The sequence below is a fragment of the Streptomyces hygroscopicus subsp. hygroscopicus genome, from assembly GCF_030269125.1.
In the GTDB taxonomy this organism is placed as follows: domain Bacteria; phylum Actinomycetota; class Actinomycetes; order Streptomycetales; family Streptomycetaceae; genus Streptomyces; species Streptomyces hygroscopicus_C.
Genome location: NZ_BSSM01000005.1, coordinates 1 through 114,337 on the forward strand (window position 1 = coordinate 1; position 114,337 = coordinate 114,337).

Here is a 114,337-nt window from a genome sequence, read left to right on the forward strand (position 1 = left end):
AAGCGTTCCGCGGCCCGCCGCAGCGGCCAGCCGTCGTCCACGACACACCGGGCCAGACGCAGCCTCCCGGTCGGCGTCAGCGGGGCGTTACGGTGGGACACGAGGGCCTCCTGGACGTCGGTGCAGACTTCGCAATCCACACCGAACCCAGAAGGCCCTCACCTGTTCAAGCACCCAGCGCGCGTGTCACCAACGTCCCGGGACAGCACACCTAGGCCGGGTCCGCCGGGCGGCCGCCCGGGTGGCGGTGGCGCCAGGTCAGGAAGATCGCGCAGGCGAGGGCCGACCAGCCGGCCAGCACCAGGAACGGGAAGGCGTGCTGGTCGCCCCGGAAGTAGACCGCCGTGTGCTGGGCGTTCACCGAGGCGCCGGGCGGCAGCCAGCGGCCGATCGTGCCGAGCGCGGACGGCAGCAGCGGCCAGGAGACGGCGCCGCCGGACGAGGGATTGCCGAGCAGCACCATCAGGCCCCAGGTCGGCAGCATGGCCCAGCGTCCGAACAGCGTGTTGAACATCGTGAACACCATGCCGGACGTGAACATCGTCAGCGCGAGGATCAGCCATGACTCGGCGAACGGCAGTCGCAGGGCGCCCAGCCACCAGTCCACCACCGCGGCGATCGTGAACCCGCCGAGCAGGGCGTACCCGGCGGTGAAGGCGATGCGCTCCAGGGGGTCGAGCGCCCGCGCGTGCACGCTGAGCTGGATCGCGCCGATGAAGCCGATCACCACGGCCGCGAGCGAGACGTAGAAGATCGCCAGCCCTCGCGGGTCGCCCTTCTGCAGCGGCTTGAGGTCGTTCAGGACGACGGGGGTCCCGGTGGCCCTGCCCACGTTCACCGCGGCCTGCCCGAGGATCTGCGCGACGGTCGCCCCGGAGGCCGCGGACACGTCCAGCCGGACCGGGCCGCCGTGCGCGGGCGCGTCCACCACGGCGAAGACACGCTGCTGGTTCACCGCGCGGACGGCCGCCGCGCGGTCCTCGTACGGGTGCAGCCTGAGCGAGGCCGACAGGGCGCGTTCCATGCCGGCGAGGAAGGTGCGGGCCGGTGGCCGGCCGTAGGCGCCGGTGACCGCGGCCGGGATGCGGTGGGGGGTGGGATTCGCCATGGCGTAGGTGTAGGAGCCCGCGAAGAGACCGGCCGCGGCGGCGATGAGGAGGATCAGGACCGTGGCGGGGAGGAAGGGGGACCGCTTGAACGCCGTCCATCGCGAATCGGACATAGGGGAACTTTGGCATCCTGCCGTGGGAGGTGCCCGTCGTCGTTCCGGACCGGCGTCAAATCGGTCGACCGTCTTTCGGCCGAGGTGAGATCCTGGATCGCGTATGTCTACGCATCCAGCCCCCGCCCTCGGCTCCCTCGCCGCCCGTCTGACCGAGTTGTCGCTGCGTGACGCGCACCGGCTCGGGCGGCGGCTCGAGGGCGCGCGCAAGATTCGTAAGCCCGAGGCCCGTGACGCCGTTCTCGCCGAGATCGAGGGCGAGATCGACAAGGCAGCGGGCCGGATGGCCGACCGGCGCCTGCGCGTGCCGCCCGTCGGCTATCCCGAGCAGCTGCCCGTCAGCCAGAAGAAGGACGAGATCGCGGCGGCCATCCGCGATCACCAGGTCGTCATCGTCGCCGGTGAGACCGGTTCCGGAAAGACGACCCAGATCCCCAAGATCTGTCTGGAACTGGGCCGTGGCGTCCGCGGCATGATCGGACACACCCAGCCCCGCCGGATCGCCGCCCGCACGGTCGCCGAGCGCGTCGCCGAGGAGCTGCGCACGCCGCTCGGCGAGGCCGTCGGCTGGAAGGTGCGCTTCACCGACCAGGTGAACCCGGACGCCACCTTCATCAAGCTGATGACGGACGGCATCCTGCTCGCCGAGATCCAGACCGACCGCGAGCTGCGCGCCTACGACACGATCATCATCGACGAGGCGCACGAACGGTCCCTCAACATCGACTTCCTGCTGGGCTACCTCGCCCAGCTGCTGCCCAAGCGGCCGGACCTCAAGGTCGTCATCACCTCGGCGACCATCGACCCCGAGCGCTTCTCCCGGCACTTCGGCGACGCCCCGATCATCGAGGTCAGCGGCCGGACGTACCCGGTGGAGGTGCGCTACCGGCCGCTCCTCGAAGCGGAGTCCGAGGACGCCGACCGCGACCAGATCACCGCGATCTGCGACGCGGTCGAGGAACTCCAGGCCGAGGGCAAGGGCGACATCCTCGTCTTCCTCTCCGGCGAGCGGGAGATCCGCGACACGGCGGACGCGCTGGAGAAGAAGAAGTACAGGTTCACCGAGATCCTGCCGCTGTACGCGCGGCTGTCGCACGCCGAGCAGCACCGGGTCTTCCAGCAGCACACCGGCCGCCGGATCGTGCTGGCCACGAACGTCGCCGAGACCTCCCTCACCGTCCCCGGCATCAAGTACGTCATCGACCCCGGCTTCGCCCGGATCAGCCGCTACAGCCATCGCACCAAGGTCCAGCGGCTGCCCATCGAGCCGGTCTCCCAGGCCAGCGCCAACCAGCGCAAGGGCCGCTGCGGCCGTACCTCCGACGGCATCTGCATCCGGCTGTACAGCGAGGACGACTTCCTCGCCCGGCCGGAGTTCACGGACGCGGAGATCCTGCGCACCAACCTGGCCTCCGTCATCCTGCAGATGACCGCGGCCGGCCTCGGCGACATCGAGAAGTTCCCCTTCATCGACCCGCCGGACCACCGCAACATCCGCGACGGCGTACAGCTGCTCCAGGAGCTGGGCGCGCTGAACCCCGCCGAGAAGGACCCGCGCAAGCGGCTCACCGACACCGGCCGCAAGCTGGCCCAGCTGCCCGTCGACCCGCGCCTGGCCCGCATGGTGCTGGAGGCCGACAGGAACGGCTGCGTCCGCGAGGTCATGGTCATCGCGGCCGCCCTGTCCATCCAGGACCCGCGCGAACGCCCCGCCGACAAGCAGGCGCAGGCCGACCAGCAGCACGCCCGCTTCAAGGACGAGACCAGCGACTTCCTCGCCTACCTCAACCTGTGGCGGTACATCCGCGAGCAGCAGAAGGAGCGCGGCTCCAGCTCGTTCCGGCGGATGTGCAAGCAGGAGTACCTCAACTTCCTGCGCATCCGCGAGTGGCAGGACATCTACACCCAGCTGCGGACCGTGGCCAAGCAGATGGGCATCCACCTCGACGAGAACGACGCGCCCGCCGACCGCGTGCACGTCTCCCTGCTGGCCGGCCTCCTCTCCCACGTCGGGATGAAGGACGTACGGGAGGGCAACAAGAACGAGTACCTGGGCGCCCGCAACGCCAAGTTCGCGATCTTCCCGGGCTCGGCGCTGTTCCGCAAGCAGCCCAAGTTCGTGATGTCGGCCGAGCTGGTGGAGACCAGCCGGCTGTGGGCACGGGTCAACGCCAGGATCGAGCCCGAGTGGGTCGAGCCGATCGCCGGGCACCTGCTGAAGCGCACGTACAGCGAACCACACTGGGAGAAGGACCAGGCGGCCGTGATGGCGTACGAGAAGGTCACGCTGTACGGCGTGCCGATCGTCGCCCAGCGCAAGGTGAACTACGGCCGGATCGACCCCGAGGTCTCCCGCGAGCTGTTCATCCGCAACGCGCTGGTGGAGGGCGACTGGCGCACCCACCACAAGTTCTACGCCGACAACCGCAGACTCCTCAGCGAGGTCGAGGAGCTGGAGCACCGGGCGCGGCGCCGCGACATCGTGGTGGACGACGACACGCTGTTCGACTTCTACGACCAGCGGGTGCCCGAACACGTCGTCTCCGGGGCGCACTTCGACTCCTGGTGGAAGCGGAAGCGGAACGAACAGCCGGACTTCCTGGACTTCGAGCGGGAGATGCTGATCCGGGAGTCCGCGGAGGCGGTCACCAAGGCCGACTATCCGGACAGCTGGCGGCAGGGCGCGCTGAAGTTCCGGGTCACCTACCAGTTCGAGCCGGGCGCGGACGCGGACGGTGTGACCGTGCACATCCCGCTCCAGGTCCTCAACCAGGTCACGGACGAGGGCTTCGACTGGCAGATCCCGGGCCTGCGGGAAGAGGTGGTCACGGAGCTGATCCGGTCGCTGCCCAAGCCGATCCGGCGCAACTACGTGCCCGCGCCGAACTACGCGAAGGCCTTCCTGGAACGGGCGGTGCCCCTCCAGGAGCCGCTGACCGTGACGATGGCCCGAGAGCTCAAGCGCATGGTCGGGGTGCCGTTCGAGGCGGAGGACTTCGACTGGGCCAAGGTCCCCGACCACCTCAGGATCACCTTCCGGATCGTCGACGAACGGCGCCGGAAGCTGGCCGAGGACAAGGACCTGGAGGCACTCAAGCTCAGCCTGAAGCCGAAGGCGCGCAAGGCCCTCTCCCAGGCCGCGGCGGCGACCGCGTCCCGCGAGGGCGGCCCGGCGCTGGAGCGCTCGGGGCTGACCGACTGGACGATCGGCACGCTGAGCCGGGTCTTCGAGACACGCCGGGCCGGGCAGCCGGTGAAGGCGTACCCGGCGCTGGTGGACGACGGCGACACGGTCTCCGTGCGGCTCTTCGACACGGAGGCCGAGCAGGCGGAGGCCATGTGGCGGGGCACCCGGCGGCTGATCCTGCGCAACATCCCGGTGAACCCGGCCAAGTTCGCCTCCGAGAAGCTTTCCAACCAGCAGAAGCTGGGGCTGTCCGCGAACCCGCACGGCTCCGTCCAGGCGCTCTTCGACGACTGTGCGATGGCCGCCGCGGACAAGCTGATCGCGGACTTCGGGGGTCCGGCGTGGGACGAGGAGTCGTACCGGAAGCTGTACGACAAGGTGCGGGCCGAGATCGTGGACACCACCGTGCGCACGGTCGGGCAGGTGCAGCAGGTGCTCGCCGCGTGGCAGGCCTGTGAGCGGCGCCTGAAGACGGTGCGGAGCCCCGCGCTGCTCGCGAACCTCACGGACGTCCGCAAGCAGCTGGACGCGCTCGTGAAGCCGGGGTTCGTCACGTGGGCGGGGATACGGCGGCTGCCCGATCTGATGCGGTACCTGGTGGCCGCGGACCGGCGGCTTCAGCAGATGCCGGCGAACGTGCAGCGGGACACCACGCGCATGGAGAAGGTCCACGAGATGCGGGACGAGTACGCCTGGCTGCTGGAGCAGCTTCCGCAGGGGCGGCCGGTTCCGCAGCAGGTCCTGGACATCCGCTGGATGCTGGAGGAGCTGCGGGTCAGCTATTTCGCCCACGCGCTGGGCACGGCGTACCCCGTCTCCGACAAGCGGATCGTGAAGGCGATCGACGCGGCCGCCCCGTAACCGATCGCTCACAGGGGGTGAGTTCGACCAGGCGGCCTCACCTCCTGTACAGTCTCATCTCGCAGCGCAACGCAAGAAACAAAGCGCCGCGAAACCTGGTCCTGTGGAGCAGTTTGGAGTGCTCGCCACCCTGTCAAGGTGGAGGCCGCGGGTTCAAATCCCGTCAGGACCGCAGTGAAGTAGAGGCCCGCATCCGTCAGGGATGGCGGGCCTCACTCATACCCCACCGCACTCGCCGGCGTCAGCCGGGGATCGTGGACCCCACCCTCCTCCGGGCTCGCGCCCGACCGCCCCGGCCCGTCCGGCCGCCGGCCCCACCGCGCCGGGATCCCCGGCCCGGACGCGTCCGCAACGACGCCCGAGGCCAACGGATTCCAGCAAACCCCACCAGAACCCCACCCGCCTCCTCCTGGGCGCTTCCGGACGCCTCCCCGTCGGCGCGCGGCCTTGACGGCGTTCGGTTCCCTCGGTACCCAAAGGGGCAGGGCCCGGTTCAGGGCGGGGTCCGGGGAGGCGGACATGGCGACATCGGTCAGACACGAGACGCGGGCGCTGCTGAGAGCGCATCTCGCGGCCGCCTCGTCGTACCGGCACCTCACCCGTCACTGTCCCGTCTGCCACCACCTGCTGCGGCTGGCGATGGACGCGGGCCCCAGGAAGCGCGCCGAGGACCAAGGACCCCGCACGCCGTGACCAACGGAAGCCTCAACTCCCGTTGACACAGGGGACACTGGAACCAGTGCTTCCCCTAGCGCACGGATGCCCGAGGCAACAAGTAGCCCGGCATGTGACGGGTGTCACCGCATGATTTTTCAGAACCCCGGCACTTACACCCGTCCTACAACAAGTCAATTTAATATGTGCAATTGCACGCTGCCCGGAGTGCCTCCCGGGAACTCCCCGCACCGCCCGCCGGGCCCCCGCCCCGCACCCGACCAGCGCACAAAACAGATCGCGCTGGACCCGGCGGAGTCCAGCGCGATCGACGACGCACCCTGTGTCGCTTGCCTACAACGTTCTTTTCGGCTTGGGCGTGGGGCCTGTTGGGGCAGGTCCCGCGTCGCTTGAAGCTAGGGTTCCGGGCGGCTCGGCAAGTTGGGGGACCTGCCGTTTCGCCCTGTTTTCAGTTGTTCCGCCTGCTCGGTCAGGCCTCGCTGCGCTGCTGCGGGATGCCCGCGAGCAGGGCGCGGACCTCGGCCTCGCGGTAGCGGCGGTGCCCGCCGAGCGTGCGGATCGACGTGAGCTTGCCGGCCTTCGCCCACCGCGTGACCGTCTTGGGGTCGACACGGAACATGGTGGCGACCTCAGCCGGGGTCAGCAGCGGCTCGGCATCAGGGGTGCGAGCGGTCATGAGCGGCCTCCTCGGGAGAACCGAACCTTCTCGGTTCTTTCCTCTAAATTCTGCACCTTGACCCGCGTTGCCCGAAATGGCGGACGCGAGTCGAGTCGGTTATAGGACGAACGGCTTGTCCTCGGCACTACAACTACACCATCTGTCCAGCCCGGTCGGCCAAACCGATGGAATTGCCCTCCCAGGTGTTCATCAGCGACGGAAGCCGATGGACCATGCCATAGCGGACAGTCACGCCACTGTGACGATCAGTCACAGTGGCGATCAGGAGGCACCGGACCCCCCAAAGCGTGCAATGCAGAGATTCCGCCCACAGTGCACCACACGTGGACGGAAGGAACCCTCCCCGGACTCCTTGTCCTATTTTGGCATGAGGAGGGGGAAGAGACGCAAGGGCCCTGTACGTGTAGTTCATCACCCTTAGGGCATTCTCGGCACAAACGCCCAGATCCGAGCCGACGGCCCGTCAGTTGGGTGAAACGCGGTTGACCGTACGCCGTTCGACACCGTCTCAGCTGTGGCGCACGTCACTTTCCGGCTACTTCTGTTTGAACGTCAGTTCGCCGAACGCCGGTCGCGCACCGCTCGCCACCGCTCCACGAGCCGCGCGTACGCCTCCCCGGCCGCCGCCCCGTCGCCCAGACGCAGCGCCTCCACGCCCTCGGCCACGTCCGCCGCCGAGTGGTCGTCCTCCAGTTCGCCGGCCGGCAGCACATGCACGAGGCCGCCGTAGTCCAGCTCCACCAGCGAGCGCGGATGGAACTCCTCCAGCCAGCGGCCGACGTCCACCAGGCCGTCGATCAGCGGCCCCTCCTCCATGGTGTCCCTCAGGGTGCGCAGCGTCCGCGCCACCCGGCGCCGGGCCTGCACCATGGGCGTGCGGTAGCGGAGCACCGGAGGCGCCTCGGCGGTCCCCTTGTCGTACTGCCGCTCCTCGTCCGCGACCAGCACGAACCAGTTCAGCGGCACCTGCCAGGTCGCCGTGCGGATCCACGGGCGCGCGTCGGGGTTGCGGGCGAGCCAGCGCTCGTAGTCCAGCGCCGCCTGCCGGCGCACCACCGGCGGCAGCACCGCGTCCAGCACCGGCGGCGGCAACTCCTCGCCGAACTCCTCCAGCGCCTGCCAGCCGCGCAACCGGGTCCGCCAGGGGCACACGCAGAGCACCCCGTCGACCTCCAGCACGAAGGCGTCGCCGCTCTCCTGCACCGGCACCGCGACCGGCGGGGTCGGCACCAGGTCGGCGAGGGAGCGGCGCAGCTCGTCCTGGTACGAGGGCCGCTCCCGACGTCGGGCGTAACGCGCCCAGTGCCCGCGCTCCGGCTCGGGGAAGGCGCCCAGCGGCTCGTACACGCGCAGATAGGCGGCATAGGGGACGACCACGGAGGACACCTTCGGCACGCCTGCTCCCTCCCCTTCGGACCCGGCTCGAAACACTGCAAATCGTGCCACGGTCAGGGGGGTGCGGTGGCCCCGTGCGAGTGATCCTCACCACTGCGCGGACGGTGCTCGGACGGAGGCTCTACGCTCATCCCACCAGCTCCCGCCACCCGTACGGGAGCCGATCCCCACTCGCCGCTAGTACACAGGAGTCACCACAGTGACCGACGTAACCGGCGCGCCTGCTGATGTCCTGCACACCCTGTTCCACTCGGAGCAGGGCGGTCATGAGCAGGTCGTGCTCTGCCAGGACCGCGCCAGTGGCCTCAAGGCCGTGATCGCGCTCCACTCCACCGCTCTGGGCCCGGCCCTCGGCGGTACCCGTTTCTACCCGTACGCGACCGAGGCCGAGGCCGTCGCCGACGCGCTCAACCTCGCGCGCGGGATGTCGTACAAGAACGCCATGGCCGGCCTGGACCACGGCGGCGGCAAGGCCGTGATCATCGGCGACCCTGAGCGCGACAAGACCGAGGAGCTCCTCCTCGCGTACGGCCGGATGGTGGCCTCCCTCGGCGGTCGCTACGTCACCGCCTGCGACGTCGGCACCTACGTGGCCGACATGGACGTGGTGGCCCGCGCGTGCCGCTGGACCACCGGCCGCTCCCCGGAGAACGGCGGCGCCGGCGACTCCTCGGTGCTCACCTCCTTCGGCGTCTACCAGAGCATGCGCGCCTGCGCCCAGCACCTGTGGGGGGACCCCTCGCTGCGCGACCGCACGGTCGGTGTCGCCGGGGTCGGCAAGGTCGGCCACCACCTGGTGCGCCACCTGCTGGACGAGGGCGCGAAGGTCGTGATCACGGACGTCCGCCCGGATGCCGTCCAGCGGATCCTCGACGAGCACGAGGGTGTGACGGCGGTCGCGGACACCGACGCGCTGATCCGCGTCGAGGGCCTGGACATCTACGCGCCCTGCGCGCTCGGCGGCGCGCTGAACGACGAGACCGTGCCGGTGCTCACCGCCAAGGTGGTGTGCGGCGCGGCCAACAACCAGCTCGCCCACCCGGGCGTGGAGAAGGACCTCGCCGACCGCGGGATCCTCTACGCGCCGGACTACGTGGTGAACGCGGGCGGGGTCATCCAGGTGGCCGACGAACTGCACGGGTTCGACTTCGAGCGGTGCAAGGCCAAGGCGGCGAAGATCTTCGACACCACGCTGGCCATATTCGCACGTGCGAAGGAAGACGGGATTCCGCCGGCCGCCGCGGCCGACCGGATCGCCGAGCAGCGGATGGCCGAGGCGCGCGCGGGCCGCACCGCTCGCTGAACCGGCCGCGCGCATGACTCGGCGCGCATGAACGCGTACACAGGAGCGGTACCCGCCGAGGACGGCTTAGAGAGAACTCTCACTTCCATCGGCGGGTCGTTCCCCGATAAGTGGTTAAAATCGCCACTGACCAGCGAGGACGGGGCGCCTCGAAGGTTCTGTGCACACGCGCGTGCTGCGGGCGACGTACCGTATGGGCGCGGGCTCAGGTACCGTGGAAGCCCTACGGACCGGCCTCTCCATGGAGAGTCCGATCCAGATCATGAACGCGTGTCAGACTCTGGGGCCGTCGAGCCCCGTCACCGAGGGGGTCGAGCCATGGGGCGCGGCCGGGCCAAGGCCAAGCAGACAAAGGTCGCCCGCCAGCTGAAGTACAACAGCGGTGGGACTGACCTTTCACGTCTGGCCAGTGAACTGGGCGCATCAACTTCGAGCCAGCCGCCGAACGGCGAGCCGTTCGAGGACGATGACGAGGACGAGGACGACCTTTACTCCCGTTACGCCGACCTCTATGAGGACGACGACGACGAGGACGAGGGTCCCTCTCAACACCGTCGCGGCGCTTGACCTTGCACTGAGCACCAGTCCGGTCGGTGGCACAGCCACCGACCGGCTTCTGTGCTACCCGCGAGCAGGTCCCGCGGGCACCACACCGTAGGCGTCAGTTCGCGTAGTCCCCCACCAGCTCCGCGCCGCTGTCCTTGTCGCCGCGCTCGGTGATCTCGCCGGCCACCCAGGCTTCGACGCCCCGGTCGGCCAGCGTCGCGAGGGCCACCTCGGTGGACTCCGCCGGGACGACCGCCATCATGCCGACGCCCATGTTCAGCGTCTTCTCCAGCTCCAGGCGCTCCACGTGCCCGGTCCTGCCGACCAGGTCGAAGATCGCGCCCGGGGTCCACGTGGCGCGGTCGACCACGGCGTGCAGGTCGTCCGGGATCACCCGGGCCAGGTTGGCCGCGAGCCCGCCGCCGGTGATGTGGCTGAAGGCGTGCACCTCGGCCGTGCGGGTCAGGGCCAGGCAGTCCAGCGAGTAGATCTTGGTGGGCTCCAGCAGCTCCTCGCCGAGGGTGCGGCCCAGCTCGGCCACCTCCGACTCGAGGGCGAGACCCGCCGTGTTCAGCAGGACGTGGCGGACCAGGGAGTACCCGTTCGAGTGAAGCCCGGAGGCCGCCATGGCGATCACGGCGTCACCCTTGCGGATGCGATCCGCGCCGAGCAGCCGGTCGGCCTCCACGACGCCCGTACCGGCGCCGGCGACGTCGAAGTCGTCCTCACCGAGCAGACCCGGGTGTTCGGCCGTCTCGCCGCCCACCAGGGCGCAGCCGGCCAGCACACAGCCCTCCGCGATGCCCTTGACGATGGCGGCGACCCGCTCGGGGTGGACCTTGCCGACGCAGATGTAGTCGGTCATGAACAGCGGCTCGGCGCCGCACACCACGATGTCGTCCATGACCATGGCGACCAGGTCGTGGCCGATGGTGTCGTAGACGCCCATACGGCGGGCGACGTCCACCTTGGTGCCCACGCCGTCCGTGGCGGAGGCCAGGAGGGGCCGCTCGTAGCGCTTGAGGGCGGAGGCGTCGAAGAGCCCGGCGAAGCCGCCGAGGCCGCCCAGCACCTCGGGGCGCTGGGTCTTCTTCACCCACTCCTTCATCAGCTCGACGGCGCGGTCGCCCGCCTCGATGTCGACGCCCGCCGCTGCGTAGCTGGCACCAGTTGTCTCAGACATGACTGTGAGAGCTTTCGTGTCGTACTGCGGGGTGTTACGGGCGGCGGATCGCGTCGGCCGCGGCCGTCTCGGCCGGACCGGCCGCCAGCTCGGTCTCCAGCAGCTGCTTGCCGAGCAGCTCCGGATCCGGCAGTTCCATCGGGTACTCGCCGTCGAAGCAGGCGCGGCACAGGTTCGGCTTCGCGATGGTGGTCGCGTCGATCATGCCGTCGATGGAGATGTAGGCGAGCGAGTCGGCGCCGAGACTGGTGCCGATCTCGTCGATCGTCATGCCGTTGGCGATCAGCTCCGCGCGGGTGGCGAAGTCGATGCCGAAGAAGCAGGGCCACTTCACCGGCGGCGAGGAGATGCGGATGTGCACCTCGGCGGCGCCCGCCTCGCGGAGCATGCGCACCAGGGCCCGCTGGGTGTTGCCGCGCACGATCGAGTCGTCCACGACCACCAGGCGCTTGCCCTTGATGACTTCCTTGAGCGGGTTCAGCTTCAGCCGGATGCCCAGCTGGCGGATGGTCTGCGAGGGCTGGATGAAGGTACGGCCCACATAGGCGTTCTTCACCAGTCCCGCGCCGAACGGGATGCCGGACGCCTCGGCGTAGCCGATGGCGGCCGGGGTGCCCGACTCCGGGGTCGCTATGACCAGGTCGGCCTCGACCGGGGCCTCCTTGGCGAGCCGGCGGCCCATCTCCACGCGGGAGAGGTACACGTTCCGGCCGGCGATGTCGGTGTCAGGGCGGGCCAGGTACACGTACTCGAAGACACAGCCCTTTGGCTTTGCTTCCGCGAACCTGGAACTGCGGAGACCGTTCTCGTCGATGGCGACGAACTCGCCCGGCTCTATCTCGCGCACGAAGCTGGCGCCGCAGATGTCCAGGGCGGCGGACTCGGAGGCGACCACCCAGCCGCGCTCCAGGCGGCCGAGGACCAGCGGGCGGATGCCCTGGGGGTCACGGCCGGCGTAGAGGGTGTGCTCGTCCATGAAGACGAGCGAGAAGGCGCCCCGGACCTTCGGGAGGACCTGCTGGGCGGCCTCCTCGATGGTCAGCGGCTTGCCGTCCTCGTCGACCTGGGCGGCGAGCAGCGCCGTCAGCAGGTCGGTGTCGTTGGTGGCCGCGACCCGGGTGGAGCGGCTGTTGTTCTCGTTCGGGAGTTCGGCGACCATCGCGGCGAGCTGCGCCGTATTGACCAGGTTGCCGTTGTGGCCGAGCGCGATCGAGCCGTGCGCGGTGGCACGGAACGTCGGCTGGGCGTTCTCCCACACGGAGGCACCGGTGGTCGAGTAGCGGGCGTGTCCGACCGCGATATGACCCTGGAGTGATCCGAGAGAGGTCTCGTCGAAGACCTGGGAGACCAGGCCCATGTCCTTGAAGACGAGGATCTGGGAGCCATTGCTGACCGCGATTCCCGCGGATTCCTGACCCCGGTGCTGGAGGGCGTAGAGCCCGAAGTACGTGAGCTTTGCGACCTCTTCACCCGGAGCCCAGACACCGAAGACGCCACACGCGTCCTGGGGGCCTTTCTCACCGGGGAGCAGGTCGTGATTGAGTCGACCGTCACCACGTGGCACAGCACCGAGTGTAGGCGAGGTCGACCACTGGTCCGAATTGGGGATACGCGGTCGTAACGGACGGGTGGTTTACGGATCACCTTGTCGGTTTCCTTGTTTCCGCAGGTCAGCGCGGCGTGTCCGCCGGTGGGCGGGGTTCCGCTCGGCGCGTCGCGGCCGTTCGCGGGGCGGTTTGGCCGTATGCGTGAGTGAGGTGTCGCACATCATTCGGGCGTGCTGCGGGTGAGGTTGACGTGATCTCCGTGACCCGTGGTGAGCGTGAGGGCGCCGTGCTCGGCCCTGCCGGTGAGCGAGTGGCCGCCGAGCAGTCCCCCGAGCAGCCGCTCGAACGCCATCCGGGCACGGTCGCAGGCCATCTTGGTGGTGCGGAGTTCCCCGAAGGTGACGCGGTCGCCGTGGAGGGCGACCGGGGCGCTGAAGGTGTTGCAGCCGAGGTTGCCGGCGGCGGTTCCGCGCGCGTCGATACGGAGGCGGGCGGACGCGGGCGCGGCATGCGTCGTTCCGTCCGCGACGACGCTCACGACGCGCCACTCGACACCGGTCAGGGGTTCGTCGACGGTCACCGCTCCACTGTGCGCGGGAGCGGCGCCACAAGCCACCGCCAGGGGCACGAGGAGCGCGAGACCTGCGGCCGTTCTGTGCCGTTTCATACCGGTACGACGATGCGGCGCGCCCCCCCGGTTCCCTCAGGACATGACCGGCAGCAGCCCCCCGATGTCGGCCCGCTCCCCGCTCGCGCTGACCTCGGCCGCGTCCACCGCGTCCTGCCATCCGACCCGCCCGGTGGCAAGGCGGATCCAGGTCAGCGGATCGGTCTCCACCACGTTGGGCGGGGTGCCCCGGGTGTGCCGGGGCCCCTCGACGCACTGCACCACGGCGTACGGCGGCACGCGCACCTCCGTGGACCCCCCGGGCGCCTTCACCGCGAGCGCGTCGGCGAGCAGCCGGGTCGTGGCGGCGAGCGCCTGCCGGTCGTACGACACGTCCAGCCCCGGTACGGCGGCGTTGAGGTCGTCGGTGTGCACGACGAGTTCGACGGCGCGGGTGACGAGGTAGTCGTCCAGGGAGAGGGCGCCGGCGTTGGTGCGCAGCAGCCGGCTGCCGGGATGCTCGGCGAGAAGGCCGCGCAGGGAGGCGTCGACGTCCGCCAGGTAGGCGTCCAGGTCGGGATGCTCGGCGGTGAGTTCCCTGGTGAACGCGTCGATGACCGCGGAGCTGGCGGAGGTCGCGAACGGCCAGTCGAGCAGCACGGCATCCGCCGTGCCCGGCGCGGGCTGCTCCACCGCCCGGTGCACGGCGCTCACCGCCATGCCGATGTGCACCACCAACTCCCGTACGGTCCAGTCCCCGAGCCGGGTGGGCCCCGCCAACCGCTCCTCACCGAGCGTGCGTACGGCATCCCGCACCACGCCCAACTGATCGAGGACCGCGGCACGGATCCGGACGGGGTCGTACGTACGGGCACGCTTCTTGGCGGGGGGCATGGGGGCGAGCCTATGCGGCGTGGTCCCCCGGGACGACGCATTTCGGCCCGCGGTCGCGCCGCGGGGGCACGCCGGGTGGGCCTTCCGGTGCCGGCACACCCCGGGGCCCCGTCCGCCGCAGCTCGACGGACGGGGCCCCGGGGTGCCGCCGCGCCTATGCCAGCAGCGAGGGAATCGTGCCCTCGTGGGCCTCGCGCAGGGTGGCGAGGGGGAGGGCGAACTCGCCCTGGACCTCCACCGAGTCGCCGTCCACGACGCCGATGCGGGTGGCCGGGAGGCCGCGCGCGCCGCACATGTCGTTGAAGCGGACCTCCTCCGAGCGGGGCACGGCCACCAGGGCGCGGCCCGCGGACTCGGAGAGGAGGAAGGTGAAGGCGTCCAGGCCGTCGGGGACGACGAGGCGGGCACCCTTGTCGCCCAGCAGGGCCGACTCGACCACGGCCTGGATCAGACCGCCGTCGGAGAGGTCGTGCGCGGAGTCGATCATCCCGTCGCGGGAGGCGGAGATCAGGATCTCGGCCAGCAGCCGCTCGCGCTCCAGGTCGACCGCCGGAGGCATGCCGCCCAGGTGGTCGTGGATTACCTGGGACCAGGCCGAGCCGCCGAACTCCTCGCGGGTGTCACCGAGGAGGTAGAGCAGCTGGCCCTCCTCCTGGAAGGCGACCGGGGTGCGGCGGGCGACGTCGTCGATCACACCGAGCACGGCCACGACCGGGGTCGGGTGGATCGCCGCCTCGCCCGTCTGGTTGTAGAGGGAGACGTTGCCGCCGGTGACCGGCGTGCCGAGCTGCAGACAGCCGTCCGCGAGGCCACGTACCGCCTCCGCGAACTGCCACATGACCGCCGGGTCCTCGGGCGAACCGAAGTTCAGGCAGTCCGAGACGGCCAGCGGCTTCGCGCCCGTCGTGGCCACGTTCCGGTACGCCTCGGCGAGGGCCAGCTGGGCGCCGGTGTACGGGTCCAGCTTGGCGTAGCGGCCGTTGCCGTCCGTCGCGATGGCGACGCCGAGGCCGGTCTCCTCGTCCACGCGGATCATGCCCGAGTCCTCGGGCTGCGCCAGCACCGTGTTGCCCTGCACGAAGTGGTCGTACTGCTGCGTGATCCACTTCTTGGACGCCTGGTTCGGGGACGCGACGAGCTTGAGGACCTGGTCCTTCAGCTCCTCGGAAGTCGCCGGACGCGGCAGCTTGTTCGCGTCGTCCGCCTGCAGCTCGTCCTGCCAGGAGGGGCGCGCGTACGGGCGCTCGTAGACCGGGCCGTCGTGCGCGACCGTGCGCGGGTCGACGTCCACGATCTTCCCGCCGTGCCAGAAGATCTCCAGGCGGTCGCCGTCGGTCACCTCACCGATGACCGTGGCGATGACGTCCCACTTCTCGCAGATCTGGAGGAAGCGCTCGACCTTCTCCGGCTCCACGACCGCGCACATCCGCTCCTGCGACTCGCTCATGAGGATTTCCTCGGGAGACAGGGTCGAGTCGCGCAGCGGTACGTCGTCCAGGGTCACGCGCATGCCGCCGGAACCGTTGGACGCCAGCTCGCTGGTCGCGCAGGAGAGGCCGGCCGCGCCCAGGTCCTGGATGCCGACGACCAGCTTCTCCCGGAACGCCTCCAGGGTGCACTCGATGAGGAGCTTCTCCTGGAAGGGGTCGCCGACCTGGACGGCGGGGCGCTTCGAGGGCTTCGCGTCGTCGAAGGTCTCGGACGCCAGGATCGACGCGCCGCCGATGCCGTCGCCGCCGGTCCGGGCGCCGTACAGGATGACCTGGTTGCCCGCGCCGGAGGCCTTGGCGAGGTGGATGTCCTCGTGCCGCATCACACCGATGGCACCGGCGTTGACCAGCGGGTTGCCCTGGTAGCAGGCGTCGAAGACGACCTCGCCGCCGATGTTGGGCAGGCCCAGGCAGTTGCCGTAGCCGCCGATGCCCGCGACCACGCCCGGCAGGACGCGCTTGGTGTCGGGGTGGTCGGCGGCGCCGAAGCGCAGCGGGTCGACGACCGCGACCGGGCGGGCGCCCATCGCGATGATGTCGCGGACGATGCCGCCGACGCCCGTGGCCGCGCCCTGGTAGGGCTCCACGTACGAGGGGTGGTTGTGCGACTCCACCTTGAAGGTGACGGCGTACCCCTGGCCGACGTCCACCACGCCGGCGTTCTCGCCGATGCCGACGAGCAGCGCGTCCGACTCGGGCGCCTTCTCGCCGAACTGGCGCAGGTGGACCTTGGAGGACTTGTACGAGCAGTGCTCGGACCACATGACCGAGTACATGGCGAGTTCCGCGCCGGTCGGGCGGCGACCGAGGATCTCCACCACCCGCTCGTACTCGTCCTTCTTCAGGCCGAGTTCGGCCCAGGGCAGCTCGACGTCGGGGGTCGCGGCCGCGTGCTCGACCGTGTCCAGAGGCGTCCGGCTCATGCGTTGACCAGCTTCTTGAGGATCGAGGTGAAGAAGGGGAGGCCGTCGGTACGGCCCGAACCGATCAGCGGCTCGACGGCGTGCTCGGGGTGCGGCATCAGGCCGACGACGTTGCCGGCCTCGTTGGTGACCCCGGCGATGTCGTTGAGCGAGCCGTTCGGGTTGAAGTCGACGTAGCGGAAGACGACACGGCCCTCCGCCTCCAGCTTGTCGAGCGTGTACGGGTCGGCGACGTACCGGCCGTCCATGTTCTTCAGCGGGATGTGGATCTCCTGGCCCCGGCGGTAGTCGCCGGTCCAGGCCGTCTCCGCGTTCTCCACCCGCAGCTTCTGGTCGCGGCAGATGAAGTGGAGGTGGTCGTTGCCCAGCATCGCGCCCGGGAGGAGGTGCGCCTCGGTGAGGACCTGGAAGCCGTTGCAGATACCGAGGACCGGAAGACCGGCCTTCGCCTGCTCGATGACCGTGTCCATGACCGGCGAGAAGCGGGAGATGGCCCCGGCGCGCAGATAGTCGCCGTAGGAGAAACCGCCGGGCAGGACCACGGCGTCGACCTGCCTGAGGTCCTTGTCCTTGTGCCACAGGGCGACCGGTTCGGCGCCCGCGAGACGGATCGCGCGCTGCGTGTCCCGGTCGTCCAGGCTTCCGGGGAAAGTGACGACGCCAATACGAGCGGTCACTTGGCCGCCTCCTCGACTTCCGCGCCCTCTTCCACCTTGACGGTGAAGTCCTCGATCACGGTGTTGGCAAGGAAGGATTCCGCGAGATCGTGGATGCGGGCGAGGGCGGCCTCGTCGACCGGCCCGTCAACTTCCAGTTCGAAACGCTTTCCCTGGCGGACGTCCGAGATCCCTTCGAAACCCAGGCGCGGCAGCGCACGCTGGACCGCCTGGCCCTGGGGGTCGAGGATCTCCGGCTTGAGCATGACGTCGACTACGACGCGTGCCACTGGCACTCCCGGTGTGTGGTGCTGAGCAGGTTCCTTCAGACTACCCGCACAAAATTTCTACGCGAGTAGAGTTGGAGGAATCTACGTGAGGCGCATCACGATCGGGTGTCGGAGCCCTACCGTCGTGAAAAGTTCTGGGAAAGTTCGACACGCCGCCCGCAACCGCTATTGCGTTCGGACACGCGGACGGATTTAGTCGGGCTTCACTTTGCATTGCCGGGCACTGTACAAATGAATTGGCAATAGCCGATACTCGGCACGTCAACGCGGTGAGCTGTATCGACGTGCCGCACGAAGGGACCGATATTCGTGGCGCAAAAGGTCGTGGTCACTCTCTTTGACGACATCGACGGCTCGGAAGCGGCGGAAACGATCGCCTTCGGACTCGACGGCAAGTCGTACGAGATCGACCTGAACGAAACCAACGCCAAGAAACTGCGCAAGGCGCTCGCGCCCTACGTCGAGGCCGGCCGCAAGCGGTCGCGCTCCGGCAAGGCGTACAAGCAGACCGAGGTGGCCCCCGACCCGGCGGCCGTGCGCGCCTGGGCCCAGGCCAACAAGATGGACGTGCCCGCGCGCGGCCGCATCCCCAAGAAGGTCTACGAGGCGTTCAGCGCCGCGCAGTGAGGCGCCCGGCCCCACCTGGAAGGGCGGCGATCCAGGGCCCGCCGACGGGTCCTGGAGGCCGTGCGTGCGGTCCGTCCGGGGGCGCGTGGACGGCCGGCGGGGGAACCGACTTGCGCTACCCCCCTGTTGATCAGCTAATGTCTGGGACACGCCGAGGGGCGAGGCCGAAAGGGCCGAAACCCCGAGGATCACGCGGGTGTAGTTCAGTAGTAGAACATCCCCCTTCCAGGGGGAAGGCGCAGTGTGCGATTCCTGTCACCCGCTCTGGCACCGGTCGTCCCGACCACTCCTGTGGATCAGGTAGGCTGGTGCTCGCACCGATCGGTGGGAGCCGGTCGGGAGCAGTGCGGACGTAGCTCAGTTGGTAGAGCGCAACCTTGCCAAGGTTGAGGTCGCGAGTTCGAGCCTCGTCGTCCGCTCCAAGGGAAAGCCCCGGTCTTCGTGACCGGGGTTTTTTCGTACTCCCGTGCAGTGCGCCGGTATTCATGATTCACGGCGAAGCCGCGGGCCGGGCGGGAAATGGGGTGTGGGGTGTGAAGGCCGTCACACCGTCGGCCGTCCGCGGCCCGTCCTTGTGGGGAGGCTCGGGCGGGCGCCCGGGTCCACAGGCGTCCGGTGGCGCGTCGAGATCACCCGGGCCGGCACACCGGGAACCCCTGCGGGCGGCGGGAGTTGGCGTCCGGGGAGGGCTTGCCGCGGCCTCGCGCCGGCGGCGGGGTGCCGGTCGCGGGGACCGCCGCGCTTCCCCGGCCCGGGGAGCGGTCCGCGGAAGTGTGTCCCGCGCACGGACGAGGTTGGGTATAGTTGCTCCTGCGCCAAGGCGCACTGCGGACGTAGCTCAGTTGGTAGAGCGCAACCTTGCCAAGGTTGAGGTCGCGAGTTCGAGCCTCGTCGTCCGCTCCGAGAAAAGACCCCGGTCCACTGGACCGGGGTCTTCTTCGTGCGGTCAGGACCAGCTGGTGCCGGTCAGGCGCTCGTAGGCCTCCACGTACTTGGCGCGGGTGGCGTCCACGACCCGCTGGGGCAGCGGGGGCGGGGGCTGCTCGCCGCGCCGGTCCCAGCCGGATTCCGCGGAGGTCAGCCAGTCGCGCACGAACTGCTTGTCGTACGACGGCTGGGCCCGCCCCGGCTGCCACTGGTCGGCCGGCCAGAAGCGGGAGGAGTCCGGGGTGAGGACCTCGTCCGCGAGGACGAGCGTGTCGCCGTCGAAACCGAACTCGAACTTGGTGTCGGCCAGGATGATGCCCCGCTCGCGCGCGATGTCCCGGGCGCGGGCGTAGACGGCGAGCGTGGCCTGGCGCAGCTGGGCGGCGGTCTGGGCGCCGACCTGGCGGGCGACCTCCTCGTAGGAGACGTTCTCGTCGTGCTCGCCGACCTCGGCCTTGGTGGCCGGGGTGAAGATCGGGGCGGGCAGTTCGGAGCCGTCGACGAGGCCCTCGGGGAGGGCGAGGCCGCACACGGTCCGGGACTCGGCGTACTCCGCCAGGCCCGAGCCGGTGAGATAGCCGCGGGCCACGCACTCGACCGGGACCATCTTCAGCGACTTGCAGATCAGGGTCCGGCCGGCCCAGTCGGCGGGGGCGCCCTCGGGTACCTCGTCGGAAATCACGTGGTGGGGGGACAGATCGCGCAACTGATCGAACCACCACAGGGAAAGCTGGGTGAGGATGCGGCCCTTGTCGGGGATTTCCGAGCGCAGCACCCAGTCGTAGGCGGACATGCGGTCGCTGGCGACCATCACGAGGTCGCCCGCCTCGTTCCGGTACAGGTCGCGCACCTTTCCGGTGTGCAGGTGCACCAGGCCCGGAACCTCGATCGGCTCGGGCTTTTCTACGAATCCGGACACGGTTCCTCCCCGTGGTTCTGTCCAAGTGCCTCGATTCTCCCTTATGCGGGGTGGTCGGTTCCGGCCAGGGTCGGACGGACCCGGTGCCGGCTCAGTCGCGTTTGCAGATGCGGTCCAGGAGGTTGGCCGTGGCGCGCTGGATGCGGGGGTCCACATGGCCGGGGCGGTCCAGGGCCGGGGACCACGCGAAGGTGCCCGAGGCGAACACCCAGGCGCCGGACGGGGCGCGGTACAGCGAGGTCTCCTGGTGGCGCAGCGCGCCGGTCGTGTCGTGGTACGGGGAGTGGGCGAGCAGGATGCGCTCGTCGTGGGCGGGCAGCGGGGTGCGCGGGAAGTACCGGTCGGCCTCGCCGGCGACCAGGCCCGGGATCTCGTCGCCCTCGTGCGCGCCGGTGGCCTCCCACAGCCAGTGGCCCGCGTTGCGCACGATCAGCGGGCGCGGTTCGGGCACCCGGCCCGCGTACTGGATGCCGATCAGCTCCTGTTCGGGCCGGTCGATCTCCCGCCACAGCACGGGCTTGCCCGGCCCCTTGCGCTTGCGGCAGGTCAGCAGCCGGTCCGGCGTCCCGGACGGCGAGGGCCCCAACTCCACCTGCCAGTACATGGAGTTGGCGGAGAGGAAGACCAGCGAGGTGCCGTGGTCGCGGGCCCGCTCGGCCGCGCGGCGCATGGGCGGCGTCCAGTACTCGTCGTGGCCGGGGAAGATCAGGCCCCGGTAGCGGGTGGGGTCCACCCGGCCGGCGTGCAGATCGCGGGCGTCGGCGTAGGCGAGGTCGTAGCCGTAGCGCTCGGCCCAGCGGATGACGTCGTAGGCGTGCCCGACGTGCAGCGGCAGGCCCGCGCCGGCGTACGGCCGGTCGAAGGAGACCGTGGTCGCCGCGTCGGCCTCGCCGAGCAGGGCGCCCTGCTCGTCCCAGGCGTGGTAGAGGCTGGCGCCGGTGTGCCCGTCCTCCGGGTAGAGGTTGTACGCCTGCCAGGTCACGTCGGGCAGCAGCAGGAGCAGATCGGCCGGGCGGTCGTCGCGGACCGTGAACGGCACGTGGGAGCGGTAGCCGTCGGCGGTGGTCAGCACGGCCACGTAGGCGCCGATGCTCCAGTGGGAGGGCACCTGGAGGCGCCAGGACAGCCACCAGTGGTGGCAGGAGACCGTGCGGTCGGCGGCCAGCGGCGGGGGCTGCACGATGCCGGACAGCCGGGGGCTGGTGGTGATCTTGGCGGCGCCGTCGCCCGCGTAGTGGCCGATCCGGTAGATGTCGACGGAGAACTCCTGCGGCGGGTCGACCGTGATGTGGAAGTCGATCGCCTCGCCGGGCGCGACCGCGCCGGTGGCGGTGAAGCCCTTGATCTGGCGGTGCACGTCGTCGGCCGAGCGGGGTCCGCCGGGGGACGTGCGCGGCGCGGGGATGCGCGCGTCGCCCCGGGTGTGCTGCTGGGGGACGGCGTCGACGTACCAGGGCACGACATGGCCGGTGTCGTCGAAGTAGGTCTCGCTGCCGCGCAGCCAGGGCACCGGGCCCAGGCCGAAGGGATCCGTGACGGCGTGCGCGAGTGCTCCGGACTCCCAGCGGCGGATGTGGTCCGAGGCCATGGTCGCTCCCCTCCCCGAGCCCCCCGTGTCCTCGTGGTGGGCGGTGCTCGCGGTGCTCGGCCGGGCTGTCGTATGTCGCATGCCTTTGCCAGGTGCGTGATGGTTCCCAGCACATCACATGACGCACGGGCTCGGTCACTATTCGTTGCGAATTGACCTGAAGTGGAAGCCGGGGCTCCCTCGAACGAGGCGCCGACGCCCTCTAGACGAGACGTATCGGCTTCTCGGGGCGTATGCCCGCGGCGGCCAGCCAGTCGCGGAGCGGACCCGGGTCCCCCTCCTCGATCAGGCTCAGCACCCTGGGGGTCAGGTCGGCCGCCCGCTCGCCGTGCAGCAGCAGGGACGGGCCGTCCAGCCAGTCGAGGGCGGGGGCCGCGCCCGCGGTGTCGACGGCCGCGCAGCACACCATCGCCGTGACGTGGTCGGTCAGGAGTTCGCGGGCGGTGCGCGGCGGCTGGAGGGGGACGAGGGGCAGGGCGCCGCCGTCCCAGAGGGTGCTGGGCGGGCTCTGGCCGGCGGCGGTGGCGCCGTGGGGTACGGCGTTCTCCTCCCGGGCCACCTCGGCGCTGAGGCCGGCGGCGAGGACCGCGCTGCGTTCGGTGCCGGGGTCGTCCTCGTCCGCCGCGGGGCCCTGGCCGGTGTCCGGGTCCGGGTGCGCCGGGGCGGCGGCGCATCCCGTGGACTCGGCGAGGTGGTCCAGGACGCGGGCCAGGGTGGGGGCTGCCGTGTGCCGGGCGGGGCGGGTGCCGAGGGAGTCCAGGACGCGGTGCAGCCGGGCCGCGTCGGCACGCCAGGTGCGGTCCACGACCTCCTCCGGGTACGACTGCCAGTCCACCGGCGCCCAGTCGGACCCGGCCCCGGCGGGGCCGCCGTGGAAGAGGCGCGCGGCGAGCAGCGAGGCGGCCTCGTCCACGGTGCCGGGTTCCTCCAGCAGGTCGCAGGCCGGCCGCTCCCCGAGGCGGGAGGCGAACCCCTCCGCGAGCCGGTCGCGCCGGGACAGCTCGGTGAGCGCCGCCACCACGCCCGCGTCGAGACGGGAGGGCCAGCGGCCCATGCGCCAGGCGGGCAGTGCCACGCGGGTCAGCAGCCGGTCCCAGCCCGCGTAGGCGAGGCCGACCTGTTCCTGGGCGACGATCCGCAGGCCGTAGTCCACCGTCTGCGCGCGCTCGGCGGCCGCCGCGGCGACCCCGCGCTCCATCTGCGCCGCGTGCTCACCGCAGGCGCCCAGGAGCAGCCGGGCGACCCGGCCGAGGACCGCGCAGGCTCCGCGGGCCAGCGGGCCCCGCCTCGGCGTGGCGGCTATGGCCACCGTGGCGTCGAGGCCGCGCACGAAACGGCGGGCGGCGGCTATGTCGGGGTGCGCCGAGGGGCCCGTGCCCGCGACGACCGGGGCGATGACGGCGCGCAACTCGCCGACCCGCATCCACCACAGGAAGGGGGAGCCGATGACGAGGACCGGCGCGACCGGGACCCGGCGGGGGGAGCGGCGCCCCTCACCGGGTGGGCTCGCCTCGTCCGCCGTCTGCCGGACGGACGGGCCGTGGGCCGCGTGGGCGCGGTCCTCCAGCCAGCTGTCGCAGTCCGGGGTGAGCGCTATGGCGGAGGGCGCCGGGACGTCCAGCCGGTCGGCGAGGTCGCGCACCATCCGGTAGAGGTCCGGGGCGGACTCCTCCGCGACCGGCACCGTGGGGCTCATGGCGGGGCGGGCGCGGGAGACGACCAGGGCGATGCCGGCGGTGGCCAGCAAAACGAGGACCGCGAGGACGCCCACGGCCCAGCGGGCGGCGTCCCAGCCCGGACCGACCAGGTGGCCGGTGGCCGCGCCGGCCAGCAGGATCACCTCGGCGGCCGCGGGCAGCACGGCCACGCCCAGGGCCCGGCCCCGGACCCGCAACACCGCGAGGGCCCGGGAGCGCGCGGCCTGCGCGCCCGCTTCCACACCGATTCCGGTCACGTGCCGACCTCACCCCCTCCCCTGCCGATGCCGTGCTGTCCTGGTGCTGCTCACTCCCCCACTGTGGCATCCGTCACTGACAACGCAATGCCGGTGGGCCAAGTGCGCAGTGCCGGTGGGCCAGGTGCCGGAACGCTTGCGCGGCACCCTAGTTGCGGCCCCGGCCCACGTCAGCCGGATGGGCGATTGCTCACTCGATGGAATGGCTTTGGTCAGAGCTGGGTGACAGACAGCAAAGATCAGGCCCCGGATTACGGGTCCGGGGCCTGCGGGGTCGAAACGGGAGCTGGGAGGCTTGCGGCGTGTGCCGGGGCGGCGGGGGGCAGCGGGGGGCGCCGGGGCTCAGAGCGCCTCGGCCGCCGCCTTCGCCGCGATGTCCGTGCGGTGCTGCGAGCCGTCGAGTCCGATCCGGTCCACCGCCCGGTACGCCCGCTCGCGTGCCTCGGTCAGGTCCTTGCCGGTCGCGGTGACGGAGAGGACCCGCCCGCCCGCGCTGACGACCGCGTCGCCCTCCTGCCGGGTGCCCGCGTGCAGGACGTAGGCGTGCGGGGCGTCCTCGGCGGCGACCTCGTCCAGACCGGTGATCGGGTCGCCGGTGCGCGGGGTGCCGGGGTAGTTGTGCGAGGCGACGACGACGGTGACGGCCGCGTCCTCGCTCCAGCGCAGCGGCGGCAGGTCGGCGAGGTTGCCGGTGGCGGCGGCCATCAGCAACCCGGCCAGCGGGGTCTTCAGGCGGGCCAGCACGACCTGGGTCTCGGGGTCGCCGAAGCGGGCGTTGAACTCGATGACCCGGACCCCGCGGCTGGTGATCGCCAGACCGGCGTAGAGCAGGCCGGAGAACGGCGTGCCACGCCGCCGCAGTTCGTCCACCGTCGGCTGAAGCACCGTGTGCAGCACCTCGTCGACCAGCTTCGGATCGGCCCACGGCAGCGGCGAATACGCGCCCATGCCACCGGTGTTGGGGCCTTCGTCGCCGTCCAGGGCGCGCTTGAAGTCCTGCGCGGGCTGGAGCGGTACGACGGTCTCGCCGTCGGTGACCGCGAACAGGGACACCTCGGGACCGTCGAGGAACTCCTCGATCACCACGCGCTCGCAGGCGGCCGCGTGCGCCTTGGCGGCGTCCAGGTCGGAGGTGACGACGACGCCCTTGCCGGCGGCGAGGCCGTCGTCCTTGACGACGTAGGGGGCGCCGAAGGCGGCGAGGGCCCCGGCGACCTCCTCGGCGGTGGTGCAGACGTACGACCGGGCGGTCGGCACCCCGGCCGCGGCCATGACGTCCTTGGCGAAGGCCTTGGACCCCTCCAGCCGGGCGGCCTCGCCGGACGGGCCGAACACCGCGATGCCCGCCGCGCGCACGGCGTCGGCCACACCGGCGACCAGCGGGGCTTCCGGACCGACGACGACCAGCTCGGCGCCGAGCCGGTTCGCCAGCGCGGTCACCGCGGCACCGTCGAGCGCGTCGACCTGGTGCAGCTCGGCGACCTCGGCGATGCCGGCGTTGCCGGGGGCGCAGTGCAGCGCGGTGACGTCGGGATCGAGGGACAGAGAGCGGCACAGGGCGTGTTCGCGGGCGCCGCTGCCGATGACGAGGACGTTCACGGGGTCAGCCTAATGGCAAGGTTGCCGAAGGCCGGGGCCCGGGGAAGTCGTATGTTCCTCCAAGGGCCGGGCTCGCCGGCGAGGTCCAGGCACGGCACGAGGGGTCCCCCGCGTCCCGAGGAGCCCCCGGGCCATCGGCTTCGGGAGCCCGGTTCACCCAGGCGGCCTCCTCGGCCGCCCGCCGCGCGGGGCCTCACTCGTTGGTGAACTCCTCGACCACCGTGGCACCCAGTTCCCGCACGATCAGGTCGTGGCCGGACAGGGCCGACTCGTCCAGGTCGGGGTCGTCGTCCTCGGGGATGTCGTCCTCGATGGAGACGGGGGGCGGCTCGGGGGCCGCGGCGGGCCGGGGCGCGGCGGACACCGGGGGTGCCGACGGCGCCGAGCCGCCCGGAGCGGGCGACTGCGGAGCGGATGGGGAGGGCGCGCCGGGGCGGGCGGCGGGTGCGCCGTAGCCACCGCCGCCGGACGCGCCGGCGCTGCCGTGGCCGCCGCCGGGGGCACCCGCGCCGCCGTAGCCACCGCCGAAGCCGGAACCGCCGCCCGGGGCGGGGGACGCGGAGCCACCGCCGGACGGGTCGACCAGCGCCTCGATCTTCCACTGCACGTTGAACTGTTCGGCCAGCGCGGCCCGCAGCACGTCCTCGCTGCCGCTGCTCGCGAAGTTGTCGCGGGCTCCGGCGTTCACGAAGCCGAGCTGGAGGGTGGTGCCGTCGAAGCCGGTGACCTGGGCGTTCTGGCTGAGCAGGATCCAGGTGAAGCGCCGGCGGTTCTTGACCGCCTCCAGGATGTTCGGCCAGAGCACGCGGGGGTCGAGCCCGCCGGCGGGGGCGGCCGCGGCGGGCTGGGGGGCCGCGGGGGCGGTCTGGGCCGTCGGCTGGGCGCCGGCCGAGGGGCCCTGGCCCTGCGGGCCGCCCGGCGCGGCGGCCGTGGGCCAGCCACCGGGGCGCCGTCCGCTTCCGGCGGGGGCGGCGGTGGGCCAGGCGCCGGGGGCGGGAGCGGGGGCCGCCGGAGCCGGAGGCTCGGCGGGAGGTGCGGCGGGCCGCTCCGCCGGAGCGGCAGGCGCGGGCGCGGAGGCGACCGCGGGCGCGGGCGCGGCCGGAACCGCACCGCCGGCACCGGCACCCGGAGCACCACCGACAACCGGACCGGCGCCCGGTACACCACCGGGACCGCCACCACTCGCCCCGCCCGGCGCCCGCACGGCCGCCCGTGCCGCCGCGGGCCCGCCGCCGGGCGGCATCATCGCGGCCGGGGCGCCGCCGTGGGCCTCCGGACCCGGGACGTACCCCATGGCGGGGGCGCCGGTGCCCGCGCCGAAGTGGACGCCGCGCTCGATGCGGTCGAGGCGGGCCATGACGGAGCGCTCGTCGCCGTAGGCGGCGGGGAGCAGGACGCGGGCGCAGATGAGTTCGAGCTGGAGGCGGGGCGAGGTGGCGCCGCGCATCTCGGTGAGGCCCTCGTTGACGAGGTCGGCGGCGCGGCTCAGCTCGGCGGCGCCGAAGGTCGAGGCCTGGGCCCGCATGCGCTCCAGGACGTCGGCGGGGGCGTCGATGAGCCCCTTGTCGGCGGCGTCGGGGACGGCGGCGAGGATCACCAGGTCACGAAGCCGTTCGAGCAGGTCGGCGACGAAGCGTCGGGGGTCGTTGCCGCCCTCGATGACGCGGTCGACGACCTCGAAGGCGGCGGCGCCGTCACCGGTGGCGAAGGCCTCGACGACGCAGTCGAGGAGGGAGCCGTCGGTGTAGCCGAGGAGGGCGGTGGCCATGGCGTAGGTCACACCGTCCGCGCCCGCGCCGGCGAGGAGTTGGTCCATCACGGACATGGAGTCACGGACGGAACCGGCGCCCGCGCGCACGACGAGCGGGAGCACGCCCTCCTCGACCGGGATGTCCTCTTTCCGGCACACCTCGGCGAGGTAGTCCCGCAGGGTGCCGGGCGGCACGAGCCGGAAGGGATAGTGGTGGGTCCGCGAGCGGATGGTGCCGATGACCTTCTCGGGCTCGGTCGTGGCGAAGATGAACTTGAGGTGCTCGGGGGGCTCCTCGACGACCTTCAGCAGGGCGTTGAAGCCGGCCGACGTGACCATGTGGGCCTCGTCGATGATGTAGATCTTGTACCGGCTGCCCGCGGGGCCGAAGAAGGCTTTCTCGCGCAGTTCGCGGGCGTCGTCCACGCCACCGTGGGACGCGGCGTCGATCTCGATGACGTCGATCGAACCCGGTCCGTTGCGCGCGAGGTCGCGGCAGGACTGGCACTCGCCGCACGGGGTCGGGGTGGGACCTTGCTCACAGTTGAGGCAACGGGCGAGGATGCGCGCGCTGGTCGTCTTCCCGCAGCCACGCGGCCCGCTGAACAGGTACGCGTGGTTGACCCGGTTGTTCCGCAGCGCCTGCTGCAGCGGGTCGGTGACATGCTCCTGCCCGATGACCTCGGCGAAGGTCTCGGGACGGTAGCGGCGGTACAGCGCGAGAGACGACACGCTTACGAGGTTATAGGCGCGCACCGACAACCGGCCCCGCCGCGGCCTTCCGGCAACGCAGACGCCCCCCACGCACCCGCCAGAGCCGACCTACCCTTGCTGCCTTCCGGCCCTGGGGGAGTTCAGTCAGATAGCGCCGCGTGAGGGGCTACGCAGAGAGTACCCGATCCGGGCCTGCGGGAACGAGTTCGCGAGCACTCCCCTCGGTCATGTAATGTTTCCGGCGGAGGATTCGCCTAGAGGCCTAGGGCGCACGCTTGGAAAGCGTGTTGGGGGCAACCCCTCACGAGTTCGAATCTCGTATCCTCCGCAGCCGCCCACTCGGGCGGACGAAGGCTCCGACCGGATCTCGGTCGGAGCCTTCGTCGTTCCATGGTCGCGGTCTTGGTCGCGGTCTTGGTCGCCGCTCCCGTGATCTGGACGCTGTCCCTGCCCTGTACGACAGCCCCTGTTCACCCACCATCCCGGCCGCGAGCGACATGCCGGCCGGAAGGGTCTCGCCCGGCGGCCGTTCGACCGTTCGCACGGCCGGCCTGCACGGTGCCGGAACCCGGGTGCCACGCGGTGGCGTCGCGGTGGACCGGTCCGGTGCCTCGGGCCGTGGGGCCTGGACGGCCTCCACCCCATCCCGTGGTCGGCCCCGCCGCACCGTGCGCCGTCGCACCGTGCGCCGTCGCACCGCACCGCGGAGAACGCCGTCCGCCCGGAAGGAAGGCGCCGGCGACGGGCGGCGGGACATCCCCGTACCGGGCGGCGGACCAGTGGCCCCGCTCACCAGGTGGGCCGCGCCGAGACACCCCCGTCCACCACCAGGTCGTGGCCGGTGATCCAGGAGGCGAGGGGTGAGGCCAGGAAGACGCAGGCGTCGGCCACGTCCTCGGGGCGGCCCAGGCGGCCGGTGGGCGCGGCGGCCAGCCAGCGGCGGACGCCGTCCGGCCAGGCCCGCGCGAGGCCCTCCCGGTCGATCAGGCCCGGGGAGACCGTGTTGACGCGGATGCCGTCGGGGCCGTACTCCAGGGCGGCCGCGCGAGCGTGCGTGACGACCGCCGCCTTGGCCGCGCCGTAGTGGGCGTGACCGGGGGCGGGCCGGTCGGCCTCGATGGAGGCGATGTGGGTCACGGTGCCGCCACCGTGGGCCCTCAGAGGGGCCGCGGCGGCCTGGGTGCAGGCGAAGACACCGGTCAGATCGGTGTCGACCACCGCGCGCCACTCGGCGGCCGTCATGCCGGGCAGGGGTCGGACCGGCTGGACGGCCGCGTTGTTGACCAGCGCCGTGAGCCGTCCGCCGGACCAGTCGAGGGTCTCGTGGACCAGGCGGTGGCAGGCGTCCTCGTCCGTCAGGTCCGCGCGCAGGACGACCGCCTCGCCGCCCGCCCCCCGGATACGGTCGGCGACCTCGCGGGCCTCGGTCACCGCCGTGCGGCAGTGGAGGGCGACCGCCGCGCCCTCCTCGGCGAAGCGCAGGGCGATGGCGCGGCCGATGCCGCCGCCCGCTCCGGTCACCAGGGCGGTCTGTCCGTCGAGGAGGCTCATGGGCGGCACAGTTCCCTGATCCGGGCGGCCTCGGCGGGGTAACGCGCCGTGAGGTCGGCCGGGTTCCCGTGTTCGTAGTCCTCGTAGGTGAACCCGGGGGCCGTCGTGCAGCCGAAGAACGTCCACGCGCCGCCCGGGGCCACCCGCGCGCCCATCCAGGTGCGGGCCGGGACGGTCAGCTGGAGCCGCTGCCCGGCGCGCAGGAGGGGGCCGAGGACGGCGGTGCGGGTGGTGCCGTCGGGGGCGAGGAGCAGGAGGTCCAGCGGGTCGCCGAGGTAGAAGTGCCAGATCTCGGCGTAGGGCAGGCGGTGCAGGGCGGAGTAGTCGTCCGCCGTGAGCAGCGCCACGATGGCGGAGCCCTCGGGGTGGCCGTCCGCCCGCTCGGGCCCCGCCCAGGTGCGCCGGAACAGGCCGCCCTCGCGGGGGATCGGCCGGAGTCCGTAGTGCGCGATCAGCTCGTGCGGAGTCGTCACCCTCCGAAAGCTACGTCCAGGAAGGCGAGTCGGGCGTGCTTCTCGGGGAGGTGGACGTCGGGGAGGTCGACCTCGGGGAGCACCACCGCCTGGCCTGGCACGAAGCCCTGGCGGACGAAGCGGGCGAAGGCCTTGGTGGTGCGGGCGCCGGAGACCAGCCAGCCGTTGCCGCCCGCCGTGCCGGGGCCGTCCGTGGCGAACAGGCCCACCGCGTCCGGGCCCGGATGCCGTATCACCTGCTCGCGCCAGAGCTCGGCGGGGAAGCCCGCGAAGAGGAGGTGGGTGGAGAGCCGGACGGCGAGCGGGGTCCAGGGCTCCCAGCGGCGGCCAGGCGGCAACGGCGGGCCAGGACGTCCCAGGGCACGTCCGCGGAGCCGAGGAAGGAGGCCGGCGTGCCCTGGGCGCGGTGCCGTTCGGCCTCCAGCCGCCGGGCCCGGTCGAACGCGGTGACCCTGCCCTGGGTGCGGGCCAGTTCTGGATATTCCTCGCGATGGAGGGATCGTACGCGGCGCGGGATCATCGACCCATGGACGTCACCCTGCACCTCGCACAGGACCCGGAGGCCGACGCGCTGCTCGGGCGCTCGCCCCTCGCCGCACTGACCGGGATGCTGCTGGACCAGCAGGTCCCGATGGAGTGGGCGTTCAAGGGACCCCGCACCATCGCCGACCGGCTCGGCGCCGAGGACCTGGACGCCCACGAGATCGCCGCGCGGGACCCGGAGGCCTTCGCCGCGCTGCTCTCCGAGAAGCCGGCCGTGCACCGCTATCCGGGCTCCATGGCGAAGCGCGTCCAGCAGCTGTGCCAGTACCTGGTCGAGCACTACGACGGGGACGCCGAAGCCGTCTGGAGGGGCGTCGGGAGCGGGGCCGAGCTGCTGAGGCGGCTGGAGGACCTGCCGGGGTTCGGCCGGCAGAAGGCGCAGATCTTCCTCGCGCTGCTGGGCAAGCAGCTCGGGGTCGCGCCGGCGGGCTGGCGCGAGGCCGCCGGCGCCTACGGCGAACCGAGGTCCTACCGGTCCGTCGCCGACATCACGGGACCGGACTCGCTCGCCAGGGTGCGCGCCCACAAGCAGGAGGCGAAGGCCGCGGCCAAGGCGGCGAAGGCGGCCCGGAAGTGAGCGGGGGCGTACGCCTGGTGGCCCACCCGAGTGGCGGACCGCGCGGAACCGTTCCGAGCATGGACCATGACCGAGGCATCGCATCAGGGCCCGGAGTGGGGCCGTGAGTACGACGACCAGCACGTCCACGGCGGACACCCGCCCGGCGCCCTCCACGAACCACAGGGGCGCCGTGAGCGCCACGAGCCGGAACCGCCGTTCGAGGGGCCGTTGCACGCGCTGGCCCGAGCCGCCTGGCAGGTGGTCCTGTTCACCGGGATCGCCTCGCTGGTCCTCGGCATCCTGGTCCTGGTGTGGCCGGGCCCCTCGCTGGCCGTGGCCGGCGTCCTCTTCGGCCTCTACCTCCTGGTCAGCGGTGTCTTCCAGCTGATCGCCGCGTTCGGTACGCACCAGGCGACCTCGCTGCGGGTGCTGGCGTTCATCAGCGGCACGCTGTCGATCCTGCTCGGCCTGCTCTGCTTCCGCGGGCCCATGCAGTCGATCCTGCTGCTCGCGCTGTGGATCGGCATCGGCTGGCTGATCCGCGGGGTCACCCAGACCATGGCCGCGATCTCCGATCCCCGGATGCCCGCGCGCGGCTGGCAGATCCTGCTCGGCGTGCTGACCTTCGTCGCCGGGATCGTGCTGATCGACTCGCCCTTCCGCTCGGTCGCCGTGCTGACCCTCGTCGGCGGCATCTGGCTGGTCGTGGTCGGCATCACCGAGATCGTCACCGCGTTCCGTATCCGGCAGCGGGCGCGGCGGGTGCCGCAGACCGTCTGAACCGGCTCACCGCCCGCGGCGGGCCGTCCGAACAGCGTGATCTCCCGGCCCGGCCGGGTGCCGGCCGAGCGGGCCAGGGACGTGAACATCCCGCTGCCGACGACCTGTTCGACCACGGGGGCTCCTCCCCCACCGGGCGCTCCCGCGGCGCGGCGGGCGCCTGCCTCTCCGCCGGCGCGGCCCTCGGCTTCTCGTACGCCGACTCGCGGTCCACAGCCTGTGCACAACGTTCGTGGAGCGGCGAGTTCCGTACCGATTCGTCCAGTTCGGCCGGATCCAGCGGGCCCATCAGGGACTCCGGGGCAGGCAGCCGGGTCGCGTCGACCGGGGTCGGGGGCGCCGTTCTCGCCGGTGGCGAGGCGGCGGTCACCGTGCTCGGCGAGGTCGTACGACGGCCTGGGGAAGGTCCGCACGGTCGCCCGCAGCGCCTTCCGGTCGTCCGGGGTGAAGGCCCGCAGCGCGTGCTGGACGTGGTCGCCGAGCCGGCCGCGGAGGTCGGCGGGCCCGCCGTGCGCGTGGAACTCCGCGGGGGAATCCGCCGGGGCCCACCGCGGGCCGACCTCGCCGGACCGCTGTCGTGCCCGCGGTCGCCGTCCGGAGCGCGACGCCCGACAGGTCGCCCTCGATGTCCGCGAGGGCCACCGGCACCCCCTGCGCCAACAGCTGTTCGGCGATCGCCTGGAGGGTCCGTCGTGCCGGTGCCGCTCGCGCCCCCGACCAGGCCGTGCCGGTCGAGCACGGACAGGGGGGCGCGCACCGGGGCGTCCGGGTGGGGCAGACGCCGTCCCACAGAAGGCGCCGAGGTCGGGGGCGGGGCCCGGGAAGGCGTGTCCGGCGGCGATCTCCCGGGCCGGCCCGGGGAGTCCCGCGGGCGCCTCGGGGCCCGCGTCGCCGTCGCTCATCCGGTCCCCTTGCTCCTTCATCCCGGCGCCTGTTGCCGATAGACGGCATTTGTTCTCGTTTGCGGAACCTTTTCAAGCGTCGCACTCCGGCGCCATGGCTGCGCCCGGAACGTCTGGGCCGGTAGGCTTTCCGTGTGATCTTCAAGCGCATCGGAAACGGCCGGCCGTACCCCGATCACGGCCGGGAAAGCACCCGGCAGTGGGCGGACGTCGCGCCGCGCCCGGTCCGCCTCGATCAGCTCGTCACCACCAAGCAGCAGCTGGACCTGGAGACCCTCCTGGCGGAGGACTCGACGTTCTACGGCGACCTCTTCGCGCACGTCGTGAAGTGGCAGGGCGATCTCTACCTGGAGGACGGCCTGCACCGCGCGGTGCGGGCGGCGCTCCAGCAGCGCCAGGTGCTGCACGCGCGGGTGCTCGAACTCGACTGACGGCGGGGCCGGTCGACAGCGACGCGCCCGAGGGGGCCGGACGGCGGGGCCGGTCGAGTGGCCCATCGGCCGTGTGGCGCTCGCGTATTGACCCTTTCGGGTTCCACTGAGCGCCCTCGACTGATCATCTGATAGGCATCACCGCCCCGGCGCACTACGCTGCGTTCATGAGCATGCTGACTCCCCCCGGCATGGGCGGCAGATACCGGATCACGGGGACGAAGTACCCCCGGATGCGCCGGCCCCGGCGGCGAGGCCGGCTGGTCGCGGCCGTACTGGCGTCCGTGTGCACGCTCGGCCTGCTCGGCTGGGGCACGCTCCAGCTCATCGACGTCTTCAGCGGGGGCGAGTCGAGCGCCGCCGCGGCGAAGGCGTGCCGCGCCGAGGCCGACACGACGCGGGCCGCGGACGCGCACCGGGCGAAGGTGCTGCCCGCGCCCGGCCGGATCACCGTGAACGTCTACAACGCCACCGCGCGCACGGGGCTCGCCAAGGACACCGCGGACCAGCTGAAGAAGCGCGGATTCAAGATCGGTGACGTGGGCAACGCCGGCCAGGACTACGACAAGAAGGTGAAGGGCGCGGGGCTGGTCCTCGGGCCGGCGTCCGCGGTCGGCACGTCGCTACCGGTGCTCGGGGCGCAGGTCTCGGGGGCGGAGCAGCGCCCGGACGGCCGCAAGGGGGCCACGCTCGACCTCGTCCTCGGAGACGGGTTCAAGGGGCTCGTGAGGGCGGCGGACGCGGACAGGACGCTGACCGCCCTGACCGCGCCGGCGCCCCCGACCGCCGTCGGCTCCCCGAAGAAGGGGTGCTGACACCCCGTCGCCGGGTGCGGGTGGGCGCAGGGTGCTCGGGCCCGCGCGGCACGGCCGCGTGCCGAGAGGCGCCGCGCCCCGGCGTGTCGAGAGGCTCGGTTACTCCGCCGCGCCGTACAGCCGGTCTCCCGCGTCGCCGAGGCCCGGGACGATGTAGCCGTGCTCGTTCAGGTGGTCGTCCACCGCGGCCGTGACCACCGTGACCGGGGTGCCCGCCAGTTCGCGTTCCATCAGCTCGACGCCCTCGGGGGCGGCCAGCAGGACCACAGCCGTGACGTCGTCCGCGCCGCGCTTGATCAGCTCGCGGATGGAGGCGACCAGGGTGCCGCCCGTGGCCAGCATCGGGTCGAGGACGTAGACCTGGCGGCCCGAGAGGTCCTCCGGCATCCGGGTGGCGTACGCGGAGGGCTGGAGCGTCTCCTCGTTGCGGAGCATGCCCAGGAAGCCCACCTCGGCGGTCGGCAGCAGCCGGACCATGCCGTCGAGCATGCCGAGACCGGCACGCAGGATCGGCACGACGAGCGGGCGCGGGCGGGCGAGCTTCACACCGGTGGTGCGGGCGACCGGCGTGTCGATGTCGACGACCTCGGTGCGCACGTCCCGCGTGGCCTCGTAGGCGAGCAGGGTGACCAGTTCGTCGGCGAGCCGGCGGAAGGTCGCGGAGTCGGTGCGCTGGTCGCGCAGCGTGGTGAGCTTGTGAGCGACCAGGGGGTGGTCGACGACATGGAGACGCATGCCCATAACGGTACCCGCGCCCCGGACCGGTCGGCGCTGGCGTCAAACCGCCCGTCCGAGGGAAAGTGAGAGGGACGGACTGGGGTGGTGTGACGTGTCTGACCTGCCGGAGACGCCCGACGACGTGAAGGGGACCGGAACGCCGGGTCCCGGGACCGGCACGGCCGAACCGGCGGCGCGCGGCACCGGGACGGCCGGCCCCGGCGGCCCCGGCACCCCCGACACCCCGAAGACGGGTCCCGACACTCCCACCGGCGAATCCGCCGTTCCGGAGCCCGGGACCGCCGCCCCCGAGACCGAGGCCGAGCGGCGCCGCCGCAGGGCCCGGTTCCTGCGGGAGCTGGCCGAGGCCCGCGCCCTGCGCGCCCGGGTCCAGCCGCGACGCGCCAAGGCGGCCCGGCTGCGCCACGCCATGCGAATGCGCACCTTCCGCTGGTAGGACGGACGCCATGAGCCGGGAGCCGTGGGCAAGAAGAAGGTGAGGAAGATCGCTGTGCCGCGCCGACGTTTCCGAGGTGGGCGTGCGTGAGCGTCTCGCAAAGCCGCGTACGATCCGCAGGTGGCAGCAACGAGAGCGCTGGTGACTCTGTGACGATTCACGCTCGAAACCGCCAGACACAGGGAGCCGAAGACGTCCCCTGAACGCCTTGTTTCTGCCACGATTCCGAGTGGGTGGGGCTCGGAGCCCAGCTCTCTCCGCCCAAGAACCTCCGGCCGGGGGGACCCCCAACCGGCACGCCTATGACCAGTGGGAGAGTCACGGTGTACTTCGCCGCACTGCTCGCGCGCACCGAAGACGGGTGGGAAGCGAGCGACACAGAGCTCGACGATGTGGAGACCCTGTCGGATCTGGCCGACCTCGCCCGTGAGGCCTCTCCGGAGGAGGACACGGTGCTCGTCCTGATCGAGCAGGAGGACGCCTGGTTCGGCGTCGTCCGCGTGGACGGGGAGGACGACCCCCGGATCTACGTCTCGGACGCGGCCGCCGCCGCCCGCAGCGCCTACGGTGAGCTGCTGCTCACCGACGAGCTGCTGGGCCGGGAACCCGGCGCCGCCGACGGTCCCGACCTGGACGAACTCGACCTCGACGGCACGGAGGACGGCGAGTCCGGGGCCGACGACGACGGGGACGAGGAGGGCGGCTCCGGTGACGCGGTGCCGCACAGCCCGGTCGGCGACAGCGAGATCCTCGACGACCTCGGCATCAGCGAGAAGGAACTGCGCTCCCTGGACGCCGAGGACGCGCTCGGTTCGATCGCCGAGGCCCTGGGAGCCTCGGAGGTGCTGGAGACCGTCCGCTGACCGCGGGGCACCCGGTGGACCGCACGCCTCCGGCACCGGACCCGGTGCGCGACCCCTGGCGGGACGCCATGCGGCTCGCCCTGGACGAGGCCGAACGGGCCGTCCGGGGCGGGGACGTCCCCGTCGGCGCCGTCGTCCTGTCCCCGGACGGCACGACGGTGCTCGCCACCGGGCACAACGAGCGCGAGGCCACCGGCGACCCCACGGCCCACGCCGAGGTCCTCGCGATCCGGCGGGCCGCCGCGCGCCTCGGCGAATGGCGGCTGACCGGCTGCACCCTCGTCGTCACCCTGGAGCCCTGCACCATGTGCGCGGGCGCGCTGGTGCAGTCCCGGGTGGACCGGGTGGTCTACGGGGCCCGGGACGAGAAGGCGGGCGCCGCCGGCTCGCTGTGGGACGTGATCCGCGACCGGCGGCTCAACCACCGCCCGGAGGTCGTCGAGGGCGTCCTCGCCCCGGAGTGCGCCGCTCTCCTCACCGAGTTCTTCCGCGATCGCTGAACTCCGATTTCGAACCACGCCCCACCGTGCTGTAAGGTCTCCCTCGGTAGCGTGTCCGAGCGGCCGAAGGAGCTCGCCTCGAAAGCGAGTGTGGCGCAAGTCACCGAGGGTTCAAATCCCTCCGCTACCGCTTCCGAAAGGGCCTCGTCTTACGACGGGGCCCTTTTCGCATACGGGGGCCGGGTCCGCCGCCACGCGGGCGCCGCGCCCAAAAGGCTTTGCCCGGTGGGCCGTTGGTCCCCGATAAGGGCGTGAACGTTACACTCGCCGCCGGCAGCAGGGGCCCGACGGCCCATGGACACACGGGAGGGCCGCGGTGGCGGTGAACGCCAAGAAGATCGTTCTGTACGCGCTCGTGGTCTTCGTGCTGTACGTGATCATCACGGACCCGGCCAAGGCGGCCGGCTACGTCCAGATAGGCTTCGAGGGCATATCGGACGCGGCCAAGGCCATCGGGGACTTCATGACCTGGGCCGCCAACGGAGGAAAGAACTGAGGTACTCCGCATGATCCGCCACCTGGTCCTGTTCAAGCTCAACGAGGGCGTCGAGCGCGACGATCCGCGGGTCGTCGCGGGTGCGGAGGCCTTCCGGGCGCTTCCCGGCCAGATCGAGGAGCTGCGCTCCTGGGAGTGCGCCTGGAACATCAGCGACCGGCCGAACGCCTACGACTTCGCGATCAACTCGGCGGTCGAGGACACCGACGCCCTCCGGCGCTACCTGGACCACCCGGCCCATCAGGCGGGCGTCGCCCTGTGGCGCGAGTTCGCCACGTGGGTGATCGCGGACTACGAGTTCTAGGCCCCGCGCTCCCCGGTCCCACCGAAGCCTCCCGCCACGCAGGCGGGGGGCTTTCGCGCGTCTCGCGCGTTTCACGCCCCAACTCGTCGATGTTTGAAAACAACACGGCGTTACCGGGTGCTTGCACACAGTGCACATGTCTTGTGATGCTATGACCGCTTTTGACGGATGATTGACCGAAGAGGTGGCGTTGACCGTGCCGGCCAGTACTGCGCCGCCCCAGGAGGAGGCCCCCGTCCCCGCCTCTGTGCCCCCAGGGAAACGCCGCGGCGCGGACACCCGGGCCCTGACCCAGGTGCTCTTCGCCGAGCTGAAGCAGCTCACTCCCGGCACCCCGGAGCACAACCGGGTACGGGGGGCGCTGATCGAGGCGAACCTCCCGCTCGTGCGCTACGCCGCCGCCCGCTTCCGCTCCCGCAACGAGCCCATGGAGGACGTGATCCAGGTCGGCACCATCGGCCTGATCAACGCCATCGACCGCTTCGACCCGGACCGGGGCGTGCAGTTCCCGACCTTCGCCATGCCGACCGTGGTCGGCGAGATCAAGCGGTACTTCCGGGACAACGTCCGCACCGTGCACGTGCCGCGCCGGCTGCACGAGCTGTGGGTGCAGGTCAACAGCGCCACCGAGGATCTGACCACGCTGCACGGCCGCTCCCCCTCCACCGCCGAGATCGCCGAGCGGCTGCGGATCAGCGAGGAGGAGGTGCTCAGCTGCATCGAGGCGGGCCGCTCGTACCACGCCACCTCCCTGGAGGCCGCGCAGGAGGGCGACGGGCTGCCCGGACTGCTGGACCGCATCGGCTACGAGGACCCGGCCCTGGACGGCGTGGAACACCGCGACCTGGTACGCCACCTCCTCGTCCAACTCCCCGAGCGCGAACAGCGGATCCTGCTGCTGCGCTACTACAGCAATCTCACCCAGTCACAGATCAGCGCGGAACTCGGCGTCTCCCAGATGCATGTCTCGCGGCTGCTCGCGCGCAGTTTCCAGAGGCTGCGCTCGGCGAACCGTATCGACGCATAACGGCCCGGAACGACGCCGCCGCAGGGTCGCCGACGTATAACAGAGCCCCGGACGCATACCGGTCAGGTCGGCGGTCGCACAGTGGGCGCACCGAAGCACGCACCCGAACAGCCCTGCATCGCAAACCCGATCGAGCGCTCACCGCCGCGAGCGATTCGCTCACCAGGGCCGTTGCCGACAGCCGCGAGCCGAAAGCCCGTCAGACCCCTTTTCTCCAGCGGTGATTCGGATCTCTCGTGTCGACATGTCACTACAGCGTGTTGCCGACATGTGACATTCTGCGGAAGATGCGTTTGCCGGGGCCCCGGCACCGGTATTCAGGTGAAGGCTGCGTTGCACGACCGACGGCGCGGCCGCGACCGTCCCGCGACCCGAAGGGGGTGGCATGTCCGCAGAACAGGGCAGCTCGAAGGTGCTGACGCCCGCGAAGAGCGAGGCGGCGCCCAAGGAGCTCGACGCACTCGACGTCCTCGACGGCATCGAGGGCGTCACGTCCCTCGACGCCGTGCCTGCCCCGGCCACCCCCGCCACGGGCGAGGCCATCGACACCCGCACCCTGTCCCGCTCCCTCTTCCTGCGGCTCGCCGCGCTGGACGAGAACAGCCCCGAGCGCGCCTACGTCCGGGACACCCTGATCGAGCTGAACCTGCCGCTGGTCCGCTACGCGGCGGCCCGCTTCCGCTCGCGCAACGAGCCGATGGAGGACATCGTCCAGGTCGGCACCATCGGCCTGATCAAGGCGATCGACCGCTTCGACTGCGAACGGGGCGTGGAGTTCCCCACGTTCGCGATGCCGACGGTGGTCGGCGAGATCAAGCGCTTCTTCCGCGACACCTCCTGGTCGGTGCGCGTCCCGCGCCGCCTCCAGGAGCTGCGCCTGGCCCTCACCAAGGCCAGCGACGAACTGTCGCAGAAGCTGGACCGCTCCCCGACGGTGACCGAACTGGCCGCCGTGCTGGGCGTCTCCGAGGAGGACGTGGTCGACGGCCTCGCGGTCGGCAACGCGTACACCGCCTCCTCGCTGGACTCCCCGGCCCCGGAGGACGACGGCGGCGAGGGCTCCCTGGCCGACCGGCTCGGCTACGAGGACACCGCGCTGGAGGGCGTGGAGTACCGCGAGTCCCTCAAGCCGCTGCTGGCCAAGCTCCCGCCCCGGGAGCGGCGGATCATCATGCTGCGCTTCTTCGCCAACATGACCCAGTCGCAGATCGGCGAGGAGGTCGGCATCTCCCAGATGCACGTCTCCCGGCTGCTCACCAGGACGCTGGCCCAGCTGCGCGAGGGCCTGATCTCGGACTGAGGCCTCCCGTCCGACGGCACGTCAGCCGTCATGGCCCGGTGCTTCGTCACGGGCCGCTTCGTACGACGACATGGCCACCCGGCCGCCGGCGCGCCCTCGCGGGAGCCTCGGCGGCCGTCGTGCGTCTGGGCACGGCACAGGGCGCGTGGGCCGGTTCGGGCGGGTCCCACGCGCGTCGGCGGCCCCGGACGGAGCACACCCGGGTCACCCTCCCCGCCGGCGCGGGCCCCGGCGCGCGTACGGGGCCCGGGTGCGGGTGACGGACGTACGACGCCCACCCCCGCCCCTCCGGCCCCGGCTCCCGCGGATCTCTCCCGGGGCAAGCCGACGACGGCGGACGGGAAGCGGCGCCGGTGCCAGGAGGTGACCGTGGGATTCGGGCGCGCGGGTTACTTCAGCGCGAGCCAGGCGACGCCGGCCACGACCACGAGCGCCACGATGACGCCGATGATCACGCCGACCCGGGGGCCGGAGCCGGCGGAGGCGGCGGGCTGCTGCTGGCGGCCCTGGGGGGCCTCGTCGACGAACGCGCGGAACATCTGGGTGCTGCCGGCGGGGTCGTAATTGCCCTGGGGGCCCTGGGTGTTAGCCATGGCCCGAGACCTTAGCGAAGACGGGCCGGGGCGCCCAAGCGGGGGGCCACCGGGACAGACGGGGACAGTCCCCGCACGCCCACCCGCATGTTCACAACCGCAACGCTTGCCTTTGCCAAGGCTTTGCACGGGCATCCCGCTATTTATTTGCCTGTAGCAACCAACGCGACTTATGGTTGCCCCAAGCAACGAATACGGGAGGTGTGATGGCCGAGCATGCGCAGTTTGAAGAGCTTGCGCGTCAGCTCAGCGCCGTCGGCGCCGTGAAACGGGACCTCGTGCGGATGCTGCCGTCCGACTGTCCGGGCGGCTCGGCGGCCGTGCTGACCCTGCTCGGCCGCCATGGCGACATGCGCATGAGCAAGCTCGCCGAGCTGCTCGCCGTCGACCTGTCGGTGACCAGCCGGCATGTGGCGCACGTCGAGGCCCGCGGCTGGATCGAGCGGCACCCGGACCCGGCGGACAAGCGCTCGCGCATCCTGCGCCTGACGCCCGAGGGCCTGAAGGAACTCGACGAGCTGTCGCAGCGGACCTCACAGCGGCTCGCCGAGCGCCTCGGCGACTGGACCGACGACGAGGTCGCCCAGCTCATCCATCTGATGACCCGCCTGCGCTCCGCCTTCGGTGACTGCCGGTCCGCCCAGGCCCGGCCACCCGCTCCCGTGATCGAAGAGACCACCCGTACACCCGCAAGCACGTAAGAAAAGGAAGCCCATGGCAACGACCACACCAGCCGGTGTGCGGGCTCACGCCAAGCACGGGGGAGGCTCCTCGGCGGGCGACGCCCCGATGTCGCACCGGCAGATCATGGAGGCGCTGTCCGGCCTGCTGCTGGGCCTGTTCGCCGCCATCCTGTCGTCGACGATCGTCACCAACGCCCTCCCGACGATCATCAAGGACCTCGGCGGCGGTCAGTCCGCCTACACCTGGGTCGTCACCGCGGCCCTGCTGGCGATGACCGCCTCCGTGCCGCTGTGGGGCAAGCTCGCCGACCTGGTGAGCAAGAAGGCGCTCGTCCAGATATCCCTGGTCATCTATGTGGCCGGTTCGGTCATCGCCGGTCTCGCGCAGAACCCGGCGATGCTGATCACCGCCCGTGTGGTGCAGGGCCTCGGCGCCGGCGGTCTGTCCGCCCTGGTCCAGGTCATCCTGGCCGCGATGATCTCCCCCCGCGAGCGCGGCCGGTACTCCGGCTACACCGGTGCCACCTTCGCCGTGGCCACCGTCGGCGGTCCGCTGCTCGGCGGTGTCATCACCGACACCAGCTGGCTCGGCTGGCGCTACTGCCTGTTCGTCGGCATCCCCTTCGCGCTGATCGCGCTGGTCGTCCTGCAGAAGACCCTGCACCTGCCCGTCGTCAGGCGCGAGGTCAAGGTCGACTGGCTCGGCGCCTTCCTGATCACCGCGGCCGCCTCGCTGCTGCTCATCTGGGTGACCTTCGCCAACGACAAGTACGACTGGCTGTCCTGGCAGACGTACGTGATGGTGGGCGGCACGATCGTGCTCACGCTGCTGTTCGTCCTCACCGAGTCCAGGGCCTCCGAGCCGATCATCCCGCTGCGCCTGTTCCGCAACCGCACGATCACCCTGGCCTCGCTGGCCTCGCTGTTCGTCGGTGTCGGCATGTACGCGGGCACCGTCTTCTTCTCGCAGTACTTCCAGCTGGCGCGGGACAAGTCGCCGACCATGTCCGGCGTGATGACCATCCCGATGATCGGTGGTCTGTTCATCTCCTCCATGATCTCCGGGCGGATCATCACCAACACCGGACGCTGGAAGAACTGGCTGGTCGCCGGCGGTCTGTTCCTCACGGCGGGCCTGGCCCTGCTCAGCCTGATGCGCTACGACACCCCGTACTGGCAGCTGTCCGTCTACATGGCGCTCGTGGGCGTCGGCGTCGGCATGATGATGCAGAACCTGGTGCTGTCCACGCAGAACCAGGTCGCCCCGAAGGACCTGGGCGCCGCCTCCTCCACGGTGAGCTTCTTCCGCTCCCTCGGCGGCGCGGTCGGCGTCGGCGTGCTCGGCTCGGTCATGTCGGACCGGATCAGCCACTACGCCAGGAACAGCATCGGCGAACTCGGCCTGAAGGAGCGGATGGCCGCGGCCAAGGCCGTGAGCGGCGGCGAGCTGCCCGACATGAACCGGCTGCCCCTGCCGATCCGTCATTGGCTGGAAAGCGCCTACGGCCACGGCATCGCCGACGTCTTCCTCTACGCGGCACCCTGCGCCCTGGTCGCCTTCGTCGTGGTGATGTTCATCAAGGAGGTCCCGCTGCGGACGACCGGCGCGCTGGTCCAGGCCGCGCAGGAGAGGACCGGGACGACGGCCGAGGCCGCCGCGCCCGTCGAGACCACGCTGGAGAACGCCATGCAGAACGTGCCGGGTGAGCCCGTCCAGGAGAAGGTGCCCAGCCTGACCGCGTCCGCCCCGGCGGGCGGTGCCGCCGAGTCCCCGGTCGCCGCGGCCGCCACCGCGGCGCCGATGACGGCCGTCGCGACCGTCGCCGAGTCCGGCTCGGGCGGCGACGGCACCCCGGTGCACGGTTTCGTCCGCGGCGCCGAGAGCGCCCCGGTCCCGCGGGCCGCGGTCACCCTGATCTCGCTGGCCGGCCGGCAGCTGGGCCGCTCCGTCGCCCAGGCCGACGGCTCCTACACGCTGGCCGCCCCCGGCACCGGCAGCTACGTCCTGATCGCCTCCGCCGACGGCTACCAGCCGCAGGCCTCCACCGTCGTGGTGGGCGAGGAACCCCTGTCGTACGACATCCTGCTCAGCGGCACCAGCGGGCTGGCCGGTGTGGTGCGGGCGACCGGGAGCGCGCTGCCGGTCGAGGACGCCATGGTGATCGTCACCGATGTGCGCGGTGACCTGCTGGCCACCGCCGCCACCGGTGAGCAGGGCGACTTCTCCTTCACCGACCTGGTGCCCGGTCCGGTGACCGTCGCCGTCAACGCGAGCGGCTTCCGGCCGCGCGCGCTGCCCGTCGAGGTCGCCGCCGCCGGCGTCACCCGCGTCGACGTCGACCTGGACGCCGGCGCCCGTCTCCAGGGTGTCGTCAAGGCCCCGCACGGCCCGCTGGCCGACGCCCGGGTGACCCTGGTCGACCAGGCGGGCAACGTGGTCGGCAGCGCCACCACCGGCGAGGACGGCGCGTACGCCTTCACCGACCTGGACAGCGGTGAGTACACCGTCATCGCGACCGGCTACCCGCCGGTGGCGACCGCGCTGACCGTCACCGGCACCGGCACCGACGGCCACGACATCGAACTCGCCCACCCCGGCGAGTAGTTCCCCCCGGCCCGTGGCAGGGCACGCTCCGAGCGGAGCTGCCCGGCGCCACGGGCCGGTTTCCTACGACCGATTCGCAAGGCCTTGCAGGGAGAAAACGGGATGGGACTGACCGCGAAGATCCGTACGCGGGACGGGTGGGCCGTGTCGCACGCGGTCGTCACGGTGACCGACATGACCGGTACGCAGGTGCTGCGGGCCGAGGCGGACGCCGAGGGGGCCGTACGGGACGCCACCGAGCTGACTCCGGGGGCGTACACCGTGATCGTGACGGCCGTCGGGTACGCGCCGGCCGCGTCCAGCGCGATCGTCACCGCGAGCGGCCGGGCCGAGGTCGGCACCGTGACCCTCGCCCGGCAGGGCGGCACCGAGCTGCCGCCGCCCGGTCCCTGGACGATCGACCCGGCGCACTCCTCGGTCGCGGCGGTCGCCCAGCACCTGGGGATCTCCAGCGTGCACGGCCGGTTCACCGAGTTCGGCGGCACCATCGAGATCGCGCCGGACGACGTCGCCAAGTCCCGGGTGGAGGCGGTGATCAAGGCCGGGTCCATCGACACCGGCAACGGCATGCGCGACACGCACCTGCGCTCCGGTGACTTCCTCGACGTCGAGAACCACCCGGAGATCGCCTACCGCTCCACCGGGCTGACCCAGGCGGGCCCGGACCGCTGGACCGTGCACGGCGAGCTGTCCCTGCACGGCGTGGTGCGCCAGGTGGACCTCGACCTCGCCTACCTCGGCACCGGCGCCGACCCCTGGGGCGGTACCCGCGCCGCCTTCCGCGCCACGGCGGAGCTGCACCGCGAGGACTTCGCGATGAACTACAACCAGGTGCTCCAGGCGGGCATCGCCGCCATCGGCACCACGCTGAAGGTGCAGCTGGACGTCCAGGCGGTGCAGGGCGACAGCCTGCCGGCCGCCTGATCCCCGGACGGAGGGCCCGCCGACCGGATGCCGGTTCGGCGGGCCCTCGTCATGTCACTGCGTCATCGCCGCGTCATGCCGATCCGTATGTCGTGCGCTAGTTGTCCGTCGCGCCCACGATGCGGCGGGCCAGATCGCGGAGCTTGACGTTCTCCCGCTGGGAGGCGCGCACCAGACTCTCGAAGGCCGCCTGTGCGTCGATGTCCAGACGTTCCATCAGGATGCCGGTGGCCTGTCCGATCAGGTCCCGGGTGTGCATGGCCTCCGTCAACTGCTCGCGCACCGTCACGGAGTTCAGGGCGAGGCCCACCTGCACGGTGAACAGCCGGCCGAGCCGCGCGGCCGTCTCGTCGAAGGCGCCGGGTTCGCGGGAGTACGCGGTCAGCACGGTCAGCCGGCGCTTGTCGGCGCGCAGCCGCATCGACAGCACCGAGCGCAGCTCCTGGGGTTCGCCGTCCGTACCGCCGCTGTCCGCGACCCGCACCACCGGCGAGGTCCACAGCCGCTCCCAGTGCGGCAGGTCGGGGGTGCCGGCCTCGCGCACGAGGTCATCGCTCCAGGCCACCGTGCGCAGCGACTCCCCGCGCTCGATCTCGCAGACCCCGGCGTGCTCGGCGCCGGGCAGCAGATGCACCGCGAGCCGGACCGCCGCGTCCAGCGTGGCACCCGGGGTGGCACTCTCGTGCAGCTCGCGGGCCGCCGCCGTCAGGGCCTCGGCCAGGTCGAGACCGCCCGGGGAACGGGTCACCTCGAAGACGTCGTACGCGGAGAAGTCGTACGCGGAAAAGTCAGGCGTGGAAAAGTCGGACGCGGCCACCACGAACCTCTCGGATGACATGACCGTACGGCCATGCGCAGGAGAGCTCCGCAGCACATTCCCGACTGCGAGCACAGGACATCAGAACTTTAGCTGCTCCATTGCGGTGAAGTGACCTCCCGCCGGCGCCCGCGCACCCCGCCCGGACCCCCGGCGCGCCATGCCTGTGCCCAGCAGGGTCAGGCTGGATCGGCGGTCCGCGCCCTAGGCTGCGACCATGGCACCGAACATCGCGACGAACACCCGTGTCTCCCTGGACGAGCTGCTGGACTTCGTACGGCCCCGCCACCGCGCGCTGCTGATCACCCGCCGCGCCGACGGCTCCCCGCAGGCCTCCCCGCTGACCTGCGGGGTCGACGACTCGGGACGGATCGTGGTCTCGACCTACCCGGAGCGGGCCAAGACCCGCAACGCCAAGCGGGATCCGCGGGTGAGCGTGCTCGTGCTCAGCGACGACTGGAACGGCCCCTGGGTGCAGGTCGACGGCACCGCCGAGGTCGTCGACAGCCCCGACTCGGTGGAGCCGCTGGTCGAGTACTACCGCAACATCGCGGGGGAGCACCCCGACTGGGACGAGTACCGGGCGGCCATGCGCAAGCAGGGCAAGTCGATCATCCGGGTGACGCCTGAGCGGTGGGGTCCGGTGGCGACCGGCGGATTCCCGGCGCGGCTGGTCGGCGGGGAGTGACGAGCCTTCGGGGCCGGGCGCCCGACGGGCCGGTCAGCCCCGTTCGACCATCGCCTCGATCCCCGCGATCAGCAGGTCCAGGGCGAAGGTGAAGTCACGGCCCATCAGCTCGGCGACGGTGCCCCGGCCGCGGGCGTCCATGATCTGCCTGGACTCCTGGACGAATTCCGCGGTGTGGGGGTCCTCGCGGACCAGGTTCACCGCCTGCTGGTAGTAGTCGTCCGGGGTCAGCCCGGAGTCCGCGATCCGGCACATGAACTGGGCCTCGATCGTGCCGAACCCGTACACGAACTGGAAGACCGCCGAGATCGCGCCCCTCACCCGGTGCGGGGGCAGCCCGGAGCGGGCGAGGGTGCGCTGCACGCTGCGGGAGAAGTCCAGCGAGTGCGGGCCGATGTTCAGGTACTGGCCGGCCAGCCGGGACAGCCAGGGGTGGCGCACCAGCAGGCCCCGGTACTCGGCGGCCAGTGCCCGCAGCCGCTCCCGCCAGTCGGTGCCGTCGTCCTCGGCCGGCAGGCGCAGTTCGCCGTAGGCGGCGTCCAGGGCGAGTTCGAGCAGGTCGTCCTTGGTGTCGACGTACCAGTACAGGGACATCGCGGTGACGTTCAGCTCCGCGGCGAGGCGGCGCATGGAGAACTTCGCGAGGCCCTCGGCGTCGAGCAGTCGTACCGACGCGGCGGTGATCCGCTCCCGGTCGAGGCCGGAGGGCTGGCCGCCACGCCCGCCGCGCCGGGGCTCCTCCTGAAGCCACACGCTGTCCCGCGCCGACCGCCCCGCCGTCTTCGCCACCGGCGCACCTTCCTCTGTCTCCGGCCGCACGAGGCCGCCGCCCAGGATGCCAGGAGTCGGCCGGTGCGGGGGGCACGGGCCCGCATCCCTGTGCCGTTACCCACATCCCCCGGCACTTAGACGCGGACCCGCTCCGCCGTTCTCCCTCAGCCGTCGGCGCGCCGGGTGAGGTCGTAGAAGGTGGCCGAGCCCACGGTCACCTTCTCGAAGGTGCTCTGGACCCAGGAGCTGATCCGCGAGCCGGTGCCGCTGCCGCGGCCGGGTCCGCCGCCCTCGGTGCCGCCGCCCATGCCACCTCCCATGCCGCCGGCGATGAAGTAGTGGACGCGGCCCTGCGCCACGTACTGCTTGAACTGCGCGAGCGTCGGCGAAGGGTCGGTTCCGTTGAAGCCGCCGATCGCCATCACCGGGTCCCCGGTGGCGAGTTGGTAGCTCGCCGCGTTCTGCGAGCCGATGGAAGCGGCGACCCAGGTGTACCGGGACGCGTCCTTCTCCAGCAGCGCCTTGGCGGCCGATCCGACGTCCGCGCCGTCCAGCAGACCGCCCATGCCGCCGGCACCGCGGCCGCCCTCGCCGGTGGGGACACCGCCCGGGAAACCGCCGCCGAGGTCACCGCCGGGGGCCGGGAAGCCGTTGCCGTTCCGCTGTCCGGGCGTGCCCTGCTGACCCGGCACGCCCTGCTGACCCGGTCCGCCCTGCTGGTTCTGCTGTCCCTGCCGATTCCCCTGGCCCGGCACGCGCCCGCCGCCGAAGCCGCCCGGCGCGCCGCCGGGTCCGCCGCCCGGACCCCGGCCGCCGCCGAAGCCCATCATGCTCGCGCCCGCCGGGCCCGCCGTCGGGATGGAGCCCTTGTGCGCGGAGTCCACCGTGCTCAGGGTGTAGGCGGTCGGCCCGGCCAGCGCGGCGACGAGGGCCAGCGCCGCCGCGGCGAGGGCGAGGGACCGCGTGACGTGCCCGGCGAAGATCAGGCCGAGGGCCGCCACCAGCCCGCCCACCAGGACCAGCCACTTCAGCCAGGGCAGATAGGTGGGCGTGCGGTCGAGCAGCACGCAGCCCCAGGCCGCGGCGGCCACCACGGACGCGGCGAGCGCGAGCGCCGCCCACGCCCGCCGGCGCCGCTCCCACAGCAGCCCGGCGCCCATGCCGACGACGGCGGCCAGATAGGGGGCGAGGGCCACGGTGTAGTACTGGTGGAAGATGCCCGCCATGTAGCTGAACACCGCCATGGTCACGAGCAGGGACCCGCCCCAGACCAGGAACGAGGAGCGGGTGACCGACGTGCGCCCGCGCCTCCGGGTCGCCAGCAGACCCGCGGCCAGCAGGATCAGCGCGGTGGGCAGCAGCCAGGAGATCTGGCCGCCGATCTCGGAGTCGAACATCCGGTCCCAGCCGGTCTCCCCCCACATCCCGCCGCCGGCGCCTCCGCCGGGGCCCCCGCCTCCGCCGACGCTGCCGGTCTCGTCGCCGCTGAGCCGCCCGAACCCGTTGTAGCCGAAGGTCAGTTCCAGGAAGCTGTTGTGCTGCGAGCCACCGATGTAGGGGCGGGACGAGGCCGGCCACAGCTCGACGATCGCGACCCACCAGCCACCGGACACGACCAACGCCAGGGTGGCGGCGGCCAGTTGGCCGAGGCGCCTGCGCAGCGGCACCGGCGCGCACACGGCGTACACCGTGGCGAGCGCAGGCAGGATCAGGAACGCCTGGAGCGTCTTGGCGAGGAACGCGAGGCCGATCGCGGCCCCGGCCCACACCAGCCACCTGGTCCGGCCGTCCTCCAGTGCCCGCACGACGAGGTAGCAGGCCACGGACATCAGCAGGGCGAGCAGCGCGTCCGGGTTGTCGAACCGGAACATCAGTGCCGCGACCGGGGTGAGCGCGAGCACCGCGCCCGCGATCAGACCCGCGGCGGGGCTGAACCGGCGGCGCACGGCGGCGTACACGACGGCCACGGTCGCCACGCCCATCAGCGCCTCGGGCGCCAGGATCGCCCAGGAGTTCAGGCCGAAGATCCGCACCGACAGCTCCATCGGCCACAGCGCGGCCGGGGGCTTGTCGACGGTGATGGCGTTGCCCGCGTCCAGCGACCCGAAGAAGAGCGCCTTCCAGGACGTGCTGCCCGCCTGGACGGCCGCCGAGTAGAAGGAGTTGGCGTAGCCGGAGGCGCTGAGGTCGTAGAGGTAGAGCAGCAGGGTGGCGGCGAGCAGCCCGAGGAAGGCGGGGCGCGCCCAGCGGGGGTCCTCGGGGCGGCCGCGCCACAGCCGGTGCGGGAGGGACGGCCGCCGGGTCGCGGGGGCCGGGGGCGGTGCCCACCCGGTCGTGCCGCCCGGCCCCTCGTTCGCGTCGAGCGGGCGGTCGTAGGAGGTGCTCATCGGGACCCTTCCGGGGTGTCGGTGCCGTACGGTCCCCGCGGGTCCGGGAACACCCAGGCGCGGAAGAGCAGGAACCGCAGTACGGTCGCGGCGAGGTTGGCGGTGACGAGGACCGCCAGCTCGGTGGAGTGCGCGGGGTGGCCGCCGGCCGCGTCGAGAGCGGCCAGGGAACCGCTGGTCAGGGCGAGTCCGATGGCGAAGACCACCAGGCCCTGCGCCTGGTGGCGGACCGCGCCGCCCCGGCCGCGCACCCCGAAGGTCAGCCGGCGGTTGGCGGCCGTGTTGGCGACGGCCGAGACCAGCAGCGCGAGGCCGTTGGCCGACTGCGGCCCGCAGAACTGCCGGAAGCCGCTGTAGAGCAGCAGATAGAAGAGGGTCGACAGGACCCCGACCACGCAGAAGCCGACCAGCTGGCGGGCAAGTCCCCCGGGGACGCCGGTCAGTTCGCGGTCGCGCGGATCGTCGCCGAAGGGCCGGGCGAGCCGGTCCAGCGGCAGCGAACCGGTGGCGAGCGCCCGGCCGATCCGCCACACGCCCTTGAGGTCGTCGGTCGCGGTGCGCACGATGTGCACGGTGGAGTCGGGGTCGTCCACCCAGTCGACCGGCACCTCGTGGATCCTGAGCCCGGCCCGCTCGGCGAGGACCAGCATCTCGGTGTCGAAGAACCAGCCGGTGTCCTCCACCAGCGGCAGCAGCACCCGGGCCACGTCCCCCCGTATGGCCTTGAACCCGCACTGCGCGTCCGAGAAGCGGGCCTTGAGCGAGCCGCGCAGGATCAGGTTGTACGCCCGGCTGATCAGCTCCCGCCTGGGGCCGCGCACGACCCGGGAGGAGCGGGCCAGCCGGGAGCCGATCGCGAGATCCGAGTGTCCGGAGATCAACGGCGCGACCAGCGGCAGGAGGGCGTTGAGGTCGGTGGACAGATCGACGTCCATATAGGCGAGGACCGGCGCCTTCGAGGCGGACCACACGGTCCGCAGCGCACGCCCGCGGCCCTTCTGCTCCAGGCGTACGACGCCCACCCCGGGCAGCTCGGCCGCCAGCCCGGCCGCGACCAGCGGGGTGGTGTCCGTGGAGGCGTTGTCCGCGATCGTGATGCGGAAGGCGTAGGGGAAGGTGCGCGTCAGATGCTCGTGCAGCCGGCGGACGCACGGCTGGAGGTCCTGCTCCTCGTTGTAGACGGGGATCACCACGTCCAGGACGGCCGCACCGGCGGCCGAGGCCGGCAGGTGCTCCCGGGCCGGCAGCGCCCCCGGGGGCGAGTCGTGAGAAGGGTCGGTTCGCATGGAACCAACTCTGGTCAGGCGCCCTGTCGCGTCGGTGTGGTGGCGCTGTGGGAGGGCTGTGAGTGCGGGGCGGCGGGAACGGAGGGGGACGCGGCGGCGGGTACGGCGGGGCCGGAGAGCGGCTCGGCGGCGGAGCCGGCCGGACCTGCGGGATCGGCGGAACCGGCGGGGCGGGGGCAGGGCTCGGTAGCGGGTCCCGCGGCCGGTCGGGGGGCCGATGGGGGGACCGGTCGGGGGGCGAGTGCGGGCAGGCGCACGGTGAACACGGTCCGTCCGGGGACGCTCTCCACGCTCACCGCGCCGTGGTGCGCCGCCGCGACGGCCCGCACGATGGCGAGCCCGAGCCCGGTCGATCCGGTGGCCCGCGACCGGGCCGAGTCCCCTCGGGCGAACCGCTCGAAGACGTGCGGCAGCAACGTGCCCGGGATTCCCGGACCGTCGTCCTCGACGTCCACGTACAGCCACGGCCCCTGCCGGCGCACCCGCGCGGTGACGGTCGTACCGGGCGGGGTGTGGCGCTGGGCGTTGGCCAGCAGGTTGACCAGGACCTGCTGGAGCCGGGCGGCGTCCGCGCAGACCGGGGCGGGTTCGTCGGGCAGGGCGAGCCGCCAGTCGTGGTCACGGCCGGCCGCGCGGGCGTCGCTGACGGCGTCCACGACGAGCGGGACCAGATCGGTCGGGGCGAACTCCAGCGGCCGGCCGGCGTCCAGGCGGGCGAGCAGCAGCAGGTCCTCCACCAGCAGGGTCATCCGTGCGGCCTCGGACTCGATCCGCCCGAGGGCGTGCCGGGTGTCGGGACCGACCTGTTCGTGGCCGCGCCGGGTCAGCTCGGCGTAGCCGCGGATGGAGGAGAGGGGGGTGCGCAGTTCATGGCTGGCGTCGGCGACGAACCGTCGTACCCGCGTCTCGCTCTGCTGCCGCGCCTCCAGTGCGCCGCGGACATGGTCGAGCATCCGGTTCAGCGCGGCGCCGACCTGTCCGACCTCGGTGTGCGGATCGCACTCGGCGTCCGGGACGCGTTCGCTGAGGTTCACCTCGCCGGTGTGCAGCGTCAGTTCGGAGACGCGGGTGGCGGTGGCGGCGACCCTGCGCAACGGGCGGGTGGCCACGCCGACGATGACGGTTCCGGCGAGGCAGGCGGCGAGCAGTCCGGCGGCGGTGACACAGACCTCGACGAGGATCAGGGTGTTGACGATGCCGTCGGTGTCCTCGGTCGGGATGCCCACGTAGAAGGAGCCGTTGGGCCCGGTGACGTACTGGGCGCGGTAGCTGCCGAGGCCGGGGAGGCCGAGGGTGTGCGCGCGGCTGTCGGCGGGCACGCCGCCGAGGGCGGCGAGCTGGGCCCGGTCCAGGTCCTGGGCGCTCGTGTACGGCGCGGCCCCCGACTTGCGGCCCACCTTGCCCTCGGTGGCGGTGCCGTCGCGCACCTCGGCCACGACCGTGTACTGCGGCTGCGGGCCGAAGGCGACGAACTGGTCCAGTTCGATGCCCGTGGGCGCCTGTACGCCGCCGGGCGCGCCGGGTCTCCGGTCCGGTCCCGGCGGGGCGAAGGCGCCGGAGGCGCGCTTGCCGACCTCGTCCAGCCGGCCGTCGAGCTGGTCGTACAGATGCGAGCGCAGGGCCAGGGTGGTCACCGTGCCGATCACCGCGCAGACGACGGCGATGAGCACGACGGAGACGACGACGAGGCGGGTGCGCAGGGTGCGGTGCGAGCGGGCGGAGCGGGACGGCCGAAGGGGACCGGTCATCACACGGCGGGCTTGATCAGGTATCCGGCGCCGCGCCGGGTGTGGATCATGGGATCGCGACCGGCGTCGATCTTCCGGCGCAGGTAGGAGATGTACAGCTCGACCACGTTGGCCTGGCCGCCGAAGTCGTACGACCACACGCGGTCCAGGATCTGTGCCTTGCTGAGCACGCGCCGCGGGTTGCGCATGAGGAAGCGCAGCAGCTCGAACTCCGTGGCGGTGAGGTGGATGGAGTCGCCGCCCCGGGTAACCTCGTGGCTGTCCTCGTCCAGGGTGAGGTCGCCCACGACGAGCACGGACTCCGAGCGCCGGTCGGCCGCCCCGGACCTGCGGATCAGCCCGCGCAGCCGGGCGACGACCTCCTCCAGGCTGAACGGCTTGGTGACGTAGTCGTCGCCGCCCGCGGTGAGCCCGGCGATACGGTCCTCCACCGCGTCCTTGGCGGTCAGGAACAGCACGGGCACGTCCGGCAGTTCACGGCGCAGTCGCCCGAGCACGGCGAGCCCGTCCATGTCCGGCAGCATCATGTCGAGGACGACGGCGTCGGGCCGGAACTCGCGGGCCGTCTGCAGGGCTCCCTGGCCGTCCGTCGCGCTTCTGATCTGCCAGCCCTCGTAGCGAAGGGCCATGCTCAGCAGTTCGGTGATCGACGTCTCGTCGTCGACCACCAGCACGCGGACCGGGCTCCCGTCCGGCCTCAGCAGTTCGGTGCGCCCCTGGGGCGAGGTCGTGGTCATGGCGGCCACCCTGTCGGGGCCCTCTGAGAGGAGTGTTTCACCAGTCTTGGTTTTTCCTGAGAAACACACAGCCACCACTCAGACAACGCCTGGGTGGCTCCTCAGAACAGTCCCTCCTGCTCCCGGACGAACTCCCTTACGGGGAAGGTCGGTCCGCCCCCCTCCCCCGCCGAGGGCACGATCGCCCACCCCCGCATCAGCCGGGTGTCGAGCACGACGGTCCCCCGCCCGCCGACGGCCAGATGGAGATCGGGCCCGGCCGCCGCGACCAGTTCCCCGCTCACGGCACCACCGGGGACGAGTTCGACCACCTCGCCGCAGGCGGCCGGCGTTCCGCCGAGCCCGAAGGCCCGTACGTGGTCGACGACTTCGCAGGAATCGGCGCGCAGCGACTCCGGCCACCGGGCGAGCGCGACGGCCCGCCGGTGCAGCTCCCGGACCTCGGCCGCCCGCTCCCCCTCCGTCCGCGGCAGCCGCCCCCGCACCGCCCGCTTCCCGGCGTACGGAATCCGGTCCGGCACCCCCAGGGCGGCCCGCAGCATCTCCTCCGTACGCCGGGCCGCCATCAGGGGCCCGGTCCCGAGCCAGCTGAAACAGACCGCCCCCTGCTCCAGCAACCGCGCCGACCCCCGCTCCACGGCCGTGATCCCGACCTTGACCATGCCGGGCCCGAACCAGGCGAGGTACACCCGGTACGGCCGGGGGTCGTCGGCGATCGTGTCGGCGGCCACGGAGTGCGCCCGGTCGAGCCGCGCGCACTCCTCGCACCGAGCCCCCGTGCTCCGCCCGGCCACCACCACCTGCCCCGGGCAGGCGTGCCCCCGCGCCCCCACGCACGTCCGCCGGCCGCCTTCCGGCACCCCGAAGGAGATCCTCTTCCCCCACGCGAGCGCGCTGCCCCGCCCGCCGTCCCACTCCAGGAGGGGGCCGTCGGCGGACCAGCGAAGCCCGGAGCATCTCCACGTCTGTGCCATCACTCGTGAGGGTAGGGGGTGCGTCTGACAACGCCCCGGGGAGACCGCGCCGGGCGTACGGCGGGCGCGGCCCCGCGGGGGTGCCGACCCGCCCTCCCTCGGGGCCGGAAATTCCGAGCGCCGCCGACGGGGCGCGGGATACCCTCCCCCGTCATCTCCGCGAGCGTGGGAGGAGCCGGCGTTGTCAGGCCGTTCAGCCGCCTGCCCCAGCGGGTTCGTCAGGCTTCTCCTCGCCCTGTCCGCCTCGGAGTTCGGGGACAGGCTGGTGCAGGTGGCGTACGCCCTGATCGCGGTGCGGGCGGGATCGACGACGTTCCTGGCCGCCGTGCTGGCCGCGCAGACCGTCCCGGTCCTGGCGCTGACGCCGCTCGTCGGTTCCCGGGGATGGCTCCGGTCACGGACGGCGTGGCGGGCGGGCCTCGTCGGGCAGGTGGTGGCGTTCGCGGTCGCGGCGTTGCTGGCCGACCACCGGGCCGTCGTCCTGGCCGCTGTCCTCGTCGCCGCGTCCTGCGAAGCCCTGACGATGCCGTTCTCCCGCTCGCTCCTGCACGCGCTGAGCGACGGGCGGCAGGCCGAACTGGCCAAGTGGTGGAGCGTGTCGAAGGCGGGGGCCGGTGCCGCGGGCATGGCGCTGGCGGGGGTGGTGGTGGCCGTGTCCGGCACGGCGTCGGCCTTCGCGCTGGACGCTCTCACCTTCCTGCTGGTGCTGGCCGTGGCCTGGTCGCCGCGGACCCCGGCGGACGGCGGGGCGGGACGTCGTCGCGCCACCGCAGGATTCCGCCTGCTGGTGGCCCCCGGCGCGTTCGGCGCGTTCGGTCTGCTCTGCCTGACCGTCATGCTGCTCACCACCAGCCTGGAGGGCGTCTCGGGGCCCTTCATGCTGGCCCGGACGCCCGGTTACGACGCGGACGGGCTCGGCGCGGTGATGGCCTGCTGGGCCGTGGCGTCCATGATCGCGGCGGCGGCGACCCCGAAGCGCGTCACCGGCATCCGCGCGCTCCTTCCCGTGTCCAGCGTCCTGGTGGCCCTCGCGATCGGCCTGCCCAGCCTCGGCCTCCCCTTCTGGTCCGCCGCCGCCACCTTCGCCCTGGGCGGCATCGGCAACGGCGTCTTCAACCTCCTCCTCACCCGCGTCATCTGGTCCGGCGTCCCGTCCGAGGGCCAGCCCCACGCCTGGGCCGCCTTCAACTGGATCCTGAACGCCTCCCTGTTCCTGAGCTTCTCCGTGGGCCTCTTCCTCCGCCCCCAGCACGCCCCGACGCTGCTGGCGTGCGCCGCGGGCGGCTGCCTGCTCGCCGGCAGCGCCCACCTGTCGGCGCTCGCACGGGCACCGAAGGCGGCACGGGCGATCGCCTGAGCCGGCCTCGTGCGACCCCGCACGACCGGGGACGTCCCCGGCCTCAGCCGCCGCCCCCGCAGCCCGACGCCGCCGGCCTGTCACGGCACAGCTGATCCTGGTGCGACTGCGCCGCGGCACCGCCGAAGATGACGACGCAGGCCAGGACGGCCATGACGGTCTGCGTGACCACCGTCACGACGGCCCCGGCCCGCGCGGCGACCACGGCCGCCACGACGGCGAGGACTCCGACTCCGCCGACGGCGACCAGGTACTTCCACAACGGATCGGCCGCGGGGGTCCCGGCCGGGTCGAGGTCGAACCCGGACAGGAACCAGAGCCCGAGGACGACCACCAGGGCGAGCGACTCCAGGAGCAGCAGACCGCACCCGGCCCCGATGTCGGCGCCCGGGTCGGCACGGGGACGGCGCCCCGGCCCGGTGGTCGCGTCGAAGGCCGGCGGAGCGACGGGCAGGTCCATACCGGCACCCTGCCCGCGCGGGCAGGTCAGCCGCATGAGTACGGCTACTCACCCCGCCCCGGCGGCGGGCGCCGGCACCGTCGCGATCCCGCCCGCGCCCCCGCCGGTCACCGGCCTCTACGAGACTCCCGCGCAGGCAGCCGGAAGGTACTGTGACGAGCCCACCCTCGTCACGTCGGCCGGTACCTCCGGGAGTCGGGTACTGATGGCAATCACACGGCGCATCGTCCGCCTGGCCACGTGCGTGCTCGTCGCCGCTCTGGGAGCGGCCGGCTGCGGCCCCGGTCATCACGACGGCGCCTCCGCGACCCGCCCCGCCCGGGGCGCTGCGCCGCCGTCGCCCCCACCGCCGGCCGGCGCGACCCCCGATCCTCGGGGCCCTTCCGTAGACAAGGCCCCGGCCATCAGCGCGGACGGTATGACGCCACTGGTCCGCGACACCGCGGTCACGGGCGATGTCGTCTATCCGATCCCGGGCGGGATCAGGGCGGGCGAGACCCTGGCGATCGCCGTCGACTGCCAGGGTCCGGGCCGCCTCACCGTCCGGGTGCAGCCGGCCGGCGTCTCCTTTCGGCTGCTGTGCGAAAAGGGCAGGGTCCTGCCGACGCTGAACGAGATCGCCATGTCCGAGAACCGCTCCAGCAGCTCGCTGCGCTTCACTTCCGGGCCCGGCACGACCTGGTCGTTCGCGGCCGGCTGGGATCCGAATCCGCCCAAGCGGCGGTAGGCCGGGTCCGCGGCCCGCGACTTCGGCCGATCGGGAGCCCCGGCCGGCATTCGCCCTGCGATCCCCGGAAACGCCAGAGGCCCCGGATCTCTCCGGGGCCTCTGTTCCGTGTGCACTCGGCAGGATTCGAACCTGCAACCTTCTGATCCGTAGTCAGATGCTCTATCCGTTAAGCTACGAGTGCTTGTTCTTTTGTTCTTGTCTCCGTTTCCGTTCCTTTCGGCCCGTCCCGGCGACAGGAAGAACATTACATGACTGCCGCCGTCATGTGAAATCCGATTGGCACACCCCTTCTGACCTGCGAAAACGTTCAGGAGGGGGTGGGGGTGACGGAGCGGGGGAGGGAACGACGAAGCCCCGGTCACGGGGACCGGGGCTTCGGTTGGGGCGGAGGCGGAGGGATTTGAACCCTCGATGGGCTTTAAGGCCCAAACCGCATTAGCAGTGCGGCGCCATAGACCGGACTAGGCGACGCCTCCAGCACAACCGCTCACGCGAGCGCGCGAATGGTGCGTGCAGATGATGACACAGCCGAGTGCGGCGTCACCAATCGCCCCCCACGGTACTAGGCAGTCGGGCCGCAGGGCAAAGGGCTTCTTCGGCGGGGTGGCGTTTTCCGGGGGAACGTGCCGCAACGTCCGCGGAGGTCGGGCGTTGAGGAGTGCATGGATCCTGTTCTCTCGGGCCGCGCCGGCCGCCCGCGCCGCACCGGTCGCGTCGTCTCAGCCGTCGTCTCCGCCGTCGCCGTAGCCGTCGCCGCACCCCTGATCGCCGCCCCCGCCGCCTTCGGCCAGGGGCACGGGCGCGGCAGTGATCACCTCACCGTCGTCGTACGGCATGCCGGGGCCGGGCGGGACGGCACGTACGAGCTGTTCTGTCATCCCGGCGGCGGGCGTCACCCGGACGTGGAAGGGGCCTGTCGCGGGCTTGACGCGCAGACGCGGTGGGGGCGGGACCTCTTCGCGCCGGTGCCGCCCGGCAGCGTCTGCAGCATGATCTCCGGCGGGCCGGCCACCGCGCGGGTCACCGGTACCTGGGCGGGACGGCCGGTCGACGCGTCGTACGACCGGAACGACGGGTGCGAGATCGCGCGGTGGGACCGGATGGTGCCGCTCCTGCCGAAGATCGGGTAGGCCCGGCCGGAAGGTCCGGTCGTCACCGCTTCGGCGTCACTTCCTCGTGGGACCTCCCTCTCATCCGGCACCCCTGGCGCAACACGTGCGCTTAGACTCCCTCGCGTGACACGTCGCGGGCCGGTTGGCAAGATGGCCCGAGCGGTCGGCAAGGTGCGGTAACAGGGAGGAAGCGTCTCGTGAGCAGCAGGCCATCCCGAGGCGCTGCTCGCCTCGCAGCCATACTCGACGCTCTGCCGGACGCGTTGGTCCTGGTCAACGCCAACGGAACCGTCGTCAACGCCAACACCATCGCGCTGGAGGCCTTCGAGGCCCCCGGCACCGCGCTCGTCGGGCGCGGGCTGCTCGATCTGCTGCCCGAGTTCGACTCGCGGCTCATCCCCGGCTCCATGCGGCGCCCCGGCCGGCGGGACCCGCAGGGCCGGACCAAGCCCGCGCGGATGGTCGCCCGGCGCACCGACGGGACCGAGTTCCCGGTCGAGGTCACCAGCGCGAACCTGGAGAACGGGCAGCAGGCGTACGACGGTTACGGCTACACGGGCGACGAGCTGCTGATGATCGTCGTCCGGGATCTGTCCGGGACCGTCGACACCGAGGCCGAGCTGGCCCGCTCGCAGCGGCAGACCGAGATGATCCTCCGGGCCGCGTCCGAGGGCGTCGTCGGCACCGACACCGACGGGCGGATCGTGCTCGTCAACCCGGCCGCCGCGCAGATCCTCGGCTACCGCGCCGGCGAGCTGGGCGGCAAGGAGCTGCACAACCTCGTCCTGCACTCGCGCGCCGACGGCTCCCCCTTCCCGTACGCCGAGTCGCCGCTCGCCGACACCCTGCGCTCCGGGCGCAAGCACCGGGTGCGCGGGCAGGTGCTGTGGGCCAAGGGCGACCATCCGGTGCCGGTGGACCTGACCACCGCGCCGGTGCGCGACGGGGACCAGCTCGTCGGCGCCGTGATGACCTTCACCGACCGCCGGCCCTTCGACTCCCTGGTGGACGAGAAGACCACGCTGGAGCAGGCGCACGCCGAGCGCCTGGAGAAGCTCGCCGAGGAACACGCCTCCGACCTCACCGCGCTGCGCCAGCAGCACGCCACCGAGGTCGAGGAGCTGCGCGAGAAGTACGACGCCGAGCTGGCCGAGCTGCGCGAGAAGCACGCGGAGGAGCTGGCGGCGGGCGAGGAGCGGTACGCCGCGCTCGGCGAGCGGGAGAAGGACCGGTACGAGTCGCTGGCCGGGCGGCACGAACAGCTGCTCACCCTGCTCGGGCGCTCGCTGCGCGGCCCCCTGGACGAGCTGCGGCGCGAACTGGCCGCCCTGGCCGCCGACGACGCCGGGCAGCTGTGGCCCGAGGCCAACCAGGTGCTGCACCACCTCTCCGCCGGGTACTCCCGGATCACCACCCTCATCGACAACGTCCTCGCCTACCAGCGGATCGACACGGGCAGCGAGGACATCACCCGTACGAAGGTGATGCTGGACGCCGTCGTCGCCGCGGGCGTGGACGGCGCGGTGGAGCTGATCGGGCCCGGCCGGGTGCAGTTCGCCGTGCACGCGCCGCCCATCGAGGCCGAGGTCGACCCGCAGCGGCTCGCCACCGCGCTCGCGCATCTGGTGGCGGATGTCGCGGGCGTCGACGCGACCGGCAACGCGCCCGTCTCCACGGGCGGTTACCTCGACAACACCGTGGTCGTCGCGGCCGCGCAGCGCGGTTCGGTCGCGCGCATCGAGGTGCGCGGGCCGTACGCCGGCGGGGACCCGGTGCACGAGCCGATCGTGCGCGGGATCGTGCGCGCCCACGGCGGTGTGCTCCAGACGCACGAGGTGCCGGGCATGAGCGGCAACGCGTATGTCCTGGAGGTGCCGCTCGGGGGCGGCGCGGGAGCCGTCGCGGCGCCGCCCGCACCGGTGGAGCCCGTCGTGACCGCCGAGGCGGAGGAGACGTCCGGTGGCGGCCGGCGGCGGGCCCGGCGCGGGTCCACGGACGCCTTCCTCGACAGCGATGTGACCGGTTCGGGTACGCCGGCCGGTGGCGCGCCCACCGGGCGCCGGCGCAGGCACGCGACCGCGCCGCCCGACGAGGCCGCGGTTCCGGCCGACGCCACGCAGGGCGGGTCCGGCGGGACCGGACGACGCCGCGGGCGGCCCGCCGAGATCGATCCGGCCCGCCCCGACACCGGTGGGGTGGCCGAGGGTGCCGTGGTGACCGCGGCCGAGCATGCCGCGGGCGCCGCCGCCTCCGGTACGGGGCTCGGGGGCACCGTGCCGCCGCAGGGCGTGCCCTCACCCGCCGCGGCGCCGCAGGCCGCGCTGCCCGCCGCCCTTCCGGCGGCCGTGGGCGAGGACGCGCCGGGTGCCGAGGACGCCGAGGACGCGGGGCAGCCCACGGGGCGCCGCCGCCGTGCGCTGGCCGCCGCGGCCGAGCGGGCCGCCGCGCAGGAGTCGGGGGCGCGTACGGTCTTCGCGCTGCCGCCCGCCGCGGCCGACCGCGTCCCGCAGGCGGAGGTCCCGGCGCCGCGGACCGGGACCGGGCAGGTGCCGCCGGACGCCGGACGCGTGCCGGACGAGGAGGGCCGGCACGACGCCGTACCGCTGAGCCAGGCCGAGGACCACACTCCGCCGCAGCCGCATCCCACGACCGCGCCGACCGGCCGACGCCGCCGGGCGGTGGCACCTCCCGCGCAGCCGGAGGCCGCCGGTACGACGCCGGGGGTCCCGGTGCCCGGCGCGGGTGCACAGGGCGTTCCCGTGCAGCCGCCGGGGACCGACGGTCACGGCGTACCGGGGCAGGCGCAGGGGACGAACGGCCAGGGCATCGCCCTCCAGGCCGGGCCCGCGGTCGCGGTGCGGGCCTCCGCTCCGGTGACCACCGGTGCTCCGGCGGCCGCCGCGACGCCCGTCCCTCCCGTCGTCCCGAACGCGCCCCGGGCCGTACCGCCGCTTCCGGGCGGGCCCGGCGTCGCGCAGCCCGTCGCCCCGGCCCCGCAGCCGCCCCTGGCCCGGCCCGGCACCCCCGCCCACGGCACCCCGGTCCAGGCCACGGCCACCCCGGCCGCCGGGACCCCCGCCGCGCAGCCGCTGCCGCTGCCGCTGCCCGCCGAGACCGGCGCGGGTGCCGGTGCCGCGCAGAACGTCCCGACGGCCCGGGGGGCCGCGACCGTTCCGCCGTCCCCCGCCGTCCCGGCGCCCCAGCCGACCGCCACCCCGGCGCCCGGCACCCCCCTACCGCAGCCGACCCCGGCCGCCGGGACCCCCGTACCGCCGCAGGCCGCCACCCCGGCCGCCGGGACGCCCATGCCCCAGCCGACGCCCGCGGCCGGCACCCCGCTGCCCGCCGAGCGGCGTGCCGCGCAGCCGTTGCCGCTGCCCGCGGAGGCCGGCGCGTACGACCCCGACTCCACCCAGGGCCGGGCCATCAGCGTCCGGACGCTCGGGCAGGGGGTGCCCTTCGCGCGGCAGGTCGCGCAGGGCACGCCGCCCCCGCACACGCCCGGTGGTTCCGGGCGGCGGCGGAAGCTGGGGACGCCGCCCGACCCGGCCGCGCGCCAGGACCCCTCGTCCCAGGCGATGCCCGCGCAGGGGGCCTTGCCCGGAGCGTCGCGGCTCGCGCCGGGGACCGAGGGCGGCGGACGGTCGTACGCCATCGGCGCGCCGGACGCGAACGCGGCCGAGGGGCCCGAGCCGCTGGACGGTCCCGGCGGGGCCGTCGAGGTGGCGGACCCCCCGCGGCCGCAGCCGATGGACGACGAGCTGCCGCCGGAGCCGCTGGACAACCCGCGCCGGCTGCTGGTGTGGCCCGCGCCGGACGTGACCACGCAGGCGGCGCTGAGCGAGCGCGGCTACCGGCCGGTGATCGTGCACTCGCGCGAGGAGGTCGACGCGCAGATCGCGGCCTTCCCCGCCGCGCTGTTCGTGGACCCGCTGACCGGGCCGATCACCCGTACCGCCCTGCAGTCGCTGCGCCAGGCCGCGGTGGCCGCCGAGGTGCCGGTGCTGGTGACGGCCGGGCTCGGGCAGGCGACGCGCGAGGCGGCGTACGGCGCCGACCCGGCGGTGCTGCTGAAGGCACTCGCACCGCGCGACAGCGAGCAGCACCCGCCGCGGGTGCTGCTGATCGAGGAGCACGAGGAGATCGCGGTGGCACTGACCGCGACGCTGGAGCGGCGCGGGATGCAGGTGGCGCGGGCCGCGAACGACGGCGACGCGGTGGCGCTGGCGGGCCGGTTCCGGCCCAACCTCGTGGTGATGGACCTGATGCAGGTGCACCGCCGGCGGGCCGGGATCGTGGACTGGCTGCGCGCGAACGGTCAGCTCGACCGCACCCCGCTGGTCGTCTACACGGCCGCCGTGGACCACGCCGACCTGCCGCGGCTGGCCTCGGGCGAGACGGTCCTCTTCCTCGCGGAGCGGTCCACCAGCCCCGAGGTGCAGTCCCGGATCGTGGATCTGCTGGCGCGGATCGGCACCAACTAGTCCGCGAGAGGAAGGGGGCCGGGCAGCTGCCCGGCCCCCTTTCGTTCACAGCCGCGTGACGTCCAGGTCCCCGTCCGCGTACTGCCTGCGCAGCACCTTCTTGTCGAACTTGCCCACGCTCGTCTTCGGCACCGACTCCACGATCGTCCAGCGCTCGGGCAGCTGCCAGCGGGCGATGTGGGCCTCCTCGGCGAGGAAGGCGCGCAGGGTCTCGAAGTCGGCGTCCGCGCCCTCCCGGAGGACGACGGTGGCCAGCGGGCGCTCGCCCCACTTCTCGTCCGGCACGGCGACCACCGCGGCCTCGGCGACCGCCGGGTGGGACATCAGCGCGTTCTCCAGCTCGACGGAGGAGATCCACTCGCCGCCGGACTTGATGACGTCCTTGGCGCGGTCGGTGAGGGTGAGGAAGCCGTCGGGGGAGATGACGCCGACGTCGCCGGTCTTCAGCCAGCCGTCGGGGGTGAACTTGTCGGCGGGCCGGAGGGGTTCGGCGTCGGGGCCGTTGTAGTAGGCGCCCGCGATCCAGGCGCCGCGCACCTCCAGCTCGCCGGCCGACTCGCCGTCCCAGGGCAGGCGTTCGCCGTCGGGGCCGGTGAGGCGGGCCTCGACGGAGGCCGGGAAGCGGCCCTGGGTGAGGCGGTAGCCGAACTCCTCGTCGGTGCCGAGGGCGGAGGCCGGCGGGCGGGCCACGGTGCCGAGCGGCGAGGTCTCCGTCATGCCCCAGGCGTGCACGACCGGCATGCCCAGCTCGTCGAAGGCCCGCATCAGGCCGGGCGGGCAGGCGGAGCCGCCGATGGTGACATGGGTGAGGGAGGCGACGTCGCGCGGGCGGGCCAGCAGTTCCTTGAGCAGGCCCTGCCAGATGGTGGGCACGGCCGCCGCGTGGGTCGGCCGCTCCCGCTCGATCATCTCGGCGAGCGGCGCGGGCTGCAGGAAGCGGTCCGGCATCAGCAGGTTGACGCCGGTCATGAACGTGGCGTGCGGCAGGCCCCAGGCGTTGACGTGGAACTGGGGGACGACGACGAGCGAGGTGTCCCGGTCGGTCAGGCCCATCGACTGGGTCATCTGCACCTGCATGGAGTGCAGGTAGATCGAGCGGTGGCTGTACACCACGCCCTTGGGGTCGCCGGTGGTGCCGGAGGTGTAGCACATGGCGGCGGCCTGGCGTTCGTCCAGTTCGGGCCAGTCGTAGCTGGTCGGCCGGTCCGCGATCAGGTCCTCGTACTCGTGCACCTGCGCGGTGGCGCCGGCCAGCGGGGCGCGGTCGCCGGGGCCGGTGACCACGATGTGCTCGACGGTGCTCAGCTGCGGCAGCAGCGGGGCGAGCATCGGGATCAGGGAACCGTTGACGATGATCACGCGGTCGGCGGCGTGGTTGACGACCCACACCAGCTGCTCGGCGGGCAGCCTCAGGTTGAGGGTGTGCAGCACCGCGCCCATCGAGGGCACCGCGAAGTACGCCTCGACGTGTTCGGCGTTGTTCCACATCAGGGTGGCCACGCGCTGGTCGCCGGTGACCCCGAGGGCGTCGCGCAGGGCGTGGGCCAGCTGCGCCGAGCGGGCTCCGACCTCGGCGTAGGAGCGCCGCTGCGGCTCGGGCTCGCCGGTCCAGGTGATCACCTGTGAGGTCCCGTGGACCGTCGACCCATGGGTCAGGATCCTGGAGATCAGCAGCGGTACGTCCTGCATGGTGCTCAGCACGGAGTCCTCCCGGCGACGGTGCCTACGCGGTAGTAGGGGGTGCGCTGATTCTGCGCACATACCGCGTGGTATGTCACTAGGTGGAATGTCACTGACGCACAGAAGATATCCGGCGGAACTATTTCCTATCGCGCCAGTCCCAGCTCCGGGTCCTCCCGCAGCTTGCCGAGCGCCCGGGACACCGCCGACTTCACCGTGCCCACCGAGACCCCCAGCACCTCCGCGGTCTGGGCCTCGCTGAGGTCCTCGTAGTACCTGAGGACGACCATCGCCCGCTGCCGCGTGGGCAGCTTCATGATCGCCCGCCACATCGCGTCGTGCAGCGCCTGCCGCTCGGCCGGGTCGTCGTCGGGCAGCGGCTCCGGCTCGGGCAGCTCGTCGCAGGCGAACTCGTCCACCCGGCGCTTGCGCCACTGGGAGGTCCGCGTGTTCAGCAGCGCGCGGCGCACATAGCCGTCGAGCGCCCGCTGGTTCTCGATCCGCTCCCAGGCGGCGTAGGTCTTGGCCAGTGCCGTCTGCAGCAGGTCCTCGGCGTCGCTGGGGTTCGCGGTCAGCGAGCGCGCGGTGCGCAGCAGGAGGGGCCGGCGGGCGCGCACGTACGACGTGAACGACGGGTACGGAGGGGCCGCTGCCGAGGCGCTGGTGCAGACGGGTGTGGTCATGGCTCCACGCTATGAGCGGCCTCCGCGCCCGGGGATCGGCCGCAGGTGCCGAAGCGGGGTCCCCCTCAGGTTGTAGGGGTGGGGACCGCTCCACCTCCTGAAGGTGGAGCGGGGGTGCACCCGTCTGCGGGTCCGACCCCGAGCGCCTCGGTCGTCCGCCGCCGGGACCAGCCCGGATGCCGGTACCCCGGTGCCGGCGGTCACCAGGGTCCGGGCCGCCCCGGCGATCCGGTTCACGGCGGTGAGACGGGCGCGGTGGCCGGCCGGCTGTGGCGCACCTCCGGCCTCGCCCGGCCGGCATCGACGTGGGCATCCTGTACGACCACGTCACCCCGTTCGCGCTCGTGCGGTCCGGACGTCCGGTCAGGTCGTCCCGGCAGAAGCCGGTCATCCGCCCCTGGTCCGGCCCGCGCCCTGGGCGGCGGCCGCGGCGGGCGCGGTGGGTCCCGGGCCCGCTCCAGGGACGTGGCGAAGAGCGCCCGGCCGTCGGCAGGTCGACCGGATCCCGGCCGACCCCGGTGACGGCGGCGGGCCTCCCCTCGTCCACCGTGAGGCGCGCCCGCGTCTCGTCCGTGCGTATCTCCGTCTCGGGCCCTCCCGCTCGTTTCCGACCATCCGTCAGGCAGGGGGCCGACAGGCGGAGATCCCGCCCGGCGCACAGGAAAAGCCCCGCCGGACACACGTCGGCGCGGCGGCACCGAAGCACCGCCGCGCCGGCGTCCCGCTCCCCCGGAGCGGCCCCCCTCGGGCGATCGGCACCCCGGAGCAGGCCCCCTCGAACCGCCCGCCGAAGCGCGCCCGGCGCGGCGCGCATCCCCGCCGCGGCGATCGCCACGCGGGAAGGGTTGCCCAGCGATCTCCGGCGAACCCCTCCACAAGCCGCCATTCGCACGCAAGCGTGATCACCGGCCGATAAACCCCTTCCTTTTTTCGAACGCGCGTACGAACATGAGGGTATGGCCACCATCGACCGGCAGGCCACGACGCTGGCCCTCGCCCACGCCCTGTCCGCCGCCGAACGCGGCCTGGCCGTCCTCCCCCTGTCCCGCGCCAAGCTCCCGGCCCTGCGCTCCCCCCACCACGACGACCCCGGCCCCGCCTGCCACGGCGAGTGCGGCCGCTTCGGCCACGGGGTGTACGACGCCTCGGCCGATCCGGCGCGTATCCGCGAGATGTTCGCCGCCGCGCCCTGGGCCACCGGCTACGGCATCGCGTGCGGGCTGCCGCCGTACCACCTGATCGGCGTCGACCTGGACACCAAGTACGGCACGGACGCCCCGGCCGCCCTGCGCGAGCTGGGCCTGCGCCACCGGTTCACGATCCCGGAGACGGTCGTGGTGCTCACCCCGAGCGGCGGCCGCCACCTGTGGCTGACCGGGCCCCCGGACGCCGTCGTGCCCAACTCCGCGAGCCGGCTCGCCCCCGGCATCGACATCCGCGGCGCCGGCGGCTACCTCGTGGGCCCCGGCTCCCGCACCGACCACGGCGTCTACGGCACCCTGCCGGGCACCGCCCACCTGCCCCCGGCCGCCTGCCCGCCGGCCCTGCTGCGCCTGCTGCTGCCACCGCCGCGCACCTCCCGCGATCCCGCGCTTTCACACGGCGACCACGGTCGCGGCCTCGTCCACTTCGTCCTGACCGCGCACGAGGGCCAGCGCAACACCCGCCTCTTCTGGGCCGCCTGCCGCGCCTACGAGAACGGCCTCGGTCCCGCTCTCGCCACCCCCCTCACCGAGGCCGCCCGCCACACCGGCCTCCCGGAACACGAGGCCCGCGCCACGATCGCCTCGGCAGCCCGGATGACGGGACACCGGCCGTAGAACGCGCCAGGGGCGCCCCCTCGATCGGAGGCGCCCCTGGCGAGACGTGGTCGGTGCGGAGGCGGTGGGATTTGAACCCACGGTGACATCGCTGCCACGACGGTTTTCAAGACCGTTCCCTTAGGCCGCTCGGGCACGCCTCCCCGCGCCGCCCACCCGGGGCGGAGCGGGGTACAGCGTACCGGCCCGGGGGCGGTCGCGGGGGCGTCGGGGACAGCGCTCCTGGTGGGAAGCGGTCAGCTGTCGCCGGCGCGGGCGCCGAGGGTCAGCTGGACCGTGTGCTCCTGGCCGCCGCGCTTGTAGGTGATCGTCACCTTGTCACCGGGCTTGTGCGTCCAGATCTCGCCGATCAGGGTCGGGCCGCTGTCGATCACCGAGTCGTCGAGCTTGGTGATCACGTCGCCGGGCTTGAGGCCCGCCTGGTCGGCCGGGCCGCCCGCCTCGACCGCGGCGGCGCCGCCCGCGCCCTGGTCGGTGATCTTCGCGCCGGTCGTGGAGTCCTCCAGGGAGACCGAGGCGCCGATCTTGGCGTACACCGGCTTGCCGGTCCTGATCAGCTGCTGGGCGACGTACTTGGCCTGGTTGATCGGGATGGCGAAGCCGAGGCCGATCGAGCCGGACTGGCCGCCGGAACCGAAGCCGCCGCCGCTGCCCGAGGACTGGATCGCCGAGTTGATGCCGATCACCGCGCCGGAGGCGTCCAGCAGCGGACCGCCGGAGTTGCCCGGGTTGATGGACGCGTCGGTCTGCAGGGCGCTCATGTACGACGCCTTGCTCGTGGCGCTGCCGTCGCTGGAGGCCACCGGGCGGTTCTTGGCGCTGATGATGCCGGTCGTCACGGTGTTCGACAGGCCGAAGGGGGCGCCGATGGCGATGGTCTCGTCGCCGACGGCCACCTTGTCGGAGTCGCCGAGCGGCAGCGGGTTGAGGTCCGACGGCGGGTTCTTGAGCTTGACGACCGCCACGTCGTAGCCCTGCGCGTGCCCGACGACCTGAGCGTCGTACTTCCGGCCGTCCGGGAACGTCGCGGTCAGCTTGCCGCCGTCGAGGGCGTCCGCCACGACGTGGTTGTTGGTGATGATGTGGCCCTGCTTGTCGAAGACGAAGCCGGTGCCGGTGCCGCCGTCGCCGTTGCTGCCCTCGGCCTCGATGGTGACCGTGCTGGGCAGCGCCCTGGCGGCCACGTTGGCGATGGTGCCGGGCGCGCGCTTGACCTGCGCCGCGCCGTTGTCGGACGCGGAGACGGTGGTGGAGCCCCCGTTGTCGTTGTTCCTGGCCAGGGTGTAGCCGAGGCCGCCGCCCAGACCGCCCGCGACCAGCGCGGCGACCAGGACCGCGGCGACCAGGCCGCCGCGTCCGCGGGGCTTGGGGGCGGGCTGCTGGTACGACGCTCCCCAGCCCCCCGCGCCACCCGCCGCGGCGGCGCCGTCGGCGTACGCGGGAGTGGACGGCGCCGGGGGCGGCCAGGCAGCCGCAGGGCCGGCGGCGGGAGGCAGCGGGGCGCTCCCGGGGACCGGCGGCAGCGGGGCGGTCGGCTCGTTGCCGCCCGTGACCGCCGGGCCGTCGCCGCCCGCGTGCGGCGCCTGGGGCGCCGGGAGCGACTGCTCCTGCCGCTCGGTCGGTTCCGTCCTGTGCCCCGGGCCCGCCGGCCCGTCGGTCCCCTCCGGCGTGGTGCCCTGTGCCTGCGGGGACGCGTCGGGAGAGGCCACCGGCACAGGAGGTGCGGACGGGGCCGGAGGTACCGCGTTGCCCTCGTTCTCGGTGCTCACAGCTCTACTCCTCGATCCACGGCTGTTTGTCCTCGGTCGCGCTCGGTCACGTTCGTTCACGCTCGGCGGCGCGTGCACGCTGGTCGTGGCCTGTCACGATGCGGCTGCGCATGGTCCTGCGTTCACTGTTCCAGTCTGTATGCAGTCAGCTTTTCCCACGGGCCGTCAGAGCACCATAAGCCGTGCCTGTGGGTCCAGGCCCAGCCCTTATATAGGGCATCCAACGCAAAAGTTACATAAACCGGCGCGTCGCCTGCCACCGTTCGCCGCTCGGACGTATGAGCGCCGTCCCACGTACCCCACCGGGGTGGCACCATGACGCGGTGACCACCCACGCACCACGGCTCTCCGTCCAGGTCGTCGCCCACCGGGGCGCCTCCGAAGACGCCCCGGAACACACGCTGGCCGCCTACCGCAAGGCGATCGAGGACGGCGCCGACGCCCTCGAGTGCGACGTACGGCTGACCGCCGACGGCCACCTGGTCTGCGTCCACGACCGGCGGGTGAACCGCACCTCCAACGGCCGCGGCGCCGTCTCCGCCCTGGAACTGGCCGATCTCGCCGCCCTGGACTTCGGGTCCTGGAAGACCGGCCAGGCCTACCGCGGCCGGGTCGAGGAGCCGGACTGGGAGCACCGGCCCGAGGACCGCGAGGAGACCTCCGTCCTCACCCTGGAGCGGTTGCTCGAACTGGTCGCGGACTCCGGGCGGCGCATCGAGCTGGCCATCGAGACCAAGCACCCCACCCGCTGGGCGGGCCAGGTCGAGGAGAAGCTGCTGACCCTGCTGGACCGGTTCGGCCTGGCCGCGCCCGCCACGGCCGCCGAGTCGCCGGTGCGGGTCATGAGCTTCTCGGCACGCTCGCTGCAGCGCGTGCGCACGGCCGTCCCGGCACTGCCGACGGTCTACCTGGTGCAGTGGCTCTCGCCCCGGCTGCGCGACGGCCGGCTGCCCGCGGGCGTGCGGATCGCGGGCCCCTCGGTGCGCATCCTGCGCAGCCACCCCGGCTACGTGGAGCGGCTGAAGCGGGCCGGTCACCAGGTGCACGTGTGGACCGTGAACGAGCCGGAGGACGTCGACCTCTGCCTCGAACTCGGCGTCGACGCCATCATCACCAACCGTCCGCGCGCCGTCCTGGACCAGCTCGGCCGCTGACCTCCTTATTGACATCCCGCCGCCGGCCGGGATCGCCGTCACGGGGAGTGCTCCGGCGCGTTCGCTGCGTGTGCGCACGTGTCGAATGCGTCACCGGAAGGGGATTGGCCGGTTTCCGGCACAGGTCACTGGGGCATCCACACCGTGGCGTGGGGCGAAGGAGGTCTCGGGGGTGGCGTTGGTGGTGGCACAGGAGGTGCCCACGTCGTCGTGCATGGCCGTGCCCCATGGCCCTGCGGGCGTGGGGGACGCGAGGCGCCGGATGCGCGCGCAGCTGCGTGGCGGAGGCGTCTCGGAATCGGTTGTCGACGATGCCGTACTGATCCTTTCCGAACTGCTGAGCAATGCGTGCAAGCACGGACGGCCGCTGGGCGGCACCGGGGCGAGGAACGGCGACGGGCACGACGGCGGTGACGTACGGGCCGCCTGGCGGGTCGACGCGCGCGGCCGGCTCATCGTGGAGGTCACGGACGGCGGGGGGCCGACCCGCCCGGCGCCGGCCACCCCGTCGGTGACGGCGCACGGCGGCCGGGGGCTGAACATCATCACCGCGCTCGCCGACGACTGGGGCGTGCGGGACGACGTCCACGGCGAGGTGACGGTCTGGGTGGTGGTCCACGGGGACGTGCACGACCCGGACGCCCGCTGCAGCCGCGACCATGTCGCCGCGCGGCTCACCGCGACCGCGCCGCCGGACCTGTCCGGTCTCGATCTCGCGGAGGCGTTCGAGGACCTGGCCTGAGCGCGGGGCACGGGGGCGGCTCGCCGGCGTCCGGCGGGCGGGCGCCGTCCGCGGTTCACACCGGTGGCCTCCCCGCGCGCGAACGTTGTCCACAGGTTCCCGTCGGCGATGGCGCGAACGGCTAGGCTCCCGCCGTACGAGAAGCGCCGTAACCGGGAGAGACCCACGATGGCCAAGAAGCGACCCCAGACGAAGGCCCAGCGTCCGCAGCCGGCGGGCGCCGCAGGCGCCGACGGTGCCATTCCGGTTGTCGGCGGCCGCGAGCCCTGCCCCTGCGGCAGCGGCCGGCGCTACAAGGCGTGCCACGGCCGGGCCGCCGCGCACGCGGTGACCGAGCTGGTGCAGCGCCCGTTCGAGGGCCTGCCCGGCGAGTGCGACTGGGTGGCGCTGCGCGAGCTGGTCCCGGCGGCCACGGCCGAGCTGACCCTCAAGGACGGCCTGCCCGAGGGCGTCCCGTCGGTCACGCTCGCCACGGTGCTGCCGATGGCCTGGCCCGCCCTGCGCCGCGACGACGGCTCGGTCCTGATCGGCCTGCAGAACGACACGGCGTCCGGCGACATCAGCCGCGACCTGGCCGACACCCTCCAGCGCGCGCTGGCGGCGGAGCCGGGCACCCCGGTGCAGGGCCGGCGCGCCCCCGCCGACGGCCCCCGGTTGCAGGAACTGCTGGCCGCCGACGCCCCGTTCGAGCCCGTCGTGCACAGCGGCTTCGAGTTCTGGGTGCCGGACGCGGAGAACGCGACCCCGGAGGTCACCGCCTCCCTGGAACGGGCCAACGCGGCGGCGATCCCGACGGTCCGGTTGTCCGGCGTGGACGCGGCGTACTGGTGCGAGACCCCGGACAAGAACCACCTGCGCTGGGTGATGCCCCATCCGGAGGAGCGGCTTCTGGACGCTCTCGCGCGACTGCACGCGCAGGGCCGCTCCAGCCTCGGCGAGGGCACCCGGCTGGTGGGCTCCTTCCGTGCTCACGGGCTCACCGTGCCGGTCTGGGACCTGCCGAGCGAGGTCCGCGCCGAGGACGTGGAGAAGCCGGCCGCCGAGTTCGCCGAGCGCCTGGCCGCCGCCCTCGCCGTCGAGGAACCGCTCACCCCGGAGGAGCGCCGGGCCCGCGGCGGACTCACCAACCGGCAGGTCACGCTGAGCTGACACGGCCCGCGCGAGTGTCATGACCGGATGGTCGGTCGGTCATGACACCGACCCCCGGGACAGGTGACCCGGGTCACAACTCCCGGCTCCGAGAGGGAGATCCGCGGGAATTCGGTGGCCGAATGCCTGAGTCGGAATTTGCGAACGGCCGATCTCTTGTTACCGTTCCAGTAGCCCGGTTGCTGGTGCATCCCCCGTCGCCAGCAACCGGGCCTTTCCATGTCCGCACCCGGCACCCGCCGTCGCGTGGCGTCAACCGGCATCCGCATCAGCGGAGTTGCTGCCCGAGCGGAGCAGCAGCGCACCCTCGGGCCCGCGCTCGGCGAACTCCGCGACGGCCGTGTAGGCGTCCGGCCCGCCCCGGCTGTGCTCGCGGGGCGTCTCACAGGTGGCGGGCTCGTCGTCCGTCCCCGTGTCGCAGCGCGTCCGTGTGGTGCGCCCGCCGGGACCCATCAGGCTCAGCCCGGCGTCCAGCGACGTGCCGGTGGCGTTGCGGTAGTAGGTGCGCGCCCAGGTGTCCGCGCCCTGCGTCAGCACACAGGTCTGCGCCTCGATGCCCCTCGGGGAGCCGAGTCGGGGGCCGCAGCGGGCGGCGGTGGCGAGGCCCAGGCCCAGCAGACCAGGCGAACCGCCCGGCGCGGCCGAGGGGTCCTTGGCGTCCCCGTGCCCCAGCGCCCCCGGCACCAGCGCCGCGCCCACGTCCCGGACCTGCCCGGCGGACGCCACGGTCAGCGGCACCACGACGGCGGCGGTCACGGCGCAGACGAGCCCGACGAGATGCAGCCGCCGCGGGTCGGCCCTGCCGTAGCGCGCCCGCCGGAAGCCGGCCCTCGGCCGCCCCTCCGGTCCGCCGCCGGGGGCGCCCCGGAACGCGGCCGAACCGCCGGCGGACGACGGGACGTCGCTCCCGGCGCCGGCCAACGGAGGCCGGGAGCCGGTCCGAGCCTCGGCCGACGACGCCCGGAGGCCGGTGTCACCGTCACCCGGCGGCACGCGATCCGACCCGCCGTCGCGGCCAGGTCCCGTGCCGTTCGGCCGTCGGCGCCCGAGTCCCCCGCGGCTCGGCCGACGCGTCCCATGGCCCCCAAGAATTCGCAGCATGGGCGGAACATAACGAGCGCGGCACGCCCGTCCGCACCGTGCGCGCCGGACACCCCTACAACTCGGGCGCGCTCACACCCGTACGAGTGAGGGCGTCGACCACGGCGTCCACCACGGCCTCGACGTCCGGCACCCAGGGGGCCGCCGAACCCGGCAGCGGCGCCCGCTCCCAGCGCACCGTGCCCGCGCCGGTCTCGGAGGGGGGCAGCGCGATATAGCCGCCCTCGCCGTGGAAGCGCAGCGAGCCGGGGACGAAGTCCTTGGCGTACAGCAGTTCCCCCAACTGCGCCATGGTGTACGGCTCGACGAGCAGCGCCCAGCGGGTGGGCGAGGCGATCACCGGGCCGAGCCGCATGCCCCGCCGGTCGAGCAGGGCGAGGGCACGGGAGGCGGCGAGCGCGGGCAGGCTGACCGCGCAGGGCGCCTTGCCGCCGGTCGCGAGGATGACGGGCGCGCTCGGCCGGTTGGTCCACCACCAGCGCACCATGCGCGCGTCGGTCGTGGCCGCGAGCAGGCCCGGGTCGAAGGGGTGGGCGCCGGGCACCGTGCACTCCGGGTCGGGGCAGCCGCACCGGGCCCGGCCCTGCGGGTCCGGGGCCACACCCGGGAGTACGGGCCACTGCCACTCCGTCGCGAAGGTCAGGGCCGCGCTGATCAGCTCAGGCTTCCCGTCGTTCCGTCGCCTGGACAGGAGCCTGCGTCGCCTTCCGAGGATCTCGCGCATGAGCGCTCGTTCCTTTCCGTTGCACCGCTGGCAACACCGTGGTCCACATCACAACATGAGTCGATCACTTCACTGTGCGTACCTGGTGGCGCATCACATCCCCGCACATGGCAAGGGATCCCCAGGGGGTCGAGCGTCGGCCGCGGCCGCGTCCACGGCACTCAAGGCAGGGCACGGTCACGGGCGTGGGGGTGGCGAAGCATGGCGTTTGCCGTCGCGCGTGGTTCTCTCCGCCTCCGCCACGGGAGGATGGGGCTCGGCCGTCGGTGGCTATGACGCCCGGGTCCGTCGCCAGGTTCCGGGTGGCCCCCAACCACCCCTGGCCTTCTCCGAGTACGTACCCATCACGACCGCTGTGACGCTCCGTGGAGCGAGCCCAGTCGACCGCAGTGGACCGTTCCCTCAGGCAGTTTTGAGCCAACTTGGCGGTAAGGCAAGGGCTTCGGGGAAATCACCCCTCAGCCCCATGGACACCAGGAATCCCCGCAGGACAATGCTGGACATCCCCTCACGAGTGCGTGTACATGTGGAGACACTGCTAGCGGCGCAGAATCACATGGGGGTTTGCGATGCTTTTGAGCACTGTGCACCGGTCTGAAGGCCGGGCGCCATGAGCGCCCCGCACCCCCCGAAAGTGGCTGGAATCGATCCCACAGTTCCCACGCCCGCCCACACTGTCGCACCCGCCTCTTCCGCATCAGGAACCGTCCCGGGAAGCACCACGGGCCCCGCCCCCGCCCTCCCCGTCCCGCACCCCCCGGTCCCCGCCCCCGGCACGCTCCTCCAGGGCCGCCTGGCCGGCTGGGTGTCCGACCTCACCACGCTGCACGAACTCACCGAGCGGCTCACCCGCACCAACGCGCTGGAGCCCGCGCTGGACGAGCTGCTGCGCGCCGGGGCCGCCCTGCTGGGCGCCCGCCGCGGCCTCGTCGCCCTGGAGCCCGGCGACGGACTCGGTCCCCGCACCGCCCTCGGCCTCGGACTCGGCCGCGCCGACCTCGGCCATCTGGAGACCGTGCCGCGCGGCGCGCTGGTGCCCGACACCGCGGGCCGCGGCGCGATCGTCCACGCCGACCTGTTCACCGAGGACGCCCTCGATCCACGGCACCGCGAGGTCGCCGCCCGCCTCGGCTACGCCGCCAGCTACGCCCTGCCGCTCGCCACCGACTCCGCCGGCCGCCTCGGCGCCGCCGTCTGGCTCTACGACGAACCCGCCGAACCCCACGAACGGCAGCGCCATCTCGTCGGCCTCTACGTCCGGCACGCCGCCGAACACCTCGCCCGGCTGAGGGAGTTGGAGCACACCCGTGCGTGCTTGGCGACCGTCGCCGAGGAACTGCTGCCCTCCCGGCTGCCCCGTGTGCCCGGCATCCAGCTCGCCGCCCGGCACCACACCGGACCACGCGGCGGCGGCGACTGGTACGACGCGCTGCCGCTGCCGGACGCGGCGCTCGGCCTGTCGGTCGGCTCGGTCACCGGTTCGGGACCGAGCGCGGTGGCCGCGATGGGCCGGCTGCGCGCCTCGCTGCGGGCGTACGCCGTGATGGAGGGAGAGGACCCGGTCGCCGTCCTGTCCGACCTGGAACTGCTGCTGCGGCTGACCGAGCCCGCGCGCTCGGCCACCGCCCTGTTCGCCTACTGCGAGCCCGCGCTGCGCCGGGTCACCCTCGCCGGGGCCGGGCACAGCCCGCCGCTGCTGGTCGGCGAGCGGCGCACCGAGTTCGCCGAGACCTCCGTCTCCGCGCCGCTCGGCATGCTCTCGTGCTGGGAGGCACCCAGCGTGGAGGTCCAGGCCGAGGCCGGAGAGACGGTTCTGCTCTACACCGACGGGCTGCTGCACCGTACCGGCGACCCCGTGGACCGCGCCTTCGCCCGGCTGCACGCGGCCGCCGCGAGCGTCCCGCGGGCGCTGCGACAGGACCCCGGGGCGGTCGCCGACCACGTGCTGCGCGCGGTGCTGCCGGACGGCCCGGACGCCGCCGACGGCGGGGAGGACGTGGTGCTGCTCGCGGCCCGTTTCGACTGAGACGCCGTGGCGTTCCCCGCCCGCGGCAGCCAGGCGGTGGCGCCCCGATCCGGCATGACCGGTCGGTGACCGGGCGGTGACCAGGCATGACAGGGCATCCGCCCCCCGGTCCCCTCCCGGTACGACCGTACGATGATGGAGGTCCCCGGCTCGGACACAGTGACCCCACCGCGGCGAGCCACACGGACCGCCCGGGGGAGATCACACGCCGTACCGAGGAGGATCACGTGGCCGACGAACTCATTCCGGCGACCCCGGAAACCGAGTCCGAGGAGCCCATCAAGCAGCGGAAGAACGGCCTGTACCCGGGCGTCTCCGACGAGCTGGCCGAGAACATGCGGTCCGGCTGGGCCGACACCGAGCTGCGCGACCTGAAGCCCATCGAGCAGGCCGCCGAGACCGCGCGCCGCCGCGCCGCGCTCTCCGCGCGCTTCCCGGGCGAGCGCCTGGTGATCCCGGCGGGCAACCTGAAGACGCGTTCGAACGACACGGAGTACGCCTTCCGCGCCTCCGTCGAGTACGCGTACCTCACCGGCAACCAGACCGAGGACGGCGTCCTGGTCCTGGAGCCCGAGGGCGAGGGCCACCTGGAGACGATCTACCTCCTGCCCCGCTCCGACCGCGAGAACGGCGAGTTCTGGCTCGACGGCCAGGGCGAGCTGTGGGTCGGCCGCCGCCACTCCCTCACCGAGTCCGAGGCGCTGTACGGCATCCCCGCCGCCGATGTGCGCGAGCTGGCCGAGAAGCTGCGCGAGGCCACCGGCCCGGTGCGCGTCGTGCGCGGTCACGACGCCGGCATCGAGGCGGCCCTGACCGACAAGGTCACCGCCGAGCGCGACGAGGAGCTGCGCGTCTTCCTCTCCGAGATGCGCCTGGTCAAGGACGACTTCGAGATCCGTGAGCTGCAGAAGGCCGTCGACTCCACGGTGCGCGGCTTCGAGGACGTGGTGAAGGTCCTCGACAAGGCCGAGGCCACCAGCGAGCGCTACATCGAGGGCACCTTCTTCCTGCGCGCCCGCGTCGAGGGCAACGACATCGGCTACGGCTCGATCTGCGCCGCCGGCCCGCACGCGTGCACCCTGCACTGGGTCCGCAACGACGGCCCGGTCCGCTCCGGCGACCTGCTGCTCCTCGACGCCGGCGTGGAGACGCACACCCTCTACACCGCCGACGTCACGCGCACGCTGCCGGTCAACGGCACGTACAGCGAGCTGCAGAAGAAGGTGTACGACGCGGTGTACGAGGCCCAGGAGGCCGGCATCGCGGCGGTGAGGCCCGGCGCCAAGTACCGCGACTTCCACGACGCCGCGCAGCGGGTGCTCGCCGAGAAGCTGGTCGAGTGGGGCCTCGTCGAGGGTCCGGTCGAGCGCGTCCTGGAGCTGGGTCTCCAGCGCCGCTGGACCCTGCACGGCACGGGTCACATGCTCGGCATGGACGTCCACGACTGCGCGGTGGCGCGGACCGAGACGTACGTGGACGGGGCCCTGGAGCCGGGCATGGTCCTCACCGTCGAGCCGGGCCTGTACTTCCAGGCCGACGATCTCACCGTGCCGGAGGAGTACCGGGGCGTCGGGGTGCGGATCGAGGACGACATCCTGGTGACGGAGGACGGCAACCGGAACCTGTCGGCCGGTCTGCCGCGGCGCTCCGACGAGGTCGAGGCGTGGATGGCCGCGCTCAAGGGCTGAACCCGAGGTGACGGGGCGGCCGGGCACCGTCGGGTGCCCGGCCGCCCCGTCCGCGGGTGATCCGCGGCCGCTCGCGGACTCGCCGGCGCCCGGGGCTCAGAGCACGGGGTCCCTGTCGTGCAGGACCCGCTGGAACAGCCGGCTGTCCCGCCAACGTCCGTTGATGTGCAGGTAGTCCGGCGCCGTACCGATCAGCTCGAACCCGCACTTCTCCAGCACGCGCTGCGAACCGGTGTTCTCCACCAGGGTGGACGCCTCGATCCGGTGCAGGCCCACCGTGTCCCGTGCGAGTCGGCACACCCGTGTCACGGCCGCGCTGGCCAGGCCACGGCCCTGCCGGTCCGCGGCGACCCAGTAGCCGAGGTACGCGCTGCAGAAGGGGCCCCGGCTGATCCCCGTCAGGGTGGTGGTCCCGACGATCCGCCCGTCGGTCTCCTCGAACACCCAGGGCACCGCCGAGCCCCCGGCGCGCTGCCGCAGCAGCCCCTCGATCCGCTCCCGCTGCCCCTCGGGGGTGAAGAAGGCGTCCGGCCGTACCGGCTCCCAGGGCGCGAGGTGCGCGCGATTGACCCTGTAGGCGGCCGCCAGCGCCTCCGCGTCCCCGACGGCGAGCGGCCGCAGCGTCACCCCGGCCGCCAGTTCCCCGTTCTCGATGCTCATGTCCCCACTATGGGGCCGGAGCTACACCGCCAGCAGCGGCGCGTCGTCGCGCCACTTGAGGATCTTGTCGAAACTGACCACCGTGCCGTGGCGGCCGGACCTGGGACCGATGTGGACGTGGTCGGCGAGTTCGCGGATCAGACAGAGGCCGCGGCCGTGCTCGGCGTCGGGGCGGGCGGGGCGCAGCTCGCGGGTGTGGTGGAAGCCGGGTCCCGAGTCGGCCACCTCGATACGGCACTTCTCGCCGTCGAGGTACGCGGTCACCCGGTAGACCGCCGGGGTGCCGGCGTCGCCGCCGTGCTCGACGGCGTTGGCGCACGCCTCGCTGAGGGCGACGGAGAGGTCGTAGGAGATCTCCGGGTCGACCCCGGCCGTCTCCATGGTGCCGATCAGCAGCCGCCGCGCGAGCGGCACACTCGCGGCCTCGCGGCGCAGATGGAGTGACCACCAGATGCTCATGCTCCAGCCTCCAGGCCGCGGCTCGACATACCGATACCTATTGCCGCCCATAGTCGGCCGTAAGCACACCGTCGACGTGACTGCGCCCATACAGCCGATGCACTCCGGGAGGAATCGGTGTATGAGGGACGTACCCCTCGGAGGGGCCGAGGGACGCATGGCCTGGACCTGACGTAGGGCGACGCGGGGCACGGTGGGATGATGAACCCGCCATGTCTGCCCCTCACGCGCGCACGGCGCGTCCCGGAGCCGGGCTCCGGATGCTGCGGGCCGCGGTCTTCGCCGCGGTCTGCGTCGTGCTGGCCGCGGCCGGACACGCCCTGGCCTCCTGTGCGGGCGTGCCGCTGTGGACGCTCGGCGCGGGCTTCCTCGGCTCCCTGCTGCTGGTGATCCCGCTCGCCGGGCGGGCCCGCTCGCTGCCGGGCATCGCCGCGCTCCTCGCGCTCGGCCAGACCGCCCTGCACACGCTGTTCGGCCTGGGCCAGCACGGCGCGGCCATGGCCATGGGCGGGGTGCCGACGGGGCAGACCGGTCCGACGGGGTCCGCGCTGAGCGATGCCGCGCTGGTGGAACAGGCCACCCGGCTGCTGTGCGGGGCGAACACCGCCGCGCTCACCCCCGGGCACGCCTTCCACCTGCTGCTCGCCGCCCGCCTCATCGACCGCTCGGGCCGTCCCGTGGCCGGGGCCACCGTGCCCGTGCAGCACGCGGCGGACGCCACCGGCGCCTCCGCGGCCCTGCTGCCCTCGCTGCCGATGCTGATCGGGCACGTCCTCGCGGCCGTCGCCGTCGGCTGGCTGCTGCGCCGCGGCGACCTGGCCGTGCTGCGGCTGCTCGAACTGTCGGTCCACGAAGTCGCCGGGACGGCGCTCGTACGGTCCCTGCGCGCGGCCCTCGCACTGGCGCTCGCCCTGTGCGCCGGGCTGCCGGCCGCCACCGGACCCGGACCGCGCGGCCGTCGCGCCCACCGGGACGAGCCGCCCGCCCCGGGCGCCCTCACGCTCCAGCACACGGTGATCCGGCGGGGCCCACCCGCCGCCTTCCGGCTCGCCGCCTGACGCGACGCGACCGCTCCGGGGATCCGATCCCGGGAGAAGGGCCGCCGTCGCGCGGCACGCGCGCCCGCGCGCACCCTTCCCCTCACCGGAACTCTCACCGTGGAGTGCTCCTGCCATGCAGGTTTCCCCGATCGTCTGCCGCCGTGCGGCCGCCCGCCTCGCCGCCGGTGCCACCGTCGCCGGTGCCGCCGTGCTCGCCCTGTCCGTCCCCGCCTTCGCGCACGTGACCGTGCAGCCCGAGGGCGCCGCGGCCAAGGGCGGCTACGCCGTCGTCGACTTCAAGGTCCCCAACGAGCGCGACGACGCCTCGACCACCAAGGTCGAGGTGAACCTCCCCACCGACCACCCGCTGGCCTCCGTCATGGCCCAGCCCCTCCCGGGCTGGAACGTGCGGCTCACCAGGACCAGGCTCGCCGAGCCGGTGACCGTGCACGGCGACAAGATCGACCAGGCCGTCACCAAGGTCACCTGGACCGCCGACGGCAAGGGCATCGAGCCCGGCTACTTCCAGAAGTTCCCGCTCTCCGTCGGCGCCCTGCCCGACGACACCGACCAACTGGTGTTCAAGGCGCTCCAGACGTACTCCGACAACAAGGTCGTGCGATGGATCGAGGTGCCGCAGGCCGGCCAGGCCGAGCCGCAGAGTCCGGCCCCGGTGCTCCAGCTGACCGCCGCCGCCGACGAGCACGGCACGGCGGGCGCCCATGCCGCCTCCGGCGACGACACCCCCGACGCACAGAAGGAGAACACGGCCGCCGCCTCGGGCTCCGGCGGCGGCAGTGACACCACCGCCCGGGTGCTCGGCTTGGCCGGGATCGTCGTCGGCGCCGCGGGCGTGGCCTACGGCGTCCTCGCCGGCCGCCGCCGCACCGTCTAGCCCCGCCCTTCCGCAGCGCGCGCCGGGGCCGTGCCAGGCTTGGCTCCCGTACGACCCCGGTGCGCGCCGGAGTTCTCACATCTGGGACATTTCTCTATGCGCAAGAAGACGTTCGCCGCGGCCGCGCTGCTCGCCGCCGCCACCCTGACCCTGTCCGCCTGCGGTGGCCAGGAGTCCGACCGGTCGCCGGTCTCCTCGCTCTCGCAGGAGTCCGGCAGCAGCGGCCCCGCCACCGTCCTCGACCAGCCCTGGGACAAGCCCGGCCTGGTCCTCACCGACACCCACGGCAAGAAGTACGACCTCCGCAAGGAGACCCAGGGTCACCCGACCCTGCTCTACTTCGGCTACACGCACTGCCCCGACATCTGCCCGACGACCATGAGCAACATCGCCGTCGCCGCCCAGAAGTCGCTCACCCCGGCCCAGCGCGACGACCTGCGGGTCGTGTTCGTCACCACCGACCCCGGCCGGGACACCCCGGCCGCACTCGGCAGCTGGCTCAAGGGCATCGACCCCCGGTTCATCGGCCTGACCGGCGACTTCAAGACCGTCCAGGCCGGCGCCCGCTCGGTCGGCATCACGGTCGAGCCGACGACGAAGGACAAGAACGGCAAGCTCGTCTCCGTCCACGGCACCCAGGTCGTCGTCTTCTCGCCGAAGACGAACGCCGGTTACGTCCTCTACGGAGAGAACGCCACGGTCGACGACTACATCAAGGACCTGCCCAAGCTCGTCAAGGGGGCCAAGCCGTGAGCCGCCCCGCCGTCCTGGCGGCCGCCGCCGCCCTCACCGGCGCGCTCGCGCTCACGGGCTGCTCCGGGTCCGGCACCTCGAAGGCCGAACTGTCGGTGAGCGGCTCGTACATGCCGCAGCCGGTCTCCGCCGACATGGCCGCCGGCTTCCTGACGATCACCAACAAGGGCGGTACGAAGGACGAGCTGACCTCGGTGTCCAGCGACGCCGCCGGCCAGGTCACCATGCACAGCACCATGGGCGGCGAGATGCGGGAGCACTCCTCCTTCGCCATACCCGCCCATGGCCGGCTCGTCTTCAGAAGCGGTGGCAACCACCTGATGTTCGAGCAGCTGCGGCACAGGCCGCGGCAGGGCCAGACGGTCGAGCTGAAGCTCACCTTCGCCAAGAGCGGTCCGCTCACCGTCGAGATGCCGGTGAAGTCCGCCACGTACCACCCGACGACCGGCCACTGAGGGAAGGGACCACCGTGACCCGGACCACCACCCCCCGCCTGCGGACCCTGGTGCTGCTGCTCCTCGCCACCACCGGCGCACTGCTCGCGGGCGCCGGACCGGCCGCCGCGCACGCGGCGCTGACCGGCAGCGACCCCGCGCAGGGGGTGGTGGTTCGGCAACCGCCCGCCCGGGTCTCGCTCACCTTCTCCGAGAAGGTGGCGGTGAACGACGACTCGCTGCGCGTCCTCGACCCCGGGGGCAGGGCCGTCCAGACCGGCGCGCCCGCCAACGTGAGCGGGACGACCTACGCCGTACGGCTCAAGGGCGGCCTGGGCAAGGGCACGTACACGGTCACCTACGAGGTCGTCTCCGCCGACAGTCATCCCGTCGCCGGCGCCTACACCTTCTCCATCGGGGCGCCCTCGCGGACCGTGGTTCCCGGTACCGGGCCGACCGTGGGCGGCGGGGTCGTCGGCGACCTCTACCAGGCCGGCCGGTACGTGTCGTACGCCGGCTTCATCGCGCTCGCGGGCGGCGCGGCCTTCGTGCTCGTCTGCTGGCGGCGCGGCGCGGGTGTCCGGGCCCTGCAACGGCTGGTCGTCGGCGGCTGGCTGGCGCTGACCGCGGGCACCCTGTGGCTGCTGCTCCTGCGCGGTTCGTACACCGGCTCCGGGAAGGTCGCCGACGTCTTCGACCTCGGGCTGCTCGGCCAGGTGCTGCAGACCAAGTCGGGGGCGGCGCTGGTCTCCCGGCTGCTGCTGCTCGCCGCCGCCGCGCTGTTCATCGCCGTCCTCTTCGGCTCGTACCAACGGCGCGAGGAGGGCGCGGAGAAGCGGGACCTGACCTTCGGGCTCGGGCTCGGGGGCGTGGTGGTCGCGGCGGGGCTCGCGAGCAGCTGGGCGATGGCCGAGCACGCATCGGTGGGGCTCCAGCCGGGCATCGCCATGCCGGTCGACGTCGTCCACCTGCTCGCCGTCGCCGCCTGGCTGGGCGGGCTCACCGCGCTGCTGGTCGCCCTCTACCGGGCGCCCGCGGAGACGCCTGTCGAGGCCGCCGCCGTACGCCGCTTCTCCCAGCTGGCCTTCGGCTCCGTGCTCGTCCTCGTCGCCACCGGCGTCTACCAGTCCTGGCGCCAGCTCGGCTCCTGGTCCGCCTTCACCGACACCCGGTACGGGCAGCTGCTGCTGGCCAAGATCGCCCTGGTGGCGGTCATGGTGGGCATCGCGTCGGTGTCCAGGCGGTGGACGGGGCGGCTCGCGGATCAGGGCGCGGAGGGGGAGGAGGGCAGGCGCACGGAGGGGTCCGGGAGGGAGCCCGTCACCGCGGCGAAGGCGGCCGGGCAGGAGACGGCCGCCGCGGACGACTCCCCCCGCGCCGCCCAGCTCGCCCGGCAGCGGGCCGCGGTGGACGCCGCCCGGCGGAAGCGGCTGCGGGACGGCGACGCGGAACGCTTCGGGCTGCGCCGCTCGGTGCTCGCCGAGGCCGCCGTCGCGGTCGTCCTGCTCGCCGTCACCACCGCGCTGACGCAGACCGAGCCCGGCCGCACCGAGCAGGAGGCCAGGGCCGCCACCGGCTCCGTCACGGCGCCCACGAACGGCACCGTGAGCCTGAACCTGCCCTTCGACACGGGCGGCGCGAACGGCAAGGGCGTGGTCGCCCTCGACCTCGACCCCGCCCACGCGGGCGCCAACGAGCTGCACCTCTTCGTCCGCACGCCCGGCGGGCAGCCCTTCGACGTCCCCGAGGTGAGGATCGCCCTCACCCTGGAGGCCAGGAAGATCGGCCCGCTCACCGTGTCCCCCGAGCACATCACCACCGGCCACTGGTCGGCGGACGGGGTGCAGATCCCGATGGCCGGTGACTGGAAGGTCGCCGTCACCGTGCGCACCTCCGACATCGACGAAGTGACCGTCTCCAAAAACGCGCAGATCGGCTGAGACAGACCATGACCGACCAGTCCACCCAGCAGGCCCGTACCCCCGAGGCCCCGGCGCCCGAGCCCCGCTCCGGGGGCGTGACCCGGCGCACCCTGCTCGGCACCGCGGGCGCCACCGGGCTGGTGCTCGGCGCGGCGGGCGGAGCCGCCGGTTACGCCGCCGCGCCCGCCCCGGCCACCCCGCTCACCTCGGTGGGCTCCGACCGCGCGATGTTTCACGTGAAACACCAGCCCGGCATCACCGAGGCCCTCCAGGCGTGCGGCCACCTCATCGCCTTCGACCTGGCGGCGGGTGCGGGCCGAAAGGAGGCGGCGGCCCTGCTGCGCCGCTGGTCGACGACGGCCGAGCGGCTGATGGCGGGCGAGCCGGCCCCGCACGACGACACCGACGTGTCGCGGGACGCGGGCCCCTCCTCCCTGACCGTCACCTTCGGCTTCGGGCACAGCTTCTTCGCCCGTACCGGTCTGGAGAAGCAGCGGCCCGCCGCCCTCGACCCGCTGCCGGACTTCTCCTCCGACCGCCTCGACAAGGCACGCGGTGAAGGCGACCTGTGGGTGCAGATCGGCGCGAACGACGCCCTGGTCGCCTTCCACGCCCTGCGCGCGATCCAGAAGGACGCCGGGGCCGCCGCGCGGGTGCGCTGGCAGATGAACGGCTTCAACCGCACCCCGGGCGCCACCGCCCGGCCGATGACGGCCCGCAACCTCATGGGCCAGATCGACGGCACCGGCAACCCCAAGCCGACGGACGCCGCCTTCGCGCAGCAGATCTTCGTGCCCCCCACCGGCGAGCCCGCGTGGATGGCGAACGGCTCCTACGCCGTCGTGCGCCGCATCCGCATGCTCCTGGACGACTGGGAGAAGCTGTCCGTGTCCGCCCAGGAGCAGGTCATCGGGCGCCGCAAGGCCGACGGCGCGCCGCTGACCGGGGGGCACGAGACGACACCGATGGACCTGGAGAAGGCCGACGCCAAGGGCGACTACGTCATCGCGCTCAACGCGCACGCGCGGATCACCCGGCCGGACAAGAACGGTGGCGCGGCGATGCTGCGGCGTCCTTTCTCGTACCACGACGGCATCGACGCGGACGGGACGCCGGACGCCGGGCTGCTCTTCGTGTGCTGGCAGGCCGATCCGCTGCGCGGTTTCGTGCCGGTGCAGCGCAAACTCGACCGGGGCGACGCGCTGTCGCGCTTCATCCGGCACGAGGCGAGCGGACTGTTCGCGGTGCCGGGCGGGGCGGGGAAGGGCGAGTACGTGGGGCAGCGGTTGCTGGAGGGGTGAGCCGAGCCCTCGCCCGATCCAGCCCCTGCCCGACCATCCCTCGACTCCGCGGAATTTCCGGGGTCAAACCACCCGGTCGAGTGGTCATCTTGAGACACCTGAGCTACGACGGCCCGCGGCCATTAGGGTGAGGACCATGCCAGCGAGCTATGCGTATCTCGGTCCCGAGGGCACCTTCACCGAGGTGGCCCTGCGGACGTTGCCGGAGGCGGCCACCCGGGCGCTGACCCCTTACGTGTCGGTGCAGTCCGCGCTGGACGCGGTACGGGCCGGCGAGGCCGAGGCCGCGTTCCTGCCGATCGAGAACTCGGTCGAGGGCGGCATCACCGCCACCCTGGACGGCCTGGTCGCGGGCGAGCCGCTGATGATCTACCGCGAGGTGCTGCTGTCCATCACCTTCGCGCTGCTCGTCCGGCCGGGCACCGGGCTCGCCGACATCAAGACGGTGTCCGCCCACCCCGCGGCCCAGCCGCAGGTGCGCAACTGGTTGAAGGCCAACCTCCCGGACGCCGTCTGGGAGTCGGCCGCCTCGAACGCGGACGCGGCCCGGCTGGTCCAGGAGGGCCGGTACGACGCCGCCTTCGCGGGCGAGTTCGCCGCCGCCCGGTACGGCCTGGAGGCCCTGGAGACCGGGATCCACGACGCGGAGAACGCGCAGACCCGGTTCGTGCTGGTCGGCCGCCCGGCGCGGCCCGCCGCGAAGACCGGCGCCGACAAGACCTCGGTGGTGCTGTGGCAGCGCACCGACCACCCCGGCGGGCTGCGCGACCTGCTCGGCGAGTTCGCCTCGCGGGGGATCAACCTGATGCTGCTCCAGTCCCGGCCGACCGGCGCGGGCATCGGCAATTACTGCTTCTGCGTGGACGCCGAGGGCCACATCTCCGACCGGCGGATGGCGGCGGCGCTCATGGGCCTGAAGCGGCTCTGCCTCGAGGTGCGCTTCCTCGGCTCGTACCCACGCGCCGACATCCAACCGGGCCAGGCACGGCCGGTGCGGCCGGGGACCTCCGACGAGGAGTTCATGCAAGCCGCGGACTGGGTGGCGCGCTGCCAGGACGGCCGCTTCTAGTTATCCACAAGAGTTATCCACAGGTGCCCTTCTCGACCTGGGGACAAGTCGACAGCGAAGCGCGACCTGGTCGACAAATCGCCCCGCAGTACACAGACAGGGCAACCGTCACCTGACTCACCCTTCGTCCACCCGTTTCCTTCGGTTCATCTTTCGGGGCGACCGTTTTCCACCCGATAGTGGGCGTCGATCCACTTTGGACAGGGAATTCTGCACGTCACCCGACGGATCCGGAGTGATCAATTCCTGCATCCACAGAACTTCCCCACACCCTGTGGATAACTCTCCGAGGGGTGTGGATTTCTGTGGACAACCGCGCCGCCAAGTTCCGGTCTCCACAAGGAATTCGGGTCAACCGCCCACCCGGAGCGTGCTCCGTCCCAGGGAGTGAGACACTTTCCCTTGACGCGGCTGGCAATTAGCGCATAACGCACGGTAAGCCGCAAATCGAGGCGCTCCGTAATAGTGATTCGTGAGCGGCTTCCCCGCACCGGTAGCCTTGGCCCTGTGATTGACCTTCGCCTGCTCCGTGAGGACCCCGACCGTGTGCGCGCGTCCCAGCGCGCCCGTGGAGAGGACGTCGCGCTCGTCGACTCCCTCCTGTCTGCCGACGAGCGGCGCAGGTCTTCCGGCGTCCGCTTCGACGAACTGCGTGCCGAGCAGAAGCAGCTCGGCAAGCTGATCCCCAAGGCCTCCGCCGACGAGAAGGCCGAGCTGCTCAAGCGTGCCGAGCAGCTCAAGGCCGATGTCAAGGCCGCCGACACCGAGCGCGACGCGGCCGACGCCGAGACCCAGGAACTGCTGCTCCGGCTCGGCAACCTCGTCCACCCCGACGTGCCCGTCGGCGGCGAGGAGGACTTCGTCACCCTGGAGACGCACGGCACCATCCGCGACTTCGGTGCCGAGGGCTTCGAGCCCAAGGACCACCTGGAGCTGGGCCAGCTGCTCGGCGCGATCGACGTCGAGCGCGGCGCCAAGGTCTCCGGCTCCCGCTTCTACTTCCTCACCGGCGTCGGCGCCCTGCTGGAGCTGGCCCTGGTGAACGCCGCGATGGCCCAGGCCACCGCGGCCGGCTTCACCCCGATGCTGACCCCCGCGCTGGTCCGTCCGCAGTCGATGGCCGGCACCGGCTTCCTCGGCCAGGCCGCGCAGGACGTGTACCACCTCGACAAGGACGACCTGTACCTGGTCGGCACCTCCGAGGTGGCGCTCGCGGCCTACCACATGGACGAGATCCTCGACGCCGACAAGCTGCCGCTGCGCTACGCGGGCTTCTCGCCCTGCTTCCGCCGCGAGGCCGGTTCGCACGGCAAGGACACCCGGGGCATCTTCCGCGTGCACCAGTTCGACAAGGTCGAGATGTTCTCGTACGTCGACCCCGCGGACTCCCAGGCCGAGCACCAGCGCCTGCTGGAGTGGGAGAAGCAGTGGCTGACGTCGCTGGAGCTGCCGTTCCGCGTGATCGACGTCGCCTCCGGTGACCTCGGCTCCTCCGCGGCCCGCAAGTTCGACTGCGAGGCGTGGATCCCGACCCAGGGCAAGTACCGCGAGCTGACCTCGACCTCGGACTGCACCGAGTTCCAGTCCCGGCGCCTGTCCATCCGTGTCCGCGACGGCAAGCAGGTCAAGCCGCTCGCCACGCTCAACGGCACGCTGTGCGCCGTACCGCGCACCATCGTCGCCATTCTGGAGAACCACCAGCAGGCCGACGGCTCCGTCCGGATCCCCGAAGTGCTGCGCCCCTTCCTGGGCGGCCGGGAGGTCCTGGAGCCGGTGGCCGGGTGAGCTTCCCCTACGGGCTCGTCGCGACCGACCTCGACGGGACACTGCTGCGCTCCGACGGCTCGATCTCCCAGCGCACCCGTGACGCGCTCGCCGCGGCCACCGCGGCGGGCGCGGCGCACATCGTCGTCACCGGCCGGGCCGTTCCCTGGACCCGTCACATCCTCGACGACCTCGGCTACGACGGCCTCGCGGTCTGCGGCCAGGGCGCACAGGTGTACGACGCCGGGGCGCACCGCCTGCTGACGTCCGTCACCCTGGACCGTCGGCTGGCGGGCGTGGCGCTGGCCAAGATCGAGGCCGAGGTCGGTCCGCTGCACCTCGCGGCGAGCCGGGACGGGCTGGACGGCGAGGTACTCGTGGGTCCCGGGTACGCCGTCGCGGGGCCGCTTCCCGCGGTCCCCTTCACCGACGTGTCCGATCTCTGGGCGGCGCCGCTGAACAAGATCTACATACAGCATCCGACGCTGGGCGACGACGAACTGGCGGAGGCGGCCCGGCAGGCGGCCGGCGGTTTCGTCTCGGTCGCGATGGCCGGCGCGGGCATCGTGGAACTCCTCCCGCTCGGCCTTTCCAAGGCGACGGGTCTCTCCCTGGCCGCGCGTCGGCTCGGCTTCAGGGCGGCGCACACGATCGCCTTCGGCGACATGCCGAACGACATCCCGATGTTCGGCTGGGCCGCCCGGGGCGTGGCGATGGCCAACGCCCACGAGGAACTGAAGGCCGTGGCCGACGAGGTGACGTCCTCGAACGAGGAGGACGGCATCGCGGCGGTACTCGAACAGCTGCTGTCGTAGCCGGGGCCGACGGCACCCGCACCGCCCGGCCACGGCACCGGATCACCGCCGCCGGCGCCGGCCCCGGCGGCGGGCCTTGCTGAAGAACCACCCCGCCGGAGGCTCGTCGGAGCGCCAGGGCTGCGGCTCGGGAGCCTCCGCGCGCCAGCGGGCCGCCAGCATCCGCGCCCGAGCCGACGGCTCGGACGCCTCCGCGGCCCGCACGAAGTCCTCGTCCAGGACCAGCCCCTCGAAGGCGTCCCCCTCACACGCCCCGCCACCCCCCGGTATCTCCTCCGTCATCCCCGGCCTCCTAGCCGTATGTCACGATTGACCCAGTCTGCCCGGCCGGAGATGAGGTCCCCGTCAAGATCGCGCGGCGGCGCTCACTCCTCCCCCGCCAGCTTCAGCGAGCGCAGTTTCTGTCCCGCGTACCAGGTCGCCAGCACGGTCACCGCCACCAGCAGCACCACCGCCGTCGTCAGCCCGACCTCGGACGTGACCAGGTCGCCCCCGGCCACCTTGTGCGCGACCGCGAGCGCCCACTGCTGGACGCTCAGCGTGCGCGCCCCCGGTACCAGGGAGCCGAAGAGGGCCTCCCAGACCAGCGCGTACACGAGCCCGAAGACCACCGCGTGCCGGGACACCGTGCCGAGCAGCAGGAACAGCGCGGAGTAGGCGATGGAGGCGACCAGCGCGGCCACCGTGTAGGCGACGGCGATCTGCTGGCCGTTGCCGTTGAGGATCAGCCCCGCGATCATCGTGGGCACGGCGGAGAACACCATGGTCACCGCGATGGCCACGATCAGCTTGGTGAAGATGATCGCGGGCCGCTTCAGGGGTTTGGCCAGCAGGTAGACGACAGAGCCGTCGTCGATCTCCGGACCGATCGCACCCGTGCCCGCGATGACACCGATGATCGGCACCATCGTGGCGAGCGCGAACCCGCCGAGCACGTCGGCCGCGGTCTGGTCGTCGGCGCCGCTGAGGGCGCGCACGGCAACGGAGATCACGATGAGCAACAGCGGCAGCGCGCCGAGGATGAGGGCCCGGCGACGGCCGAGCAGGGCCCGGTAGGTGAGCCGGGCGACGGTGGGGTCGTACATCTTCGGCCTCCTACGCCGCGACCAGGTACGAGAACACGGACTCCAGGGACTCGTCCGACGGCGAGACCGTGAGCAGCCGGATGCCGTGGTCCCTGGCGACCTTCGGCAGCAGAGTGGTGAAGCGGCCGAAGTCGACGGCCTGGACACGCAGCGCGCCCTCGGCGTGGTCGACCTCGATGCCGGACGTGGACGGGTCGGCGATCAGCGCGGCCGCGAGGGCCCGGTCGTCGCTGGAGCGCACCAGGTAGCGGTGCGGGCGGTCGGTCATCAGGCGGCGGATCTTCCGGTAGTCGCCGCTGGCCGCGTGCCGCCCGGCGACGACGACCTCGATGTGCCGGGCGAGCTGCTCGACCTCCTCCAGGATGTGCGAGGAGAAGAGCACGGTGCGGCCCTCGTCGCCCATCTTCCGCAGCAGGCCCATCAGTTGCATGCGCTGGCGCGGGTCCATGCCGTTGAACGGCTCGTCCAGCAGGAGCAGCGACGGCTCGTGCACCAGGGCGCTCGCCATCTTCACGCGCTGGCGCATGCCCTTGGAGTAGGTGGCGATCTTCCGGTCCTGGGCGTACTCCATCTCGACCGTGGCCAGGGCCTTCCGGGCGGCCTCGTCGCCGAGTCCGTGCAGCTCCGCGTTGGCCACGACGAACTCGCGCCCGGTGAGGAAGTCGTACATCGCCTCCCGCTCGGGGACGATGCCGATGTGCCGGTAGATCTCCTCGTTGCGCCACACCGGCCGCCCGTCGAGGGTGACCGTGCCGGTGGAGGGGGCGAGGAAGCCGCCCATCATGTTGATCAGTGTGGACTTCCCGGCGCCGTTCGGGCCGAGCAGGCCGGTCACCCCGGGACCGATGGTCATGGTGATGTCGTTGACGGCGACCACGTTGCCGAACCAGCGGGAGACGTGGTCGAGGCTGAGGGTCGTCACAGGCCCACCTTCTTGTAGCGGCGCAGCAGGAGGCCGTAGCTGCCGGCGATCAGTGCGAGGGTGACGAGGACGTAGACGATGCCCTCTGCGGTCGAAGGAGCGACCCCTCCGGGGTTCCGGGCGGTGGCGCCCAGGAAGGCCGACTGCACGCCGTCGATCAGGGTGACCGGCGAGAACAGTCCGATCCACGGGATGGCGCCCGAGTGCCCCTGGACCTCCGCGATGGCCTGGAGGGTGGAGACCGCCCCGTACGTGATGACCAGTACGGCGATCACGGCCGCGATGCCGAAGCCGCGGCGCGGGGTGACGGCGGCGATGACCAGGCCGATGCCGGCGAAGAGCAGGGAGAGCAGGGCCACGGAGACCAGTCCCTCGGCGAATTCCTTCGTCTGGTGGGCGAAGCCCAGCTTGGACAGCAGCGCCCCCACGTACATCACCAGCAGGGGAGCGGCGGTGAGGATGAAGATCGCCGAGGCGAGCGCGGCGAACTTGGCGCGCACGTAGTCGGCGGTCTCGATGGGCCGCGAGAAGTACAGCGGCACCGTCTTGAAGCGGAGGTCGCGGGAGACGGCCTGGGGCGCCTGCGAGGCGACGTACAGGCTGATGACGGCCTGGAGCATGATCGCGTACCGCGTGTAGGCGACCGGCAGTTCGTGCGCCTTGGTGGCGACGGCGACGGCGACCATGATGGCGGCGGGCACGCACATCACCGCGAACAGCAGCATGGGCAGCGCCTTGGACTTCACCGAGCGGCCGAGGCCGTAGGCGCCGCGCAGGGACTGCGAGTACAGGGAGCGGCGGGCGTAGGCGCGGCCGAGGCGCGGGCCGTCGTAGCCGCGGTAGCCGATGTCGTGGATCCGGGTCGTCTCGCCCGGGGGCGAGGTCAGGGGCTGCTCAACCGCCATGGCCGACGGCCTCCTTCCGCTGCTCGTCGCTGTCGCCGGTGCCGTTGGTGAACACCTCGGAGATGTGGTGCCGGCGCTGCTCCATGCGGACCAGGCCGAGCCCGAGGTCGGCGACCACGTCGCGCACCAGGTCGTACGTCTGTTCACCCGCGGCGGTCAGCAGCAGGATGTGGCCCGCGCCGGGCAGGCCCGCGCCCTCGTGGTGGATCTCCACCCCGCGCCCCAGCAGCGCCTCGCGGACGGCCCGGGTGCCGTCGGGATGGGTGTCGCTGTCGGTGACCTCGATCGCGAGCGTGGTCGTGGTCTGCGTGAAGTCGGTGGTGGAACTGGAGCGCAGCAGCTTGCCGCCGTCGATGACGACCACGTGGTCGCAGGTCCGCTCCAGCTCGCCCAGCAGGTGCGAGGTGACCAGCACGGAGATGCCGAAGTCGGCGTGCACACGGCGGATCAGGCCGAGCATCTCGTCGCGGCCGACCGGGTCGAGGCCGTTGGTCGGCTCGTCCAGGAAGACCAGCTTGGGGTCGTGCACCAGGGCCTGCGCGAGCTTCACGCGCTGCTTCATGCCGGTGGAGTAGCCGCCGATGGGGCGGTAGCGCTCCTCGTAGAGGCCGACATGGCGCAGGGTGTCCGCGGTGCGCTCGCGCGCGGCCGTGGGCGGCAGCCCGGACATGCGGGCCATGTGCACCACGAACTCGGTCGCCGAGACGTCCGGCGGCAGGCAGTCGTGCTCCGGCATGTAGCCGACCCGTTCGCGGATGGCGGCGCCCTCGGTGGCGATGTCCAGGCCGAGCACCCGGGCGCTGCCCTCGGTGGCGGGGGACAGCCCCAGCAGGATTTTGATCAGGGTGGACTTGCCGGCGCCGTTGGCTCCGACGAGTCCGGTCACCCCGGGCCCGATGTCCACGGACAGCCGGTCGAGCGCGGTCACCCGGGGGAACCGCTTGCTCAGGCTTTCGGTCGCGATCACAGTCACCCACCCGACGGTAGTGATCCCGGCCACGCCGGTCGTCAGACCACAGAGCCGTCTTCGGGTCCGACCCAGGTATTACGGCACCCTAGGGGCTGCCCGGCCCGAGGGGACACCCGGAGCCGTCCCCGGCCGGCACTCCCGCCTATTGACGCGACCTCTAACAACTGCGAGATTCTCCCCTGTCACGTTACGGACGCGTACCGCAGCCGACGTGACCCGGCCGGACCACGGGACGAGGCGGCATGACGACGGCAGTGAGCAGCGAACTCACCACGGAACTGCGGGGATTCAGATCGGTGCAGCGCCTCGCCTACGAGTGCGCGGAGGCGGTCGCCGCGCGCCTGGAGCCGGGCGTGACCGAGCGTGAGGCGGCGCGGATGCAGCGGGAGTGGCTGCGCGAGCGCGGGGTGCGGGACTGGTTCCATCTGCCCTTCGCCTGGTTCGGGGACCGCACGGCGTTCGTGGACTTCCGCGTCCCGCTGCAGTTCTTCCCCACCGACCGCGAGCTGGCGCCCGGGATGCCGTTCATCCTGGACATGGCCCCGGTGTACGAGGGATACACGGCGGACATCGGCTACTCCGGGTCCCTCGGGGCCGACCCCCTGCACGACCGGCTGATGGCCGACCTGGAGGCGCACCGCGAGCTGATCCTGCGCGAGACGCGCGAGCGGCGCTCCCTGCGCGAGATCTACGAGGACGTGGAGCGGCTGATGGTCCGTCAGGGCTGTGCCAACCGGCACCGCGCCTACCCCTTCGGCGTGATCGCCCACAAGGTGGACAGGGTGCGGGAACGCCGCTGGGCGCCCCACCTGTTCGGGTTCGGGACGCAGTCCCTGAAGGGCCTGGTCTCGGACGCGCTGCGCGGCCACCGCGAGGGCTGGTCCCCGCTGTGGTCGCCCCACCGCTTCTCGGACCACCCGCCGAAGCCGGGCCTGTGGGCGGTCGAACCGCACCTCGGCTTCCGGGGTACGGGGGCGAAGTTCGAGGAGATCCTCGTGGTCACCGACTCGAAGGACCCCGAGGAGAGCGCGTTCTGGCTGGACGACGACCTGCCGCACGTGCGGCGCTGGGCGGAGGAGAAGTGACGACGCTGAAGGGTGCGCGCGAGCGCACGGTGCGGACCGGCGGGATCGAGCTGTGCGTGGCCGAACTGGGCGACGCCCGGCAACCGACGGTGGTCCTGGTGCACGGCTATCCGGACAGCAAGGAGGTGTGGTCCGAGATGGCCCCGCGCCTCGCGGAGCGCTTCCACGTGGTGCTGTACGACGTCCGGGGACACGGCCGCTCCACCGCGCCGCGGCCACTGCGCGGCGGTTTCACGCTGGCCAAGCTCACGGACGACTTCCTGGCCGTGGTGGACGCGGTGAGTCCGGACCGCCCCGTGCATCTCGTCGGGCACGACTGGGGCTCGGTGCAGTCCTGGGAGTTCGTCACGGTCGGCCGTACCGAGGGCCGCATCGCCTCCTTCACCACGATCTCGGGGCCGTCCCTGGACCACTTCGGGCACTGGATCAAGGACCGCCTGAGGCGTCCGACGCCCCGCCGCGCGGCCCAGCTCCTCGGCCAGGGCGCCAAGTCCTGGTACGTGGGGATGCTGCACACCCCCGTCCTGCCGGAGGCGGCCTGGCGCGGCCCGCTCGGCAAGCGCTGGCCGGGGCTCCTGGAGCGGGCCGAGGGCGTCGCCGCGGGCGACTACCCGACCGCGTCCCTGCCCGGTGACGCGGCCCACGGCGCCTGGCTGTACCGGGACAACGTCCGCCCGCGGCTGAGCCACCCCCGCCCGGACGCGTACGCGCACGCGCCGGTGCAGCTGATCACGCCCCAGGACGACGCGTTCCTCTCCGAGCGGCTGTACGACGACCTGGACCGCTGGGTCCCGCAGCTGACCCGGCGCACGATCCCGGCCAAGCACTGGGTGCCGCGCACCCGGCCCGACCAGCTGTGCGCGTGGATCGAGGAGTTCGTGGCGTCGGTGGAGGGCGGCCGCCCCGAGCCGGGGGCGACCGGGCCCCACGCGGCCCGTTTCGGCGGGCAGCTGGTGCTGATCACCGGCGCGGGCAGCGGCATCGGCCGGGCGACGGCGTTCGCGTTCGCGGAGGCGGGCGCGCGGCTGGTGGCCGTGGACCGCGACGCGGAGGCGGCGGCCCGCACGGCGGAGCTGGCCCGGCTGATCGGCGCGCCCCAGGCGTGGGCCGAGACGGCGGACGTCTCCGACGAGCAGGCGATGGAGAAGCTGGCCGAGCGGGTCCACCGTGCGTACGGCGTGGTGGACGTGCTGGTCAACAACGCGGGCATCGGCCTGTCCGGGTCCTTCTTCGCCACGACCACCGAGGACTGGCGCACGGTCCTCGACGTCAACCTCTGGGGCGTGATCCACGGCTGCCGGCTGTTCGGGGCGCGGATGGCTGAGCGGGGGCAGGGCGGCCACATCGTGAACATCGCCTCCGCGGCCGCGTACCAGCCCTCCCGGGTCCTCCCCGCGTACAGCACCTCCAAGGCCGCGGTCCTCATGCTCTCGGAGTGCCTCCGCGCGGAACTGGCCTCCCGGTCCATCGGCGTCACGGCGATCTGCCCCGGCATCGTCAACACGAACATCACGTCGACGGCGCGTTTCGCCGGCGCGGACGAGACGGAGGAACGGCGCCTCCGGAAGAGTTCGGCCCGCCTGTACGGCCTGCGCGACTACCCTCCGGAGAAGGTGGCCTCCGCCGTCCTGGACGCGGTGGCCCGCAACCGGCCGGTGGTCCCGGTGACCCCGGAGGCCCGGGGCGCGCACGTCCTGTCGAGGGTGATGCCGGGGGCGCTGCGACGGCTGGCGCGGGTGGAACCGAAGCTGTGAGGCGTGGCGTTGGAGGTATGCCCTCCCAACTCCCCACCGGAGCGCCTCCGTTGTCCACAGAAGCACCCCGTCCCCCTGTGGATAAACGCAGTTGTCTGTGGATCAAACCTCCCGGCGAAATCGAGCTGCGTGATCCGCGTCTCTCCCACACCCTGAACCCATGGACGAAAGACGCGCGATCAAGATCTCGAAGTACCTCTCCCGGCACCTCCGCCACCAGCCGGCCCGCATCGGCCTCACCCCCGACCCCGCCGGCTGGGTCGACATCGGCACCCTGGTCACCGCGGCGAGGACCCACGGCTTCCCCTTCACCCGCGAGGAACTCGACACCGTCGTCGCCGCCGACGGCAAACAGCGCTTCACGATCGACGGCGCCAGGATCCGCGCCGCCCAGGGTCACAGCATCACCGTCGACCTCGGCCTCCCCCCGGCCACCCCACCGCCGTACCTCTTCCACGGCACCACCCCCCTCGCCCTGGCCCCGATCCGCGCGACCGGTCTCAAGCCGATGGGCCGGCACGCCGTGCACCTCTCGCCCGACCGCGACACCGCCACCCGCGTCGGCGCCCGCCGCGGCCGACCCGTCGTCCTCGGTGTCGACGCCGCCGCCATGCACCGCGACGGCCACGTCTTCCACGTCAGCGCCAACGGCGTGTGGCTGACCGCCGCGGTCCCGCCGCAGTACCTGCGCTTCCCCGCGGCCCACTGAGCACACGGTGCGACCGCTCGCTCCCCCGTGGCCCCGTCCGCTTGCCCTCGAACGCATGAGTCTGCGTCCGAGCACCGTGATCCTTCCGTACCGCCGCCGGCACGAGGGCGGCCGCGCCACCTGGGTCCGCGCCGAGCAGCTGGGCTTCCCCACGGCGTACACCCACGACCACCCGTCCTGGCGCAGCTTCCGCGACGGCCCCTGGTCCGGCGCCGTCCCCACCCTGACCGCCGCCGCGGCCGCCACCGAGCGGCTCCGCCTCGGCACCCTGGTCACCTCGGTCAAGCCTCGTTCACGAATCGCGGCCTGACCTGTGAAGACGTACGTCGGGCGGTGTTCACCCAGGCACGGCCCGGTCCTGCGAGATCCGGGCGGACAGCCCTTGGGAGTCCCGTACGACGGTCTCGATGCGGTGGTTCACGCGGCGCTCGCCGACTCCTCGTGCTCGGCCGCGCCGAAGATTCCGGCCTGGGCCGCGGCCGGCTCCTCGTCGGTGAACGCGCCGTGTTCCTCCTCGTAACGGCGCGGCTCCTCACCGAGCAGCTGGTGCCTGATACCGCGGTACGCGTGCTGTCTCTGCCGGTGCTTCCCCACGTACGAGCTCAGCGCCCTCCCGCACCGAGCAGCTCGCACAGACGGTCGCCGATCACGGACACCCCCGGGCGCGGGTCGCTCTCGTAGTACCAGGGCTTACGCCGACGCAGCAGCGCGTCGCCATGCTCGCTCCAGGTGAATGCCGGTTGCCGCAGGAGCTTTCGGAACACCGCGTCGGCGGTGTCCGGGTAGGCGGCGGCCAGACGGCGGATCGGCAGTGGCGTGATCGACTCCTCGCGGAGGTACGTGCGCAGCAGGTCCTGGTGCCGGCTGCGGCCCGTGCGGGCGGGGTCCGCGAAGAGGTCCCGCAGCATCCCGTAGTCGGCGTAGAAGTTGAGCCCGTCGACCTGGTCGTGGATGACGCCGATGGTCTCCGCGTCCGCGAGTTCGCGCGGGAACGCGAAGAGGGGCAGGTCCGGTCCGGGGAGCCGGCGACGCCGGGCACGGCCGGGCTGTGCGGCGACAGCGGCCTGCTGGCGGTGGCGGTAGTAGGCATTGAGGAGGCCCTCCGCTTCGGCAGGCGGAAGGACCAGCTCGTCGCCGCCGAAGAACTCGACGAACGCGGCCCGGTCCTCCCTCATCCGCTGCCACCCCTGCTCGATCTTCTGAGGGTTGCGGAAGACCAGCTCGGGCCGGCTGGTGGCCAGTTCGATTGCCGCCTGTGCGATGTCGGCGGCACTGGACCTCGGGTAGTACGACATCGCCCCGGACACCAGCCACGCTCCGCCGGCCGACGGAACGGGTACCAGGCAGGCGTGGAGGAATCCTCCCTTGGACACTCCGCGGAACGCAGCCCGCCCGACATTCGAGTAGGTGCGGTACTCCAGGTCGCTGATCAGGTCGAGCAGGACGACGGCATCCCCTTCCTTCCGCCGGACCTCGAAGATGCCCTCGACCGGATCACGCCAGCCGAGCAGCATCTCCCGGTCCGACGGGGTCAGGTCCTTCCGTCCGGCGACGAACCGGTCCACTACGGTCGAGCCGTCCGGCAGGCGGTGTCGCAGGATGAAGTGGTCGATGATCCTGATCGTCTCTCCCTCGTCCAGCAGTCGCTCAGGCCCAGCCGCCTCCAGCAGGAGGGGCGTCAACCAGCGGTCGAAACGGGCGCCCTGAGCGAAGGCGACCAGCTCACCCTTCAGCTCGGCACCGCGCTCGACGAGATCGGCCAGCGACGGCTCGGCGGCATCCTGACGCACGCCCTGCACGGCCTCGGTCACGTTCAGTCCTTCCGTACGAACCAGTTCCGCGTGAAGTGAGAGGTGTCCGGCCTCAACCGGCCCAGTGGCGGCACGCCTCGATCCACTGCGCCTCCTCGGGCACCGGGCTGGGCAGAGGCAGGGGCGGGAGACCGACGCCGCGCACCGTCACCTCCACGCCGAGAACCATGGTGGTGAAGGGCACATCGAGGTACTCCTCAAGCATGGTGAACAAGCCGGTCCGCTGCTCCTCGTCGCCGTAGGCGTCCACCATCGCCTCTTCTCATGGCCTCACATCGGCTCTGGCCAACGTGCTCATGACGCCACGGTAGCGACCTCCGCCGCGACACCGGCGCTGCTTCCCGAACCCGCGCCGCCGGCCGGCACATCGGTGGCCGCGGGAAGCCCGCGTATCGTCGGGGCCATGCGTCTGAGCACGGTGATCCTCCCCATCCACCGGTGGGCCGAAGGGCAGAAGACCTGGCGGCGGGCCGAAGACCTCGGCTTCCACGCCGCGTACACCTACGACCATCTCTCCTGGCGAAGTTTCCGCGACGGGCCGTGGTTCGGCGCGATCCCCACGCTGACGGCGGCAGCGATGGTTACGCAGCGTATGCGTTTGGGTACCCTGGTCACCTCCCCGAACTTCCGCCACCCGGTCACCCTCGCCAAGGAACTGATCTCCCTGGACGACATCTCGGGCGGCCGCGTCACCCTCGGCATCGGCGCCGGCGGCACCGGCTTCGACGCCACCGCCCTCGGCCAGGACCCGTGGACCCCGCGCGAGCGCGCCGACCGGTTCGCCGAGTTCGTGCCGCTGCTCGACCGGCTGCTCACCGAGGACGCGGTGTCGTACGAGGGCCGCTTCTACTCGGCGGGCGAGGCCCGGAACGTCCCCGGCTGCGTCCAGCGCCCCCGGCTGCCGTTCGCTGTCGCAGCCACCGGCCCGCGCGGCCTGAGGCTCGCCGCGCGCCACGGTCAGGCCTGGGTGACCACGGGCGACCCGAAGCTGTACGAGACCGGCACTCCGGAGCAGTCCGTGGCGGCGCTGCGCGACCAGCTCGCCCGGCTGACCGACGCCTGCGCGGAGGCCGGCCGGGACGCCGCCGGCATGGGCAAGATCCTGCTCACCGGCTTCACCCCGGACCGCGGCCGCCCGCTCGCCTCCCTGGACGCGTTCGTGGACTTCGCCGGCCGCCACCGGGACCTGGGCTTCACCGAGATCGTCCTCCACTGGCCCATCCCGGACTCCGACTTCGCCGCCGACCAGAAGGTCTTCGAGAAGATCGCCATGGAGGCCCTCGCGCAGCTGGACTGATGCGCCCGGAGACGACTCGTGGGGCGGTGGGGGCGACCGGAGCGTCATCTGTGTCTCATCTGTGCACAGTTCCGCACGCCCGTGCGGGCATATGCGCGAGAATGACCGGATGACCTCAGCGACCAGACAAGCCGGGACCCCCGCCGCCGCGATCCGCCCGCGGCTGATCGCCACCGACCTCGACGGCACCCTGCTGCACGACGACAAGTCGGTGTCCCCGCGGACCGTCGCCGCCCTGGCCGCCGCCGAGCAGGCGGGCATCGAGGTCTTCTTCGTCACCGGCCGCCCGGCCCGCTGGATGGACGTCGTCAGCGACCATGTGCACGGCCACGGGCTGGCCATCTGCGGCAACGGCGCGGCCGTGGTCGACCTGCACGGCGGCCCCGGCGCCCACCGCTTCACCAAGGTGCGCGACCTGGCCCGCGCCAACGCCCTGGACGCCGTACGGCTGCTGCGCGAGGCCGCGCCGGGCACGGTGTTCGCGGTCGAGCAGACGTACGGGTTCCACCAGGAACCCGCCTACCCCAAGCTGCACATGGAGGTGCCGGGCCACCTGCTGTCCGCGGAGGAACTGCTCGCGCCCGACGGACCGACCGCCGGACAGCCCGTGCTCAAGATCCTCGCCCACCACGCGGCCCTCGACCCCGACGCCTTCCTCACCCTGGCCCGGCTGGCCGTCGGTGAGCGCGCCACCGTCACCCGCTCCAGCCCCAGCGCCCTGCTGGAACTCAGCGGCCCCGGCGTCTCCAAGGCCAGCACGCTCGCCCTGTGCTGCGCCGAACGCGGCATCTCGCACGAGGAGGTCGTCGCGTTCGGGGACATGCCCAACGACATCGAGATGCTGACCTGGGCCGGCCGCTCGTACGCCATGGGCAACGCCCACCCCGACGCCGTCGCCGCCGCCTCCGGCCGAACGGCCGCCAACACCGAGGACGGCGTGGCGATCGTGATCGAGCAGCTGCTCGACCTGCACGGCTGAGCACGACCGCTCCGGCACCCGCCGCAGCGGGTGCCGGGGCGTCACCGCGAGCCCACCAGCGTCTCCGCCTCCGCCTCCCGGCGCACCATCTCGCGCAACGGACCGTCCACGACGGCCAGTTCCCCGTAGGGGCCCCGCTGCACGACGCGGCCCGCGTCGAGCACCAGCACCTCGTCCACCTCGTCAAGACCGGCGAGCCGGTGGGTGATGAGCAGGGTCGTACGGCCCTCGGTGGCGGCGAGCAGATCGGCGGTGAGGGCGTCGGCCGTGGGCAGGTCCAGGTGTTCGGCGGGCTCGTCGAGGACCAGCACGGGGAAGTCGGCGAGGAGCGCGCGGGCCAGCGCGAGCCGCTGCCGCTGGCCGCCGGACAGCCGCGCCCCGTGCTCGCCCACCAGCGTGTCCAGGCCGTCGGGCAGCCCGTCCACCCAGTCGAGCAGCCGGGCCCGGTCCAGCGCCCCGCGCAGCTCTGCCTCGGTGGCGTCCTTCCTGGCCAGCAGCAGGTTCTCGCGCACCGAACTGTCGAAGAGGTGCGCGTCCTGCGCGCACAGCCCGACCAGCCGCCGCACGTCGTCCCCGGCCAGCTCGCGGGCGTTCACCCCGGCGAGGGTGTAGGAGCCGGAGCGCGGGTCGAGGAAGCGCAGCAGTACCTGGGCGAGGGTCGTCTTGCCGGAGCCGGAGGCCCCGACCACGGCGATCCGGCGGCCCTGCTCCAGCGTCAGGTCGAGCCCGGCCAGCGCCTCCTGCCGCTGCCCCGCGTGCCGCGCGGTCAGTCCCTTGAGGACGACCGGGAACGGTGTCGCGGGTGCCTGCCGGGGCCGCTCGGGCTCGGACACCGGCTCGGGTGCGTCCAGCACCTCGCGCACCCGCTCCGCGCTGCGCCGCACCCGCTGCCGGTAGCGGACGGCGAGCGGCATCCCGAGCACGGCCTCGAACGCGGCCAGCGGGGTGAGCACGACGACGGCCAGCGCGACGCCGCCGAGCCGCCCCGCCGCCACCGCCTGGACGCCGAGCAACGCCATGGCCGTGACGGTCAGGCCGGAGACCAGCGCGGTGAGCCCGTCACCGAGCGCGGTGACGGCGGCGGCGCGCGAGGCGATCCGGGTCAGGGCGGTGTCCGCGCGCCGGGCCGCGCCGGTACGGGCGGGCAGCGCGCCGGCCACGGTCAGCTCGGCGGTGCCGGTGAGCAGATCGGCGACGCGGGTGGCGAGTTCGCCGCGGGCGGGTGCCAGCCGGCGTTCGGTGTGCCGGGCCGCGGTCGCGGTCACCAGCGGCACGCCGGCCCCGGCCGCGAGCAGGCCCACCGCGAGGGCGGCGCCCGCCTCGGGCAGCAGCCAGGCGGTGAAGCCGACGGTCGCGCCCGAGACGAGTACGGCGACGGAGGCGGGCAGCAGCCAGCGCAGCCAGTAGTCCTGGAGCGCGTCCACGTCCGCGACCAGCCGGGTCAGCAGATCACCGCGGCGGGCGGTGCGCAGCCCCGCGGGCGCGAGGCGTTCGAGCCGCCGGTAGACCGCGACCCGGGTGTCGGCCAGCATCCGCAGCACGGCGTCGTGCGAGACCAGCCGCTCGGCGTAGCGGAACACGGCCCGCCCGATCCCGAACGCCCGCGTCGCCGTCACCGCCACCATCAGGTACAGCACCGGCGGCTGCTGCGAGGCGCGCGAGATCAGCCACCCGGAGGTCGCCATCAACCCGACGGCACTCCCGAGCGCCATCCCCCCGAGCAGCCAGGCGAGCACCAGCCTCCCCCGCCGGGCCCCGGCCATCCCCCGGACCCAGCCGAGCACGCTCCGCGCCCGCTCCGATCCCTCCTGCCCTTCCGGCTCGGAGGGCTCCCCTTCCAGCGGGCCGTTCCGGGCGGCCAGGGGACGAGGCCGGGGATCCGGGGAGCGCGGTCCCGCGGAAGGCCCGGCGTACTCACGCGCGCCCACCGGTTCCGCGGAGTCCAGCCGCACCACCCGGTCGGCCACCTCCAGCAGCGCGGGCCGGTGCACGACCACCAGCACCGTCCGGCCGGCCGCCAGCCGGCGAACCGCCGAGACGACCTCCCCCTCGGTCGCCCCGTCCAACGCCGCCGTCGGCTCGTCCAGCACCAGCAGGGGCCGGTCCGCGAGGAACGCCCGCGCGAGAGCCAGCCGCTGCCGCTGCCCCGCCGACAGCCCGGCCCCGTCCTCCCCGAGTACCGTGCCGGCGCCCTCGGGCAGCGCGTCCACGAAGTCGAGCGCCCCCGCGTCCCGCAGCGCCCGGCGCACGGCGTCGTCGTCCGCGTCCGGCCGCGCCAGCCGCACGTTCTCGGCGATCGTCCCGGCGTACAGGTGCGGGCGCTGCGGCACCCACGCGATCCGCGACCGCCACTCCGCCATGTCCAGCTCGGCGAGATCGACGCCTCCGACCCGCACCCGGCCCGCGGCGGGCCGTACGAACCCCAGCAGCACGTCCAGCAGCGTCGACTTGCCCGCCCCGCTCGGCCCGACCAGCGCGACGGTCTCCCCGGGCTCGACGGTGAACGACACCTCGCCCACCGCGTCCGCGGACCGCCCGGGATACCGCACGGTGACCCCCTCGAAGGCCACCGCCCCCGACGGCACCGCGCCGGTCCCGGACACCGGCACCGGCGTCTCCAGCACCGCGAAGATCTCCTCCGCGGCGGCCAGCCCCTCCGCCGCCGCGTGGTACTGGGCCCCGACCTGGCGCAGCGGCAGATACGCCTCCGGCGCCAGCACCAGGATCACCAGCCCGATGTACAGATCCATGTCGCCGCGGACCAGCCGCATGCCGATCGTCACGGCGACCAGCGCCACCGACAGCGTGGCCAGCAGCTCCAGCGCGAAGGACGAGATGAAGGCGATCCGCAGGGTCCGCATGGTCGCCTGGCGGTACTCACCGGTGATCCGGCGGATGGACTCCGCCTGGGCCCTGGCCCGGCCGAACACCTTCAGTGTGGGCAGCCCCGCGACCACGTCCAGGAAGTGCCCGGACAACCGGGACAGCAGCCGCCACTGCCGGTCCGTCCGCGCCTGGGTGGCCCAGCCGATCAGCATCATGAACAGCGGAATGAGCGGCAGGGTGCCGACGATGATCGCCGCCGACACCCAGTCCTCGGTGACGATCCGCGCCAGCACCGCCACCGGCACCACCACCGCGAGCCCCAGCTGCGGCAGATAGCGTGAGAAGTAGTCGTCGAGGGCGTCGACCCCGCGCGTGGCGAGAGTGACCAGCGAGCCGGTGCGCTGTCCGCCGAGCCATCCGGGGCCGAGCGCCGCCGCCCGGTCGAGCAGGCGTCCCCGCAGCTCGGACTTCACCGCGGCGCTCGCCCGGTGGGCGGCCCGTTCGGTGAGCCACGCGACCAGCGCCCGGCCCGCGGACACCGCCACCAGGAGCAGCAGGGGGGTGGACAGTCCGGCGGCGGACCGTCCGTGCTGGAAGGCGCCGACGACCACCTCGGCGATGAGCATCGCCTGGGCGATGACCAGCCCGGCACCGACGGCGCCCAGGGCGACGACCGCCACCAGGAAGAAGCGGGTGGCACGGGCGTACCGCAGCAGACGAGGATCGACTGGTTTCACGTGAAACAGGCCCTTCGGTCCAGAGGGTGTGTTTCACGTGAAACACACCCTCGGCGGACTCAATGTGCGGGTTCGGCGATGTGCTGTGTGCCGATCCGCTTGCGGAACACCCAGTAGGTCCAGCCCTGGTAGAGCACCACCAGCGGGGTCGCGATCACCGCGAGCCAGGTCATGATCTTCAGGGTGTAGGGGCTGGACGAGGCGTTGCTGACCGTCAGGCTCCAGTTCCCGTCGAGGGTGGAGGGCATGACGTTCGGGAAGAGCGACAGGAAGAGCATCGCCACGGCCGCCACGATGGTGAGGCCGGACAGGCTGAACGCCCAGCCCTCGCGTCCGAGCTGGTTCGCGACCAGCGCGCCCACCAGGGCGACGGCCGCCACGATCAGGGCGACCAGGCTCTTGCCGTCACCGCTGTCGGCCTGCGTCCACAGCAGGAAGGCCACCGCCAGCACGGCCGCGAGGAGTCCGGCCCACAGGGCCAGCTGCCGTGCCCGCCCCCGGATGTCGCCGACGGTCTTGAGCGCCGTGAACACCGCGCCGTGGAAGGTGAACAGCGTGAGCGTCACCAACCCGCCGAGCAGGGCATAGGGGTTGAGCAGGTCCCAGAAGCTGCCGACGTACTCGAAGTGCCGGTCGATCTTGACGCCCCGCACGATGTTCCCGAAGGCCACGCCCCACAGGAACGCCGGGATCAGGGAGGTCCAGAAGATCGCCCTCTCCCAGTTGCGCTGCCAGTTCTCCTCGGGCCGCTTCGCCCGGTACTCGAAGGCGACGCCGCGGACGATCAGGCAGACCAGGATGACCAGCAGGGGCAGGTAGAAGCCGGAGAAGAGGGTGGCGTACCACTCGGGGAAGGCGGCGAAGGTCGCGCCGCCCGCCGTGAGCAGCCACACCTCGTTGCCGTCCCAGACCGGTCCGACGGTGTTGATGAGCACACGGCGCTCGGACCGGTCCCGGGCCAGCAGCTTGGTGAGGATGCCGACCCCGAAGTCGAAGCCCTCCAGGAAGAAGTAGCCGGTCCACAGGACGGCGATCAGGACGAACCAGACGTCGTGAAGTTCCATGACTGTTCCCTCGGCCTAGTACGAGAAGGCCATCGGCTTGTCGGCGTCACGGGTGTCGCCGCCGATCTTCGTGGGCGGGTTGAGGTCGTCCTCGGTCAGCTCGGGCGGGCCGGCCTTGACGTACTTCGCGAGCAGCTTGACCTCGATCACCGCGAGGATCGCGTACAGCGAGGTGAAGACGATCATCGAGGTGAGGACCTCGCCCTGGGAGACACCGGGGGAGACCGCGTCCCGGGTCCGCAGGACGCCGTAGACGACCCACGGCTGACGGCCCATCTCGGTGAAGATCCAGCCCCAGGAGTTGGCGATCAGCGGGAAGGCCATGGTCCAGGTCGCGACGCGCCAGAACCAGGGGGCCGTCCTCGGGCCGAGCGCCTTCTTCCCGAACAGCACCAGGTGCGGCACCTCGTCCTCTCCGACCCGCAGATGCTCGGGCAGCATGAACTTCTTGCGGGTGAGCCAGAGTCCGGCCAGGCCGAGGGCGAAGGACGCCATGCCGAAGCCGATCATCCAGCGGAAGCCCCAGAAGGCGACGGGGATGTTGGGCCGGTAGTCGCCGGGTCCGAACTGCTGCTGCTCGGCCTTGTTGACGTCGTTGATCCCCGGGACCTCCGACGTGAAGTTGTCGTTGGCGAGGAAGGAGAGCAGGCCGGGTATCTCGATCGCGACCGTGTTGTGGCCCTTCTCCACGTCGCCGTAGGCGAAGATCGAGAACGGAGCCGGCTTCTGGCCGTCCCACAGCGCCTCGGCGGCGGCCATCTTCATCGGCTGCTGCTTGAACATGACCTTGCCGAGGGTGTCGCCGCTGACCGCGGTGAGCATGCCGGCGATGACGACGGTGATCAGGCCCAGCCGCAGCGAGGTCTTCATCTCGCGGATGTGCTTCTTGCGGGCCAGGTGGTAGGCGGAGATGCCGACCATGAAGGCGCCACCGGTCAGGAACGCGGCGGCCAGCGTGTGGAAGACCTGGCTCAGCGCGGTGTTCTGGGTGAGCACCGCCAGGAAGTCGGTGAGTTCGGCGCGCCCCCTGACCTTGTCGATCTTGTAGCCGACCGGGTGCTGCATCCAGGAGTTGGCCGCGAGGATGAAGTAGGCCGACAGGATCGTGCCGATCGAGACCATCCAGATGCAGGCCAGGTGGATCTTCTTCGGCAGCTTGTCCCAGCCGAAGATCCACAGCCCGATGAACGTGGACTCGAAGAAGAACGCGATCAGCGCCTCGAAGGCGAGCGGAGCGCCGAAGATGTCACCGACGAAGCGCGAGTAGTCGGACCAGTTCATGCCGAACTGGAACTCCTGCACGATGCCGGTGACCACACCCATCGCGATGTTGATCAGGAAGAGCTTCCCCCAGAACTTCGTCGCTCTGAGGTACTTCTCCTTCTCCGTGCGGACCCAGGCCGTCTGCAACCCGGCCGTGAGGGCGGCCAGGGAGATCGTCAGTGGAACGAACAGGAAGTGGTAGACGGTCGTGATGCCGAACTGCCAGCGCGCCAGTGTCTCCGGCGCCAGAGCCAGGTCCACGTCGTCACTCTCCTTACTACGCCGTGGTACTGCGGCGATTCGCCCCGCCTGTCACCTGCAAACGGGGCAAACGGGACGTGCTTGTGAACGCGTTCACATTCACAAGCCATTATTGCGCACTGCTTTTCAGCCAGGAAGTCCGGGGGCGTTCTCTTGCCTCGGAGTCAAGATTCCCGAAGTCCCCCGAAGGTCGCGAGGAAGGGGCCGTAGGGCGGGCATGGATCTGCCCGTTCGTGGGTAACTCCCGCCGCCCGCACGGCAGTTGACGCCAATGTCCCCTTTCACGTGAAACGGGCGCCCGGCTCTGCCGGGCGCCCGTGATCTTCTCCGGCGTGAGCCGGATTACAGCCGTGAACCGGCTTACGGCTGGTTGCGGAAGGCCTCCGCGACCTTCAGGAAGATGTCGTTCGCCTCCGCCTCGCCGATCGTGACCCGGGCACCCTCGCCCGCGAACGGCCGGACCACCACGCCGTGCTCCTCACAGGCCTGCGCGAACGCCGTCGTACGCTCCCCGAGCCGCATCCACACGAAGTTGGCCTGCGTCTCCGGCACCGTCCAGCCCTGCGCGCGCAGCGCGTCGACCACGCGGGTGCGCTCGCACACCAGCGAGCCGACCCGGCCCAGCAGCTCGTCCTCGGCCCGCAGCGAGGCGATCGCCGCCTCCTGCGCCAGCTGGCTCACGCCGAACGGCACCGCCGTCTTGCGCAGCGCGGCGGCCACCGGCTCATGGGCGATCGCGAAACCGACGCGCAGCCCGGCGAGCCCGTACGCCTTGGAGAACGTCCGCAGGACGCAGACGTTGGGTCGCTTCCGGTACAGCTCCACGCCGTCGGGCACCTCGGGGTCGCGGTTGAACTCCCGGTACGCCTCGTCCAGCACCACCAGGACGTCCTTGGGCACCCGGTCCAGGAAGCGCTCCAGCTCGGCCCGCCGCACCACCGTGCCGGTCGGGTTGTTCGGGTTGCAGACGAAGATCAGCCGCGTCCGGTCGGTGATCGCGTCCGCCATCGCGTCCAGGTCGTGCACATCGCCTTCCGTGAGCGGCACCTGCACCGACCGGGCCCCGTTGACCTGCGTGATGATCGGGTACGCCTCGAAGGACCGCCAGGCGTAGATCACCTCGTCGCCGGGGCCGCTGGTCGCCTGGATCAGCTGCTGGGCGACGCCCACCGAACCCGTGCCGGTGGCCACGTGCGTGGCGGGCACCCCGAAGCGCTCCGCCAGCTCCTCGGTCAGGGCGGCGCACGCCATGTCGGGGTAGCGGTTGAAGGAGGCGGCGGCCGCCGTCACGCTCTCCAGCACCCCGGGAAGCGGCGGGTACGGGTTCTCGTTCGAGGACAGCTTGTAGGCGGCCGGTCCGTCGGACGCGGCCGGCTTGCCCGGCTTGTAGGTGGGGATACCCTCCAGCTCGGCGCGCAGCTTCGGGCTCGTCTCGCTCACCACAGTCCTCCTCGCGACCACCGGCGGACCGTCGACGCCGCCGGCTTCCAATACTGCTCACCATATGAGGATTCGGCTGCGCTGAGTACCGGCCGTGGGCAAACCTCGTGTGACCGCGACGGCAACAGGGGCATCACGGGACATCGCCGCATGAAGGCGGATCTTTCGGGGGGCGCACCGTACATATATCTATGCGCCGGTGGCTCGCGCCGTAGCGCGCATCACCCGTGCAGGTGAGTTGAGACCTCTTCGAAACATGGGACGGTTGGCAGGCTCATGCGCGCCGTTACGCCATGTCCTGCCAAGAAAGCGCTCAACTACCTTTGATTCATAGGCAGTTAACCCATTTGAGCCATGCAGAAACGTGCCTGTCAACGAGTGCATATGCGTCCGCACTACCCCACCGCATGAGCCCTACTATCGGCTCGCCATGACAGCAGCAGGGAAGCACCAGGTGAGCCGCGCGGAAACCTCACGTCGAGGCAGTCGGCCGGGCCGGGCGGGCATCAGGGACGTGGCCGCCGCCGCCGGGGTCTCCATCACGACCGTCTCCGACGCCCTCAACGGCAAGGGCCGGCTCCCGGACGCCACCCGGCGCCATGTCCGCGAGGTCGCCGACCGGCTGGGGTACCGCCCCTCGGCCGCCGCCCGCACCCTCCGTACCGGCAAGTCGGGGCTGATCGGCCTGACCGTGACCACGTACGGGGATGAACCTTTCACCTTCACGGAGTTCGCGTACTTCGCCGAGATGGCGCGGGCCGCCACCTCGGCCGCGCTGGCCCGGGGCTACGCCCTGGTCATCCTGCCCGCGACCTCCCGCCACGACGTGTGGTCCAACGTCGCCCTCGACGGCACCGTCGTCATCGACCCCTCGGACCAGGACCCGGTGGTCAGCGAGCTGGTCCGCCAGGGCCTGCCCGTCGTCTCCGACGGCCGCCCGGCCGGCGAGCTCCCGGTCACCGCGTGGGTGGACAACGACCACGAGGCCGCCGTCCTCGGCATCCTCGACCACCTCGCCGCGGCCGGCGCCCGCCGGATCGGCCTGCTCACGGGCACCTCGACCGACACGTACACCCATCTGTCGACCACGGCGTACCTGCACTGGTGCGAGCGGGTCGGCCAGGACCCGGTCTACGAGGCCTACCCGGCGCACGACCCGTGCGCGGGTGCCGTCGCCGCCGACCGGCTGCTCGCCCGCCCCGACCGGCCCGACGCCGTCTACGGACTGTTCGACCCCAACGGCACCGACCTGCTCGCCGCCGCCCGCCGCTACGGGCTGCGCGTCCCGGACGACCTGCTGCTGGTGTGCTGCAGCGAGTCCACCGTGTACGCCAGCACCGAGCCGCCCGTCACCACGCTCTCCCTCAAGCCGCGCCGCATCGGCACGGCCGTGGTGCAGCTGCTCATCGACGCCATCGAGGGCGTGGAGTCGGAGCAGCCGGTGGAGCAGGTCATACCGACCGAGCTGATCGTGCGCACCTCCTCCCAGCGGCGGCCCCCACGCACCACGGTCAGCCCGCCCCGGTCCCCGGACGACACGTAGGACGGGCCCCGCGCGGGTGGAGGACACCGTTCGACCGAGACGCCGGGCGGGCCGTACCGGGCCTACGGTCCGCCGACCGCAGGCGAACACCTGCCCAAACGGGGCGAAAGCCCCGGTGAAGCGGAGGGTTGTTCCGATTCACCACCCCTGGGTCATCACATGGCGCGACGCGCATTCCTATGATGGGCCCACGACACCGCGGACCGCTGCGACCAGGCAGTCCGAAGCGGTGCAGATGCGGCGCGATGGTGGAGGGGTCTGATGACTCAGGGGGCCGGTCAGGGACCCGAGGTGGAGCGGACGGCGACGCTGCGAGACTTCCGGGTGCCCGCGTACGTCCACGAGTCCGGTCCGTACGTCCCCCACGCCCAGCAGGAGGAGGCCGCGCCGCCCGCCGAGGAGTCGTACCCCGAGGGGTACACCCCCACCGAGCGCGACCTGCCCGTCATCAACCGCGGCGACACGCTCCAGGTCCCCGTCGAACCGGCCCCCGCCGCCCCGGCTCCGCAGCCCGCGGCCGGTCCGGGGCCGCTCTACGTCGTCGGGGACGTGCACGGCTACCTCGACGAACTGATGGCCGCCCTGCGGGAGCAGGGGCTGATCGACGAGGCGGGCCAGTGGTGCGCGGGCACCACCCGGCTGTGGTTCCTCGGCGATTTCACCGACCGCGGCCCGGACGGCATCGGCGTGATCGACCTGGTGATGCGGCTGTCCGCCGAGGCGGCCGCGGCCGGCGGCTACTGCAAGGCGCTCATGGGCAACCACGAGCTGCTGCTGCTCGGCGCCAAGCGGTTCGGCGACACGCCGGTCAACTCCGGCGCCGGCACCGCGACGTTCCAGGCGGCCTGGCTGCTCAACGGCGGCCAGAAGACCGACATGGACCGCCTCCAGGACCACCATCTGCAGTGGATGGCCCGTCTCGACGCGCTCGAGGAGGTCGACGGCTATCTGCTGGTGCACTCCGACACCACGGCCTACCTCGACTACGGCGACTCGATCGAGGCCGTCAACGACACGGTCCGCGAGAGACTCACCCGCAATGACGCGGACGAGTGCTGGGACCTCTTCCGCAAGTTCACCAAGCGCTTCTCCTTCCGCGACGAGGGCGGCGCCGACGCCGTGCGCTCCCTGCTGGACACCTACGGCGGCACGCGGATCGTGCACGGGCACAGCCCCATCCCCTACCTCCTCGGCGAGGTCGGTTCCGAGGAGGGCGAGGAGAGCACCGGTCCGGTGGTCGCGGGTCCGCACGTCTACGCGGACGGGCTCGCCATCGCCATGGACGGCGGGGTGACCATGGCCGGGAAGCTGCTGGTGAGGCAACTCCCCCTGGAAGGCTGACGTTCCCCGTCCGGGTCCGGGCCCTCGGGCGTACGCGCAGGCCGGAAGGCAATTTCCGGCAATCCCCTGTCACCACCCGCCGTCACGGCTCTACCATCTGCTTATCCGTAGCAGGCTCCCCTCCGTTTCTGCCCGACGGCTCGCCGGTGTGCGAGCCCCAAGCCCTACGGAGCATCGGGGGATGCACATGAACAGCCTTCCGCAGCACCTGCGGAGCGAGGACCGCCGGGAGTTCGAACGGCTCCTCGACGAGGTACTGCGCTCCGCACCACACCGACCGGAACTGGCCGCCGTGGGACAGCGGCTCAGCCGCGCGCAACTGCGCGCCATGGCCATCGACGCCTCCGCGCTCATCGCGGCGGCCGCGGCCGTCGAGTACCAGCGCTATGTGCGGGTCCGCGACGAACTGCGCCACCCGGAGCAGGGCTCGGGGGCGGCCGGTCCCGCCGAGCCGAACGCGGTCGCGACGGACCTCGCCGCCCCGCACGGCGCGGGCGCGGTCGCGGTCGTCGCCGTCCTGGCGCCGCTCCTGTCCGCGACCGCGGCGGCGATATTCCTGCTCATCGGCTACATCCTGAGAACCCTGGACCCCGGCCAGTCCTTCGCCGGCACCATGCTCACCGCCGGCTGGGTGTTCGGGGCCCTGACCGTGGCCGCACTCCTCGTCGCGGCCGTCGGCCTGCTCGTCACCGCCCTGCGCAACGGCGCCTCCCCCGAATCCCGGGCCCGCGACGCCGCCGCCGAGGAGGTCGTCAGAGCGAGAACGGACTGGGAGGACGCCCTGCTGGAGCGCGGCATCGTCCCCTTCCTCCAGGAGGCCCTCACCGACCGCCCCCACTACACCGGCTCGGAACACGCCGGCCCCGACCACGGCCCGGGACACCAGCCGGACTGACCGATCCCGTCCCGGACAGCCGACCGTCCGCCGTCCCGCGAGCCGCCGCCAACCGGCTCGCCGGTACGGCGAGTCGCGTGCCCTGCCGGTCGCCCGCGCTACGACGGCTCGGTGGTGAACCAGCGCCAGGCGGGCGGGTCGGCGTCCCGGCCGGTGTGCCACTTCACCCCGAGGAAGCGGAGGAAGTCGAAGAGCGCCCCGCCGTCGAAGCGGCCGTACCCGTCCCCCTCGCGGACCGGACTGTTGCGGGGATCGTCGTCCTCCCAGGCGAAGTCGTCGAACGCCGGATCGTCGACGCGGTAGCCGGTCAGATACCCGCGCGCGTCCGCCAGGTCGAGCCCCAGTTCCGGGAACTGCTCCAGCAGCAGCTCGGGACGCCCCTCCACCGGCCGGTCCGCGAAGAAGCCCTGGTCCGCGTCGGCCTGCTGGACGAAGTGGTCCACCTCGGCACCGTGGTGGAAGAGTTCATACCCCCAGTAGTCCCCGTCGTACAGGAAGGCCAGCAGGCCGGGGCAGTCGTACACGCGGGACACGTGCAACTGCGCACGCCGCCGAAGATCCCACTCCCAGCCCCGCGTCCAGTCGAGCACGGTCCAGCCGTTGTACTCCTCGTACAGCGTGTAGAAATCCCCCTGCCCCACCCCCGCGTCGACGAGCCGGTACCCCTCCGCCCGCCAGAACTCGTCCAACGCCGCGTCAACCTGCCGGTGATCCACCCCGCGAAACAGATTGCACCTCAGGAACCCACCCATCGGCATCCCTCCCGACCGGCAAGCATCACCGCTCGCCACCCGGCCCGCGACCGGATTTCCGCAGCGGCCCACCCTGCTCCCCGCCCTCGGCGGCCACGGTCGACGCGCGGGCGAGCGGACGTACGGGCGGGTGGGCAAGCGGGTGCACCGGCGAGCGCCGCCCCGGATTCCCCGTCCGGAACGGCGCTCGTCCGCGCGTCGGTCAGTCCGCGATCGGCAGGTACACCCTGTTCCCCGCCTCGGCGAACTCCTTCGACTTCCGGGCCATGCCCTCCTCGATCTCGGCCCGGTTGCCGCCGTGTTCGCGGCGGATGTCCTGGGAGATCTTCATGCTGCAGAACTTCGGGCCGCACATGGAGCAGAAGTGGGCCGTCTTGGCGGGTTCGGCCGGGAGGGTCTCGTCGTGGAAGTCGCGGGCCGTGTCCGGGTCGAGGGCCAGGTTGAACTGGTCCTCCCAGCGGAACTCGAAGCGCGCGTCCGAGAGGGCGTCGTCCCAGTCCTGCGCGCCCGGGTGCCCCTTGGCGAGGTCGGCCGCGTGGGCGGCGATCTTGTAGGTGATGACGCCGGTCTTGACGTCGTCCCGGTTGGGCAGCCCCAGGTGCTCCTTCGGCGTGACGTAGCAGAGCATCGCCGTGCCCCACCAGGCGATCATCGCGGCGCCGATGCCGGAGGTGATGTGGTCGTACGCCGGCGCGATGTCCGTGGTCAGCGGGCCGAGCGTGTAGAACGGGGCTTCGTCGCAGATCTCCTGCTGGAGGTCGATGTTCTCCTTGATCTTGTGCATCGGGACGTGCCCGGGACCCTCGATCATCGTCTGCACGTTCAACCGGCGGGCGATCCTGCTCAGTTCCCCGAGCGTCCGCAGCTCCGCGAACTGCGCCTCGTCGTTGGCGTCCGCGATGGAGCCGGGGCGCAGCCCGTCGCCCAGCGAGTACGTGACGTCGTAGGCGGCGAGGATCTCGCACAGTTCCTCGAAGTTCTCGTACAGGAACGAGTCCTTGTGGTGCGCCAGGCACCACGCGGCCATGATGGAGCCGCCGCGCGAGACGATGCCGGTCTTGCGGTTGGCCGTGAGGGGTACGAACGGCAGCCGCACGCCCGCGTGGACGGTCATGTAGTCCACGCCCTGCTCGGCCTGCTCGATGACCGTGTCCTTGTAGATCTCCCAGGTCAGTTCCTCGGCCTTGCCGTCGACCTTCTCCAGCGCCTGGTACAGCGGCACCGTGCCGATCGGGACGGGGGAGTTGCGCAGCACCCACTCGCGGGTGGTGTGGATGTTGCGGCCGGTGGAGAGGTCCATGACCGTGTCGGCGCCCCAGCGGGTCGCCCAGGTCATCTTCTCGACCTCCTCCTCGATGGACGACGTCACCGCGGAGTTGCCGATGTTGGCGTTCACCTTCACCAGGAACCGCTTGCCGATGATCATCGGCTCGATCTCCGGGTGGTTGACGTTGGCCGGCAGCACCGCCCGGCCCGCCGCGATCTCGTCGCGCACCACCTCGGGGGAGACGTTCTCCCTGAGGGCCACGAACTCCATCTCCGGCGTGATCTCGCCCCGGCGCGCGTACGCGAGCTGCGTCACCGCCTGTCCGCCGCGGCCCCGCCGCGGCTGCCGCGGACGCCCCGGGAAGACCGCGTCCAGGTTGCGCAGCCCGCCGCGCGGCGAGGTGTGCTTGATCCCGTCGTCCTCGGGACGGACGGGACGGCCCGCGTACTCCTCCGTGTCGCCGCGGGCGATGATCCAGTTCTCCCGCAGCGGCGCCAGGCCCCGGCGCACATCGGTGTCGGCGAGCGGATCGGTGTACGGGCCCGACGTGTCGTACAGGGTGACCGACTGCCCGTTGGTGAGGTGCACCTGACGGACCGGCACGCGCAGGTCGGGGCGGGAGCCCTCGATATACGCCTTGTGCCAGCCGATGGACTTCCCGGCCTCCGAGGACATGTCGTCCTGGACGGAGGCAGGCGTGCGTGCGTCCTTGTTGGTCATGAGACCTACTCCCTACGCCGGCATTACCCGGTAACAGGTTCGGCGGTCGACGCAGCGTTTCCCGTCGTTCGACGTCTCTCGGGGAACACCACATGTTCCACGTGAAACATCGCGTCTACGGAGGTCAGCGCCCTCTCAGCCCGGTGCTCCGAGCTCCCGCGTGTGCAAAGGTGTCTCCACGCTAGCGTCATCAGTGACGCGCTGAACAGTGGGCCCTCCTCGGTTCTTGCGATGATCTGGCGATGACCCGGATGGACCAGCACCCGTACCAGCCACCCGGCCCGCGTCGGCCCGACGGCTCGGAGCACCCGAGCCAGGGCCACCGTCACGGCCATGGCCACGCCCGCGCGCAAGCCCCCGCGCAGGAACAGACGCAGGCCCACGGCCACGGCGCCGGCCACGGGCACAGTCACAGCCATGGGCCCGCCGCGCCCGTCTCCCGGCATCTGCGCAAGGTGATCGCGGCGATCCTCGTGCCGTTCACCGCGGCGGTCGTGGTCGGTCTCGTGGTGCTCTGGCCCGGTGGCGCGCCCTCGCACAAGCACAGCGGCGTCGGCTTCGACCGGCAGACCCAGCAGGCAACCGTCACCCGGGTGGTCGAGGTGAGCTGCGCCTCGGTGAACGCCTCCGGCGGGGCACCGACCGGAGGCGGCTCCGGGGGCGCCGCCGCGGGGCAGACGCCCGGCGGCACCTGCAAGAAGGCGACCGTCCGCGTCGACACCGGCAAGGACAGGGGCCGTACGTTCACCGAGATCGTGCAGCCCGACCAGCCCCGGCAGCTGCACCAGGGCGAGCAGGTCGTCACCGCCTACGAACCGACCGCCCCGAAGGACCTTCAGTACTCGGTCACCGATGTGAACCGCACGTTCCCCATGGCCCTGCTCGCGGGCGTCTTCGCGCTCGCCGTCGTGGTGGTGGGCCGGCTCCGCGGGGTCATGGCCCTCGTGGCGCTGGCGGTCAGCTTCCTGGTCCTGAACCAGTTCATCCTGCCCGCGATCCTCCAGGGCTCCAATCCGCTGCTCGTGGCTGTCATCGGGTCGAGCGCCATCATGCTGATCGCCCTGTACATGTGCCACGGACTGTCGGCCCGCACGTCGGTGGCGGTGCTCGGCACGCTGATCTCACTGGCCCTGATCGGCCTGCTCGGCTCCGCGTTCATCGGCTGGGCCGCCCTGACCGGCAACACCGACGACAGCACCGGTCTCATCCACGGTCTGTACCCGAAGCTCGACATGAGCGGTCTGCTGCTGGCCGGCGTCATCATCGGCTCGCTCGGCGTCCTGGACGACGTGACGGTCACCCAGACCTCGGCGGTGTGGGAACTGCACGAGGCCAACCCCACGATGGGCCCGCGCGGGCTGTACCGGGCGGCCATCCGCATCGGCCGCGACCACATCGCGTCCGTCGTCAACACCCTTGTGCTCGCCTACGCCGGTGCCGCGCTGCCGTTGCT

The 114,337-nt window shown here is 72.4% G+C and carries 97 protein-coding genes, 9 tRNA genes, 1 other RNA gene and 6 pseudogenes (1 of these 113 cut by a window edge); 55 read left to right on the forward strand and 58 right to left on the reverse strand.

Translation table 11 applies throughout. From position 1 onward, the window contains the following. Together QSK45_RS13065 and QSK45_RS13070 are read right to left on the reverse strand one after the other, a co-directional pair. A pseudogene (locus tag QSK45_RS13065) lies at positions 1–101 on the reverse strand (leucine zipper domain-containing protein); the annotation flags it as partial. Positions 102–211: 110 nt separating this feature from the next. Next, the gene (locus QSK45_RS13070) at positions 212–1,222 is read right to left on the reverse strand and encodes an ABC-2 transporter permease (RefSeq protein ID WP_285556353.1); all 1,011 of its coding nucleotides are present in this window, start codon (positions 1,220–1,222) and stop codon (positions 212–214) included. Positions 1,223–1,325: 103 nt separating this feature from the next. On the opposite strand from QSK45_RS13070, the gene hrpA reads away from it, so the two are divergent. The 3 genes from hrpA to QSK45_RS13085 all read left to right on the forward strand — a co-directional run bounded on the left by hrpA (position 1,326) and on the right by QSK45_RS13085 (position 5,963). After that, positions 1,326–5,270 (forward strand): ATP-dependent RNA helicase HrpA, encoded by a 3,945-nt coding sequence (hrpA, locus tag QSK45_RS13075; protein WP_285556355.1) that lies wholly within the window; start codon positions 1,326–1,328, stop codon positions 5,268–5,270. Between the two features lie 97 nt (positions 5,271–5,367). Continuing rightward, a tRNA-Asp gene (locus QSK45_RS13080) sits at positions 5,368–5,442 on the forward strand. Positions 5,443–5,789: 347 nt separating this feature from the next. Beyond that, positions 5,790–5,963 (forward strand): DUF6274 family protein, encoded by a 174-nt coding sequence (locus QSK45_RS13085; RefSeq protein WP_285556357.1) that lies wholly within the window; start codon positions 5,790–5,792, stop codon positions 5,961–5,963. A 451-nt stretch (positions 5,964–6,414) separates the two neighbouring features. Here the strand turns inward: QSK45_RS13085 and bldC are convergent, their stop codons facing one another. Together bldC and QSK45_RS13095 are read right to left on the reverse strand one after the other, a co-directional pair. Next, on the reverse strand, positions 6,415–6,621 hold the full coding sequence (gene bldC / locus QSK45_RS13090; RefSeq protein WP_003949541.1) for a developmental transcriptional regulator BldC: 207 nt from the start codon (positions 6,619–6,621) through the stop codon (positions 6,415–6,417). 555 nt (positions 6,622–7,176) lie between these two features. After that, a complete protein-coding gene (locus tag QSK45_RS13095) occupies positions 7,177–8,019 on the reverse strand; it encodes a DUF8083 family protein (RefSeq protein ID WP_285556359.1) in 843 nt (280 codons plus the stop codon). A 199-nt stretch (positions 8,020–8,218) separates the two neighbouring features. Between QSK45_RS13095 and QSK45_RS13100 the strand changes: the two genes are divergently transcribed. Beyond that, positions 8,219–9,322 (forward strand): Leu/Phe/Val dehydrogenase, encoded by a 1,104-nt coding sequence (locus QSK45_RS13100; RefSeq protein ID WP_285556361.1) that lies wholly within the window; start codon positions 8,219–8,221, stop codon positions 9,320–9,322. A 318-nt stretch (positions 9,323–9,640) separates the two neighbouring features. Then, positions 9,641–9,889 (forward strand): DUF3073 domain-containing protein, encoded by a 249-nt coding sequence (locus QSK45_RS13105; RefSeq protein WP_285556363.1) that lies wholly within the window; start codon positions 9,641–9,643, stop codon positions 9,887–9,889. Positions 9,890–9,983: 94 nt separating this feature from the next. Here QSK45_RS13105 and purM read toward each other — a convergent pair whose 3' ends face one another. From purM to purS, 7 genes are all read right to left on the reverse strand, one after another. Beyond that, the gene (gene purM / locus QSK45_RS13110) at positions 9,984–11,051 is read right to left on the reverse strand and encodes a phosphoribosylformylglycinamidine cyclo-ligase (protein ID WP_285556365.1); all 1,068 of its coding nucleotides are present in this window, start codon (positions 11,049–11,051) and stop codon (positions 9,984–9,986) included. 34 nt (positions 11,052–11,085) lie between these two features. Then, positions 11,086–12,615, reverse strand: a complete 1,530-nt coding sequence (gene purF, locus QSK45_RS13115) for an amidophosphoribosyltransferase (protein WP_285556367.1) — start codon at positions 12,613–12,615, stop codon at positions 11,086–11,088. A gap of 203 nt (positions 12,616–12,818) precedes the next feature. Further along, positions 12,819–13,178 (reverse strand): META domain-containing protein, encoded by a 360-nt coding sequence (locus tag QSK45_RS13120; protein WP_285556369.1) that lies wholly within the window; start codon positions 13,176–13,178, stop codon positions 12,819–12,821. A 123-nt stretch (positions 13,179–13,301) separates the two neighbouring features. Next, on the reverse strand, positions 13,302–14,099 hold the full coding sequence (locus QSK45_RS13125; protein ID WP_285556372.1) for a maleylpyruvate isomerase family mycothiol-dependent enzyme: 798 nt from the start codon (positions 14,097–14,099) through the stop codon (positions 13,302–13,304). Positions 14,100–14,253: 154 nt separating this feature from the next. Next, entirely contained in the window at positions 14,254–16,512 is a 2,259-nt protein-coding gene (gene purL / locus QSK45_RS13130; protein ID WP_285556374.1) for a phosphoribosylformylglycinamidine synthase subunit PurL, read from the reverse strand. Beyond that, positions 16,509–17,189, reverse strand: a complete 681-nt coding sequence (purQ, locus tag QSK45_RS13135) for a phosphoribosylformylglycinamidine synthase subunit PurQ (protein WP_285556376.1) — start codon at positions 17,187–17,189, stop codon at positions 16,509–16,511. Before purQ ends, purL begins: the two co-directional genes overlap by 4 nt. Then, positions 17,186–17,458 carry a phosphoribosylformylglycinamidine synthase subunit PurS gene (purS, locus tag QSK45_RS13140; protein ID WP_285556377.1) on the reverse strand — a complete coding sequence of 91 codons (273 nt, stop codon included), beginning with the start codon at positions 17,456–17,458 and terminating at the stop codon, positions 17,186–17,188. The genes purQ and purS overlap by 4 nt, the downstream gene beginning before the upstream one ends. A 309-nt stretch (positions 17,459–17,767) precedes the next feature. Here purS and QSK45_RS13145 point away from each other — a divergent pair, with 309 nt between their 5' ends. From QSK45_RS13145 to QSK45_RS13160, 4 genes are all read left to right on the forward strand, one after another. Further along, a complete protein-coding gene (locus tag QSK45_RS13145; protein ID WP_031164632.1) occupies positions 17,768–18,085 on the forward strand; it encodes a histone-like nucleoid-structuring protein Lsr2 in 318 nt (105 codons plus the stop codon). Between the two features lie 192 nt (positions 18,086–18,277). Further along, positions 18,278–18,349, forward strand: a tRNA-Gly gene (locus QSK45_RS13150). Between the two features lie 82 nt (positions 18,350–18,431). Beyond that, positions 18,432–18,507: transfer RNA gene (locus QSK45_RS13155), tRNA-Gly, on the forward strand. A gap of 405 nt (positions 18,508–18,912) precedes the next feature. Next, a tRNA-Gly gene (locus QSK45_RS13160) sits at positions 18,913–18,985 on the forward strand. 46 nt (positions 18,986–19,031) lie between these two features. Here the strand turns inward: QSK45_RS13160 and QSK45_RS13165 are convergent. The 6 genes from QSK45_RS13165 to ffs all read right to left on the reverse strand — a co-directional run bounded on the left by QSK45_RS13165 (position 19,032) and on the right by ffs (position 27,706). After that, positions 19,032–19,931 (reverse strand): phosphoribosylaminoimidazolesuccinocarboxamide synthase, encoded by a 900-nt coding sequence (locus QSK45_RS13165; protein WP_285556381.1) that lies wholly within the window; start codon positions 19,929–19,931, stop codon positions 19,032–19,034. A gap of 91 nt (positions 19,932–20,022) precedes the next feature. Continuing rightward, positions 20,023–21,519, reverse strand: coding sequence for a N,N-dimethylformamidase beta subunit family domain-containing protein (locus tag QSK45_RS13170; RefSeq protein ID WP_285556383.1), 1,497 nt, complete (start codon positions 21,517–21,519; stop codon positions 20,023–20,025). Between the two features lie 202 nt (positions 21,520–21,721). Beyond that, positions 21,722–23,473 (reverse strand): M48 family metalloprotease, encoded by a 1,752-nt coding sequence (locus tag QSK45_RS13175; RefSeq protein WP_285556385.1) that lies wholly within the window; start codon positions 23,471–23,473, stop codon positions 21,722–21,724. A 342-nt stretch (positions 23,474–23,815) separates the two neighbouring features. Continuing rightward, the gene (gene purD, locus QSK45_RS13180; protein ID WP_285556386.1) at positions 23,816–25,072 is read right to left on the reverse strand and encodes a phosphoribosylamine--glycine ligase; all 1,257 of its coding nucleotides are present in this window, start codon (positions 25,070–25,072) and stop codon (positions 23,816–23,818) included. Between the two features lie 193 nt (positions 25,073–25,265). After that, a complete protein-coding gene (locus QSK45_RS13185; protein WP_285556388.1) occupies positions 25,266–27,554 on the reverse strand; it encodes a DNA polymerase III subunit gamma and tau in 2,289 nt (762 codons plus the stop codon). Between the two features lie 57 nt (positions 27,555–27,611). Further along, positions 27,612–27,706, reverse strand: an RNA gene (ffs, locus tag QSK45_RS13190) — signal recognition particle sRNA small type. A gap of 73 nt (positions 27,707–27,779) precedes the next feature. Here ffs and QSK45_RS13195 point away from each other — a divergent pair. Continuing rightward, positions 27,780–27,864 (forward strand) — tRNA-Ser (locus QSK45_RS13195). Positions 27,865–28,325: 461 nt separating this feature from the next. Here the strand turns inward: QSK45_RS13195 and QSK45_RS13200 are convergent. From QSK45_RS13200 to QSK45_RS13210, 3 genes and pseudogenes are all read right to left on the reverse strand, one after another. Next, complete coding sequence (locus tag QSK45_RS13200; protein WP_285556390.1) at positions 28,326–29,087, reverse strand: SDR family NAD(P)-dependent oxidoreductase; 762 nt, start codon at positions 29,085–29,087, stop codon at positions 28,326–28,328. Further along, the gene (locus tag QSK45_RS13205) at positions 29,084–29,560 is read right to left on the reverse strand and encodes a cupin domain-containing protein (protein WP_285556393.1); all 477 of its coding nucleotides are present in this window, start codon (positions 29,558–29,560) and stop codon (positions 29,084–29,086) included. Before QSK45_RS13205 ends, QSK45_RS13200 begins: the two co-directional genes overlap by 4 nt. Before the next feature lie 44 nt (positions 29,561–29,604). Continuing rightward, a pseudogene (locus QSK45_RS13210) lies at positions 29,605–30,080 on the reverse strand (penicillin acylase family protein); the annotation flags it as partial. A gap of 6 nt (positions 30,081–30,086) precedes the next feature. On the opposite strand from QSK45_RS13210, the gene QSK45_RS13215 reads away from it, so the two are divergent. Both QSK45_RS13215 and QSK45_RS13220 read left to right on the forward strand, forming a co-directional pair. Continuing rightward, positions 30,087–30,680, forward strand: coding sequence for an HhH-GPD-type base excision DNA repair protein (locus QSK45_RS13215; RefSeq protein WP_285556396.1), 594 nt, complete (start codon positions 30,087–30,089; stop codon positions 30,678–30,680). Between the two features lie 66 nt (positions 30,681–30,746). After that, the gene (locus tag QSK45_RS13220) at positions 30,747–31,442 is read left to right on the forward strand and encodes an HdeD family acid-resistance protein (RefSeq protein WP_285556399.1); all 696 of its coding nucleotides are present in this window, start codon (positions 30,747–30,749) and stop codon (positions 31,440–31,442) included. On the opposite strand, the gene QSK45_RS38495 is transcribed toward QSK45_RS13220, so the two are convergent. From QSK45_RS38495 to QSK45_RS38505, 3 genes and pseudogenes are all read right to left on the reverse strand, one after another. Further along, on the reverse strand, positions 31,390–31,731 hold the full coding sequence (locus QSK45_RS38495; RefSeq protein ID WP_395483280.1) for a hypothetical protein: 342 nt from the start codon (positions 31,729–31,731) through the stop codon (positions 31,390–31,392). The two genes, QSK45_RS13220 and QSK45_RS38495, sit on opposite strands and share 53 nt — an antisense overlap. 94 nt (positions 31,732–31,825) lie before the next feature. Further along, positions 31,826–31,933: pseudogene (locus tag QSK45_RS38500) on the reverse strand (helicase HerA-like domain-containing protein); the annotation flags it as partial. A 133-nt stretch (positions 31,934–32,066) separates the two neighbouring features. After that, positions 32,067–32,495, reverse strand: a pseudogene (locus tag QSK45_RS38505) (hypothetical protein); the annotation flags it as partial. Between QSK45_RS38505 and QSK45_RS13230 the strand changes: the two are divergent. Further along, complete coding sequence (locus tag QSK45_RS13230; protein WP_004943146.1) at positions 32,479–32,775, forward strand: type II toxin-antitoxin system VapB family antitoxin; 297 nt, start codon at positions 32,479–32,481, stop codon at positions 32,773–32,775. The pseudogene QSK45_RS38505 and the gene QSK45_RS13230 overlap by 17 nt on opposite strands. Positions 32,776–32,942: 167 nt before the next feature. Next, positions 32,943–33,590 (forward strand): LytR C-terminal domain-containing protein, encoded by a 648-nt coding sequence (locus QSK45_RS13235; protein WP_285556410.1) that lies wholly within the window; start codon positions 32,943–32,945, stop codon positions 33,588–33,590. Between the two features lie 99 nt (positions 33,591–33,689). Here the strand turns inward: QSK45_RS13235 and upp are convergent, their stop codons facing one another. After that, the gene (gene upp, locus QSK45_RS13240; RefSeq protein WP_285556412.1) at positions 33,690–34,325 is read right to left on the reverse strand and encodes a uracil phosphoribosyltransferase; all 636 of its coding nucleotides are present in this window, start codon (positions 34,323–34,325) and stop codon (positions 33,690–33,692) included. Between the two features lie 94 nt (positions 34,326–34,419). On the opposite strand from upp, the gene QSK45_RS13245 reads away from it, so the two are divergent. The 8 genes from QSK45_RS13245 (at position 34,420) to QSK45_RS13280 (ending at position 39,254) form a co-directional block, all read left to right on the forward strand. Beyond that, positions 34,420–34,764, forward strand: a complete 345-nt coding sequence (locus tag QSK45_RS13245) for a hypothetical protein (RefSeq protein WP_285557114.1) — start codon at positions 34,420–34,422, stop codon at positions 34,762–34,764. 323 nt (positions 34,765–35,087) lie between these two features. Continuing rightward, a complete protein-coding gene (locus tag QSK45_RS13250; RefSeq protein WP_285557069.1) occupies positions 35,088–35,627 on the forward strand; it encodes a tRNA adenosine deaminase-associated protein in 540 nt (179 codons plus the stop codon). Positions 35,628–35,695: 68 nt separating this feature from the next. Further along, complete coding sequence (gene tadA, locus QSK45_RS13255) at positions 35,696–36,127, forward strand: tRNA adenosine(34) deaminase TadA (RefSeq protein WP_285557071.1); 432 nt, start codon at positions 35,696–35,698, stop codon at positions 36,125–36,127. A gap of 45 nt (positions 36,128–36,172) precedes the next feature. After that, positions 36,173–36,257, forward strand: a tRNA-Ser gene (locus QSK45_RS13260). Positions 36,258–36,443: 186 nt separating this feature from the next. Further along, positions 36,444–36,623 (forward strand): hypothetical protein, encoded by a 180-nt coding sequence (locus QSK45_RS13265; RefSeq protein ID WP_285556414.1) that lies wholly within the window; start codon positions 36,444–36,446, stop codon positions 36,621–36,623. A 10-nt stretch (positions 36,624–36,633) separates the two neighbouring features. Next, positions 36,634–36,927: a Dabb family protein gene (locus QSK45_RS13270; RefSeq protein ID WP_285556416.1), complete on the forward strand. Its 294-nt coding sequence runs from the start codon at positions 36,634–36,636 to the stop codon at positions 36,925–36,927. A gap of 172 nt (positions 36,928–37,099) precedes the next feature. Next, positions 37,100–37,954 carry an RNA polymerase sigma factor SigF gene (locus tag QSK45_RS13275; protein WP_285556418.1) on the forward strand — a complete coding sequence of 285 codons (855 nt, stop codon included), beginning with the start codon at positions 37,100–37,102 and terminating at the stop codon, positions 37,952–37,954. Between the two features lie 385 nt (positions 37,955–38,339). Continuing rightward, complete coding sequence (locus QSK45_RS13280) at positions 38,340–39,254, forward strand: RNA polymerase sigma factor SigF (RefSeq protein WP_285556419.1); 915 nt, start codon at positions 38,340–38,342, stop codon at positions 39,252–39,254. A 389-nt stretch (positions 39,255–39,643) separates the two neighbouring features. Here QSK45_RS13280 and QSK45_RS13285 read toward each other — a convergent pair whose 3' ends face one another. Further along, a complete protein-coding gene (locus QSK45_RS13285; protein ID WP_285556420.1) occupies positions 39,644–39,847 on the reverse strand; it encodes a hypothetical protein in 204 nt (67 codons plus the stop codon). Positions 39,848–40,053: 206 nt separating this feature from the next. On the opposite strand from QSK45_RS13285, the gene QSK45_RS13290 reads away from it, so the two are divergent. The 3 genes from QSK45_RS13290 (at position 40,054) to QSK45_RS13300 (ending at position 44,059) form a co-directional block, all read left to right on the forward strand. Then, positions 40,054–40,548, forward strand: coding sequence for a MarR family winged helix-turn-helix transcriptional regulator (locus tag QSK45_RS13290; protein ID WP_285556422.1), 495 nt, complete (start codon positions 40,054–40,056; stop codon positions 40,546–40,548). Between the two features lie 88 nt (positions 40,549–40,636). Next, complete coding sequence (locus QSK45_RS13295) at positions 40,637–43,135, forward strand: MFS transporter (RefSeq protein WP_490993573.1); 2,499 nt, start codon at positions 40,637–40,639, stop codon at positions 43,133–43,135. A gap of 102 nt (positions 43,136–43,237) precedes the next feature. Continuing rightward, positions 43,238–44,059 (forward strand): YceI family protein, encoded by an 822-nt coding sequence (locus QSK45_RS13300; protein WP_285556426.1) that lies wholly within the window; start codon positions 43,238–43,240, stop codon positions 44,057–44,059. A gap of 97 nt (positions 44,060–44,156) precedes the next feature. Here QSK45_RS13300 and QSK45_RS13305 read toward each other — a convergent pair whose 3' ends face one another. Further along, positions 44,157–44,897 (reverse strand): GAF and ANTAR domain-containing protein, encoded by a 741-nt coding sequence (locus QSK45_RS13305; protein ID WP_395483283.1) that lies wholly within the window; start codon positions 44,895–44,897, stop codon positions 44,157–44,159. 196 nt (positions 44,898–45,093) lie between these two features. On the opposite strand from QSK45_RS13305, the gene QSK45_RS13310 reads away from it, so the two are divergent. Continuing rightward, positions 45,094–45,564, forward strand: a complete 471-nt coding sequence (locus tag QSK45_RS13310) for a PPOX class F420-dependent oxidoreductase (protein ID WP_285556429.1) — start codon at positions 45,094–45,096, stop codon at positions 45,562–45,564. A gap of 33 nt (positions 45,565–45,597) precedes the next feature. Here the strand turns inward: QSK45_RS13310 and QSK45_RS13315 are convergent, their stop codons facing one another. The 6 genes from QSK45_RS13315 to QSK45_RS13340 form a co-directional block, all read right to left on the reverse strand. Then, positions 45,598–46,353, reverse strand: a complete 756-nt coding sequence (locus QSK45_RS13315; protein ID WP_285556431.1) for a TetR/AcrR family transcriptional regulator — start codon at positions 46,351–46,353, stop codon at positions 45,598–45,600. 146 nt (positions 46,354–46,499) lie between these two features. Then, positions 46,500–48,722: an ArnT family glycosyltransferase gene (locus QSK45_RS13320; RefSeq protein ID WP_285556433.1), complete on the reverse strand. Its 2,223-nt coding sequence runs from the start codon at positions 48,720–48,722 to the stop codon at positions 46,500–46,502. Continuing rightward, positions 48,719–50,008, reverse strand: coding sequence for a bifunctional glycosyltransferase family 2/GtrA family protein (locus QSK45_RS13325; protein WP_285556435.1), 1,290 nt, complete (start codon positions 50,006–50,008; stop codon positions 48,719–48,721). Before QSK45_RS13325 ends, QSK45_RS13320 begins: the two co-directional genes overlap by 4 nt. A gap of 14 nt (positions 50,009–50,022) precedes the next feature. Continuing rightward, the gene (locus tag QSK45_RS13330; protein WP_285556436.1) at positions 50,023–51,756 is read right to left on the reverse strand and encodes a sensor histidine kinase; all 1,734 of its coding nucleotides are present in this window, start codon (positions 51,754–51,756) and stop codon (positions 50,023–50,025) included. Further along, positions 51,756–52,493 carry a response regulator transcription factor gene (locus tag QSK45_RS13335; protein WP_285556438.1) on the reverse strand — a complete coding sequence of 246 codons (738 nt, stop codon included), beginning with the start codon at positions 52,491–52,493 and terminating at the stop codon, positions 51,756–51,758. The genes QSK45_RS13330 and QSK45_RS13335 overlap by 1 nt, the downstream gene beginning before the upstream one ends. A gap of 101 nt (positions 52,494–52,594) precedes the next feature. Then, positions 52,595–53,467: a DUF2797 domain-containing protein gene (locus QSK45_RS13340; RefSeq protein ID WP_285556440.1), complete on the reverse strand. Its 873-nt coding sequence runs from the start codon at positions 53,465–53,467 to the stop codon at positions 52,595–52,597. Between the two features lie 181 nt (positions 53,468–53,648). On the opposite strand from QSK45_RS13340, the gene QSK45_RS13345 reads away from it, so the two are divergent. After that, positions 53,649–54,824 (forward strand): MFS transporter, encoded by a 1,176-nt coding sequence (locus QSK45_RS13345; RefSeq protein WP_285556441.1) that lies wholly within the window; start codon positions 53,649–53,651, stop codon positions 54,822–54,824. Positions 54,825–54,867: 43 nt separating this feature from the next. Here QSK45_RS13345 and QSK45_RS13350 read toward each other — a convergent pair whose 3' ends face one another. Next, positions 54,868–55,284, reverse strand: a complete 417-nt coding sequence (locus QSK45_RS13350; RefSeq protein ID WP_285556442.1) for a DUF6234 family protein — start codon at positions 55,282–55,284, stop codon at positions 54,868–54,870. 418 nt (positions 55,285–55,702) lie between these two features. Between QSK45_RS13350 and QSK45_RS13355 the strand changes: the two genes are divergently transcribed. Beyond that, positions 55,703–56,011, forward strand: coding sequence for a hypothetical protein (locus QSK45_RS13355; RefSeq protein ID WP_285556444.1), 309 nt, complete (start codon positions 55,703–55,705; stop codon positions 56,009–56,011). A 111-nt stretch (positions 56,012–56,122) separates the two neighbouring features. On the opposite strand, the gene QSK45_RS13360 is transcribed toward QSK45_RS13355, so the two are convergent. Together QSK45_RS13360 and QSK45_RS13365 are read right to left on the reverse strand one after the other, a co-directional pair. After that, a tRNA-Arg gene (locus QSK45_RS13360) sits at positions 56,123–56,195 on the reverse strand. Between the two features lie 204 nt (positions 56,196–56,399). Beyond that, positions 56,400–56,490 (reverse strand) — tRNA-Ser (locus QSK45_RS13365). A 186-nt stretch (positions 56,491–56,676) separates the two neighbouring features. Between QSK45_RS13365 and QSK45_RS13370 the strand changes: the two genes are divergently transcribed. Continuing rightward, the gene (locus QSK45_RS13370) at positions 56,677–57,144 is read left to right on the forward strand and encodes an SSI family serine proteinase inhibitor (protein ID WP_285556446.1); all 468 of its coding nucleotides are present in this window, start codon (positions 56,677–56,679) and stop codon (positions 57,142–57,144) included. 179 nt (positions 57,145–57,323) lie between these two features. Then, the gene (locus QSK45_RS13375) at positions 57,324–61,610 is read left to right on the forward strand and encodes a PAS domain-containing protein (protein ID WP_285556448.1); all 4,287 of its coding nucleotides are present in this window, start codon (positions 57,324–57,326) and stop codon (positions 61,608–61,610) included. A 45-nt stretch (positions 61,611–61,655) separates the two neighbouring features. Here QSK45_RS13375 and QSK45_RS13380 read toward each other — a convergent pair whose 3' ends face one another. The 3 genes and pseudogenes from QSK45_RS13380 to QSK45_RS38510 all read right to left on the reverse strand — a co-directional run. Then, entirely contained in the window at positions 61,656–63,311 is a 1,656-nt protein-coding gene (locus tag QSK45_RS13380) for a long-chain fatty acid--CoA ligase (protein ID WP_285556449.1), read from the reverse strand. Between the two features lie 125 nt (positions 63,312–63,436). Then, positions 63,437–63,973 carry a SigE family RNA polymerase sigma factor gene (locus QSK45_RS13385; RefSeq protein ID WP_285556451.1) on the reverse strand — a complete coding sequence of 179 codons (537 nt, stop codon included), beginning with the start codon at positions 63,971–63,973 and terminating at the stop codon, positions 63,437–63,439. Between the two features lie 351 nt (positions 63,974–64,324). Next, a pseudogene (locus QSK45_RS38510) lies at positions 64,325–64,458 on the reverse strand (lipid-transfer protein); the annotation flags it as partial. Between the two features lie 471 nt (positions 64,459–64,929). Here QSK45_RS38510 and QSK45_RS13390 point away from each other — a divergent pair. Next, positions 64,930–65,793: a bifunctional DNA primase/polymerase gene (locus QSK45_RS13390; RefSeq protein WP_285556452.1), complete on the forward strand. Its 864-nt coding sequence runs from the start codon at positions 64,930–64,932 to the stop codon at positions 65,791–65,793. A 56-nt stretch (positions 65,794–65,849) separates the two neighbouring features. Here the strand turns inward: QSK45_RS13390 and QSK45_RS13395 are convergent. Beyond that, positions 65,850–65,936, reverse strand: a tRNA-Ser gene (locus tag QSK45_RS13395). 93 nt (positions 65,937–66,029) lie between these two features. Then, a complete protein-coding gene (locus QSK45_RS13400) occupies positions 66,030–67,562 on the reverse strand; it encodes a S1C family serine protease (protein WP_285556453.1) in 1,533 nt (510 codons plus the stop codon). Positions 67,563–67,840: 278 nt separating this feature from the next. Between QSK45_RS13400 and QSK45_RS13405 the strand changes: the two genes are divergently transcribed. The 3 genes from QSK45_RS13405 to QSK45_RS13415 all read left to right on the forward strand — a co-directional run bounded on the left by QSK45_RS13405 (position 67,841) and on the right by QSK45_RS13415 (position 70,607). Next, positions 67,841–68,716, forward strand: a complete 876-nt coding sequence (locus tag QSK45_RS13405; protein ID WP_285556455.1) for a glycerophosphodiester phosphodiesterase — start codon at positions 67,841–67,843, stop codon at positions 68,714–68,716. 85 nt (positions 68,717–68,801) lie between these two features. Further along, positions 68,802–69,458 carry an ATP-binding protein gene (locus tag QSK45_RS13410; RefSeq protein ID WP_285556456.1) on the forward strand — a complete coding sequence of 219 codons (657 nt, stop codon included), beginning with the start codon at positions 68,802–68,804 and terminating at the stop codon, positions 69,456–69,458. Between the two features lie 168 nt (positions 69,459–69,626). Continuing rightward, positions 69,627–70,607 (forward strand): DUF5926 family protein, encoded by a 981-nt coding sequence (locus QSK45_RS13415; protein ID WP_285556458.1) that lies wholly within the window; start codon positions 69,627–69,629, stop codon positions 70,605–70,607. Between the two features lie 252 nt (positions 70,608–70,859). On the opposite strand, the gene QSK45_RS13420 is transcribed toward QSK45_RS13415, so the two are convergent. Beyond that, positions 70,860–71,363 (reverse strand): hypothetical protein, encoded by a 504-nt coding sequence (locus QSK45_RS13420; protein ID WP_285556461.1) that lies wholly within the window; start codon positions 71,361–71,363, stop codon positions 70,860–70,862. Between the two features lie 400 nt (positions 71,364–71,763). After that, entirely contained in the window at positions 71,764–72,432 is a 669-nt protein-coding gene (locus QSK45_RS13425; RefSeq protein WP_285556463.1) for a bifunctional DNA primase/polymerase, read from the reverse strand. A gap of 610 nt (positions 72,433–73,042) precedes the next feature. On the opposite strand from QSK45_RS13425, the gene QSK45_RS13430 reads away from it, so the two are divergent. Both QSK45_RS13430 and QSK45_RS13435 read left to right on the forward strand, forming a co-directional pair. After that, positions 73,043–74,458, forward strand: coding sequence for a PP2C family protein-serine/threonine phosphatase (locus QSK45_RS13430; RefSeq protein WP_285556465.1), 1,416 nt, complete (start codon positions 73,043–73,045; stop codon positions 74,456–74,458). Positions 74,459–74,685: 227 nt separating this feature from the next. Next, the gene (locus QSK45_RS13435; protein ID WP_285556467.1) at positions 74,686–76,146 is read left to right on the forward strand and encodes an aminopeptidase P family protein; all 1,461 of its coding nucleotides are present in this window, start codon (positions 74,686–74,688) and stop codon (positions 76,144–76,146) included. Between the two features lie 96 nt (positions 76,147–76,242). On the opposite strand, the gene QSK45_RS13440 is transcribed toward QSK45_RS13435, so the two are convergent. Continuing rightward, positions 76,243–76,806, reverse strand: coding sequence for a GNAT family N-acetyltransferase (locus QSK45_RS13440; protein ID WP_285556468.1), 564 nt, complete (start codon positions 76,804–76,806; stop codon positions 76,243–76,245). Between the two features lie 21 nt (positions 76,807–76,827). After that, the gene (locus tag QSK45_RS13445) at positions 76,828–77,265 is read right to left on the reverse strand and encodes an ATP-binding protein (protein ID WP_285556470.1); all 438 of its coding nucleotides are present in this window, start codon (positions 77,263–77,265) and stop codon (positions 76,828–76,830) included. A gap of 212 nt (positions 77,266–77,477) precedes the next feature. Between QSK45_RS13445 and QSK45_RS13450 the strand changes: the two genes are divergently transcribed. The 9 genes from QSK45_RS13450 to QSK45_RS13490 all read left to right on the forward strand — a co-directional run bounded on the left by QSK45_RS13450 (position 77,478) and on the right by QSK45_RS13490 (position 87,258). After that, the gene (locus tag QSK45_RS13450) at positions 77,478–78,323 is read left to right on the forward strand and encodes a hypothetical protein (protein ID WP_285556472.1); all 846 of its coding nucleotides are present in this window, start codon (positions 77,478–77,480) and stop codon (positions 78,321–78,323) included. A gap of 115 nt (positions 78,324–78,438) precedes the next feature. Continuing rightward, positions 78,439–79,200, forward strand: a complete 762-nt coding sequence (locus tag QSK45_RS13455; protein WP_285556474.1) for a YcnI family copper-binding membrane protein — start codon at positions 78,439–78,441, stop codon at positions 79,198–79,200. 96 nt (positions 79,201–79,296) lie between these two features. Next, positions 79,297–79,953, forward strand: coding sequence for an SCO family protein (locus tag QSK45_RS13460; RefSeq protein ID WP_285556476.1), 657 nt, complete (start codon positions 79,297–79,299; stop codon positions 79,951–79,953). Next, positions 79,950–80,408 (forward strand): copper chaperone PCu(A)C, encoded by a 459-nt coding sequence (locus QSK45_RS13465; protein ID WP_285556478.1) that lies wholly within the window; start codon positions 79,950–79,952, stop codon positions 80,406–80,408. The genes QSK45_RS13460 and QSK45_RS13465 overlap by 4 nt, the downstream gene beginning before the upstream one ends. A gap of 14 nt (positions 80,409–80,422) precedes the next feature. Continuing rightward, positions 80,423–82,327, forward strand: coding sequence for a copper resistance CopC/CopD family protein (locus QSK45_RS13470; protein WP_285556479.1), 1,905 nt, complete (start codon positions 80,423–80,425; stop codon positions 82,325–82,327). 8 nt (positions 82,328–82,335) lie between these two features. Then, a complete protein-coding gene (efeB, locus tag QSK45_RS13475; RefSeq protein WP_285556480.1) occupies positions 82,336–83,610 on the forward strand; it encodes an iron uptake transporter deferrochelatase/peroxidase subunit in 1,275 nt (424 codons plus the stop codon). A gap of 136 nt (positions 83,611–83,746) precedes the next feature. Beyond that, entirely contained in the window at positions 83,747–84,679 is a 933-nt protein-coding gene (pheA, locus tag QSK45_RS13480) for a prephenate dehydratase (RefSeq protein ID WP_285556481.1), read from the forward strand. A gap of 507 nt (positions 84,680–85,186) precedes the next feature. Continuing rightward, entirely contained in the window at positions 85,187–86,464 is a 1,278-nt protein-coding gene (gene serS / locus QSK45_RS13485; protein WP_285556483.1) for a serine--tRNA ligase, read from the forward strand. Further along, on the forward strand, positions 86,461–87,258 hold the full coding sequence (locus QSK45_RS13490) for an HAD family hydrolase (RefSeq protein ID WP_285556485.1): 798 nt from the start codon (positions 86,461–86,463) through the stop codon (positions 87,256–87,258). The genes serS and QSK45_RS13490 overlap by 4 nt, the downstream gene beginning before the upstream one ends. A gap of 42 nt (positions 87,259–87,300) precedes the next feature. On the opposite strand, the gene QSK45_RS13495 is transcribed toward QSK45_RS13490, so the two are convergent. From QSK45_RS13495 to QSK45_RS13515, 5 genes are all read right to left on the reverse strand, one after another. Further along, positions 87,301–87,540 carry an SGM_3592 family protein gene (locus tag QSK45_RS13495; protein ID WP_285556487.1) on the reverse strand — a complete coding sequence of 80 codons (240 nt, stop codon included), beginning with the start codon at positions 87,538–87,540 and terminating at the stop codon, positions 87,301–87,303. Between the two features lie 83 nt (positions 87,541–87,623). Continuing rightward, positions 87,624–88,343, reverse strand: coding sequence for an ABC transporter permease subunit (locus QSK45_RS13500; protein ID WP_285556490.1), 720 nt, complete (start codon positions 88,341–88,343; stop codon positions 87,624–87,626). A 10-nt stretch (positions 88,344–88,353) separates the two neighbouring features. Next, positions 88,354–89,265 carry an ABC transporter ATP-binding protein gene (locus QSK45_RS13505; RefSeq protein ID WP_285556491.1) on the reverse strand — a complete coding sequence of 304 codons (912 nt, stop codon included), beginning with the start codon at positions 89,263–89,265 and terminating at the stop codon, positions 88,354–88,356. After that, entirely contained in the window at positions 89,262–90,170 is a 909-nt protein-coding gene (locus QSK45_RS13510; RefSeq protein WP_285556493.1) for an ABC transporter permease, read from the reverse strand. The genes QSK45_RS13505 and QSK45_RS13510 overlap by 4 nt, the downstream gene beginning before the upstream one ends. After that, positions 90,160–91,137, reverse strand: a complete 978-nt coding sequence (locus QSK45_RS13515) for an ABC transporter ATP-binding protein (RefSeq protein WP_285557075.1) — start codon at positions 91,135–91,137, stop codon at positions 90,160–90,162. Before QSK45_RS13515 ends, QSK45_RS13510 begins: the two co-directional genes overlap by 11 nt. Positions 91,138–91,382: 245 nt before the next feature. On the opposite strand from QSK45_RS13515, the gene QSK45_RS13520 reads away from it, so the two are divergent. The 4 genes and pseudogenes from QSK45_RS13520 to QSK45_RS13535 all read left to right on the forward strand — a co-directional run. Continuing rightward, the gene (locus tag QSK45_RS13520; protein ID WP_285556495.1) at positions 91,383–92,225 is read left to right on the forward strand and encodes a M24 family metallopeptidase; all 843 of its coding nucleotides are present in this window, start codon (positions 91,383–91,385) and stop codon (positions 92,223–92,225) included. Then, complete coding sequence (locus tag QSK45_RS13525) at positions 92,222–93,979, forward strand: SDR family oxidoreductase (protein WP_285556496.1); 1,758 nt, start codon at positions 92,222–92,224, stop codon at positions 93,977–93,979. The genes QSK45_RS13520 and QSK45_RS13525 overlap by 4 nt, the downstream gene beginning before the upstream one ends. Positions 93,980–94,139: 160 nt before the next feature. Next, positions 94,140–94,688, forward strand: coding sequence for an RNA 2'-phosphotransferase (locus tag QSK45_RS13530; RefSeq protein ID WP_285556498.1), 549 nt, complete (start codon positions 94,140–94,142; stop codon positions 94,686–94,688). 55 nt (positions 94,689–94,743) lie between these two features. Continuing rightward, positions 94,744–94,968 (forward strand): annotated as a pseudogene (locus tag QSK45_RS13535) (LLM class flavin-dependent oxidoreductase); the annotation flags it as partial. Between the two features lie 137 nt (positions 94,969–95,105). On the opposite strand, the gene QSK45_RS13540 reads toward QSK45_RS13535, so the two are convergent. Genes QSK45_RS13540 through QSK45_RS13550 form a run of 3 tightly spaced genes read right to left on the reverse strand, consistent with a single transcriptional unit; the run spans position 95,106 to position 96,752 of the window. Next, positions 95,106–95,282 (reverse strand): hypothetical protein, encoded by a 177-nt coding sequence (locus QSK45_RS13540; protein ID WP_490993560.1) that lies wholly within the window; start codon positions 95,280–95,282, stop codon positions 95,106–95,108. Positions 95,283–95,290: 8 nt separating this feature from the next. Next, positions 95,291–96,499 carry a hypothetical protein gene (locus tag QSK45_RS13545; RefSeq protein ID WP_285556500.1) on the reverse strand — a complete coding sequence of 403 codons (1,209 nt, stop codon included), beginning with the start codon at positions 96,497–96,499 and terminating at the stop codon, positions 95,291–95,293. Between the two features lie 52 nt (positions 96,500–96,551). Beyond that, positions 96,552–96,752, reverse strand: coding sequence for a hypothetical protein (locus tag QSK45_RS13550; protein WP_285556502.1), 201 nt, complete (start codon positions 96,750–96,752; stop codon positions 96,552–96,554). 150 nt (positions 96,753–96,902) lie between these two features. Between QSK45_RS13550 and QSK45_RS13555 the strand changes: the two genes are divergently transcribed. Together QSK45_RS13555 and QSK45_RS13560 are read left to right on the forward strand one after the other, a co-directional pair. Further along, positions 96,903–97,796 (forward strand): LLM class flavin-dependent oxidoreductase, encoded by an 894-nt coding sequence (locus QSK45_RS13555; protein ID WP_285556504.1) that lies wholly within the window; start codon positions 96,903–96,905, stop codon positions 97,794–97,796. A gap of 91 nt (positions 97,797–97,887) precedes the next feature. Beyond that, positions 97,888–98,775: an HAD hydrolase family protein gene (locus QSK45_RS13560; protein ID WP_285556505.1), complete on the forward strand. Its 888-nt coding sequence runs from the start codon at positions 97,888–97,890 to the stop codon at positions 98,773–98,775. Positions 98,776–98,816: 41 nt separating this feature from the next. On the opposite strand, the gene cydD is transcribed toward QSK45_RS13560, so the two are convergent. From cydD to hisC, 4 genes are all read right to left on the reverse strand, one after another. Continuing rightward, positions 98,817–102,338, reverse strand: coding sequence for a thiol reductant ABC exporter subunit CydD (cydD, locus tag QSK45_RS13565; RefSeq protein WP_285556508.1), 3,522 nt, complete (start codon positions 102,336–102,338; stop codon positions 98,817–98,819). Positions 102,339–102,397: 59 nt separating this feature from the next. Beyond that, positions 102,398–103,402 (reverse strand): cytochrome d ubiquinol oxidase subunit II, encoded by a 1,005-nt coding sequence (cydB, locus tag QSK45_RS13570; protein ID WP_285556510.1) that lies wholly within the window; start codon positions 103,400–103,402, stop codon positions 102,398–102,400. Between the two features lie 15 nt (positions 103,403–103,417). Continuing rightward, on the reverse strand, positions 103,418–104,926 hold the full coding sequence (locus QSK45_RS13575) for a cytochrome ubiquinol oxidase subunit I (RefSeq protein ID WP_285556512.1): 1,509 nt from the start codon (positions 104,924–104,926) through the stop codon (positions 103,418–103,420). A 360-nt stretch (positions 104,927–105,286) separates the two neighbouring features. Then, complete coding sequence (gene hisC / locus QSK45_RS13580) at positions 105,287–106,366, reverse strand: histidinol-phosphate transaminase (protein WP_285556514.1); 1,080 nt, start codon at positions 106,364–106,366, stop codon at positions 105,287–105,289. Between the two features lie 430 nt (positions 106,367–106,796). Between hisC and QSK45_RS13585 the strand changes: the two genes are divergently transcribed. From QSK45_RS13585 to QSK45_RS13595, 3 genes are all read left to right on the forward strand, one after another. Continuing rightward, positions 106,797–107,909, forward strand: a complete 1,113-nt coding sequence (locus tag QSK45_RS13585; RefSeq protein ID WP_285556516.1) for a LacI family DNA-binding transcriptional regulator — start codon at positions 106,797–106,799, stop codon at positions 107,907–107,909. Between the two features lie 261 nt (positions 107,910–108,170). Then, the gene (locus tag QSK45_RS13590; RefSeq protein ID WP_285556517.1) at positions 108,171–109,250 is read left to right on the forward strand and encodes a metallophosphoesterase; all 1,080 of its coding nucleotides are present in this window, start codon (positions 108,171–108,173) and stop codon (positions 109,248–109,250) included. A 181-nt stretch (positions 109,251–109,431) separates the two neighbouring features. Then, entirely contained in the window at positions 109,432–110,145 is a 714-nt protein-coding gene (locus QSK45_RS13595; protein ID WP_285556519.1) for a hypothetical protein, read from the forward strand. Positions 110,146–110,243: 98 nt separating this feature from the next. On the opposite strand, the gene QSK45_RS13600 is transcribed toward QSK45_RS13595, so the two are convergent. Both QSK45_RS13600 and thiC read right to left on the reverse strand, forming a co-directional pair. Next, the gene (locus QSK45_RS13600) at positions 110,244–110,861 is read right to left on the reverse strand and encodes a hypothetical protein (protein WP_285556521.1); all 618 of its coding nucleotides are present in this window, start codon (positions 110,859–110,861) and stop codon (positions 110,244–110,246) included. A 238-nt stretch (positions 110,862–111,099) separates the two neighbouring features. Next, on the reverse strand, positions 111,100–112,884 hold the full coding sequence (gene thiC / locus QSK45_RS13605; protein WP_285556522.1) for a phosphomethylpyrimidine synthase ThiC: 1,785 nt from the start codon (positions 112,882–112,884) through the stop codon (positions 111,100–111,102). A 242-nt stretch (positions 112,885–113,126) separates the two neighbouring features. Between thiC and QSK45_RS13610 the strand changes: the two genes are divergently transcribed. Continuing rightward, positions 113,127–114,337, forward strand: the 5' portion of a protein-coding gene (locus QSK45_RS13610; RefSeq protein WP_285556523.1) for a YibE/F family protein. It continues 238 nt past the right edge of the window; only the first 1,211 of its 1,449 coding nucleotides appear in the window; the start codon lies at positions 113,127–113,129; its stop codon lies off the right edge, out of view.

Bases quoted from the DNA above. Each gene is read 5' to 3' on its own strand.
- thiC (WP_285556522.1), bottom strand. From the start codon at position 112,884: ATGACCAACAAGGACGCACGCACGCCTGCCTCCGTCCAGGACGACATG.
- QSK45_RS13560 (WP_285556505.1), top strand. From the start codon at position 97,888: ATGCGCGAGAATGACCGGATGACCTCAGCGACCAGACAAGCCGGGACC.
- QSK45_RS13070 (WP_285556353.1), bottom strand. From the start codon at position 1,222: ATGTCCGATTCGCGATGGACGGCGTTCAAGCGGTCCCCCTTCCTCCCC.
- QSK45_RS13520 (WP_285556495.1), top strand. From the start codon at position 91,383: ATGACGACGGCAGTGAGCAGCGAACTCACCACGGAACTGCGGGGATTC.
- QSK45_RS13450 (WP_285556472.1), top strand. From the start codon at position 77,478: ATGTCTGCCCCTCACGCGCGCACGGCGCGTCCCGGAGCCGGGCTCCGG.
- QSK45_RS13305 (WP_395483283.1), bottom strand. From the start codon at position 44,897: ATGTCATCCGAGAGGTTCGTGGTGGCCGCGTCCGACTTTTCCACGCCT.
- QSK45_RS13280 (WP_285556419.1), top strand. From the start codon at position 38,340: ATGTCCGCAGAACAGGGCAGCTCGAAGGTGCTGACGCCCGCGAAGAGC.
- QSK45_RS13200 (WP_285556390.1), bottom strand. From the start codon at position 29,087: ATGAGCCTCCTCGACGGACAGACCGCCCTGGTGACCGGAGCGGGCGGC.
- QSK45_RS13455 (WP_285556474.1), top strand. From the start codon at position 78,439: ATGCAGGTTTCCCCGATCGTCTGCCGCCGTGCGGCCGCCCGCCTCGCC.
- QSK45_RS13170 (WP_285556383.1), bottom strand. From the start codon at position 21,519: ATGGCCTCGGACCACATCCGCCGCTGGGAGTCCGGAGCACTCGCGCAC.
- QSK45_RS13300 (WP_285556426.1), top strand. From the start codon at position 43,238: ATGGGACTGACCGCGAAGATCCGTACGCGGGACGGGTGGGCCGTGTCG.
- QSK45_RS13415 (WP_285556458.1), top strand. From the start codon at position 69,627: ATGGCCAAGAAGCGACCCCAGACGAAGGCCCAGCGTCCGCAGCCGGCG.
- pheA (WP_285556481.1), top strand. From the start codon at position 83,747: ATGCCAGCGAGCTATGCGTATCTCGGTCCCGAGGGCACCTTCACCGAG.
- QSK45_RS13555 (WP_285556504.1), top strand. From the start codon at position 96,903: ATGCGTCTGAGCACGGTGATCCTCCCCATCCACCGGTGGGCCGAAGGG.
- QSK45_RS13350 (WP_285556442.1), bottom strand. From the start codon at position 55,284: ATGGACCTGCCCGTCGCTCCGCCGGCCTTCGACGCGACCACCGGGCCG.
- QSK45_RS13410 (WP_285556456.1), top strand. From the start codon at position 68,802: ATGCGTCACCGGAAGGGGATTGGCCGGTTTCCGGCACAGGTCACTGGG.
- QSK45_RS13325 (WP_285556435.1), bottom strand. From the start codon at position 50,008: ATGCGAACCGACCCTTCTCACGACTCGCCCCCGGGGGCGCTGCCGGCC.
- QSK45_RS13405 (WP_285556455.1), top strand. From the start codon at position 67,841: ATGAGCGCCGTCCCACGTACCCCACCGGGGTGGCACCATGACGCGGTG.
- QSK45_RS13295 (WP_490993573.1), top strand. From the start codon at position 40,637: ATGTCGCACCGGCAGATCATGGAGGCGCTGTCCGGCCTGCTGCTGGGC.
- tadA (WP_285557071.1), top strand. From the start codon at position 35,696: ATGCGGCTCGCCCTGGACGAGGCCGAACGGGCCGTCCGGGGCGGGGAC.
- QSK45_RS13510 (WP_285556493.1), bottom strand. From the start codon at position 90,170: ATGGCGGTTGAGCAGCCCCTGACCTCGCCCCCGGGCGAGACGACCCGG.
- QSK45_RS13085 (WP_285556357.1), top strand. From the start codon at position 5,790: ATGGCGACATCGGTCAGACACGAGACGCGGGCGCTGCTGAGAGCGCAT.
- QSK45_RS13290 (WP_285556422.1), top strand. From the start codon at position 40,054: ATGGCCGAGCATGCGCAGTTTGAAGAGCTTGCGCGTCAGCTCAGCGCC.
- QSK45_RS13430 (WP_285556465.1), top strand. From the start codon at position 73,043: ATGAGCGCCCCGCACCCCCCGAAAGTGGCTGGAATCGATCCCACAGTT.
- QSK45_RS13460 (WP_285556476.1), top strand. From the start codon at position 79,297: ATGCGCAAGAAGACGTTCGCCGCGGCCGCGCTGCTCGCCGCCGCCACC.
- QSK45_RS13595 (WP_285556519.1), top strand. From the start codon at position 109,432: ATGCACATGAACAGCCTTCCGCAGCACCTGCGGAGCGAGGACCGCCGG.
- upp (WP_285556412.1), bottom strand. From the start codon at position 34,325: ATGCGTCTCCATGTCGTCGACCACCCCCTGGTCGCTCACAAGCTCACC.
- QSK45_RS38495 (WP_395483280.1), bottom strand. From the start codon at position 31,731: ATGGGCCCGCTGGATCCGGCCGAACTGGACGAATCGGTACGGAACTCG.
- QSK45_RS13500 (WP_285556490.1), bottom strand. From the start codon at position 88,343: ATGTACGACCCCACCGTCGCCCGGCTCACCTACCGGGCCCTGCTCGGC.
- QSK45_RS13330 (WP_285556436.1), bottom strand. From the start codon at position 51,756: ATGACCGGTCCCCTTCGGCCGTCCCGCTCCGCCCGCTCGCACCGCACC.
- QSK45_RS13285 (WP_285556420.1), bottom strand. From the start codon at position 39,847: ATGGCTAACACCCAGGGCCCCCAGGGCAATTACGACCCCGCCGGCAGC.
- QSK45_RS13440 (WP_285556468.1), bottom strand. From the start codon at position 76,806: ATGAGCATCGAGAACGGGGAACTGGCGGCCGGGGTGACGCTGCGGCCG.
- QSK45_RS13310 (WP_285556429.1), top strand. From the start codon at position 45,094: ATGGCACCGAACATCGCGACGAACACCCGTGTCTCCCTGGACGAGCTG.
- QSK45_RS13370 (WP_285556446.1), top strand. From the start codon at position 56,677: ATGGATCCTGTTCTCTCGGGCCGCGCCGGCCGCCCGCGCCGCACCGGT.
- QSK45_RS13220 (WP_285556399.1), top strand. From the start codon at position 30,747: ATGACCGAGGCATCGCATCAGGGCCCGGAGTGGGGCCGTGAGTACGAC.
- QSK45_RS13215 (WP_285556396.1), top strand. From the start codon at position 30,087: ATGGACGTCACCCTGCACCTCGCACAGGACCCGGAGGCCGACGCGCTG.
- bldC (WP_003949541.1), bottom strand. From the start codon at position 6,621: ATGACCGCTCGCACCCCTGATGCCGAGCCGCTGCTGACCCCGGCTGAG.
- QSK45_RS13320 (WP_285556433.1), bottom strand. From the start codon at position 48,722: ATGAGCACCTCCTACGACCGCCCGCTCGACGCGAACGAGGGGCCGGGC.
- QSK45_RS13105 (WP_285556363.1), top strand. From the start codon at position 9,641: ATGGGGCGCGGCCGGGCCAAGGCCAAGCAGACAAAGGTCGCCCGCCAG.
- purM (WP_285556365.1), bottom strand. From the start codon at position 11,051: ATGTCTGAGACAACTGGTGCCAGCTACGCAGCGGCGGGCGTCGACATC.
- QSK45_RS13390 (WP_285556452.1), top strand. From the start codon at position 64,930: ATGGCCACCATCGACCGGCAGGCCACGACGCTGGCCCTCGCCCACGCC.
- QSK45_RS13445 (WP_285556470.1), bottom strand. From the start codon at position 77,265: ATGAGCATCTGGTGGTCACTCCATCTGCGCCGCGAGGCCGCGAGTGTG.
- cydB (WP_285556510.1), bottom strand. From the start codon at position 103,402: ATGGAACTTCACGACGTCTGGTTCGTCCTGATCGCCGTCCTGTGGACC.
- QSK45_RS13495 (WP_285556487.1), bottom strand. From the start codon at position 87,540: ATGACGGAGGAGATACCGGGGGGTGGCGGGGCGTGTGAGGGGGACGCC.
- QSK45_RS13590 (WP_285556517.1), top strand. From the start codon at position 108,171: ATGACTCAGGGGGCCGGTCAGGGACCCGAGGTGGAGCGGACGGCGACG.
- QSK45_RS13550 (WP_285556502.1), bottom strand. From the start codon at position 96,752: ATGGTGGACGCCTACGGCGACGAGGAGCAGCGGACCGGCTTGTTCACC.
- QSK45_RS13355 (WP_285556444.1), top strand. From the start codon at position 55,703: ATGACGCCACTGGTCCGCGACACCGCGGTCACGGGCGATGTCGTCTAT.
- QSK45_RS13425 (WP_285556463.1), bottom strand. From the start codon at position 72,432: ATGCGCGAGATCCTCGGAAGGCGACGCAGGCTCCTGTCCAGGCGACGG.
- QSK45_RS13385 (WP_285556451.1), bottom strand. From the start codon at position 63,973: ATGACCACACCCGTCTGCACCAGCGCCTCGGCAGCGGCCCCTCCGTAC.
- QSK45_RS13585 (WP_285556516.1), top strand. From the start codon at position 106,797: ATGACAGCAGCAGGGAAGCACCAGGTGAGCCGCGCGGAAACCTCACGT.
- QSK45_RS13125 (WP_285556372.1), bottom strand. From the start codon at position 14,099: ATGCCCCCCGCCAAGAAGCGTGCCCGTACGTACGACCCCGTCCGGATC.
- hrpA (WP_285556355.1), top strand. From the start codon at position 1,326: ATGTCTACGCATCCAGCCCCCGCCCTCGGCTCCCTCGCCGCCCGTCTG.
- QSK45_RS13270 (WP_285556416.1), top strand. From the start codon at position 36,634: ATGATCCGCCACCTGGTCCTGTTCAAGCTCAACGAGGGCGTCGAGCGC.
- QSK45_RS13235 (WP_285556410.1), top strand. From the start codon at position 32,943: ATGAGCATGCTGACTCCCCCCGGCATGGGCGGCAGATACCGGATCACG.
- efeB (WP_285556480.1), top strand. From the start codon at position 82,336: ATGACCGACCAGTCCACCCAGCAGGCCCGTACCCCCGAGGCCCCGGCG.
- QSK45_RS13335 (WP_285556438.1), bottom strand. From the start codon at position 52,493: ATGACCACGACCTCGCCCCAGGGGCGCACCGAACTGCTGAGGCCGGAC.
- QSK45_RS13340 (WP_285556440.1), bottom strand. From the start codon at position 53,467: ATGGCACAGACGTGGAGATGCTCCGGGCTTCGCTGGTCCGCCGACGGC.
- purL (WP_285556374.1), bottom strand. From the start codon at position 16,512: ATGAGCCGGACGCCTCTGGACACGGTCGAGCACGCGGCCGCGACCCCC.
- QSK45_RS13530 (WP_285556498.1), top strand. From the start codon at position 94,140: ATGGACGAAAGACGCGCGATCAAGATCTCGAAGTACCTCTCCCGGCAC.